Genomic DNA, 113,033 nt, shown 5'->3' on the forward strand with positions numbered 1-113,033 from the left:
TCGGGGTCATGCCGCCTTGTTGGTACATCCACATATCCCAGTGCGAGCCGAGGCCTTCACGTTGGCCGTGGGCACCGATCTGGACGGTGACGCCGAGGTTGTTCAGCTTGGTGGCTTCACGCGCGACGTTGATGTGGTTCAGTTCCTCGACCGGCACCTTGGTCGGGCGGCGGGCAACGGCATCCAGCATCGGACGCGGGACGTACTGGGTCAGGATTGGGTCTTTCCAGACGTCGGTCGTTTCGTACCAGTGCATTTCGCCCCACGCACCGCCAAAGGCCACGACGAGTGTCGGGTTATAGGCGGTCTGGCTCTGCGACCACAGTTGCATGGCGTCATTGTACATGACCGCAACCGGCACCGAGTGTTCGATGGTGGTGTGACCATCAACAATCATCGACATGTTGTGGTGGTACAGGCTGCCGCCTTCCGGCACGACGCTCATGCCCAGTTCGCGGGCGGCCTGAATGATCTGCTGGCGCTGGTCACGGCGAGGCTGGTTATAGCTCTTCACCGAGTTGGCGCCGGAGGCCTGCAGGCGACGCATGTGGCTGCGGGCATCGTCGATATTGTTGACGACGGCCGTGGTCGGCGTGGTGGCCCCGTACAGGATGGTGCCTGTCGAGAACATACGCGGTGCCGTTACCAGACCGGCACGGGCCAGTTCGCTGTGGGCGAAGAAGCTGGTCGTGTCTGCCGACGGGTTGTGCAGGGTGGTGACGCCAAAGGCCAGCGAAGCGTAGTTGATCCAGCTTTGCTGCGGGATGATGTCGCCTGCGCTGACGCCGCCGTGCCAGTGGGTGTCCACCAGACCCGGAATGATCGTCTTGCCCGCCATGTCGTGGGTGGTGGCACCGGCAGGCAGGGTTACGCTGCCGCGTGCGCCGATCTGTTCGATGCGGTTGCCGTTGATGACGATGACGCCATCCTCGATCACCTCGTTACCCTTCATCGTGATGATGCGGGCACCCGTCAGGACGGTATAGCCTTGCGGGGCTTCCTGTTGGGCCTTGAAGCCCAGCTGGATACCGTGTTCCGGCGGCTTGGGCAGCGTAGCCTGTGCGCCCTCGACGAAGCTGAAGCTGTCCGACAGCTTGCGCTGGAACAGTTCGGGGCCGTGCGACCATTGCAGGGCGCTGGAATCCGCCGAGAAGTGCAGCCACTTGCCCGCATCGTGCGTCATGCGGGTTTGCGGCAGCGCCTTGCCGTCAGCCGACAGGGTGATCGGGCGACCCGACGAGGCGAACGGTGCGACATAGGCGTTGAAACGCTCGTTCCATGCCACCCACTGCTCGTTCGGCGAGACGGTGAACTCTGCAGCCCATTCCGAGATCAGGTGATCGCGGCTGTCCGAGCCATCCATATCCATCGAACGCAGGACGCGCTTGCCGTCCGCCGAGGCGGTGACGAACAGGCGGTCATTGCGGGCACCGAACTGGGGCTGGCTGCCGCTGGCGGTGACCAGAACAGCGTCACCACCGCGTGCCGGAACAGCATAAACGCCGGGGTTCATGCTCCACAGCGGCGTGGTCAGATAACCGCCCGTTGCTGCGCGATAAACAACGGTCTGGCCGTCCGGCGAGAAGGTCGGCTCGACATAGTGGCCCGGCTGGCTGGTAATCACGCGGCCTTCGCCACCCGAGGCGGGGGCGATACGCACGGTACCGAGGTTCTGATCGTTCCACGTCGTGAAGACGATGTTGCGACCGTCACGCGACCATTGCGGCTGGCTTTCGAAATTGTCGGTCTGGCGGGTCAGGCGGCGCGGCGTGCCGGCGGTGCCATCGGCGCGCAGGTCACGCACATAAAGGCGGCCCAGAGCTTCAAACACGACCTTGGTGCCATCCGGCGAGGTCTTGGCGAAGCGGACCTGCTTCACGTCGAACTCGTTGGGGGCCACGTCAACCGAGGCGCGGACAGCGTTCTGGATGGTGCGGGTGTCGTTCACATGGAACGGAACCTCGGTGGCTTCGCCGGAGGCGGCATCCACGCGACGGATTTTGCCGCCCGCCCAGATGACGATCGACTTGTTGTCAGGGGTCCACGAATAGGTCGGATAGACGCCGTGGACGGCCCAGGTTTCCTGCATGTCGCGGTCAAGCGCGGCATAAAGCGGCGTCTCGCGGCCCGATTCCAGATCCTTCAGGTACAGAACCGACTGGTAACGGTCACGACGCACGAAGGCGAGGGTCTTGCCATCCGGCGACGGGGTGGGGGCAATCGAGCCGCCCGGACCGGTTACGAACGGCGCAATGCGGCCGGTTTCACGGTCAAGGCGCTGGATGACGTAGATCTGGCTGTTCGGGTCTTTCGAATAATCGAAAACGCCACCCGGTGTCGTATCGTCGCTGTAGTACAGATAGCGGCCATCCGGCGAGAATGCGGGTTCGCCCGTATCCTTTTGCTGGGTGCGGCGTTCGGTCAGTTGCACGCCCGAGCCGCCGCCATTGCGGTGCCACATCCACATTTCGCCCGCGCCCAGCGAGCGCGACGAGGTGAAGTGCTTGCGGCCGACGATGAACTGGCTGTCGGGGGTCCATTCCGGCTGGGTGATCAGGCGGAAGGATTCGTTGGAAATCTGGCGTGCGTCCGAACCGTCGCGGTTCATCACCCAGATATTGTCGCCACCGCCACGGTCGGACGTGAACGCGATATAGCGGCCATCCGGCGAATATTTCGGCTGCATGTCCCATTGGACACCGGATGCGATCGGGCGGGCTTCGCCGCCGCCGATGGGCATCACATAGATGTCGCCCAGCAGGTCAAAGACGATCTCGCGACCGTCAGGGCTGACGTCCAGCGACATCCAGGTCCCCTCGGTGACGTCGATTTTGACATCGCGCGTCGGCCCCGTCAGGGTCTGGACATCCCATTTGGCGGGTGTTTCCGCGGCCTCATAAGCCGTGGCGTGTGTAGCGACGGCCATCATAGCCGCAGTCGCCAGCAAAATACGCTTCATCGAAGCCCCCCTCTAAACCTCGAAAACTATTCGATGGAGCGAAGCTAACGGGACAACGGCGTGTGCGCGAGGGGGATGCGTCGAAATAACTTCCACATTTGCGGCCCTGATGGTGAAGAATCATCGGGTGAAATGCGAAACCAATTCAGCGTGGCCGTAAAATGGAACAGGCCCCTGTGGGTTTCACAGGGGCCTGTATGGTGCCGTCGGGCAGGATTGAACTGCCGACCTCAGCCTTACCAAGGATGCGCTCTACCACTGAGCTACGACGGCGACGGCGGTATGGGGACCATACCTGTTTTAACAACGAGACAACACCATAAATGGACCGGCCCTCTGTCGGTAAACAGAGGGCCGAATGGTGCCGCCGGGCAGGATTGAACTGCCGACCTCAGCCTTACCAAGGATGCGCTCTACCACTGAGCTACGGCGGCGTCTCGCTGAGGAGGCGGCTTTTAGCCAACGACTCTCGGTGGGCGCAAGAGTAAAAATGCAAGCTTGATCAAAATCTTTGCACAATGTCTGGTATCCTGATGGATATGTCAGATCACGATATCAACGGTTCTCCAGCGGTAGATGCAAATGACGAGGCAAAGCAGCTTGCTGCCGAGGCTGCGCCAGAGGCGTCTGATCTCAAGAAGCAGCGGGCTTTGCGGCTGGCTGCGGCGCTGAGAACCAACCTGCATCGTCGCAAGATGCCGGGGGCTGCAAGCCGTCCTGCACCCAAGGATCAAAACTAGCTCTTTCAACCTGCGTCCGGGGCTTGCTAGATACCCAGTCCACCGGACCACAGTGGTACTGGTTCTGAAGGTTCCCATGGACAGTATTGTCATCCACGGCGGCAATCGCCTGAGCGGCTCGATTCCCGTCAGTGGCGCTAAAAATTCCGCCATCAAACTGATGGCCGCATCGATTCTGACGCCGGAGCCGCTGCGCCTTACCAATATGCCGCGTCTGGCAGACACGCGCTTTCTGGGCGCGTTGCTGCGCGAGTTCGGCATTAAGGTCACCGAAGGCGACGGCGCAGACGGACAGGAAACCCTGTTCGATGCCAGCCAACTGACATCGACCTTTGCCCCCTATGATCTGGTTCGCCAGATGCGGGCCTCGTTCAACGTGCTGGGTCCGTTGCTGGCCCGTACCGGCGAGGCCAAGGTGTCGCTGCCCGGTGGTTGCACCATCGGGGCGCGCCCCGTCGATCTGCACTTGATGGCTCTGGAAGCCATGGGCGCACATATCGAGCTGGAAGAGGGCTATGTGACCGCCTCGGCCAAGAACGGTCTGCAAGGCGCGGAAATCGAGTTCCCCTTCGTTTCGGTCGGTGCAACCGAGCATGCGCTTCTGGCGGCTGTGATGGCCAATGGCACCACGGTTCTGAAACGTGCGGCCAAGGAGCCGGAAATCGGGGATCTGGCCCGCTGCCTGATGGCAATGGGTGCCAAGATCGAAGGCTTGGACACGGACCAGCTGGTGATTACCGGCGTGACCTCGCTCAAGGGGACGGACTGGTCGGTGATTCCCGACCGCATCGAAATGGGTTCCTATGCTCTGGCCGCCGCTATGGCCGGCGGCGAGGTGCGCCTGACCAAGGGACGTGCCGACCTGATTACAGCCCTGACCGATCCGATGCGCCGTTCGGGTGTCGAGGTGATCGAGGAAGCCAATGGCGATGTCGTGATCCGTCGCGATCCGACCCAGCGCCTGCAGGCCGTCGATGTCACGACCGAAATCTATCCGGGCTTTGCCACCGATCTACAGGCGCAATTCATGGCCCTGATGACGCTGGCCGATGGCGAGAGCGTGATTCACGAGACGATTTTCGAGAACCGTTTCATGCACGCGCCGGAACTGATGCGCCTCGGGGCCGATATTACCGTATCGGCAGGCGAGGCGCGCGTGCGGGGTGTTAATGCCCTGCATGGCGCACAGGTCATGGCGACGGATTTGCGGGCCTCGATGTCTCTGGTGATTGCAGGCCTTGCTGCCGAGGGTGAAACCACGGTGGGGCGCGTCTATCATCTGGATCGCGGCTTCGAGCGTATGGAAGAAAAGCTGGGGGCCTGCGGTGCAGACGTCCGGCGTATCAAGGGCGAAGGTCCCGAGCACTAATGACTATCGAGATCGACAGCATAGGCGACCAGCACAGCCATGATGGCGTGCAAGGCAAGGCGGAAGCCCTGCCTCTGCGCCTGCTCGCCGCCGATGCTATCGATCTCCAGATCATGTCTGCGGCCTTGCAGGACGCGATTATGCGTCCTGTCGATATCCGTTGGGAGCGCAAGGCACGCCGTCTGACGCTGGTCTTGTCGCGCTTCTGCTGGGAGTGTGGCGAGACGCGCGTGATGTCGGCCATGCAGTTCGGCGATGTCCATTCGGTCAAGAGCCGCCGCCTGCCACGCGCGCCCGAAGGGGCGCTGGAGCTGCTGGCCATGGACTTCATACCCACCGAAGCGCCTTCGGGGCGGGTGATTATGATGTTCGCCGGTGGTGGCGATCTGCGGATTGATGTGGAATGTCTTGATGCTGTGCTGACCGATCTGTCCGATCGTTGGCCGGCAGGGGCGGAACCGGAACATCCGGCTGCCGAAGAAGGGGCTTGAGGGGATGACTGTGGATCTGACCAGAATCGATATCGATAATGGCAGCCTGCCTGCGCCGACCGCAGAGATCGAGCATGAGCGCCGCGTGGCGATCTTTGACCTTGTCGAAGATAATGTGTTCCAGCCGGAAGGCGGGCAGGGCGGCCCATACGAACTGCGGCTCTCTTCGCAGGACAACCGTCTGGTGTTCGAGATTTCCGGTCAAGATTACACGCGCACCCATGCCATGTCTCTCACGCCGCTCAAGACGGTCATTCGTGACTACGGCCTGATCTGCGAAAGCTATTACGAGGCGCTGAAAGGCTCTTCGCCCAGCCAGATCGAGTCGGTGGATATGGGCCGTCGCGGACTGCATAACGAGGGCGCGGAACTGCTGAAAAACCGCCTTGAAGGCAAGGTTGAGCTGGACAAGGAGACGTCCCGACGCCTGTTCACGCTGGTTTGCGCCTTATATCGTCGCGGCTGAACTCGACTAATCACAGTTTTTGGTGCATTAGAGCGCCCTCCTATGAGTGGCTCGCGTCCAGCCCGCGCGAGCTTATTGCTGTTTCAACGGGCGAGAGAGGCCGCATGGCTAAGGAAGAACTACTTGAGTTCCCCGGCGTGGTCAGCGAACTGCTGCCGAACGCGACATTCCGCGTGACGCTGGAAAACGATCACGAGATCATTGCCCATACTGCAGGCAAGATGCGCAAAAACCGCATCCGCGTGCTGGCTGGTGACAAGGTTCTCGTCGAAATGACCCCGTACGACCTGACCAAGGGTCGCATCACCTATCGCTTTAAGTAAGGACGCGGCTTGTCGCGTACTGACGCACCGGCTCGGAGGCTGATTTTGGCCTCCTCGAGCCCGCGCCGGGTGGAACTCCTGGCACAGATCGGGATCACTCCCGATCAGATTGATCCCGCCGATATCGACGAAACACCGCTGGAGGCCGAAATGCCTGCGCGGCTGGCCCAGCGTTTGGCCAGTTCCAAGGCGGCTGTTGTGGCGGAACGGCACCCTGAAGATGTGGTGCTGGCGGCCGATACGGTTGTGGCCGTTGGTCGTCGTCTGTTGGAAAAACCCGCTGACGAAGCCGAAGCCCGCCGCTTCCTCAAGCTTTTGTCGGGACGCAACCACCGTGTCTTCACCGGAATCGCCGTTGTCGCCGAAGGGCGCACCACATGGCGTGTGGTGGATACCCGCGTGACGTTCAAACATCTGTCCGATGCCGAGATTGACGCCTATGTCGCTACGGGCGAATGGCGCGGCAAGGCGGGCGGATACGGAATTCAGGGACGGGCTGCGGCCTTTGTCCAGCGCATTGTCGGCAGCCATCCTGCCGTGATGGGCCTGCCGCTGTTCGAGACCAGCAACCTGCTTTATGGCACGGGCTGGCGTCCGGCGGCGTAATCGCAATGGCGGCGCTGGAATTCTATCTCGACGAGATGCCCGGCGAAACCCGCGCTGTCGTCACGCAAAATGGCGACATCCACTCTCTATATATAGAGCGCGATAGCGACCGCGCCGAAAACCGTCTCGGGACCCAGTTGATTGGCCGTGTGGCCCGGGTCGAGCCGGGCCTTCGGGCTGCCTTCATTGATACAGGGGCGGGCGAGCCGTTTGGCTTTATGTCGCTACCCAAGGCGGTTCACCTCAGTGAAGGCCAGAAGGTTCGCGTTCAGGTCACTGCAGAGATTCGGGAATCAAAAGGTCCGGCCCTCAAATATTTGGGGGAAGGGCAGGGGGATGTCCGAATCATTACAGCGGGACCGGGTGTCGTGGAGATTCTGCGCGGACTGGCCGGAAGCGAAGAGATCATTACGGGGCTAAAGGCTCTGGAAATGTCGCTTCATGCCGAAGAAGAGGCCCGCAACACGACGATTACACGATCCGATGTCGGTCTGGATCTGGCAATCCAGCGCACACGGGCGCTGATTGCCGCCGATATCGACTATGCCCCGCTGCCGGGCAGGGATTCGCGCAAGGGCCGCGAAGCGGTGAATCGCTTTGGTTTGAACGAGGTGGCGCGCCAGTTGCGATTGAAGCACTGGGGCGGAATCATCGCGATTGATCTGGCGGGCGTCGCTTTCCAGAACGACTACATTCTGAATCTGGCCAAGGGCGTGTTTTCAGGATGGGAAGGCGTCGTCGTCGGTCCGCTCAGCCGTTTTGGCCTGCTGCAACTCTCTGTGCCGTGGACATATACGCCGCTGGACGAGCGGTTCGGCCATAAGGATATGGCGATGCTTGATTCCGTCCGCCGCTTGCACCACGCAATGCTAAGCGATCGGGCCACACCCGTTTACGAACTGGTGTGTGGGCCTGAATCAGGAAAAAGGCTCGCGCCACTGGTTGCAGCTCTTGGCCCCAGGGCGCGGCTGTCTGCGGATGGTCCGTCCGGCCAGTTCATTATCAAACAGGGATAGAAATCATGGCGAAATGCCCGATTTGCCGCCGTAACGAGGCCGAGGCCCAGTACAAACCTTTTTGCTCGCGCCGCTGTGCAGATGTTGATCTGCAACGCTGGTTTTCGGGTAGCTATGCTATCCCGGCCGAGGAAGTTGAATATGATGAAAAAGATCGTGGAATTGAGTGAATTAGCCTCTAGACAGGCCGAAACACTGCCCCTATAGACACACACCTCGCCGCGGCGCAGACGCCCGCAGCGAAGAGAAGATGCCCGGATAGCTCAGCTGGTAGAGCAGTGGATTGAAAATCCACGTGTCGGTGGTTCGAACCCGCCTCCGGGCACCATCTTCCTAAAATGTTAAGATAACAACATTACCCCAAGCGGGACGCTTGGGGTTTTTCGTGTTCACGAATGTTTGCCGTGAAATGGACACAATTTAAGCCGGAAATTTGTGCGCGATTTAAGCGCCTAGCTACCGATGATCTTGCGGCGTTATGGCTGTAACGGCAATTTTATTGCGTTGACGCACTTCTGCCCCTCTTCAAACAGGTAAAAGCTATTTTCCGGCCTTGACGCTCCGTGAGCCGTTCGTCAAAGGGTCTTTAACTGCATTCCGGTCTTGCAGGGATAGGGGGGTGAGTTATGGTTCATCCTGCTGTCCCGGTCTTTGGCGCTTAGGCGTAAGTTTGGGGTACGGCGACGACCGGCGGGGGAGAAATCCGGCGGTGGTATAAGATTTCATTTGAGAGGCGTTCGACTGACGCGGGCGTCTCTTGGGTTCCACGAGTCAGACCAAAGCAGGAACTGGCGAAACATGCTCGATAGCAAGAAGACGAATATCCTCCTGGCCATGGCCGGCGCTGCCGTCCTTATGGCTGCTTCGCCGGCTCTGGCGCAGGACGCCGCTCCGGCCGCTCCGGCCGCCGCAGCCGCACCCGCCGCTGATGCAGCTGCCCCGGCTTCGACTGAAGCCCCGGCTGCCGACGCTGCTGCGACCGCCGAAGAACCGGCATCGCTGAACGAATCCGTTGGCGGTGGCCACGGCAAGCTGACCCCGATCGGCATGTTCCTGATCGCTCACCCGGTCGTTAAGGTTGTGATGCTGGGCCTGGTCCTGGCGTCGATCGTGACCTGGACTCTGCTGCTGATCAAACTGGTTGAATTCGGTTCGCTGAAGAAAGCCACCAACAACTTCCTGGACGCCTTCCGCGGCGCCCGTACCATCGCTGACATCCGTCGCGTTGCTACTTCGGAAGAGTTCGACGGTAACCCGCTGGCCGACATGGCTGCTGCAGCTACCGAAGAACTGGAAGTCTCGCGTCAAGCTGGCCTTGACGTAGCAGGTGCTCACCGCGGTTCGACCGTCGGTCGTATCGAAACTGCAGTTGCTGCTGTTCAGTCGACCATCGCTGGTCGTCTGTCGGGTGGCCAACAGTTCCTGGCTTCGGTCGGTTCGTCGGGTCCGTTCATCGGTCTGTTCGGTACCGTTTACGGCATCATGAACTCGTTCATCGGTATCGCCGAATCCAACACGACCAACCTGGCCGTTGTTGCTCCGGGTATCGCTGAAGCTCTGCTGGCTACCGGTATCGGCCTGTTTGCCGCTATCCCGGCCGTTATCTTCTACAACTTCTTCAGCACCAAGATTGCTGCTTACGGCACCCGTGCCGACGGCTTCCAAGCTGAACTGCTGAACACGGTCTCGCGTCAGCTCGACAAGGGAGCATAAGACGGATGGCCGCCAAACTTTCCGGTTCCGGCGGCGGCAAGTACACCGTCCAGGCGAACAGCGAAATTAATATCACGCCATTCGTGGATATTATGCTTGTTCTCCTGATCATCTTCATGGTGGCGGCTCCGCTCGCCACTGTGTCGGTGCCGGTGGAACTTCCTCGTGCCGTCGCACCGCCGGCTCCGAATCCGCCTAAGCCCATCTTCATCTCCATTCAGGACGATGGCGATGTGTATGTCGGTGACTTCAAAACGTCGGTGGCGACCCTGGGTGAAGACCTTAAGGGCCAGATCGGCAACCGTTCGCCTGAAGATGAGCGGATTTTCATCCGTGGTGACCAGCAAACCCGCTATGGCAACTTCATGCAGGTCATGAACGCGCTGCAGGATAATGGTTTCTACAGTGTCGCGCTTGTCGGCAACGAACAGTAAGGGGGCTAGGTTTAACTATGACAGCTGAACCTACTCAGCATAGAAACCCCCTGATTGACGCACCGCGAAAGAAGAAAAAACTTTCGACGGGTGCCGTTGTCGGTATTGCGGCGTCGGTGATCGTTCACGCCCTGGCAGGTCTGTACCTGTACAAGGCGAAGTTCGAGATCCAGCCGTTTGATTACGTCGATGAAGCTGTCGATGTGGAGTTGATCGAGATCGCGGCACCGCCGCCTCCGCCACCTCCGCCTCCGCCGCCGCCGACGGATCAGCCGCCGCCGCCGAAGCTTCAGGTTCGTGAGCCGGTAATTACGGACATGGCTCCGCCTGTGACGATCAACGTCGAGCCGGTGAAGAAAGATGAACGTCGTGAATACGAAGGTCCTCCGGTAATCACCCCATCGCCGCCGCCGCCGCCGGCACCTCCGGCTCCGCCGAAGCAGTCGGTTATCACGAACGTTCAATGGGCACGCATGCCGCGTCCGACCGAGCGTGATTTCCCGCAGCGGGCTTTGGACCGTGGTGTGGGTGGTTCGGCAACGGTTGAATGTACGGTTGGTGCTTCGGGTCGTCCGGAAAACTGCCGTCCGATCGCCGAAGAGCCGTCGGGCATGGGCTTTGGTGCTGCCGCAGTCCGCATCGTACAACGTGGCCAACTTTCGCCGCGTACCATCGATGGTGCTGCACAGAACGCCAAGTTCACTGTGCGGGTTCCGTTCAACCTCGACTAAGTCGAGATCGAACGAGACTGAAAAAGTTAGAGCGCTCCGGGTTCGCCCGGGGCGCTTTTTCTTTTTTGGCGAATGGGGTTCGGGCACCTAGGAGCGATCAGGGCGTTGGAATAACATCCGTCCGAACAGCCTGTGCAGGAGTTACACAGATGACGCATGTTTCGATGCCGACACCGGTACAAAAGCAGCCTGCCCACGGGCGTCGTCGACGGGTGGCCTTGTCGGCTGTGGCGGGGGCAATGGTACTGGCCGGCTGCGCCTATAACGAGACTCTGGGGCGCAACCAGCTTGTGATTATGGATGACAGTGCGCTCATTCAGGCATCGCAAGCGGCATGGAACCAGACGCTGCAAACCCAGAAGGTTTCCAATGATCGCGCCATGAACGACCGTGTGCGCCGTGTCGGCGACCGTTTGGTGCAAGCGGCGGGGCTACAGAATCGCAACTGGACCTATGCGGTGTTCGACGACGCGACGCCAAATGCTTTCGTGCTGCCATCGGGGCATATGGGCGTAACGACCGGCCTGCTGCGTTTGGTGCGTAATGACGACCAACTGGCTACGGTTATCGGGCACGAGATCGCCCATGTGGTCGGTCGCCATGCCGCAGAGCGCAGCAGCACCAGCAGCCTGACGCAACTGGCTCTGGGAGCGCTCCAGAGCGGGGCAGGCGACTATGCGCAGGCCGTGGGTGGGCTTGGTGGCATCGGGGCGCAGTTGGGCATCCTGCTGCCCTTCTCGCGCAAGCACGAGCTGGAAGCGGACCGTCTGGGCGTGGACTACATGGTGCGCGGTGGCTATCGGGCCAGCGAATCTATCGCTCTGTGGCAATTGATGGCTGCGGCACAGAATCGGGCGGGCCGTCCGGAGTTCGCTTCGACCCACCCGTCGGACCAGACCCGTATTGCAGCTTTGCAGGCCTATATTACCGAGCGGGGCTACTGATTTTCAGTGATAACAAAGAAATAGATGCGTTTGATGAAAAGTTCTCTTGAATCAAACGCTGAGGCTCGCTAGAGAAACCGCCTCGCAGCGATGTGCAGCCTTAGCTCAGTTGGTTAGAGCGCCGGTTTGTGGAGCCGGAGGTCCTCAGTTCAAACCTGAGAGGCTGTACCATTCCACCGCTTCAGGGCGGTGACGCGAATCAAGGGACCGGATGCTGGCTTGCCACATCCGGTCCTTTTGCGTTTAGCACCTATTCTTCTACAGCCTGCTGGGGTTTGCGTTGTGGCAACAGGCGCGCCAGTGCCGAGCGGATCGGCGTCGGTGCTGCGAGCCCTGTCGAGACTTCCGCCGGAGGCGTGAAAGGCTTGGGAGCGGGGCGGCGTAGATCGGCCACCGGCATTTCCAGTTTTTCCAGCGCTTCCTCGGCGGCGCGCTGGCCCGCCTGTACCCCCGCCTCGAAGGCTTTCCATTCGCGGATATCGATGCCTTCCGGTCGTGGCATGATCAGGACATCGGTTTCGGCCCGTGCCTCGGCCAGTTCGGCACTGGTGGACAAGGTTGCGGCGCGCATCAGGATGGAAACGATGGGCGGCCCCTGTTTCCATGCGCCGGACATGATCCAGCGCCACCAGGAGGGCGGGTTTTCCAGTTGCTCGGCATTTACGCCGCGTGTTTGCGAAACATCGCTGCCGATCATAGGGCCGCGATTATAACGGCGCATGACATCGCTGGGGAAGTTCCTCAGAACCGCGCCGTCCACCAGCACCTGCCCATTATGTACAAAGGGCGGGATGACCCCCGGAATGGCCACTGTTGCCCTCAGGGCGTGCCTGAGAAGCCCTTCACGGTGCACTTCGACCTGTCCCGTCGTCAGATTGGCCGACACGGCAAAGAAGGGCAGGGCCATGTCCTCGATCATGACGTCGCCAAAGGTCGAGTTCAAAAGCCGCGACAGCTTCCCCGCCCGTGTCAGGGCAATCAGCGGCAGGGCGATGTCGGACAGCGGGTCGCTATGGACAAATACGTCCTTGATCCGTTGTTCCATCTGCGCCTGTGACCAGCCAAGGGCGGGACCGGCACCGATCAATGCGCCCATGGAAGAGCCACCGATGAAATCGACAGGAATCTTGGCCGCTTCGAGGGTTCTGAGCACGCCGATATGGGCATAGGCCCGCGCACCACCCCCCGACAGCACCAGACCGACCGAGGCCCCCGTCAGGATTCGGGCGATACGCTCGGAATCGGCAGGGTGGTTTTCGACACAGTGGAACCAGCGGCCCGGCTTCATCGCTGTCAGCCACGGCTGGCAGGTGGCGCGGCGCGAGAGCGGTTCTTCGGACAGCAGGATCAGGTCGGTCAGTTGGTGGACCAGTTCGCTATCGCCATTGCGGCGTGCGGGATCGGGAGGCGGGCTGTTGTCGGGATCGCCGACAATGAACAGACGATCGACCTGACGTGCACACAGATTGGCCCAAAGAGGATCGCCCGCCTCGGCGATATAGAGGACAAAATCGTGGCTGTCCTCGACGCGGGAAAACCAGTCCACCGCGCGGGTCATGGCATCGCGGTCGATAATCAGGGCGTGATAGCCCTGTGCTTCGACGGCCTTGTGAACAGCCTCGACAAACGAACGGATGGGCTGGTTGCGGGCCGAGACAAAGCCGAAGACCGTAGGAGCGTCATTGGCCCCTTTTTGGCGGGCGCGCCGGATCATAACCCGCGCCACATCGGCCATCAGGTCGGGATATTGGCGGATAATCTCGAAAAAGGCCTCGCGGGGCAGGGCGATGATTTCGCTGTCACGCAGGGCCACCACATTGGCGGTGTGGGTGGTGTCGGCCAACATGGCCATTTCACCGACAGGGGTACCGGGGTGGACGACGCCGATGAATTCGGCGGGCTGACCTTCGCGCGGGGTAAAGACACCCAGACGCCCCGATTGCAGCACATAAAAGGTATCGGCCGGATCGCCTTCGGAAAACAGACGGTCACCCTCGGTCAGGGCAAACCAGCTGGCCCTTGGATCAAGACTGTCGGCCAGAATACGCGCCAGAGTGACGTCCAGCGCATCAGGGGCTGTATCGGCTGTGAAATGCGATCCGTTTGACGTCACAGGCGTAAAAACCTTTCTTACCACGGCGGGTTTTCGGCAACCCGAAGTCAGCCTAGACCTTTTATCTGAAGCTTATCTTGTTGTGGGGAGGATTTATGAAAACCTGTCTCTTGCGAACAATAGCCGTCATGGCCGTGGCCGGTCTGGTATCGGCCTGTGGTCAGGGCGAGGATTCAAGCGCAGCGCAGGCACCGGAACTGGCCCAGAGCCACGGTGCCGATGTGGCCGCGGTTGCGACTTCCGGCCTAAGCCCGTCGGCTCCGGTATCTGCGGCTGAAGAAGCGGCGGCGGGTGGACCGGCGACAGCGGTCTTTCCGGCGGCCTTCCGTGGCAACTGGGATTATAACGAAAACGGTTGCGGTGCGGACGAGAGCGGTACGCGCTTCCGCATTACCGCCAGCGAAGTCAAAGGCTATGAGGATACGTCCAAGCTTCAGGCCATCGAGATCATTGATGATCTGACGGTGCGCGTGGTGATGGAAAACGAGTCTTCGGACGGCAATAAAGTCCTGACCCAGGTGTGGCGACTGTCGCCGGTGGCGGGCATCAACCTGCGTATGGAAACGCATGGTAAAACCATTCGCGCCCTGCGCTGCGATCCTGTCTAATGGGTGCAAATCCAGATTTAACGGACTTGATTCATGTCAGACCCCCACGATCCGTCTAACGAACTGCCCAGCGAAGACGACCTGAACGCCCTCGACATCACCGATGCCGAGGCGGCAGAGATCAATCGTATCGCCCAGCCTCTGGTCGCCGAGGCGGCACCGGATGCCGATACCGATCTGGTGCTGATCGAAAGCCTGCCGTCGGGCGTGGTGTTCATCACCATCAACCGTCCGCAGAAAAAGAACGCCTTTAACGCCGAGGTGATTGCGGGCCTCTATGAAGCCTTCGAGACCCTGCACGGGGCGGACCATGTGCGCGTGGTCTTTATCCGTGGCGCGGGCGGCACCTTCTGTGCGGGTGCCGATCTGGGCTGGATGCGCGATGCGGCTGACTGGTCGGAAAGCGAGAACCGCGAAGACGCCATGGGTCTGGCCAAGATGCTCAAGGCACTGCACGAAGTGCCGGCCCTGACCGTGGCACTGGTCGAAGGTGCAGCCATGGGCGGCGGTGCGGGCCTTGTGGCTGCCTGCGACATGGCCGTGGCCGTGGACGATGCCCGCTTTGCCTTCTCGGAAGTGAAGCTGGGCCTCATTCCGGCAACCATCGCGCCTTATGTCATCGAGGCGATTGGTGCGCGTCGTGCGCGTCAGTTGTTCCTGACGGCCAATATCTTTGATGCCGATTATGCCGCCCATGCCGGTCTGATCGACATGGTGGTGCCGTCCGAGCATATGGACGAGTTCATCTCGATGATGGTCGATAGCCTGAGCGCCAATGCGCCGGGGGCTATGGGCGATGCCAAGCGTCTGGTGAATGACGTTGTGGGTCAGGACATCGACAACCGCCTCATGGAAGACACCGCAAAGCGCATTGCGCGGGCGCGTGTGTCCAAGGAAGGACAGGAGGGCGTGAAGGCCTTCCTCGACAAGCGCACGCCCTATTGGGCCGAATAAGCCTGTCGGTTGCAGATATGGAAAAGGGGGCCGGTTGGCCCCCTTTTTTTATTAGCCGATCCCGAGGATCCAGCCTTCTTCGTTTTCGACCTTGTCGATGGTCTTGGCCGAGGTCTTGGCCGGAGGGGCGAAGGCTTTTTGCAGTTGGCCCTCGTCATCCATGACGGCAAAGGCTTCGGCAGCCGTGCGGACTTCGGACTGGGTCTTGTATTCCTTCACACCGTCGGCGTTTTCCAGACGGGTGGCCTTGAACATGGCGGGCAGGACCTCGACCACGAGGGTCGAGAGCGGTGCGAGATCTTCCTCGCCCAGTTCACGCCAGCCGGTGCCGAATGGCCAGATGGCAGCGGACGTACCCAGTTTGTCCATCAGGCGGCGCAGCATAGGCACACCCACCAGTGTCAGGCCACCAATGGCACCGGCACCGTGCATCTGCCACACGCTCTTGGCGGGCAGTTTCTTTTTGAGGCCCGCTTCTTCGGTCAGGCGGAATTCAGGAATATCGACACCGGCATCTTCGGGCGGCTTGGTCGAGGTCAGCCAGCGCTGGGCCTGAGATGCGGGTGCACCCCAGAACGGCCATGGCTGATCCGTCATCAGGCGGTTCATCTTGGCGGCGACCTGATAGCGGTTATTGGTGTTGTCGGCCTTGTCCACGATATTGGCCGACAGGAACTTGCCCATAGCCTCCCACGGACGGCCTTCTAGCTTGAGCAGGGCCGCGGTGCCAGCCGGGAAGCCGAAATCGAAATCCAGACCCAGCATCACACGGTCACCGCGCTTGCGGTGTTCGGTCAGCAGATGCTCCAGCAGGGCTTCGCCCTCGGCGCGCGTGGCGACATTGTGGGTCTCGGTATAGAGGCGGAAGCGCACATCGCGCTTGGCAACGCCAATCCACAAGGTCTGGTCCCCGAGCTTTTTACCCTCGGCGGCGGTCCATTTTGCGATGATGTAAGAGTCGAACAATCGGGCCACTTTGGGCTCCATTGATAATAGTCGTTGAAATTTTACCGCTATTTCTAGCGGTGCGTGTATGGCGCGTGAAGGGCAGTTATGCCGTGACGGCCGCTTGGATATGGGCCAACCAGCGACGGGCTAAACGTAACCCTTCATTAGCTGACCCTGTCTGGCGTGGGCCAGACACCATCTGCCCCGCGGGGGCGGTATCGGGTAGGGGCGCGGACCAGTTGGCCCGCCAAAGACTGACTTCGAACTCGGGGCAGTGCGTGTCGCGGAACATCAGGCGCAGGATGACGCTTTCGGCATCCTCGACCAGAACCTCCAGATCCTTGCGACCCAGATGACGACGGACACGTCCGACCACATGGCCATCGACGATGACCTCTGCTCCTTCGATCTCTTCGAAGTCGAATACCAGACCGATCGACCCGCGATCCCACAGGACGGCCAGTTGTTTGTTTTCCAGATCAAGCCCGGCAGCCTTGCCTTCGGAAGGGGCGACAGCGTGCATGTCCGACCCTCCCGAAAGGGCAGATTTCATAGCTCTGCGCAGTCGCCGCTCGGATTCCATCCACCACGAAAGGAACAGGAAGGTCGTGGTCGCAAAGGCGGCGATCAGGGCGACCAGTAATATGGCCCTGAACGTCTCCTCCATGGCTTATCCCTCCAGATCAAGGTCCACGACCACAGGAACGTGGTCACTAGGCTTTTCCATATCGCGCGCGTCGCGATGGGTTTCGATGCCGCGGAATCGGTCGGCGGCCTGGGCAGAGAGTAGGGCGTAATCAATGCGGATACCATTGTTCCGCTGCCACGCCCCTGCCTGATAGTCCCAGAAGGTGTAGGTGCCCTTGGGCTCCTTGCCCAGTTCGTGGGCATCGCTGAGGCCCAGCCATTTGAGACCGTTCATGGCCGCGCGGGTCTGGGGCTGGAACAGGGCGTCATTGACCCATTCGTCCGGCTTGGCGGCATCTTCCGGCGTCAGGATGCAGTTATAGTCCCCGCACAGGGCCAGAGGCTCCTCATAGGCCAGAAGCCCCTTGGCGTGGTCGTGCAGGCGCTGGAACCAGTTCAGCTTGTAGGGGAATTTCTCGGTGTCGATCGGGTTGCCGTTCGGCAGATAGATCGAGGCCACGCGCACAGGTTTGGGCGCTTCGATCAGGGCCTCGATATAGCGGGCCTGTTCGTCGCTCTCGTCACCCGGCAGGCCGCGCACGACGTCGGACATCGGGAATTTGGACAGCAGGGCCACGCCGTTATAGCTCTTCTGGCCGTGCGTCTCGACATTGTAGCCAAGGCTTTCAAAGGCTTCGCGAGGGAATTTCTCGTCGACGCATTTGATCTCCTGAAAACAGGCGACATCGGGTTGAGCGGATTCAAGCCACGCCAGCACAGTCGGCAGGCGGGCATTGACCGAGTTCACGTTCCAGGTGGCTATACGCATGGGTTCAAGATTAGGCCGTCAGAGGCCTGTCCGATAGAGGGCAAAAAGAAAACGCCGTCGGGGTGGTCCCCGACGGCGCTTTTGCGTCGTTAAGTGACCTGTGGGGTTATGCGCTCGGAGCCTGCGGTGTCGCTGCGGTCAGCTTGCAGCCGTCGCCGATCTTTTCGGCCTCGGCACAAGGGTAGACTTCCTGGATGGCCTTGGCGGTGTCCATACGGACGATGAAGCCTTCAGCACCGTTACAGGCGGCTTCGTAGAAGGCACCGTTAGGGTTGGAGCCCATGAAGCGGACATTGTTGACGTCGCAAGCGGCCGTTTTGTCGTTGGCGGCAAGCCAGGTTTTTACCGTGGCCAACTGTTCCGGCTTGGTGGTGAAGTTGCAAGTCACATTGGCATTGGCCAATTCGAGGCACGAAGCGACTTCCCAGCCTTCGGCAGCGCGGTTGATGCGGTAACCGTCAGCTCCGGCGCAGCCGATTTCATAAACCGATGTCGAGCCCTTGCGGCCAATAATGGTGCCTTGGTCCACGGTGCAGGCAATGCCGGCCTCGGTAGACATTGCAGCCAAGACCTGGGTGAAGTTCTGGTTGGCGGGCAGATCGCATTTCGGCGGCGGGGCAGCCTCGGCCGAGGCTGCCACGGCGCGATCATAGGTGACCTGCGCTTCGATGCATTCGATGAAGACCGGCTCTACAGCGGCCTTGGCTTGGCCCGCCGCGTCCGTGCTGGCAGCCAGACCGGTCAGCGACAGATAGCCGAAACCGTTGGTGCAGACGACTTCGTACATGCTGCGGGTGTCAGGGGTCTGACCGCGCAGATTGGCTTCGGTCATCTGGCAGGGGACGCTGTTGGCGGCAAACAGTTGCTGGGCCGCAGCGAGGTTTTCCTCGGGTGTGGGGGCGGCTACGGGAGCAGGCTGTGACTGGTTGCGGTTCTGGCGACCCGACACGCGGCCGCGCGGCGCGCGGCCCGACTGGTTTTGGTCGGTGACAACGCGATCTTCAGGGTGAGGCGTCTGTTGACCCGAATAGGCAAAGGCCGATGCCGGCGTGATGGTCATCAGGGCCATAGCGGCGGCGACGCACATGGCGTGCGATTTGGTACGGTGGGTCACTGGGTTGTTCCTCGCCTTTATAAAGTTGCCAGAGCCTTGGCGCTCCGCACTGGTGTGGTCAAGATCAGAAATCGGCCAAGACTGGACCCGAGACGCAAATTCTGACAAGTCCGTTTGAAAGTTTTGATTGGAGACGGACCTTGGCGGACGGCGCACCCCCCTCTTTGGAGCGGACGGAGCGAGGATTGACCTATCCTCAGCCCGCCTTGCCGTTGTCGGACGAAGCGGTGACGGTCGCCGACGGCGTTTTGTGGATGCGTCTGGCCCTGCCGATCGCGCTGGACCACATCAATGTCTATGCCATTGCCGATGGTGACGGCTGGGTGCTTGTGGATACGGGCTTAAGCATTCCGCCCACGCACGCGGCATGGGAAAAGCTGCTGGCGGGGCCGCTGGGCGGCAAGCCGATCCATCGCCTGATTGTCACCCACATGCATCCGGATCATATCGGGGCGGCGGGTTGGCTGTACGAAAAGACGGGCGCTCCGCTGCTTATGTCGCGTCTCGAATATGTCTGTGCGCGGATGTATGTGACCGAGGATGCGGCAGGGCCGACGCCGGAGGCCGAGACCTTCTTCCGCCGTCAAGGCTGGGATGATGATGCCATTGCGCGCTGGAAAGCGAATACAGGGCGTTTCAGCCGCAGTATTTCGCCGATCCCTCCGCAATATACCCGCCTTGAAGAAGGCGAGGTCCTTTCGATTGGCGGGCGTGAATGGACGGTGGTGATTGGCGCAGGCCATAGCCCCGAGCATGTCTGTCTGTGGCGCAAGGACGATGACGTCTTTATCGCCGGTGATCAGATACTGCCCAAGATATCGTCCAATATCGGCGTCTGGGATACCGAACCGCTGGCCGATCCGCTGAAGGACTGGCTGTTATCGCTGGAAGATCTCAAGGCGCGTTTGCCGGAAGGTTTGCTGGTTCTGCCGTCGCATGGCGAGCCGTTCTATGGCGTGACGACGCGGCTGGAGGCCTTGCTGCGCGGCCACGAGGTCGGCTTGAAGCGCCTGATGCGCTCGCTACAACAGAAATCAAGGTCGATTGATGTGTTCGGGGCCCTGTTTGCAAGGCAGATCGGTCCCGAGCTTTTGGGTATGGCGACTTCGGAATCGCTGGCCCATCTGAATTATCTGGAAGGTCAGGGTCGTGCGGTTCGCGAAACCGACGAACATGGCGTTGAATGGTGGTCTGCTGTGGAGGGAAGACAATGACCGAGTTTGTAAAAACCTATGTAGAAGACAGCGTCCTTCACATTGTGATGGACCGCGCGGACAAGAAAAACGCCATCACCCAGGCCATGTATATGGCCATGACCGAGGCACTGGTCGGCGCACGCACGGATGACAGTGTCCGTGTGGTCATGATCGGGGCCAAGGGCGAGAACTTCTCGGCGGGCAACGACATTGCCGACTTTATGCAGATCGGGCAGGGCGAAGGCAGCCTGACCGACAGCGACGTGTTCCGCTTCCTCAAGGCACTGGCCGATCTGGACAAGCCGCTGGTGGCGGCGGTGCGCGGTCGTGCGGTCGGTGTGGGTCTGACCATGCTGCTGCACTGTGATCTGGTTGTGGTGGCCAAGGACGCGCAATTGTCGGCACCGTTCATCAATCTGGCACTGGTGCCGGAAGCAGCTTCGACCCTGTTGTTGCCGCGTGTGCTGGGTCATGCGCGTGCGTTTGAACTGTTTGCTCTGGGTGAGCCGATTGATGGCTCGCAAGCATGCGACTGGGGTCTGGCCAACCGCGCCGTTCATGCCAGTGTGGTGGATACGGTGGCCGTTGAGCTGGCACTGCGTCTGGCCGAGCGTGCGCCCAATGCCATCCGTCAGACCAAGGGTCTGATGCGCGATGCGGGGGCGATGTGGGAGCTGATGCTGCGCGAAGGGGAAATCTTCTCGGCACAGATGCGTAGCCCCGAGGCCGTCGAAGCCTTCTCGGCCTTCATGCAAAAACGCAAGCCGAGCTTCTAAGGCGGGCGATAACCCACAAGATAGCGTGGCGGTTAGCGATTTCGCGCCGCCATGCGATCAATTGCCGATTGATTCGTGTGGCGCTTGGTTCTAGTGCGCCGCACATGACATCAGTGCTCGCGTCCGTACCATCTGCCCAGACCGCCGTTCCGGTGGTGATCCAACGCGAGCAGGCTTCTGACGCGACGGCTGTTGATGCCCTCGTCATGTCCGCCTTTGGTCCGGGGCGATTTGCGAAGACTGCCGAGCGCGTGCGCGAAAAATCGGCCATTCTGGCGGGGTTCACCGTCTATGATGGCACAGAGCTTCTGGGCTCGGTGCGTCTGTGGAGTGTGACTTCGGGCGCGGCGCGCGGGGCCTTTCTTGGTCCGATCGCGGTGCGTAAAACCAAGCGCAGCACCGGCTTGGGCGGCTTGCTGGTGCAGCAATGTATCGAGGAAGCCAAGGCGCTGGGGCTGGACGGGATTCTGCTGATTGGCGATCCGCCCTATTTCGAGCGTTTCGGCTTTCTTGCGGCACCCGATGCCGTGTTCTCGGGACCGGTGAACAAGCAGCGTGTCATGTGGTTGCCGCTGAGCGAAGTTTCGCCGGATGGCGCGGTCAGGCCGGTCGCCTAAATCCAAGCTTCAAATATGGGCCGATGCCGCCCATATTCACAGTATGGACAATTCAACTGCGCATCAGGACAAACCGACACCGTCACTACAATCTGTGATCGAAGCCACAAAACAGGCACCCGGTCGGGGTTTGTCGCCCGTGCATTTGTGGCACCCCGAGCACTGTGGCGATATCGATATCCTGATCTGTGCCGATGGCGTCTGGATGCATGAAGGCACGCCGATTGGCCGGCCTGAACTGGTGCGGTTGTTCTCGACTATTCTGCGTCATGATGCCGACGGCTATCACTTGGTGACGCCGGTCGAGAAGCTGAAGATCAGGGTTGAAGACCTGCCGTTTAGGGCTGTGTCGATGAGGCATGAAAACGGGGCGCTGGTTTTCGTGACCGATCAGGGTGACGAGGCGGTGGCCGGAGCGGATCACGAACTGGTCGTCGAAACCGATCCACAGACGGGCGAGCCGGCGCCACGTATCCATATCCGAGCGGATTTGTGGGCGCGTATTGTGCGGTCTGTCTTTTATGAACTGGTCGAGATGGCGCATGAAGTTGACGGTCGTCTGGCCGTGACGTCGGGCGATAAGAGCTTTGCTCTGGGACCGGAAGGGGCGGGCCTGTGAGTGGCAACCCTGTGAGCGATAATGCGGTGATGCCTGCATCGGTGGTTGCGACCCAGTGCGAGAGCCTGAAACGTCGTCTGAAACAACATCTGATGGCCCCGTCCGAATGGCGGCTGGATCAGGCACCGTTGCATTCCGATTTTGATTTGAATGCACAGATGGAGCGGCCAGATCGACCCTTGCGTCCGGCGGCGGTGTTGATCGCTATTCTGGAACGCGAGGATGGGCCGACCGTGTTGATGACGCGCCGCTCGGATTCGCTGGCCAGCCATACCGGCCAGATTGCCTTTCCGGGCGGGCGGCTGGATGCGGGCGAAACCGCTGTCGAGGCTGCTCTGCGTGAAGCATGGGAAGAGGTGGGGCTGGACCCTGAATTGGTCGAGGTTCTGGGGGTGGGTGATGGTTATGAAACCGGTACCGGCTTTGCGGTAACGCCTGTGGTGGGCTGGCTGAAGGCCGAGCCTGTTTTGAAACCATCCCCTGCCGAGGTGGCAGAGGTGTTCGAGGCTCCGTGGGCGTTTTTGATGGATCCGGTCAACCATCGTCGCGACTATTACGACCGTGATGGCCAGCCCCGCCGCTGGTTTTGGGCCATGCCCTATCGCGAGCATTATATCTGGGGCGTGACGGCGGGCATTTTGCGCCGTCTGTGTGCGCGCCTGTATGAGGACAAGGTGGCGTGAGCGCGCCCAGCCTGAAAGGCCAGTCGTGGCTGGAGGCCGATGCCTCCAAGGCGGTGATGGCGGCGCTGGAAGCAGCGGGTGGGCCGGACTGCGCGCGCTATGTCGGCGGTTGTGTGCGTAATGCCCTGCTGGATGTGCCGGTCGATGATGTGGACATTGCCACGCAGTTGGAGCCGCAACAGGTTCTGGCGGCGCTAAAGGCGGCTAAAATCCGCGCTGTGCCGACAGGGATCGAGCATGGCACCATTACCGCCGTCGTAAACAGCCAGCCGTTCGAGATCACCAGCCTGCGCCGTGATGTCGAGACTGACGGGCGTCGCGCCGTAGTGGCCTTTACCCGCGACTGGGCCGAGGACGCTGCACGGCGCGATTTTCGCCTGAACGCGCTCTATTCCAATGCCCGTGGCGAGCTATTTGACCCTACCGGCAGTGGTCTTTCGGATGCCGAGCAGCGCCGCATCGTGTTTGTGGGCGAGCCGGAACAGCGCATCCGCGAGGACTATCTGCGTATCCTGCGGTTCTATCGCTTTTGGGCGTGGTACGGGCGCGGGGCGGTGGATGCCGAGGGGCATGCGGCGTGTCGCAAACTGGCCGAAGGCGTGGCGACGCTGTCGGCGGAGCGGGTGTCCAAAGAACTGCTGAAACTGCTGGCTGCGCCTGATCCGGTAGCGGCGGTCAACGCTATGGACGAGGCGGGGGTTTTAAGTGTGATCCTGCCGCGTCTGGATCGCACGTCTTTTGCAGCCATGGTGGCGATTACGCTGGATCCGGTGCTGCGCCTTGTGGCCCTGTTGCCGTTGTCAGCAGAGGGCTTGGCCGAGGATGCCAGACGTTTGCGCCTGTCCAATGCCCAGCAGGAGCGGATGGTGGCGTCTGCGGTGTTGCTGGATGCGGATATGAGCGAGCAACAGGCCCGCGCCATGGTTTGGCGCGATGGTTTGACGGCCTTTGTGGATCGCACCTATCGGGCCGAGGCGGCAGGGATCGCGCCGCAAAACATGCAGGCCTTGCGACAGATGGCGCAGGGTTGGCGCATCCCGTCCATGCCGGTGGGCGGGCGTGATCTGGCGCAAGCAGGGTTCAAGCCGGGGCCGATGACGGGCAAGATTTTAAAGGCCTTCGAGCAGTCGTGGATTGCGGACGATTTTCCCGCTGATGGCCATGCGGCCCGCTTACAGGCGGCTATTGATCAGGTGCAGGCGCACGAAAACGGGTAATCACCGGACGGTGGTCCGAGCCGTTTTCTAGTCCTAGACGACGATCCACCAGCGCCAGTTCGGGGCTGTACCAGACCTGATCGATGGTGATGCCGAGGAAGGCCGGAATCTTTGCGGGCCATGTACCGGCATAGGCGGGCGCGGGGGCAGGGATCAGGCCCATACTGTCCTTGACCTGACGGCCAATGCGACCGGACGAGACGGCGTTGAAATCACCGGCAATGATGGCGGCGTCGCCCAGTCGGCGGCGCTCTACGGCCATGTCGGTGGTCTGGTTGATCTGCGCCCATTGATATTGATAGGGCCACGGGCGGGTCAGGTGCGCGGACATGACGCCGATTTCGCCCAGCGGTGTTTCCACGCGGGCGGCGGCCGAGAATAGCTGGTCGTGGACGTTTTCCTTGAGCGATTTTAGCGGCCAGCGACTGGCGACCAAGGCGCGGGCCGGTGCCACGGTGCGGTTGCCGACAATCGATACCACCCGATACGGGTGGTCCGGCAGCAGGCTATCCAGCTCGGCGGCGGGGGCATCGCCAACCTCGACCAGCAGAATGATGTCGGCCTTAGCCTCGGCTATCGAGCGGGCCATGGCCTCAACATCGGTGTTTCGCGCCCAGACATTGGCCGAATAGACGGTGATGGTTTCCGATACCGGATCGGACGTAATGCGCGGCGGGAACCACTGGGGCCAGACGGCCAGGAACAGTAGGCCAGTGGTCAGCGCAGCCATGAGGGCGGCGGGGCGCAGGCGCAGCACCAGCAGGAACAGCAACCACGCGATGCTGGCCAAGAAAGCAGGCGCAACGAACTGGTTGGCAAGGTCCGGCCAGCGGTGATCGGACTGGATCAATGACGCCACGGCCAGCCCCAGCGGAGCCAGCGTCACCGCCATGGCCAGAAGGTTCAGAGCGATGCGGATCAGGGAGCTTTGGCGCGGCATTCGACAGCGATATCGGAAAGCGGCGGGTGCGCCAAGTGTGCCGGTTGAACGGGGCAAGGTATCCTAACCGGACAAGGCAATGCCTTTAAAAATAAGGGATTGGGTGCCTTTCGCGCCAGACTGCAAGCCCTAGCGGCGGTTTGGCCAAGACTGGTCTTCGATAATAGTTCGGAGATCGTGATGAGCGATGATAGTGCGCGGTTGGGCCTGCCCTATGTGGTGTCTGGTCAGCTGCAAAAACATGTGACGGTGAACGAGGCCTTCACCCGTCTGGATGCCCTAGTGCAGACGGCGGTGGTCAGCCGCAAGCTGTCGGTACCGCCAACAGAACCGCCAACGGGTGCGCTTTATCTGGTCGGGCCGGCACCGTCCGGCGGCTGGGCCGGATTGGCCGAGGGCGATCTGGTACGGGCCGATGTGGGCGGCTGGGTGCCGGTGGTGCCGACACAGGGCATGGGTCTGGTGGTGCTGGACGAAGGCGTGTCGCTGGTCCGCATGGGCGGGGCGTGGACCTCGCTGGCGCAGACGCTCGGCGGCACGCTGACGCTGGAGCGCGTGGGCGTGGGCGCGACACCGGATGCCGGTAATCCCTTTAGTGCCCGCATCAACAAGGCCCTGTGGGCGGCGCGTCCCGATGATGATGGCGGTGACGGCGATCTGCGCTTTGTCTTCAATAAACAGGACGCCAGCCATACGGCCTCTATGCTGTTCCAGAGCGGCTGGCAGGGATGTGCCGAGATCGGCCTGATGGGCGATGACGACCTGCGCTTTAAGGTCAGTCCCGACGGCAGCAACTGGCACGATGCCCTGCGAGTGGACCGATCGACAGGCCGGATATGGTTTCCGGCGGGGGCGGTGCGGCGTGAAACTACCATCCTGACGGCGTCGGACAGCATTGCTGTGCCGCTATGGGCGCGCTGGGTGGAAGCGGTCTGTGTCGGTGGTGGCGGTGCGGGCGCTGCGGGGCAGGGCGGTAATGCAGGGACTGCCCGCCACGGCGGCGGTGGTGGCGGCGCGGGCGGCATCAGCCACGCGGCGTGGCCCGCTGAACATCTGGGACAGTTGGACGTGGTGGTGGGCGGCGGCGGTCGTGCCTCGGGCAGTCATGGCGCGGCCTCATCGGTGGTGACCTACGGCCATGTGATCGCTCTGGCCGAAGGTGGGCGCGGCGGGGCTCTGAACGCGGGTGGTGCCGGTGGGCAGGGGCTGGATGGGCCTGCCAGCGGTGGAAAACCGGGCGGGGTTTCTGCGCCTCATAGTGCGGGCGGTGGTGGCGCGGGCGGTGGCTTGAGTGCAGCCAATGCGGCGACCTTTGGTGGTGATGGCGGCATGGGCCATCCGTGCGGGGTGCAGGCCGTGGCCGGTGTCGGTTCTCAATATGGCGGCTGGAACGGGCAGTCACCGTCACTGGTCAATCTCGGCTGGCTGGGCGGCGGCGGTGGTGGTGGTGGTGCCAATGCCGGAGGTGTCGGCCATGCGGGCGGTGCGGCAGGTCTTTATGGCGCGGGCGGCGGTGGCGGCGGTGCCGGAACCGGCACTGGCACTGGCACTGGCGGTGCGGGCGGCGCAGGGGCGGCGGGCCTCGTGCGTCTGACGTTCACGGGGTGAGCCATGCAGCCTGATTATGGACTGGATACGGCCTGGGACGACCTGTTGCCGGATGCTGAAATCTGGACCTCGCCCGAGCGTTTGAGCGCCGACGAATGCCTTGATGAAATCGGCGTGGACTGGCGCAGCACGACCGGAGGATTTTCTGAAGAAGGGGATGAAATATGATGAAAGAACAAATGCCTAAACCCGCTGATCTGGCCGAGGGTCGCTGGTTCTGGCACCGGATGTATGTCTATCTGGCCACCTTGCTGCTTTGGGGTTTGCTGCGCGAGGTGGTGCAACGCGCACCACCCGAACAGTTGCGCTATCTGGCGGACGGTTTGATGGGATTGGTGGCTCTGTTGGGGCTGCTTTATCTGGTGGCACCGTCGGCGCAGCAGGTGGTCAATCTGGCGCGTGGACGTGCGCGGGGCGAGGCATGAGCTTTCGTCTGTCGGCGCGTTCGCGCACACGGATGGCGGGGCTGCATCCCGATCTGGTGCGGGTGATCGAAGGGGCGATTGCGATCACCCCCGTCGATTTCACCATCTCCGAAGGCCTGCGGAAACCGGCGCGTCAGGCCGAACTGGTCAAGGCGGGGGCCAGTCGCACCCTGAACAGTCGCCACCTGACAGGCCATGCCGTGGACGTGGCGGCATGGATTGGCGGGACATTGCGCTGGGACTGGCCACTTTATCCGCGCATTGCGGGGGCGTTCAAACAGGCGGCTATTGATCTGGATGTGCCGCTGGTGTGGGGCGGTGACTGGCCGCGCCTGCGCGACGGGCCGCATTTCGAACTGTGCCGGAAGACATACCCATGACGGTGCTTCCAACGGCGGGGTGGCGTCTGCTGACGCCCGTGGTGTGGGGCGCGGTGGTTGTGGCGATTGCGATGGTTTTGGCCCTGTTCGCGGACCCGTTTGGCTGGCGGGCGAGACGTCTGGACAGGGCGGAACAGGCGGCGTCTGTCGGACAGGCCGAGGCCCGGATGCGCCGCGTGGAACACACCGCACAGGAGGCCATCGTGCAGGGCCAGCGCGACCTTCAGGAACAGCAACTGGCCGTGACGGCGATCACCGAAAAATTTGTCGAGCAAGCAAGGGCGCAGAGCGATGCCAAAACATCTTTGGGCGATGATCGCCATCAGCGTCTGCGCGAGCATGACAGGCGCTTGTGCGAACAGGCCCCTTCCTTACGCGGTTGCGCCGCCTTTGCTGGCGCTGCCTCCTGAGGTGGATCGGGACTGCGCCTTGGCCATGGTCGAGGACAGCGGTGATCTGGCGGCGCTGGAGGCGGCCTATATGCGGCGCGGGCAGCAGATACTGGCCTGTGACGCCGCCCGCGCTCTCGCGGTCGAGACTTTGAAACGCGAGAGGGGACTACGGGAAAATACGAGGCGGTAAGTCTTGCCGGGCAGGTTTTGCCCTTAAGTGGCCGGGGGCAATTCTGGCCAATGTGATTTTATATTTATGATATAAAAATCAGCATATTAAGCCGATAAGATAACGCTGTTAACTGGCTCGTTGATTGCTGCAAGGCTGGCTGAGTAGAAGACTCCCGGCGCCAAAATGGCGCTGGCCATCACAAAGTGAGCAAGGACAGCCAAAATGGCCAACTCGATCAACACCAACCGTGGCGCTCTGATTGCGCTGCAAAACCTCAACGCGACCAACCGTCATCTGGAAACCACGCAAAACCGCGTGAATACCGGCTTGAAGGTATCCAATGCGAAGGACAACGGGGCTATTTTCGCCATCGCGACTTCTCAGCGCGCCGAGATGGGTGCTCAAGATGCGGTTCGTCAGTCGATCCAGCGCGGCCAGTCGATTCTGGACGTTGCCATGTCGGCGGGTGAAACCGTGATCGAGGCCCTGACCGAGCTGAAGAGTCTTGCTGTGGCGATTCAGGATGCCCCGAAAGAGTACGACGCAGGTGGTGCTGTGACCGGTATGGGCGAGAGCGGCAAGAAGCTCGTGGCTGACTTCGAGGCGATCGTGAAGGAAATTCACACGTCTCTGGCTGGCGCGACCTTTGATGGCGCAAACGTCTTTAAACTGGGTCAAACGGGCGGTCTGGCTGTCACCGTGAACACCGGAAGCGCGAACAACACGTTCGAACTGAAGGCAGATGGTGTAGCGGCTGCGGCGGATGATCTGGCCTTCGGCAGCGCCGCAGGTGCTGGTGCCGGTCAGTTCGATGCGGCAACCGGTGCGTGGAATGCCAAGGCTGGCAATACTGCGGGCGCTACGCCTTCGGCACTGACCGACTATTCGGTGGCAAACGTTGAGGCGGCGATCGATTCGTTCACCACGACCATGGCGGACATCGGCACCAAGTCGAAGTCGCTGGGTCGTCAGGCGACCTTTATCGACAAGCTCCAGGACTCTCTGGAAACCGGTATCGGTAATCTGGTGGACGCAGACCTCGCCAAAGAAAGCGCAAAGCTGACGGCGCTGCAAACCAAGCAACAGCTGGGTGTGCAGGCTCTGGGCATTGCGAACCAGTCGAGCTCCATCCTGCTCAGCCTCTTCCGCGGTTAATCGCGGCAGAGGCCCACAGAAGGCACGGATGGCGTTAGGCCAAAGGGGGCGGTTCGCCGCCCCCTCTTTCTATTCAGATGGGCAATAAGTGCCGCACTCGGCAAAATATGCCTAGGTAGGGTGGGTAATTTCTACCCACCTCCGTATTCCAACATCTTGAAATACTGTTGTTTTGATCGTGCAGATTGCCTCTGGCTTTATGGCGCGACTCTTGCTTCGATGCGTGATGAGCAAAATGCTCTCGTTGCCAAAATGGCGACGGCCTTCACGAAGTGAAAACAACAGGACGCCAGAATGGCTAATTCGGTTAACACCAATCGTGGTGCGCTTATCGCGCTCCAGAACCTCAACGCGACCAACCGTGCGCTTGAGACGACCCAGAACCGTGTCAATACAGGCCTGAAGGTATCCTCGGCCAAGGACAACGGTGCAATCTTCGCCATTGCTACCTCGCAGCGCGCCGAAATGGGTGCGCAAGACGCCGTGAAGCAGTCGCTTCAACGCGGCCAGTCGATTGTCGATGTGGCTCTGGCAGCGGGCGAGACTGTCGTCGAAGCCCTGACCGAGCTGAAAAGCCTGGCTGTGGCCATTCAGGACGCAGCCGTAGGTTCGGAAACCGCAAACAAGCTGAACGCCGACTTCTCGGCCATGGTTTCGGAAATCCGTTCGTCGCTGGGCGGCGCTGTCTTTGATGGCGTGAACCTGTTCACGGCCAATGCCGATGCCATCGAGGTGTCCACCAACACTTCGGGCGGCAAGTTCGAGCTGAAGGCTGCGGCGGGCACGGCTGCGGGCGCGATCGCCGCTGACGGTTCGATCGACCCGACACAAACCGCCGATGGTGCCGGTTTCAACTTTGACGATGTTGCCGAACGTACCGCGGCAAACGTGGATACCGCCATCAGCAACTTTACCACGGTTCTGGCTGACCTCGGCACCAAGTCGAAGTCGCTGGACCGCCAGCTGACCTTTGTCAGCAAGCTTCAGGACTCGCTGGAAACCGGCATTGGCAACCTTGTGGATGCCGATCTGGCCAAGGAAAGCGCCCGTCTGACGGCGCTGCAAACCAAGCAGCAACTGGGCGTTCAGGCTTTATCGATCGCCAACCAGTCCAGCTCCATCGTTCTGAGCCTGTTCCGTTAATCTGCGGGTAGGGGTGTTTGTTCAGACCGAATAAGCACCCTTCGGGCAGCATGGCTCATCCGGTTTAGTATCAGTATCGCGTTTTACATGAGCAAAATGCTCAGGCTGCCAAAATGGCAGTTCTCACACACAATGTGGATGTAGGAGGCCAGAATGGCCAATTCGATCAATACCAACCGCGGTGCACTTGTTGCCCTGCAAACCCTGAACGCGACCAATAAGGCGCTGGAAACCACGCAGAACCGCGTGAATACCGGCCTGAAAGTGTCGTCGGCCAAGGACAACGGTGCCATCTTCGCCATTGCGACCTCGCAACGTGCGGAAATGGGCGCTCAGGACGCTGTCAAACAGTCGCTGCAACGCGGTCAGTCGATCGTCGATGTGGCTCTGGCTGCCGGCGAAACTGTCGTTGACGGTCTGACCGAACTGAAAAGTCTGGCTGTGGCCATTCAGGACTCGGTGGCCGGTTCTGACACCGAAACCAAGCTGATGGCGGACTTTGATGCTATCGCCAAGGAAGTGCACTCGGCTCTGGCCGGTGCGACCTTTGACGGTGTGAACCTGTTCAAAACCGGCACCCTGATTGAAGTTTCCACCAATACTTCGGGTGGCAAATTCACTCTGAAAGCCGCGGCCGATCCAGCAGCCGCGACGGGTCTGGCCTTTGGCGGTACGGCAACGCCGGCAACCGGCGTGTGGGCACCCGCAGGCACAGTTGCTGCCAAGCGCACGGCCTATACGGCGGCCAGTGTTGATACAGCTCTGAATGGCTTCACCACGGTTCTGGCCGATTTCGGTACCAAGTCGAAGTCGCTGGACCGCCAGGCCACCTTCGTCGGCAAACTTCAGGACTCGCTGGAAACCGGTATCGGCAACCTTGTCGATGCCGATCTGGCCAAGGAAAGCGCCCGTCTGACGGCTCTGCAAACCAAGCAACAGCTGGGTGTGCAGGCTCTGTCGATCGCAAACTCGTCCAGCAGCATCCTGCTGGGCCTGTTCCGCTAACACGTAGGTGAGGGAGGGGCGCGATGGCGGCTCTCCCGACCCTGATCACCTCATTGGGCTACCCCGGAGCAAAATGCTCCAGCTGCCAAAAAGGCAGTGAATATATGTAGATAAGGAGGCCAGAATGGCCAACTCGATCAACACCAACCGCGGTGCACTCGTTGCTCTGCAAACCCTGAACAGCACCAACAAGGCGCTGGAAACCACGCAGAACCGTGTGAATACGGGCCTGAAGGTTTCCTCGGCCAAGGACAACGGTGCCATCTTCGCCATTGCGACCTCGCAACGTGCGGAAATGGGCGCTCAGGATGCCGTCAAACAGTCGCTGCAACGCGGTCAGTCGATCGTCGATGTGGCTCTGGCTGCCGGTGAAACCGTCGTTGACGCCCTGACCGAACTGAAGAGCCTTGCTGTGGCCATTCAGGACGCACCGGCGACCGGCGACACCCAAACCAAGCTGCATGCAGACTTCACCGCGATCACCAACGAAATCACTGCTGCCCTCGGTGGTGCTACGTTTGACGGTGTGAACCTGTTCAAGGCTAACGCAGCGGCTGTTGAAGTGACTACGAACACTGGCGCGACCGGTAACAAGTTCAGCCTGAAAGCTATCGCAGCGGCGGATACCAATCCGCTGGCCGGTGGTTCGGGTGCGGGCGCCTATGATCTGGCCACGGCCGATAAAGCCAACCGTACGGCTGCCAATGTGGACTCGGCGATCAATGCTTTCACCACGATCCTGGCTGATTTCGGTACCAAGTCGAAGTCGCTGGATCGTCAGCTGACCTTCGTCGGCAAGATGCAGGACTCGCTGGAAACCGGCGTCGGCAACCTCGTGGATGCCGATCTGGCCAAGGAAAGCGCGCGTCTGACCGCTCTGCAAACCAAGCAACAGCTGGGTGTGCAGGCTCTGTCGATCGCCAACTCGTCCAGCTCGATGCTGCTGGGTCTGTTCCGCTAAAATTCGGGGAAGGGTGCTGAGGTTTAAACCTTGGCACCCTCCTTTGATTACCTCGACTAACTGTACCTCGAACAAAATGTTCGCGTCGCCAGAAGGCGATGATTTGTAAAACCAAAGGAGGCCAGAATGGCCAACTCGATCAACACCAACCGCGGTGCACTCGTTGCCCTGCAAACCCTGAACAACACCAACAAAGCGCTGGAAACCACGCAGAACCGTGTGAATACGGGCCTGAAGGTTTCTTCGGCCAAGGACAACGGTGCCATCTTCGCCATTGCGACCTCGCAACGTGCGGAAATGGGCGCTCAGGACGCCGTCAAACAGTCGCTGCAACGCGGTCAGTCGATCGTCGATGTGGCTCTGGCTGCTGGTGAAACCGTCGTTGACGCCCTGACCGAAATGAAGAGCCTTGCTGTGGCTATTCAGGACGCGACGGCTGACTCCGACACCGAAACCAAGCTGATGGCCGACTTTGACGCCATCGCCAAGGAAGTTCACTCGGCTCTGGCCGGTGCGACTTTCGATGGTGTGAACCTGTTCAAGGCGACCGCTGCCGGTGCGCCGATCGAAGTCAGCACCAACACCTCGGGTGGCAAGTTCAGCCTGAAGGCCGCTGGTGGTGCAGCTTCTGCTACTGCGCTGGCTTTCGGTGGTACTGCGGACGCTGATGCGGGCACCTGGACGGCGGCGGCTGCAGCTGCCGACAAGCGCACGGCCTATACGGCTGCCAATGTCGAAACCGCGCTGAATGCCTTCACGACGACGCTGGCCGATTTCGGTACCAAGTCGAAGTCGCTGGATCGCCAACTGACCTTCGTCGGCAAGATGCAGGACTCGCTGGAAACCGGCGTGGGCAACCTTGTCGATGCCGATCTGGCCAAGGAAAGCGCTCGTCTGACGGCACTGCAAACCAAGCAACAGCTGGGTGTGCAGGCTCTGTCGATCGCAAACTCGTCCAGCTCGATGCTGCTGGGCCTGTTCCGCTAACACGTAGGTGAGGGCGGGGTGCGATGGCACACCTCCCGATCCTGACCACCTCATTGGGCTACCCCGGAGCAAAATGCTCCAGCTGCCAAAAAGGCAGTGAATATATGTAGATAAGGAGGCCAGAATGGCCAACTCGATCAACACCAACCGCGGTGCACTCGTTGCCCTGCAAACCCTGAACAACACCAACAAGGCGCTGGAAACCACGCAGAACCGTGTGAATACGGGCCTGAAGGTTTCCTCGGCCAAGGACAACGGTGCCATCTTCGCCATTGCGACCTCGCAACGTGCGGAAATGGGCGCTCAAGACGCCGTCAAACAGTCGCTGCAACGCGGTCAGTCGATCGTCGATGTGGCTCTGGCTGCTGGCGAAACCGTCGTTGACGCCCTGACCGAACTGAAGAGCCTTGCTGTGGCCATTCAGGACGCTGATCCGACCGGTGAAACCGCGACCAAGCTGAATGCCGACTTCACTGCGATTGTGAACGAAATCACCAGCGCAATTGACGGTGCGACCTTTGATGGCGTGAACCTGTTCACGGCAACGACGGCGACCGAAGTTTCCACCAACACCTCGGGCGGCAAGTTCGAGCTGGGTGATGGTACGGTTGTGAACCCGGTCACGGGCGGCGGTGCCGACCTTGCAGCGACGGCCAACCGCACGGCAGCAAATGTTGATGATGCCATCAGCGCCTTCACCACGGTACTGGCCGATTTCGGTACCAAGTCGAAGTCGCTGGATCGTCAGCTGACCTTCGTCGGCAAGATGCAGGACGCTCTGGAAACCGGCGTCGGCAACCTCGTGGATGCTGACCTCGCCAAGGAAAGCGCCCGACTGACGGCTCTGCAAACCAAGCAACAACTGGGTGTGCAGGCTCTGTCGATTGCCAACTCGTCCAGCAGCATGCTGCTGGGTCTGTTCCGCTAAACGGGAAACGGAGCAGGTCTCAGGCCTGCTCCGTACACCTAAACGCAGGAGGGTGCGCCAGAAGGGCGCTCGAATAGAATGACCGAACCGATTTCTTCTGTTTCAGCAGTGACGGCCATCAATCCGGACGCTGCAAGTGTCGAGGTACCGCCCGCAAAGGCACCATCGGCATTGGAAGGCAATGACAATGCCAGCCAGAGGCTCGTGATCGAGGCTGTGGGACAAAACCGCTTTGTATACAAGGTCATGGACCGTGTTACGGGCGAGGTCATCCGCCAGCTTCCGCGCGAGGAAGTTGAAAAGCTGATCACAGATCCGGCCTATCGTCAGGGCGGCGTCGTCAGCACGTCTGTCTGACCTAAATATCTGACGTTGCGGGATTAAATCTCGATACGTCTTCAATCTGATCGCCAGATATTTATAACGCCCCCGGAAATGCACCGGGCGGCGGTTTTATGGTTTTTTATACGTTAACCATACGATCACGACTCATGGTTAATAGTGCACCGGTACAGAAAGTCCGGGGGCGAAAAAGCCATGACCACCAGCGTTCACACCAACAGCTCTGCACTCATTGCGCTGCAGAACCTGAACAAGACCAATTCCAAGCTTGCGACCACGCAGAGCCGTATCAATACGGGCCTGAAGGTGCAGGGTGCCAAGGACAACGCTGCGACGTGGGCCATCGCCCAGAACCAGCGTGCGGATATGTCTTCGCTGGATTCTGTCAAGTCCAGCCTGAACCGTGCGACCTCGATCGCCGATGTTTCTCTGGCGGCCGGTGCCGAGATTTCCGACATCATTGTCGAACTGCGCCAGAAGGCAACGTCCGCGGCGGACCCGTCGGCTTCGGCGGCGACCAAAAAAGCCTATAATGACGAGTTCCAGGCGCTGTTGCTGTCGCTGGACTCGTTTGCCAAGAACGCCACCTTCGATGGCAAGAATATTCTGGACGCCAGCGAAGCGAATCCGCTGGACTTCCTCGCCAGCGCTGACGGGCAGGAAACCGTAGCCCTGAACCCGCAAGACCTGACCCTGACGGGCCTGACGCTGGACGGTCTGGATCTGGAAGCTGATCCGGCTGCGGCACTGACCGCTGTCGAGGCGGCTCTGGCGACGTCCAACGAACGTCTGGCCGAGCTGGGCGCACAGGCCAAGCAGATCGAAAAGCACAACGTGTTCGTCGGCAAGCTGATGGACTCGCTGGAAGTGGGCGTCGGCAATATGGTGGACGCCGATCTGGCCAAGGAAAGCGCCCGACTGCAAGCCTTGCAGGTTCAGCAACAACTGGGCGCACAGGCTCTGTCGATTGCCAACCAGTCGCCGCAGATCATCCTGTCGCTGTTCCAGTAAGCCAGGCACTTCCAGTAAAACAGGCACTTTCTGCAATCTATTCAAAGCGCCGATCTGTTCACGCAGGTCGGCGTTTTTATATTTCAGCGCAGATGTTAACGACTTGCAGAGCCTGTTGCGGTATAGCTTCGGGTGAAATGGAGCGTGCCGCATGAAGATCAACAACAGTTATCTGTTGGGACTTTACGGGGGTGATGCCAACAGCATCTACTCGGGCGGCACCGGTGCGTCTGGTGGTGGCGTAAAATCACAACCGACCGCGCCGTGGAGCAGCTCTGTCGCGGACAAGCAGCCGACCCAGTCGGAGCTGTTGCGCAAAGCCTTGTCGAGCAACAAATTTATCGACGAACGCGCCAATAAACTCGATCTCAAGACTAAAAATTCTTACGAATACAAGACCCTGTTTTCGCTACATACCGGCCTGCAATTGCTGGAATCTCTGGCCCTGAGAGGCATGGAGAAGGGCGTTACCAAGGCCGAGTCCGCGCAGTTGCAAAAACACTTCGAAGCGGGGCTGAAAGAGGTTTCCCAATATCTGGCCACGGCTGGCGCGGATGTGGACACGATCAATCTCATCAACGGTGTTTCCTCGACCCGCAGTCAGGGCACGACGGTCGTCCCGCGTGATAACCATGCCTATCAGACAGGGCCTTTGCACAAGGGCAGCCTGTCCGAACCTGTCGAAGCGTTTCAGGGCGAGGTGCAGTTCAACATCACCATTCGTACCAGCAGCGGCACACAGTCCATTGCTATCGATCTGAACGAAATGGGGTCCACCCCGCGCACGATGGATGCGGTGATCGACCACATTAACGGCACGCTGAAAACGGCGGGCGTCGAAACCCGTTTCAGCCGTCAGGACATTCCGGGCGAGCCGCGCAAGATGACTGTGGGCGACCGCACCATTACCCTGCCGGCTTCGGGTAATAGCTGGGGACTGCGCGTTGCGGGCAATTCCAGTGAAACGGTCGGTTTCCAGGCGGTGTCCTCGGGCACTGCGGTGCATGTGATTCAGGGCAGTGGTCCGGGTGGCAAAAATCAGGCTCTGAAGTTTGATCCCTCGGGCGTTGGCGGCTCCGGCATCGGTGAAACCAACTGGGTTGATGGGCGTACCAACCAGTCGAATCTACCGGACGGCATCAGCACGGTCAGAGCATCGGCTGCCACGGCCGATGGCGGTATGTGGATCGTCGCCGACATGACGGCAGATGCGGGCGGCCACACGGTGCGCGGCCAGTCGGACGTTGTGCTGATGAAGCTGGACTCCGCAGGGCAGGTGGTTGTCAGCCGCGGGCTGGGGGCAGCGTCCAATGCGGCGGGCTATGCCATTTCGGTGTCCGATGATGGTCGTGTTGCGGTTGCCGGATCGGTCACAGGTGGCCTGATCCCGGGCCAGAACCCGACCAATGCCGGTCTGTCCGACAGCTTTGTCTCGGTCTTCGATGCCAATGGCGTCGAGCAATGGACCCATTCACGCGGTGCCAAGGCCGCTGACGAAGCCACGGCGGTATCGTTCGGGGCTGACGGCAAGGTCTATGTGTCGGGACGTGCCCAGTCGGCCATGCCGGGCACCACGGCGACCGGCGGCTGGGACAGCTATGTGCAGGTCTTTGGCGAAACCCAAAGCCACTCTGCGGCCCCGATCAAGGGAACGTCTCTAGGCACCACCCAGTTCGGAACGGTGGGCGACGATTCCGTTCAGGCCATGACGGTGGACGGCGATAATCTTTATACGGCCGGTATCGAGAACGGCAGCTTTGTCGTGCGCCAATTCAAGATCGGTCAGGACGGCGCGCCCGAGCTTCTGTCCACGCGAAATCTGGGTGCCGCCCATAATGGCGAGATCGCAGGGATTGCGGTGTCGGACGGGAAGCTGGTCGTATCGGGGGCCACCCGTAATTCGGGGCTGAATATCGGCACCGTGACGCGCGCCCATGCGGGCGGATCGGATGCGTTTGTGGCCAGTCTGTCGACCGACCTTCAGGCCTCGGGCGATGATCGCCTGACCTATTACGGCACCGCAGGCGATGACACGGCGGCAGACGTCAAGATCGTGGATGGCGAGGTCTGGCTGACCGGTACATGGGATCGTGCCCGCACCGCCAAGGATACAGACCCGTCCATTGCCTATCTGGCGCGTATCGACCCAACGACAGGGGCCGTGGACTGGAACCGGACATGGACCGGTGACAAGCAACAGGCCATGCCGATGGCGCTGGCCGTGACCAGCAATGGCTCCAGCGTGCTGGACAAGTTGGGCCTGCCCAGCGGCGAACTGGTGCAGGACGTGTCGCAAAAACTGGTTGATGCCACGGGGCTTAGGGCCGGTGATCGTTTCTATGTCACCAACCCCAACACCAACCGCAAAACCGCCGTGACGATCGACGCCCGCGATACCCTGCAAACTCTGGCGACCAAGATCGAAACGGCATCGGGCCGCAACCTGAAGGTCACTGTCTCGACCAATCGCGGGGAGGGTCCGGCCAGCGAAGGCGACAGCCGTGTCCTGCAAGGGGGCGGCCAGTACCTGACCCTGACCAATGCCGATGGCCGCAAGGGCGCGCTGATTTCCTCGGGCGAGACGGGGCGTGATGCGCTGGCTGGGCTTGGCCTGACGGCGGGCTATGTCGGCAAGGGCGATGACAAGCGCAAGACGATCGGTCTTGAGCTGCCGTCCAGCCTGAACCTGCTGAATGCTGATTCCATCATTCAGGCGCGTGACTTCGTGCAATCGGCCTTGCGCAGTGTGCGCGAGGGCTATCGCGCCATGAGCCCGACCATGCTGAACGCCAACAAAGGTCCGGTCGGGGCACCTTCGCCCTATATGCAAAGCCAGATTGCCAATTATCAGGCGGCTTTGGCCCGTCTGGGCGGCTGAGTTCTGCACAGGCGCAGTTGACGCGGGCTGCAAGGACAGGGCTATTGAAGCCATTGATGGCGTAGAGACCCGTATGGCTTTTCCAAAAGATACTCGCACAATGGTTGTTGTGGGCGCAGGTGTGGCCGTTGTGGCCGCGGTGGCGGCTGCAATGTTCTTCGGTGCGGGCAATCCCAATGATCCCGACAATGTGCCACCAGCCGCCGAGGGCGGTCTGAAGATCGATCTGGCCGAGGCTCCGGTACTGGAGCCAACGCGTGAACTGCGCTGCTATGTCGGTGGCCAGTTTGTCGGCATGGCAACGCTGGCCAGCTGCGCCCAGCGCAATGGCGTGGCGACCGGAACTCTGGACGTTGGTCTGGATGCGACAGGTGCATTGGCCGCTGCGTCCTTCACGCCGCCACCGCAAATTCCGGTTGAGGAGCCGAAGGTGGTTGTCGCCAATCCGGCAGCCCCCGCACAACAAGCCCAACAGGCTGCGGCTCCGGCCGATGGCCAGTGCATGCGCCATGTCGGTTCCGAATGGCGTCTGGTTGGTTCGGGCATGGGTCAGGCCGAATGCGTCAAGGCGCTGTATGCCGGCACCTGTATCCGCACGCCGGGCGAAGCCCAGTACGGCCGCTGGAACGATTTGACGTTACGTCTGGTCCCGCGTCGGGTTGAAGTTTCGTCGGATAATGCCACCTTCCGCACCTATGCGGATCAAAACCGCCAATGCCAGTTCCCGAGGCTCTGATGCGTGCAGTGTTCAAAACCGCTTTGATGGTGGGTGCGTTGGGGGCTGCGGGCCTTGGCCTGTCGGCTTGTTCGTCCACCGAGGTCGAGGCTCCGATGGACGAGGGCGTCTGCTACCACGTTGGCAATGACGACACCCAGAAGGGTGGACTGCGCTTTAATGTGGTGGCCCGCGACCAGCCGCAGATCGAGTTTTGTGCGGCGCGTCTGGAAGAGTTGCGCATCAAGTTTCTGCGTATGGGTGGCTCCAATAACGATCTGGTGGGATCGTATCAGGGGCGCTTTATCTTCATCGACCGTCAGGGCGTGAAGATGAGTACCTCGCTGACCGGACCACGATTTTTCGCTCTGACGCGCACGGGGGATGGCCGACTCGCTATACCGGGTGCCATTCAGCGCGAGATCGACGGGCGTCCCATCGCAATCGCCCCTTAAGAGTGATTTTTCCGGTTGTGAAATCGGAACATAAATGGAACATACCCGTCGCTGCTGGGCAGACCGGCGGGCAATAATAAAAGGACATCGGTCATGGCGGGCAGCGTCAACAAGGTTATTCTGGTCGGCAATCTGGGCCGCGATCCGGAAATCCGCACCCTGAACTCGGGCGACCGCGTCGCCAACCTTCGTATCGCCACCTCGGAAACCTGGCGCGACAAGGCCTCGGGCGAGCGCAAGGAAAAGACCGAGTGGCACTCGGTGGTCATCTTCAACGAGAACATCGTCAAGGTGGCCGAGCAGTATCTGAAAAAGGGCTCGACCGTTTATATCGAAGGCTCGCTGCAAACCCGCAAATACACGGACGCGCAAGGCGTCGAGAAATACTCGACCGAAATCGTCCTGCAACGCTTCAACGGCACCCTGACCATGCTGGGCGGTCGTTCGGATGGCGGCTCGGGCGGTGGTTATGGCGGTGGTCAAGGTGGCGGTCGCAATGATGACGACTATTCGTCGGGCTTCTCGACAGGCGGTGCCAATCGCCCGTCCGGTCCGAAGGAAAGCTACGACCTGAACGACGATATTCCCTTCTAAAAAGTTTGGCCGTTCTAAGTCACGAAAAAAATGAGGCAGGGAGCCTATAGCTATCGCCATGATCCCGCCGTTCCGTCCTTTAAGGATGACCGGCCTGTGGTTCTGTTTGATGGCGATTGTGCTCTCTGCACGCATTCGGCGCGGACCCTGCTCAAGCACGGTCCGCGTTTTCGTTTGTTGCCGATGCAAAGCGATCTGGGGCGGGCCTTGCTGGTCCATTACGGTCTAAGTCCCGATGATCCGGCAAGCATGCTGGTGATCGAGGACGGGCAGGCGATGGGTATGTCGGACGCGGTGCTGCATCTGGCGCGGCATCTGCCGTTTCCGTATCGGTTGGGGGTGGTTGGCCATGTGGTGCCACGCCCGATCAGGGATGCGGCCTATCGCTTTGTGGCGCGTAACCGGCGCAGGCTTAAGGGCAAGACATGGTGTGCCATGGCGCCCGAAGGCGTCGATATGAAGGACCGGATTCTGGGGTAGGAACCGGCGGGGGTGACTATGGGTGGATGTGTACTGGTCCTCGGGGCCAATGGTTTTATCGGTTCGCGTGTGGCGGCGGCCTTGTCCGCTGCGGGGTATCAGGTGCGGGCAGGGGCGCGTGATACGCTCACGGCCTCGCGTCGGGCCCCGCATTTTGAATGGGTAAAGGCGGATTTCTTCAACCTGACCCATGCCGATGACTGGCAGGGCTTACTGGCCGGTGTCGATGCGGTGGTGAACTGCGTTGGTGTGCTTCAGGACGGCGGCAAGGACAGCAACCGCATCGCCCATGTCGACGGCCCGCGTGCGCTGATTGCCGCGTGCGAGGTTGGGGGCATATCTCGATTGATCCATGTTTCAGCGGTCGGGGCCGATGAAGGCGCGGGTACCCTCTATGCATCCTCCAAGGCCGAAACCGAGGCCATGGTCATGGCTTCAAAACTGGACTGGGTGATCCTGCGACCATCATTGGTGGTGGATCGCGCAGCCTTTGGCGGCACCGGCTTTATCCGTGCCCTGTCTGCCATGCCGGTGGTGATGCCGGTTGTCGGCGGCGAGCAGGTGTTCAAGCCTGTGGCGCTGGCCGATCTGGCGCAGGCGGTGGTGAAGCTGGTTTCGGATCGCAGCATCAGCCGCGAAACACTGGACATTACCGGCCCCGAAACCGTGACAATGGTGGAAACCCTGTCGCTTTATCGCGGCTGGCTGGGGTTTGACGCCGCTCCGGTTGTGCGGGTGCCACGCTGGATGGCGGCCCCTGCGATTGTGGTGGGGGATGTGCTGGGAAGGCTGGGCTGGCCGTCGCCTTTACGCAGCACGGCGATGAAGCAACTGGATTATGGCGCGGCGGGTGCGGACAGTGACTGGGCCAGTCGTCTGGGCGTGGATGCCCGCAGCTTCCGCCGCTTCTTGTCGGAAAATCCGGCCTCGGTTCAGGATGTCTGGCATGCCCGCCTGTGGGGCGTGCGGCCCATTGCCATTGTGGTGCTGGGCCTGTTCTGGTTCCTGACCGGCGTGGTCAGCTATACCGTCGGCTGGGAGCAGTCTCTGGCCATTATCCGTGAAACGGCTGCGGCCCGCTTTGCATGGCCGATTGTATGGTTCGGCGCGCTTTTGGACGTTGTGCTGGGGCTGATGTTGTTTGTGCGGCCATGGACGTCGCGGGTGGCGGTCTTCATGTTTCTCGCCACCATCGGATACCTGATCGCCGCGACGATCCTGTTGCCGCAATACTGGCTCAGCCCGCTGGGGCCGTGGCTCAAGGTTCTGCCGATGATGGCGCTGTGCCTGTTTGTGGCCGGAACGGAGGCGAGACGGTAATGTATGAGTGGCTGAAGATCATTCACATCCTGTCGGGTGCCGTTCTGTTCGGCACGGGCGCAGGGATCGCCTTCTTCATGTTGCGCGCCCACATGACCCGCAATGTCGTCACGATGGCGGCCGTCGGGTCGATCGTGGTGCTGGCGGACTTTGTGTTCACGGCTACCGCCGTGGTGGTGCAGCCGATCAGCGGGCTGGGCCTGATCCACCTACAGGGCTACAGCCTGACCGAGCCGTGGCTGATGGCGGCCTATGGGCTTTATGTGCTGATCGGCATTTGCTGGCTGCCGGTGGTGTGGATCCAGATGGAACTGGCGAAAATGGCCAAGCGGGCACAGGTCGAGGGGGAGGCCTTGCCGCCCCGCTATTTCAGCCTGTTCCGCATCTGGTTCATCCTTGGCTGGCCCGCCTTTGCCGGTGTGATCGGCATCTATTGGCTGATGGTGGCTAAGCCAGTCTTTTAACGGGTGAAGCGGCCCTTGGTGGCGGCTTCGCTCAGGGCTTCGCGCACAGCCGCTGTCAGCTCTTCCATGGTCTGGACCTGACGCACGCCATAGGCTTGGGCGGTGATGTCCACATTGCCCTTGCGCCAGAAACCGTCGGGGGCCAGCACGATCAGCTTTCCGGTGCGGGCATGCAGGCCCATTTCCAGCAGGCTGATGGGGCTTTGGGTGCCCGGCGCGAAATACATGACGATGACGTCGCTGGCTTCGAGGGCCGCCAGTTCCCATTCCACCTGACGGCGGAATTCCGGCTCGTCGGCTTCTGGACGCCATGCAGGGTTCCAGTCGGGACGGCGCGGGTTCAGGATCACCACATCCATATCCGACAGGGCGTGTGTCATGGCGGCCTGCCAGTCGGGTGCGCCGCCCATGTCGATGCTGCCGCCCATAAAGACGCGCGGCATGTGGTTATCCAGCGGCAGAGGCGTAGGCGAGGTCACCAGAAGAGGCTCGGCATGGGCCGCGCTCGCCATCGTGCCGATACAGGCTGCCACACCAAGTGCAGCAAAAATACGGGACATAGGGAGGCGGGCAGTGGCCATGGGGGAACTCTCGTATGGATATTTAGCGCCCCCCATACATGGAACTGGCCAAGGATTACACCTTTGAGGCGCGAGGCTTTGGTCGGTCGAAACACGACGACAAGCTTCGTGAGAAGCCAAACGCATTTACCTATGGCATGGCCAGATCACTATGTTGGATCAAAAGCTCACACCGCTGGAAATCGGGGCCATTGTAGCCATCGTCATCATTTGGGGCGTCAATAATGCTGCCGCCAAACTGGCGACGGAATACATGCCGCCCATGATGGTCGCCGCGCTGCGGTTCGGTTTGGCTGCCTTGTGTCTGGCACCGTTTGTGCGCCCGCCGTTTCCGAACTGGAAGGCCATGCTTTTGATCGCGGTGCTGGGCGGGCCGGTTCACTATGGTCTGATCTATTACGCGTTCTCTCTGGCGCATGATGTCAGTCCGGTATCGGTCGCAACCCAGATGTGGATTCCCTTCACGACACTGTTTGCCTTCCTTCTGCTGGGCGAGCGGGTGAAGTGGCCGGGGATTGTGGGTCTGCTGATCGCCTTTGTCGGTGTGGCGTGGATGACGGCGGACCCCCATGCCCTTCGGGACTGGGAAGCGATTGTATTTGGTACGCTGGGGGCGGCTGTCTGGGCCTTGGTGACGGTGATTGCCCGCCGCACGGCTGCGGTGCCGCCTTTGAAGATGCAGGGCATTCTGGCCCTGACCGCATTTCCGACGATGGCCTTTGGCTCGTTCATGTTCGAGAAAGGCCAGTTAGAGGGAGCCATGGCGGCACCTCCGCTGGTCTGGGCGTCGGTTGTCTGGGCGGGCCTGCTGTCTTCGGTTCTGGCCACCAGCATGCTGTTCTGGCTGGTCCAGCGGCGCGAGGCAGGGCGGGTGACGCCGTATCTTCTCGGCTCGACCGTGGTGTCGGTGCTGATGGGCTGGCTGTTTATGAATGACATGCTGACCCCGCAAATCATCACGGGGGCGGTGCTGACCTTGACCGGCGTGGTGGTGGTGTCTCTGGCCGAGCGCGGACTGAGATACGGCGCAGCGCGTTAAAGGTCCGCACAGGGCATAAAAAGGGGCGCAGTGGCTATGGCCGCTGCGCCCCTTTTTTCGTCTGTTATGTCCTAGTGCAGCAGTTGGATCGCGCCACAGGCGACGCGTGCACCGGCACCGCCGATGGGCTGGCTGGAATGATCATCGGCACTGGCGTGGATGATGATGGCCGAGCCGTCATTGTCCAGCAGGTCCTGTGCCTGACCATCACCCGAAAGACGGGCGCGGGTGGTGAAAATCTCGGCCTTGGCCGTACCGTCAGCATGGGCAAAAATATTGGGCAGGTCGCCGTCATCGGGACCGTCGGCATTCATCAGACCGTGCGGAACCTTGGCTTCGGGGTGATTGATATGGGCCCCTGCCGAGGTGAAGGCCGCTTCGCACTGGCCGGTTTCATGCAGGTGGATACCGTGCCAGCCCGGCGTCAGGCCGGTGGCCTCGACGATCATCAGCAGACCGTTCGGGCCTTGCTTCAGGGTGACGGTACCGGCGGCGGCACCCTCGTTGTTGAATAGGTGGACATTATAGCCCGATGCGGCGGGCGCAGGCGCGGTTGCGGACGGGCTTTGTTGGGCCGCGTGCGAAGCCTGATCGGCGGCGACAGCGGTACAGCCAACGGCCAGAGCCGCTGCGCTACCGGCCAGAAGGGCTGTGGTTGTTTTACGCATGGCATTGCCTCCAGAAAGTACAGGTTTGGCGCGGCTTGTTGTTTTGCCACGACGTCCCCCGAGTGCTAGAACCGACCTTAGCGGATCACGTTCCGATTCCGGCCATTTAAAGCCTGATTTCCTTGACCGACGATAGTTACCAAAACGCCGCCCCTTCGACGTCCGGCGATATTGCAACGATCACCATCGAAAACGAGCTGAAACGCTCGTACCTTGACTACGCCATGAGCGTGATCGTCAGCCGCGCTCTGCCTGATGCGCGCGATGGTCTGAAGCCTGTTCACCGCCGCATCCTGTATTCGATGCATGACCTGAACATGACACCCGAGCGTTCGTACTCCAAGTGCGCGCGTGTCGTGGGTGACGTGCTGGGTCGCTTCCACCCGCACGGTGACAGCTCGGTTTACATGGCGCTGGTCCGTATGGCCCAGGACTTCTCCATGGGTCTGACGCTGGTAGACGGTCAGGGCAATTTCGGTTCGGTCGATGGCGATATGCCGGCATCGATGCGTTATACCGAAGCCAAGATGACGCATGCCGCCGTGGCGATGCTGGCCGATATCGACAAGGACACTGTCGATTTTCAGCCGAACTACGACGAAAAAGAACTTGAGCCGGTCGTTCTGCCGAGCCGGATTCCGAACCTGTTGGTCAATGGTGCCGGTGGTATCGCCGTGGGTATGGCGACCAATATTCCGCCGCACAACCTTGGCGAAGTCATTGATGCCGCCGTTGTCCTGCTGGACGAACCCGACGTTTCGGACGAGGCGCTGCTGGATATTGTTCCGGGCCCCGACTTCCCGACCGGCGGCGAGATCATGGGCCGCACCGCGCCGCGCAATGCCCTGCGCGACGGTCGTGGCTCGGTTATCGTGCGCGGCAAGGCGTCGATCGAGGAAATCCGCAAGGACCGCGATGCCATCGTCATCACCGAGCTGCCTTATCAGGTCAACAAACAGACCCTGATCGAGCGCATTGCCGAGATGGTGCGCGAAAAGCGCCTCGAAGGTATTTCTGACGTTCGCGATGAATCTGATCGTCTGGGTATGCGGATTGTTATCGAACTGAAGCGCGACGCTTCGGGCGATGTGATCCTGAACCAGCTTTACCGCTATACGGCGCTGCAATCGTCGTTCGGCGTCAATATGCTGGCGCTGAACCATGGCCGTCCTGAACAGATGGGCCTGCGCAAGCTGCTGGAACTGTTCCTCGAATTCCGCGAAGAAGTGATCGTCCGCCGCGTGAAGTTCGAGCTGAACAAGGCGCGTGACCGTGGTCACGTCTTGGTCGGTCTGGCGGTTGCGGTCGCCAATATCGACGAGGTGATCCACATCATCCGTTCGTCGGCCGATCCGTCCGAAGCCCGCGAGCGCTTGCAGTCCAAGGCTTGGCCGGTTGGCGACATGATGGCTCTGGTCGAGCTGATTGCCGACCCGCGCACGGTTCTGGTTGACGGTGGTCTGATCCGCCTGACCGACGAACAGGCCAAGGCCATTCTGGCGCTGACCCTGTCGCGTCTGACGGGTCTGGGCCGTGACGACATCTTTGGTGAGGCCAATACGCTGGCCGGTACGATTTCGGGCCACCTCGAAATCCTGTCGGACCGCAAGAATGTTCTGGCCATCATCCGCGAAGACCTGCTGACCGTTAAGGAGCAGTTTGCTGTGCCGCGCCGCACCCTTATCGGTGAGGGCGATCACGAGATGGAAGACGAAGACCTGATCCCGCGTGAGGACATGGTCGTAACCGTCACCCATACCGGTTACGTCAAGCGCGTGGCTCTGAACGCCTATCGCACCCAGCATCGCGGCGGTAAGGGCCGTTCGGCCATGTCCATGAAGGACGAAGATGCCATCACCGGCGTCTTCTCGGCCTCGACCCACACGCCGGTTCTGTTCTTTGCCACCAACGGCAAGGCCTATAAGCTCAAGACGTGGCGCTTGCCGCTGGGCACGCCGCAGTCCAAGGGCAAGGCCTTTGTGAACCTGCTGCCGATCGAGCCGGGCGACAGCATCATGAACGTGCTGCCGCTGCCGGAAGACGAGGCAACCTGGGGCGATTACGACATCATGTTCGCCACCAAGTCGGGCGATGTGCGCCGTAACAAGCTCAGCGATTTCGCCACGGTGAACCGCGCGGGCAAGATCGCCATGAAGCTGGAAGACGGTGACCACATGGTCGGCGTCGCCATCTGTAATGCCGAAGACGACATTCTGCTGACCACGGCACTGGGCCGCGCTATCCGCTTCAAGGCGGACGATGTGCGCGTGTTCAAGGGCCGTGACTCGACCGGTGTTCGCGGTATCCGTCTGCAAGACGGCGACGAAGTGATCTCCATGGCCGTACTGGGCCGTGTGGATGCGACGCCGGAAGAACGCGCCGCCTATGTCAAACACGCCAATGCGGCCCGCCGCGCGGCGGCTGGCGAAGGCGACGAAGAGGTTGTTGCGACCGAGGCCGAGGATGAAGGCGGCGATGATGCTGTCCTGACGCCGGAGCGTATCGAGCAACTGGCCGCTGCCGAGCAGTTCATCCTGACCGTCTCTGAAAACGGTCTGGGCAAGCGCTCCAGCGCCTACGAATACCGTCGCACCGGTCGCGGTGGTCAGGGTCTGACCGCACACGGCCTTGGCGGTCGTGCGGGCAAGCGTCTGGCCGCAGCCTTCCCGGTTCTGGACAGCGATGACCTGTTGCTGGTCACCGATGCGGGCCAGATGATCCGCACCCCTGTCGATCAGGTCCGTATTGTGGGCCGTTCGTCGCAGGGCGTGATGATCTTCCGCACCAGCAAGGACGAGACCGTGGTTTCGGTCGAGCGCCTGCCGGGTTCGGACGAGGACGATACCGAGGTTGAAGGCGAGGGCGTGATCGAAGGTGAAGCCACCGAGATCGCCGAAGCCCCGACCGCCTCGGAAGACTAAGACACAGATGGCCGTCGAACCGCAGTTGTGGATCGACGGCCATGCTGCATCTGCGGCGGATCTACGCCGTATGGCCATGATCAACTATGGTGCCCTGACCTCGTTTTCCTATCAGGCGGGCGGGGTGCGCGGACTGGATCTGCATCTGGAGCGCTTGATCGCATCGGGGCAGGAATTGTTTGGCCAACAACTCGATAAATCAAACATTCTGAAGGCCTTGCGCGCTGCTCTTGCGGCAGTGGACGAGGCGTGGGTGCGTGTCACCCTGACGGCACCGGACCTGTCGATCCGCACGCCTGAACAGGCTGGCGATGTGGTGATCGGTGTGTGGGTATCGGCTCCGGCACAGGCTCTGGCCGATGGTCAACGCCTCAGCGCCATCCCGCACCAGCGCGAACTGGCGCACCTCAAACATCTGGGCACGACCGGTATCATCCATGCCCGTCGCAGAGCCCGCATGGACGGGTTTGACGATGCCCTGCTGGTTTCAGCCACTGGCCAGATACTGGAAGGCACAGTCTGGAATATAGGCCTGATTTGCGATGACACCGTGGTCTGGCCCAAGGGCGACATTCTGGATGGGGTAACGCGCCGTCTGATTGAAAACGGCCTGTCGGAAATGGGTATCTCCCAAGCCTATGAAACGGAGTCCTTGCGCGATATCAGCCGCTTCGAGGCGGCGTTTTTGTGCAATGCGGCAACACCTGCGGCCTGTATTTCAGCCATCGACGGCTATGGCTTTGATGCCGAGCATCCGATGCTGGCGATCATCCGCGACGCATGGACGCGACAGGCTTTGCAACCGCTCTAGCGCGGTAGGGGATGTCATTTTCGGCTGCGGAATGAAGGCATTTGCGCTGTTCGCCTCTTTTTGCACCTGCTAAGCAGTACGAACTTAGAGTTGGGGAGGCTTGAGGCAGCCTATGCGTATCGGACTTTATCCAGGTACTTTCGATCCGGTCACGAATGGCCACCTCGACATCATCGGACGTGCGGTCAAACTGGTCGATAAGCTGGTGATTGGCGTGGCCCAGAACGATGCCAAGGGTCCGTTGTTCACGACGGCCGAGCGCGTCGAGATGCTGCGCTACGAGGTCGCCCGATTCGGTGATGCCATCGAGGTACGCCCGTTCTCTAGCCTGCTGATGCACTTTGCCGAAGAGGTCGAGGCGACCTGTATCGTGCGCGGTCTGCGGGCTGTGGCCGACTTTGAATACGAGTTCCAGATGACGGCGATGAACCAGCGCCTGAACAGCGAAATCGAAACGGTCTTCCTGATGGCCGATCCGCGCCATCAGGCCATTGCCTCGCGTCTGGTCAAGGAAATCGCCAAGCTGGGCGGTAACATCGAAAGCTTTGTCAGTCCGTCGATTGCCGCTGCGGTACTCGACAAGGTCGCCAAGCGCTGAAACATTGAGTCTATGAAAAACCTGCTGATTTGCATGAGCGCAGCCACCGTCCTTCTGGCCGGTGCTGCACAGGCCCAATCCACATCGTCGGCGGATTGGCGCACGGTGGCCCCCGAGAATCTGTGGGTGATTGATACGTCCAAGGGGCGGGTTCTGGTCGAGCTGGAACCGCGCGTTGCGCCGAACCATATCGAGCGTATCCGTACCCTGACGAACCAGAACTTCTATGACGGGCTGAAATTCCACCGCGTCATTCCCGATTTCATGGCGCAAACGGGTGATCCCAAGGGGACGGGCGAGGGGGGCAGTGAGCTGCCCGATATCGCCGCCGAGTTCAGCTTCCGCCGTGGCCGCGATGCGGGCTATGTGCCGGTTGCCAATGGTGGCCCCGGCTACATCGGCACTGTGGGCTCGGTCGTGGTTGCGACCCAGCCCGACGCCCAGATGATGATCAATGCCGATATGAAGGTGTCGGCCACGCCGCTGTTCTGCGCGGGCACGGCCGGTATGGCGCGTGCAGGCCAACCTGACAGCGCCAACAGCCAGTTCTATCTGACGACGGGCCATGCCGACACGCTGAACGGCAACTATACGGTGTTTGGTCGCGTACTGTCGGGTCTGGACGTTGTGAAGTCGCTGAAAGCCGGCTCTGAAGCGGCGGACGGTGCCGTGGGCGAGGGGGCCGATGTGATGACGCGCGTGCGTCTGGCCTCGCAACTGCCGCCAGCGGAACGCCCGCAGGTGCGCGTGGCTGTGGCCGGTGGTGCGCCGTTCAATGCGGCAGTCGAGACGGCGCGTACGGCCAAGGGCAACGGCTTTACAGCATGCGATATCCAGATACCGGTTCAGATCGATAACGGCTGAATACGTCGGTACTGAAAACAATAACAAAGGCGGGATGATGAAACCGGTAAACCTTGTAGCCGCAGCCCTTGTGGCCAGTTTCGGTTTCTCTCCCGCCCTTGCGGACCCTGTGGGCCCCGATAGCGATTACGAGGCCATCGCCCCCGAGAACCTGCTGGTTATCGACACGACCAAAGGGCGTATCTGGGTCGAGATGACGCCCGATATTGCCCCCTTGCATGTCGAGCGTATCCGCTTGCTGGCGGGTGAGGGCTTTTATGACAACGTTAAATGGCACCGCGTCATTGACGGCTTTATGGCCCAGACAGGTGACCCGACGGGCACCGGCGAGGGTGGCAGCACCCATGGCACTGTAAAGGCCGAGCTGACCTTCCGTCGCGGGCCGGAAACGCCGTTCGAGCCTGTGGCCCATCCTGCGGGCTATCCCGAGGGTTTTCACCACAGTGTACCCGTCTATAGCCAGCCAGACCGTTTCTATGGCCGGTTCGAGGATGGCAAGGTGACGGCATGGGGCATGTACTGCCCCGGTGTTGCGGGCATGGCCCGCGATACGGATGAAAACAGCGCCGACAGCCAGTTCTTCTTTATGCGCGACGTCTATCCGTCGCTGGATCGCCGCTACAGCATCTGGGGCCGCGTTGTGGCCGGTCAGGATGTCGTCAATGCGTTGAAGGCGGGCGATCTGCCCAGCGGTATGGTGACCGACCCCGATATCATGACCAAGGTGCAGGTGGCCTCGGCCATCCCGGAAGGCGAGCGCCCTAGCGTCTATCGTCTGCGTCCAGATAGCCGCACCTTCAGGGGCATGGTGGCGACTGTACGTCAGGCGCGAGGTGCAGATTTCTCGCCGTGCGACATCCAGATTCCGGTGCGGATCGAACCTTAAGCCCTAGGTTGCCGAAGCGGGTGCGGCATTGGTTGCACCCCGCGAACGTCTGCGACGACGACGGCGCTTGCGCGTTGCACGGTTCGGCTCGCTCATCATGGTCAGCAGCAAGCCTTCGCGCAGGCCACGGTCGGCCACGCGCACGCGCTCGCACGGCCATGCCCGCTGCACGGCCTCCAGTATTGCAGCACCTGCCAGAACCAGATCGGCCCGATCCGGCCCGATGCAGTTTTCTGCGGCACGTCCATCGGGACCGAGGCTGATGAGGCGGTTGGCGGCGGCTTCGCAATCGCTCCGCGTCATCCATAGGCCGTCAACCAGATCGCGTTGATAGCGACGCAGACCCAGATGTATGCCGGCCAGACTGGTGATTGCACCCGATGTGCCGACCATGTGGGCGCGGCCCTGTTTATACAGGCTGTGATAGGCGGGGTCGTCGGGGGCGCCCTTTGCGATGGCCTCTCCAACATCGGCGACCATGGCTTCGTACCAGTTTCGCGGCGATCCTTGCGGTTCGGGATGGCGCTCGGCCAGTGTCACAACACCCAGAGGCACAGACATCCATGCCAGTGTGTCGTGGCCCTGTTCGGTGCGGCGCATCCACGACAGTTCGGTCGATCCACCGCCCACATCGATAACCAGAACGGCCTCGGACGCCGGATCGATCAGGTTAAGGCAACCGGCGACCGAAAGGCGCGCTTCCTCGATCGGGTCGATAATCCGCAGGTTCAGGCCCGTGCCCTTGCGGACGCGCTCGATGAACGCGACACCATTGGATGCCCCGCGACAGGCCTGGGTGGCGACAGCAGACAGGTTTTCAGCTTTCAGGCCACGTCTGGCTATGCGTTCCGCGCACAGGCTGAGGGCCTCATAGGCCCGCTCCATGGCGTTATCATCCAGAAGGCCTGTGCGCGAAAGGCCTTCGCCAAGGCGCACAATCCGGCTGAAGGAATCAACCACACGGAAGCCCTCACGCGTCGGACGCGCGATCAGCAGGCGGCAATTATTGGTCCCTAAATCGAGGGCACCATACAGAGGCGCTTCCCGATTTGAATCGCCAGACCGACGTGATCTGGCGGGCTGGGACCGTGAGTCGCGCTTCGATGGCGCGCCTTTGGTCTCCGGCATGGGCCGACAAGGGTATGTGGGCGGTCCAAAGCGGCGCCCGTCACACTTAACCTAGCCCGCATCCTGTCATCAGGCCAAGCCCTTAAGCTGTGGAATCGTGATTACTGGATCGGAGGTTACAAATGGTCACAGTGAATGACTATTTTTAAAGCAACCTTCATGTGCGCCAAACGTATCAGGCTTATGACCCAAGCTCGCACAGCACGTTTTGGACTAGGTCAGAAGGTCCGCCATATTCACCACGTCTTCTATGGCTTGGTGCTGGATGTGGACGCTCGCTATCAGGGACCAATCGAGGATATTGGCTCCATCAATCCCGAACAGCCTTTTTACTCGGTCATGGTTGAAACCGATGACGGCGTGGCGATTGCCTATGCTGCCGAAGAGGCCTTGGCGGTGACAGAGGGCGTGGAGCCGATTTCCGAACAGGAACAATGCCGGCTGTTCACCGTCGGCAGTAATGGCCGCCACGCCCCCAGAGTTCACGCCCTGCAATAGGGATCAGGCGCGGAACATCTCCCACGGGCCGGTGATGGCCAGTGTCACACCCGGCGAATAGATGTTCACAAACAGTGTCTTGCCGTCAGGTGCGAAACAGACACCGGCCAGTTCGCTATTGGTTTCGTCGGCATCATGGGACTCGGCATTACGGGCAATCGTATAGATACGGCCATCGGGCGTGACGCCCTTGATGTGGTTGGTGCCGATCTTGCGGTCCTCGCAGCCGATGACGTGGCCGTTCGGGGCGATGGTGATGTTGTCGACATAGTCCAGCACTGCACGGTCGCTGGCTTCAACAAACAGTTCCAACTGGCCCGGTTGCAGGGCTTCGTCATGGGCACCTTCGCGGGGCGAGGGGACATAGCGCATGATCTGGCCATGACGGCCCACACCGCCAGAGGTGCAGGTGAAATACAGGTGGTCCTCGGCCCAGTGGATGCCTTCGCCGCGCGCGAACAGGGCGGCACCCGAGGCGTGGCCGCGCAGGTTCAGATCGCCTTCGGGGCTTTCGACATCCGACAGGTCGATCCAGCGCGTGGCCAGTTTATGGCCTTGTGACCACAGCACGCCGTTCCAGTTGCGGGTATCGGCCGACGGTTGATCGATAATGGCGAGGGCTTGCAGCTTGCCGCCCCTGTCCAGATGACGCGGATCGACCGGCAGATAGCGATAGAAGAGCGAGTTCTCGACGTCTTCGGTCAGATAGACCACGCCGGTACGCGGATCGATACAGGCGGCTTCGTGCTTGAAGCGGCCCATGGCCTTGATCGGCTTGGGCTCGACCAGACCGGTGGCATTGGCGGGAACCTCGAACACCCAGCCATGGTCTTGGGGCAGGCCGTCTTTGATGCCTGCGAGGCTTTCCTCGCACGACAGCCACGACCCCCAAGGCGTCTTGCCGCCTGCACAATTGGTAGCGGTGCCCGCCAGTGACAGGTGGCTGCGTTCCAGCTTGCCGGACTTGAGGTTGTAAACCAGCGTGGTCGTGCCACCACCCAGCGGATAGATGCCGCCATCGGGGTCGGGATAGACGCCGTAAACCTTGCTGCGGTCGATATCGTCGGCCAGACGGTGCGCCGTCCCCCACGCACTGAGGTTGAACTCGTCGGCATCGACCTCGTGGTTACGTACCAGAATGACGCGGTCATCATCCAGCGGGAAACAGCCCATGCCGTCGAACTTGTCCGGCGTCATCAGGCCGTCATTCATGGTCTCGCCAGCCTGCGATACCACGCGGTACGAAAACCCTTCCGGCAGGTCCAGAACGCCATAGGGATCTTTGACCATCGGGCCATAGCCGAACACTTCGTTGCGGGCTGGGCCGTCAATGAAACCATTGGTGGCGGCCTGTGCGCGAAGAGCATAGCCGGACAGGGCAAGGGCGGTGGCGGAGGCCATAAAGGCGCGACGTGAAGGGTTCATAGGGCGCTCCGTAGGCTGATTGGATAACGTGTGAATGACGCGAGTTTAACGGCCGTGTGACAGGTCATCATGCCGCAGTTTTCTTAGCGACAGCGACGCCCATCAGTATGCCAAGCACACCGGCCCGTCTGGCGATTTCATAGGCCACAGCACAGCCGGTCAGGGTGAGTGACAGCACCAGACCCATTTCGACAAACAGCGGCAGGTTCAGTTTTTCGAGATGGAAGGCCAGCACTACAATCAGGGTCTGGTGGACGATATAAAAGGTAAAGACACCGCCACCGAGCCAGCGCATCAGCGGCGAGGTCTGGCGGATATGCTGCGCGCCATAACCTAAAATAGCGCAGATAAAGGCCCACTGGTCGATGGCATAAACCACGCGCATGGCCTGTTTCAGAGCCTCTGGTGGCGCGGTGTCTTTGAAGCCGGTCATATAGCCGACCCAGACCCCGTACGAGACCAGTGCCAGCGCCAGAAACACATGGCGATAGCGCTTCAACGCCTGGGTTACACGCGGCGCATCGGCCATCAGGAAACCGAACCCGAAGGCGGCAAGACTGAGGGCATGGTTATACAGATCGCCGAACAGATCGTGCGTGATCGGGAACTGGGGAAACAGCCACAAACGGATCAAAGCCAGATAGGCCATCGGCCAGATAAACAGGCCGATACCGCTGAACAGACGTTCGAAAACCTGTGTGGCCCTGGCAAGACGCGGGCCTGCCCAACCGGCCACCAGCGCAGCGATCAGGCTGTAGATCATGGCATAGGCGACGAACCACAGGTGGTTCCATGTCGGGGTGATGATACAGCCGTCGGCATCACACCAATTCCCCTTGGATGAGACATAGCGCACCCAGAAATCGGCGGTCATGGCGTTGTGATAGATATCGGTCGCAAGGCCGTTATCACGCACATGCTGGACCACCTGATAATAGGTCTGCGGCGGCACGATCACCAACATGCCGAACAGCAGGGGTAAAAACAGTCGCAACAGACGCGACCCGCCCAGCCGTTCGGCGGCCCCCGGTCCTTCGGCGCGGTACTTCTCAAGCAATAGCCGTGTAGCCGCGCCCGAAACGAGGAATAGCAAGGTCAGCCTCCACGGATTGGTGAACCACATGACGGGTTGCAGCCATTCCTGCGGGCGGGCGCTGTTCACATGAAAGTCCCACGGCACATAGAACATGCCGATGTGGTAGAGGATCAGCAGCATGAAGGCCCCTATGCGGATGGCATCCAGATCATGTCTGCGCGAAAAGCGGTGTGTAGTGGTTTGGGTCATGCCCTCTAGACAGCGGCTGGCGGCACGGCGCTCAATGTGCGCGGGCGAATAGGCCCGATAAAGGGGCCAGACGGGGAGCGGCTGTGACGAGTGGCGTGAACAGTGTGACGAGCGGTGCGGACAGGTCGGATCTGTTTCGCGGGGGGCTTTTGTTGCTGGCCTGTGCCAGTGTGGTCACCACCATCAATATCGTGACCACATGGGTGGATACGGCGGACGCCCATCGCTGGGAGCCGGTGGTGTGGGAGCTTAGCAGCCTGATCGGGCTTGTCTGTGCGATCTGGATTCCATGGCTGGCTGCCGCGCGTGCGCCTGCGGACCAGTTATTGTCGGCCGGATGGAAAACGCGCCTGCATTTTGTGGCCGTGCATGGTGCCGCGGTGGTGGCCTATTCGGTGCTGCATGTGGCGGTGTTTATTGTGCTGCGAAAACTGGCCTATGTCGTGATGGAGCATGGCCCGTACACGTTCGGCGACCATTTCCTGTACGAGTTCCGCAAGGACATTCTGGTCTATCTACTGTTCATCACCGTGTTCTGGGGCGTGGCCGAGGTGCGCCGCAACCGCAAGGACGAGGTGCGCCCTGTCAGTTTCGATATCCGCGACGGGGCACGGATTATACGGGTGCCGCTGAACGATATTCTGGCCGTGGCCTCGGCAGGAAACTATGTCGAGTTCCATCTGGCCGACGGACGAAAACCTCTGATGCGAGCGACGCTGGCGGCAGTCGAGGCGCGTCTGGAACCAGTCGGGTTTGTGCGTAGCCACCGGTCATGGCTGGTCAATCCGACGCGAATGACAGGGCTGGTGCCGGTCGGTTCCGGTGACTGGACGGTCGGTCTAGGGCCGCTGGAAGCGCCGCTGTCACGGCGCTATCCGCATGCACTGGAGCGGCTCAAGGCTTAGAGCCGCTGGAACGGATAGAAGTCGCGGCCCAGGTTTAGGATGGCGCTGAGTTCATCCAGAGCGCCACGGCTTTCGATCAGCAATGCCGGATCGGCAAGATCGGCAGGACGTAGCTCGTCACGATACCAGCGCAGGGCCCAGACGGTCAGACGGGCATAAAGCTCGTCGGTCATGCGCATGGCGGGGTTGGTGGCGGCCAGTTCTTCGTCGGTCAGCACGACCCGCAGGCGCAGACAGGCAGGGCCACCGCCATTGGCCATGGACTGGCGCACATCGACATATTCCACACGGCCAATGGGGCCGTTAGAGGCGGCGATCTGTTCGGCAACGGCGTGGCTGCGCGGGTTATCGCGGGTTTCGGTGGGACAGATCAGGGTCAGCCGGTCATCGCCGGGCAGTCGCACCAACATGGAGTTGAACAGATAGGAACTGATGGCATCGCCCAGCGGCAGGTCGGCGGCGGACACCTCGACGAATTTCGGCTCGAAACCCTTGGCGGCGGCGCGTATGGCGGCCTTGGTGGCGTTGGTGTCTTCAAACGCCAGTTCGTGGAAGAACAGCGTGTCCAGCGCGCCCACACAGACCACATCATTGTGGAATGTACCGCCCGCAATGGCGGCGCGGGATTGCTGGGCCAGCACCGCGCCCGATGCACCGTGACGGCGCATGATGGCCTCGCATGCCTCATAGGTTTGGCGGGCAGGGTAGGGACCGTCCCAGTTCTCGAACGCATTGCGGCCCCAGACCATCAGATTGACACCTGTCTCGCCGTGATCGGCACACAGGCGCACATGGTTGGCCGCGCCTTCGTCGGCCAGATGGGCGACGGGCGACAGGGCGTCGTGAACGGCGAACTTGCGGCTGTCGGGGAACAGGACGTTCAGCGCCCGCTGGGTCTGCTGATGCTCCAGTGAGCGGTGCAGATTGGTGACGAGGTTTGCGGGGGTGAAATGCACACGCCCGTCTGCGCTGTCGGCGCTGGGGGTGACGGTGGCCGCATTGGCCGCCCACATGGGGGATGCCGAACAGGCGGCAGCGGCAAAGGAAGGTGCCTCTTTCCATGCGCGTTCCAGCACCTGTGCGTCGGTGCCGTTAAATCCCAGCGAGCGCAGGAAGGGAATGTTCGGGCGCTCGTGCGGGGGCAGGACGAATTGCGGAAGGCCCAGGTCGGCCAGACGCTTCATTTTCTCCAGCCCCTGCAACACAGCCGCGCGCGGATTGGACGCCACGCCCTTGTTCAGGCTGGACGCCAGATTGCCCGGCGACAGCCCTGCATAGGAGTGGGTTGGCCCGATCAGGCCATCGGCATTGGTTTCGATGGCCTGTGCAGACATTATTTCAGGCCTTTGATTTCGTTCGTGATGTTAGCCACGCTTTGGGCCTCGAAACTGGCGACCGGATAGGCGCAGTAGTCGGCGGCGTAATAGGCGCTGGGGCGGTGGTTACCGCTGGCACCAAGGCCACCAAATGGCATGTCACCCGCCGCGCCGGTGGTCGGGCGGTTAAAGTTCACAACACCCGCACGGATGGTGGTGATGAAGCGATCCCATAGCGAGACGTCGTCGCTGATCAGGCCCGCCGACAGGCCGTAACGGGTGTCGTTGGCAGCTTTCAGCGCGTCTTCAAAGCTGTCCACGCGGATCACGGACAGGAAGGGCGCAAAGATTTCCTCGTCCGGAACGTCCACGCCGGTCACGTCGATGATGGCCGGTTTGACGAAGGCGTCGGACAGGCCGTCGATATTGCCCGAGGCGCGGATGACCTTGGCACCCATGTCGATGCGGGCTTGCAGATCGGACAGAGCCTTTTGGGCGGCGCGGGCCGAAATCAGCGGGCCGCCATAGACCTCGGCATTGCCGTTCCACGGACCAAAGCTCAGACGGTCGGACAGTTTGGCGACGGCCTCGACCACGGCATCGCCTTGCGGACCGTTCGGCACGATCAGACGACGTGCGCAGGAACAACGCTGGCCCGAGGTGATGAAGGCCGATTGCACCACATGGGTAGCCGCAGCCTCGGCATCGGCCACATCCCACACCACCAGCGGGTTATTGCCACCCAGTTCCAGCGCGAGGATCACATGGGGATCATCGGCAAACTTCTTGCGGAAATGGGCACCGGCGGCACCCGATCCGGTGAACATCAGGGCGTCGATCTTCTGGTCCAGCAGAGCCGCGCCGACATCCTTGCCGCCTTGCACCAGATTGATCACGCCATCCGGTACGCCCGCTTCCAGCAGGCATTCGACCATGATCTGGCCGGTCAGCGGCGCTTCTTCGGAAGGTTTGAACACGACCGTATCGCCCGCCAACAGGGCCGGAACGATGTGGCCATTGGGCAGGTGGCCGGGGAAGTTGAACGGGCCAAGCACAGCTGCCACACCGTGCGGACGGTGGCGCAGCACAGCGCGGCCAAAGGCCATGTCATTGCTGCGCTCGCCGGTACGCTCGTTATAGGCACGTATCGAGATATCCACCTTGCCCTGCATAATGGTGGCTTCGGCCTGTGTTTCCCACATGGCCTTGCCGGTTTCGCGGCTGATGGCCTCGGCGATCTCGGGGCTACGCTCCTTCAGGCGGCCCTGATAGGCCTTCATGACGGCAATGCGTTCTTCGCGCGGGCGCAGCGCCCAGTCGGACAGGGCGGTGCGGGCCTTGGTGACAGCATCGGTGACCTGTGCGGTGGTGGCTTCTGGGCCTTCCCAGACGACTTCGCCGGTGGTGGGATCGATGGACTGGAACTGGGTCATGGAACGGCTCGGTTGGGGGTCAGACTTTGACGCGGACGATATCGCCCGCCTTGACGCGCAGGGCGTTGGCAGCCTCGGAGGGGATGGTGACACTATCACCGTGGATATCCACCTTGGCGCGTACAGCACGGAAATTGGCGATGCTATCGGTTGAAACCAGTGCCGGAAGCTCGGCCTGAATATCCTCGCCCAGTTCGACCTTCAGGGCGCGGGCATCACGCACGGTACGGATATTGTCGCGGCCACACGAAACCGTGGGACCGGCATCGAAAATATCGACCAGACCATTGATGCGGAAGCCCTCGGATTCCAGTAGCGCCATAGCCGGAATGCCCTGCGGGTGGACCTTGCCGATCACGGCGCGGGCCGGTTCGGGCAGAAGCTCGACATAGATGGGGTGACGCGGGGCCAGATCGAGGATGAACTGTTTGTCGGTCGATCCGGTCATGCGGTCGGCGTCGTCAAAGTCCATCGGGAAGAATTTGTGCGCCACATGATCCCAGAACGGACAGGCACCATCCGGCGTGAACACACCGCGCAATTCGGCCAGAACATTGTCGGCGAACATTTCCGGCTGCGCACCGATCAGCATATAGCGCGACTGGGCCAACAGGCGACCTGCGCCACCGCGACGACGATCGGCCTTGAGGAACAGCGAGCCGACTTCGGACCAGCCCGCGCATTCATTCACCAGCACCAGTGTCTGGTGGTTCAGCTTTACGCCCAGAGACGGTGACTGGACGATGTTGTTGACCAGACGGAACGAGAAGAAGGGGCGTTTCAGACCCACGGTCGCCTTGACCGAACCGATACCGTCAATGTCGCCGGTATCGCTGTCTTCCAGCATCAGGGTGTACCATGCTTCTTCCCACGGGACTTGGCCGAGGAAGCTTTTCTGGCTCAGTTCCAGACGCTCGGTCAGGACATCGGCATCTTCGGGCAGGCTGGTAAAACCGGGACCGGACAGGATGGCCAGTTCCAGCAAATGAGCCAGATCGGCAGGGCCGGCAGGACGTACAATAAGCATGGACTACAGGGTCTCCAGTCGGAGCTGTTTCAGCTTGTGGGCGTCAATCTCGCCCGAAGCGATCTTGCACAAAATAAGGGCCGACAGGCGGGCGCGGTCACCGAAACTGTCGGGCCACGCATATTCCTGATCGGAATGGATATCGCCGCCAATGACGCCCAGCGTATCGACATTGGGCAGACCGGCGGCATGAAGATTATTGCCCTCGCAGACACCGCCCGAAGACTGCCAGCGGATAGCTTGCCCCAACAGGTCGCCGACGTTTTTCACCGCGCCGAACAGGGCGGTCTGGCTGGCATCCATAGGCTTGGGCGCACGCGTCATGCCGCCATGAAGATGCAGGTGCAGGCCATCAAGTGGCGGCGACTTGCAGATGTCGTCGATAGCATCCACCACCCATGAAGCGCTTTGGGCATCGGGTACGCGTACATTGAAGCGCACCACGGCATTATCGGCGACGACGTTCAGCGGGCCACCACCGTCGATCTTGGCGACATTGACCGTCACACCCGCGCGCTGGCCATTCAGGCCGTGCAGCTTGGCGGCGATCATGGCGGCCCCTGCAATGGCATTGGCACCTTCGTGGAAGGCACGGCCCGCATGGGCGGCCTTGCCATGGACGATCAGGTGGTAGTTGCCGCTGCCTTTTCGCTCGCCCGCCAGAGTGCCGTCGGCCATGGCCGGTTCATAGGTCAGGCCGATATGGCCACGGGCACCCAGTTCGGCCAGTAGGGGCGCAGAGCCCGGTGAGCCGATTTCCTCGTCGGGGCTGAGGAGCGCCGTCCAGCCGACGCGATCTTTGAGCGGATGTGCCTCGAAGGCTTCGAGGGCCCCCAGCATGACGCTGATCCCGCCCTTCATATCGGCAATGCCGGGGCCGTTCAGCGCACCGTCGTCGCGCGTGACGACACGCTGGAACGGGCTGTTCTCGGCAAAGACGGTATCATAGTGGCCGGTCAGAACGACTTGAAGCACTGCGTCGGGGCGACAGGTGATTTTGAGAGCAGGGGCATAGGTGTCAACGCTGACCGAACCATCTGCGGCGACACTAGTGGAAGTACCGGTCTGCACGCGTTCTATTGTGGCGGGCAGTACGGAGAAGGCGTTTTCGAGTGCCGCAAGCACAGCCAGAAGGCCCGCCGTATTGCGGCTGCCCGAGTTGATATTGGCCCAGTCAACGGCTCGCCCGATAAGGACGTCGCCGTGCAAGGCCGGACTGCCGAGGACGGTGTGATCGTGCGGGTCCAGTTTCATCTTCACACCCTAATCCGGCAAAGAACAAAGGTGAAGGAGCGGTGTTTTCTATCGGCGCTTATGGGAATCGCGGGCGCTAGCCGGTAGGATTTTACCCTTCAGGGCCGGAGTTACGCATGAACCGTCGATTTTCTTCACCGTTTGCCAATATCGAATCGCGTGAACAGGCCATGTCGATGGCGCGCTACAGCGTCGCGGGATTCGGTCTGTGGGTTCTGGTGGTTCTGGTGCAGGCGGGACTGGTCTGGTGGACGCCGGATCGGGCGGACAGTGCGGGCTCGACCCTGGGCTTTCTGGTGTTCCAGGCCATCATTGCGGGCATGGCGGCCCTGTTCCAATGGCGCAAACCTAACCGCATCCTTCCGGTCTTTGGCGTGGCGTGGAACCTGTTCGAGGTGTCATCTCTGATGGTGGGTTTGATGGTTGGCATGCCGATGGCGGTCAGCGGGCTTCCGGCATGGGCGGCGGCCCTGACGACAGGTGTGATGATGGTGTGCGTGATTTTGCACATAGGCGGACTGCGCGGGACAGTGGCCCTGTCGCGATTTTCCTGAGCGAACCTGCGAATTATAAGGTCCATATAAGATTTCGTGCGCCAGATGGGATGCGTGCGATGGTATGGGCATAGAGGCGGGGCTTTGGAGCGGGGGCTTTGAAAATAATGACCGGTTTCGGGTCTATCAAAAGCATTTGGCGAGCGCCGGAAACCCCCGAGCAGGCCAGGTTGCATGCGCGTTTGGCGTCGGGCGTACTGGCTGTTTCGGCAATGGCCAGTGCCATCCGTTACTTGCTGACCATTCCGACCAAAACAGAGATGATGGAGCGCATGCGCGATGTGCGCGGGCCGGTAACTCTCGAAGAGGCCGGTGTCGATCTGGTGCTGTTCGAGAAACTGGCCGAACTGATGCGCTGGGTCGGGGCCGGTATCACAGGCTTTACGGTGGTGGTTATGATCGGCCTTGCCGTGTGGCAGTGGAGACGGCCCGGCTGGATTGTTCCGATGATTTTTCTGGTGCTGACACTGGCGGGTATTGCGCTGGTGCTGTCCGCAATAATGCAGCCCTCCTATCGATCGGCCTTGCTGGATCCGGTTAATCTCTTCAGCTGGGGGCTGAACCTGATACTTGCTCTTGTCATGATCGCCGCCTATCGCGGGGGTCGGATCTATCACAAGCTCAGGGACGTATAGCCGTGACCGTGACCCTCTATCACAATCCCAAATGCTCGACCTCGCGCAAGGCGCTGGAGCTGTTGCAGGAAAAAGGCATTCAGACCAACGTGGTCGAGTACCTGAAAACCGGATGGACCACAGACGTGCTGGACCGTCTGGCCCAATCGACAGGTAAGGGCCTTGGCGGCCTTTTGCGGATGCGTGAGGACGAGGCCAAGGCTCTGGTGGCCGATGGTGCGTCCGACGATGCCATCCGTGCGGCCATGATTGCCAATCCGGTTCTGGTGCAGCGCCCCATTATCGAAACCCCCAAGGGCGCGCGTGTCGGCCGTCCCCTGGAAGACATTCTGGACGTTCTCTGAAGAACGGACCGATATCCAAATGAAAAGGCCGGACGCGATGTCCGGCCTTTTTGTTTGCGCCCTAGTTGCTGGGCTTGCGCCATCTGACCGAGATGATGGCATTGCCATCCCCCGCCATGGTCGATGTCACGGCGACATTGTTGCGGACCTGCCATTCCACATTGATGGCCGGACCATCGCGGCCACCGCTCTGGACTTCGAGGAACAGGTTTTTGCCGATCCGGCGACCGCCCGAGATCATCAGGTCGGTGCCGTCACCGCTGAAGGACAGGCTGTCCAGTTGTGCCAGTTGGCGCAAGCCCCCCAGCACATCCAGACCGCCACCACCCGCCAGCGACGCGACGCTGGATGCCAGTTGCGCGGCCTCGATGGCCGACAACTGTGTGACCGAACGGCCGAACAGCACGCGGGCGAGGATTTCGTCCTGCGGCAGTTCCGGCTCGGACGTCAGCTCGATACGCGGCAGGGCGGCAGTGCCCGTCACATTGATAACGGCGGTGATGTCGGCATCCTCGCGGCGGGCCGACAGGTTCAGGCGGATGCGCTCGGGCGAGGTATCCAGTGTGGCATAGCCTGACGGGTCAAAGCTGAAACGCTTGCCGCCAAACTCGTAGGTACCACGCACCACCTCGGCACGACCGTTCAGGCGCGGCGAAGTCAGCGAGCCTTGAATGGTGGCGTTGGAGCTGAGCATCAGGTCCAGCCCGCGACCGCGCACCATGATGCTGTCGGCATTCAGGGTCACGTTCACACGCACAGGTGTGCGTCCCAGTTGCGAGAAGGTCGAACCGGGGGCAGGGGCCGCCGTCGTATTGGTGGCCGGTCGTGCCGCCGCCTGATGGCGTGGGCCAAGATGGGCCGGACGATTATACTCGATCACGTCCATCCGCGTGATGCCTGTGCTGGGCGGGAAGGTCGGGCTGATCTCGGCGCTGTTCACGTCCAGACGGCCGGTCAGGTTGATGACCGAGCCATTATGCAGGGCATTGATCTTGCCCGATGCGACAATGGTTGCGGTTTCCGAACGGACGATACGGAAATTGTTCAGGTCCAGCGTCAGGCCGCCGCTGCTGATGCGGGCATCACGGGCATTGGGGGCCTGCCAGCCTTCGCAGGGCGGCAGTTCGGATTCGACGCGGGTCTGGCGGTATCCGGTACGCAGGGCGACATAGCCGTATCCGCACAGTGTGCCGTCGTTGAAGTCGTTGCCGCTCAGATGCTGGACTGTGATGCCGTTATTGGAGGCATGGGCATCCAGATTAAGCTTACGGATCAGGGCACCGGTGGCCACATCCTCGAATGTGCCGTCACGCAGATGGATGGCACCGTCAATGGACGGGGTCTGGGGCGTGCCGCCGATGGTCAGGGCGGTGGTAAGGCGTCCCGACATCTTGCGGTCCAGACCGTCAAACAGGTTCCACAGCGGGCCGATCTGTCCATTGGTCTGGACGGTGCCGGACAGCGGGCCGGCCATATTGACGCCCAGACCGAACAGCGAACCCGTATTGGTGACGGGCACATTCACATCGACATTGCTGGCATTCGGGGTCGAACTCGCATTGTTCAGCAGCGGGCTGTTGACCTGAAGCTTCAGCGTGTTGGCATCCAGCGTGGCCTGTACATTCAGGTCAACACTGGGGGCATTGCTGCCTTCGGCGTCACTGGTCGCAAGGTTGTCGAGTTTCAGGTTGCGCGTCGTGCCGCTCAGATATTGACCGGCATCGCCAACCAGCACCTCGCCACTGATATTGCCGCGCATATCCGGCACCAGCAGCGATATCGGCAAGCCGTCCAGATCGGCATGCAGGTGCCAGCTATGGTTGTCATGACCGAGGCCCGAACGCGCGCCATCCTTGGCCGTCACATGCACGACACGCGCACCCGCCGCATTGGTCAGCGGCAGGTCGGCATAGACACGGTCCTTGTTGATACGGACATAGGCCGGGGTGGCGGCGCGCAGGGTCTGGCCGCGCAGGGTCACGGCACCGACAGGATAGAAGCTGTGCTGCTCGCCCGCATTTTCGTAGATCAGGCTGCCATTATATTGCACCGGCAAGGCACCGCCGATGGCGATATTGAGGGTCGTCAACTCAAGGCGTTCCAGCGAGCCGGTACCCGCCACATCCACAGTATTGATCGGGATGTTGACGCCCGCGATACGCAGGTTGCGTCCACGGATATTGATGGCGCTAGGCTCGTTTTCGACCATTTTAACGGTGCCATCCAGCCAGCCGGACTGAACCAGTGCCCCCGGACGGGCCGAGACACGCAGATCGGCTCTGGACGGGGTGGAACCTGTCAGGGTGACGGAACCGGCGGCACGGACACCGCCCGCATTCACGTTCAGATCACTGAGGCGGATACCGTCGGGAATGAAGCTGTAGAAGCTGCGGGCATAGGCGGCATGGCCACCCATGGTGCCGCGCAGATCGACAAAGCCGTTGGTGTTGTTGGGGTGGGGGCGCTTGCTGTAATTGACCGCCAGCATGGCGTTATCCAGCGACACATTGTCGGCCAGACGGATCTGCTGGAAGTCCGAGCGCAGGTTGACGACCGGATAGTTCAAGCTGCCGGTCAGGGCCCCAGAACCACGGATGGCTTCAGGAATGGAGATCGGGCCGATCAGGAACTCGCCCGCTGCATTCCAGTTGAGTTTCAGCGCCAGATTGCCGTTGTTGAACTGGCCCATAGCGTTGACGAAGGTGTTCTTGTCGCCATCCAGACGGCCCTGCGTCACGGACACGACGCCTTGATTCAGGCTACCCGCCAGTTTGAGTTTGGGACGTTCACCCAGCAGGCGGTCCGCCTCGGCAAAGCCGGTTTTGACGCGGTTGCCGGTACCGTCCAGTGACAGGCTCCAAGGCGCACGGGCGCGCGGGGAATTGGCCGAGATACGGGCATTAAACGCGCCCTTGGCCTCGGGCGACAGGCGCGACAGGTCTTTGAGGACAATATCGCCGTCGAACTTCAGGCCACCGGCCAGATTGCGTCCGCCCGATCCGGTCAGGCTGGCGGCCTGACCTTGCAGGTCGACCTTACGCAGCAGGATCGCGCCATCTTTGAGCATGGAGACAGACAGGTCGAGCGCCGGAGCCGATCCCATCAGGCCACCGATCATGCCGTCAGTCGAAGCGCCCGCCGCACGAAGCTGGCCTTGCAGGTTGTACTCGCCGCGCGCCGCGGACAGCTCCACCGGACCCGACAGTCGGGCCATGCGGTATTCGGCGGCTTCGGCATTCTCTGCGGCCAGATTGCCCTTTAGGGTGAAGTCCTTGGCGTCGCCACTGAAAACACCCTCGAAACGGGTTGCATCAGCCAGCTTGATGCCCGCCAGGCGCGACAATGAAGGCGTCTCGACTTTCAGGGCGATATTCTCGGCCTTCATCCCGCCCTTGGTCAGGATCGTACCCGAGGCCGAAGAGTTGATATTGTCGGCAATCAGTTGCCAGCCAATATTTTGCGCGCCTTCGCGATTTTTCACGGGGAAGGCAGCAAAGCCGATACGCGCCGTGCGCCCGATGCGGTCGATGAACGGAGCCAGCAGGTCCGAACCCGAGAAATCCATATAGCCGGACAGGCGCGAGCCTTCCTCGGCAAAGCGTCCCTTGACGCTGAGCGGGGTAAAGGCACCGGTCTTCATGACGATATCGGCGCGGTTGCCATCCACCACGGCGACCGCCGAGAAGGGCACATCCGGCGAATAGCCCATTGCACCGGCCAGAGGACCGCCCATGGCTTCCTGTGCCTGAAGGTTCAGGCGCAGTTCTTCGGGCTTGTCGCTAAAGGTTGCGGCCAGTTTCAGGAAATCGCCCGGACGGCTGAGGCTCAGCGCATCGACATTGGCCGTCTTGGCCCCGTTGCGCGGAATATTGGCATCACCCGCAAGACGCCAGTGACCATATTCCTTGGAGAAGTCCTCCATCAGGTGAATGTCGGTGGCGAACTTGTCGATATCCACGCTGATAGGCATGGGGCCGCCGGGCTCGGTCGGCGGCTCCAGCACAGGACGGCGCAGCACATTGATGCTCTTGGCGGTGATTTCGTCGGCGTGGAAACGGCGCATGACCAGTGGCCAGAACGACCAGTCCACGCGCACGTCTTCGGCGGTCAGCCACGCCCCGTTGATGTCGGTGACGGTGATCTTGGCGATGGTGAAATCGTCAAACAGGTCGCCTTTGACGCCCTCGACATTGATGGCCCCGTAACGACCGATCTTTTTGCCTGCAATAAAGCTGGTGACCAGTTCGCGACCGGCATCGGACAACAGGTAATAGCGCCCGCCAATGAGGGCGACCACGCCCACACCCACCAGCGCCCCGATACCGATCCCCGAAAAGACGGCGACAGTACGCAAAAGCGAGCGTTTGCGGCGACGCTTTTTCGCGCGCTCGGCAGGAGCCTGTTCTTCGGAAGTCGCGGCTTCGTGTTCAGGTAGGTTTTCAGGTTCGGGCGAAGAGGGCGTTTCGGTCAAAACGACTGGCCGATGCTGATATAGAGTTGGAAGTCGGAGTCACCTTCACGCTTGTTCAGCGGGAAGGCAACATCGGCGCGGATCGGGCCGAACGGCAATTTATAACGAACACCCACACCGGCACCGTATCGCATATTGCTCAGGTTGGGGGTGGCCTCGAAGCCGACAGCACCGGCATCGATAAAGGCCACGGCCTGCCAGTTGTCACGGACGTCGCGGCGCACCTCGAACGAGGCTTCAAACAGGCCAAGGCCACCGCGCGGTGTATTGTCGGGCAGGCGCGGGTTGATGCTCTGATAGGAGTAACCGCGCACCGATCCGCCGCCACCGGAATACATCAGGCGGGACGACGGGATAATCAGTTCGTCGCCCCCGACGATAGAGCCGACTTTGACGCGACCGGCCAGAACCGTGGCATCATTCTCGCCCAGTCCGTAATAGGCACTGGCATCGCCCACAGTCCGCAGGAAGAAGACGGTGTCTTCACCCGTCACGGCGGTAGGTTGCACCGACAGGCTGGCTTTCCAGCCCTGGGTCGGGTCCAGCGGATCATTGGACTGGTCGGTACGCATGGCGCCGCGCAGGGTCACAATGGCCAGATCGCGATCCAGATTGAGCGCCTGCTGGGTGATCGGATCATAGCGCACCTCGGCATAGCGGCCGGTATCCAGACCCAGCCCGACCGAGGCCCACCATTTTTCACCACGACGTTCGGAAACATCGGCGTCGAATGTCAGGGCCTGACGTTCATAGGCATCGGTGATTTCGTTGACGACAAAGGCGCTGGCCGAAATCGTGCGTCCGCGCTTGCGGAAGTGGGGGCGCGTCCAGTCCAGACCGATCCGGCTGTCGATATCGGCCACACGCAGGATATAGCGCAGGGTATCGGCGCGTCCGAAGCGGTTGAACTGGCTCTGCATCAGATCAATACCGACGCCGTCCAGCGTGGCATAGGAAAGACCCGCTTCAAGCAGCTTCTTGTCACGATCGACAAGCTGGACCTGAACCTCGCGCAGTGCGCCCTCATCGGGGGTGTTGTTGCGGACCGGACCGGCGACGCCGTTCTCGATGGTCTGGATACGCATGGGCTGGCGTTCCAGATTGACCGAAACAGAGTTGTAGACACCCGTATCCGACAGGTCTTTTTCCAGACGGTTCAGCAGCTCTGGCGAATAGATGTCACCCTCTTTCCACGTCACCAGCGACTGCACGAACTGCGGACGTGTGCGTGTCTTGGGTGGTTCGTCGGCATCGGGAGCGGTACGAGCCGTGGACTGGTCCTCTTGTGTCTCGCCGGTGGATTCTTCGCGCGGCGCAGAGGCATTTCGTGCGGAAGGGGTGCTTTCCGTACCCAGCAGCAAAACGTCTTCTTTCAGGCGAACCAGTTGGCCCGCCTGAATGACAAAGTGAGGAATGGCGACATTGCCCGCATGGCCGGCATAGCGCTGACTTTCCGGCACCAGAATGGGGGTCAGGGGCACAGTGGCCTCAGGATCAGTACCGGTTGGCTGTTCGCCGTTCGAAGCTTCAGAGCCGTCGCTGGCGGACTGCGGGGGCGGTGTGGAACCGATCAGTTCCTCGTGCAGGCGGTCAGCCAGAGTGGCGATGGTTTCATTGCCGGGTGTGGTGGCCTCGGCATCTGCTGACGGGACGTCCAGAACCTCGCCGGTTTCGGGGTCGATCCGCGAAGCTGGCGAATCCGGGCGAAGATCGGGGTGGATGACATGGACTTGGCGAGGGTGGGCGCGGGCATCGGCAAAGCCGTCTTCGCGCAGGGCACGCAGGATACGGGATTCTGCGCTGATAATGTCCTCGGCACGGGCCGGTTTGCCTTCCAGCTGGATGGCCTTACGGGCATCTGCCACCACATCGCGGGCCTCGTTGCGGCCTTCAGCCAGCCGCACGGGCGGCGCGGCATCGAAGACGCGCGTGTCATAGGTCACGGTGCGGTTGCTGTCGGGATCGTTTGGCGGCGCGATATCGCTGGCCGTTGACGGCGGGGCGTTGGCTTCGTCAGCGAGACTGGCAGGACGGTTGGTGATGTTCACCAGCAAGAGGCTGTCCGACCATTCGATCGTCGGATCAGACACCGTAAAGCGCGTACCGGGATTGATGCAGAGCCGAGGCGGCGCATTGGTATTGCTGGCATCGTTCAGGCTGACATAGCCGCCATAATAGCCTTCCGAGCGCAGAAGCTCGGTGGCCAGTTCGATGGCGCGTTCGGCAGAGGCACGTCTGCGCGATGCCGTTGCCAGTTCGTTGCCGCCGGCTTCGCCAATGGCTTGACGCAGGCGGTCGTCCAGATCGCCATAATTGGTTTTGTCCGGCGTACAGAATTCGAAAGTGGCCCGCGCCTGTTCGGCAAACGACGGCGTTGCGGATGCGATCAGGGCGCAGGCTGCGACGCTGGAAAATAGAAAGCCGTGGCGAGCGGTCAAAATAAGTCCTTCCCAAGGGGAGCCCGATGAGAAGTGACGTCGGTGACTTTCTCGGGCAGCGGGAACAAGTGCAGGCGAAGGAGGCTAGCTTGAAAAGCAGCCTCCGGTCCCGAGATTAATAGAAGAGGGTTTCGCTTTCAGGCTGCACCGACTCTTCGGAGCTTTGAACCGCTGGCGGCAGGGTTTCGGTCGGTGCCGTATCCGCTGTCTCGGCAGGGGCTTCGGCAACAACCGGTGCTGCTTCTTCCTCGGCGGCGGGCGCGGCGTCTTCGACCTGTTCGACTTCCATGACGGCCGAGTCAGACGAGTCATAGGAGTTGTCGCAACCTGAAAGGATCAGGCCGCCAGCGAGGGCCAGGGCGATGGAGGCGGTGGTGTAGGACTTGCGAATGGTCATGGTGTTCTCGAAGATTTCCAGCGCCGGTGAAGTCAGGGCTCCCAGCATATTGATACGCTACATAAACCGTTGCCGATGAACCGCCTGTGAATCACAGACTTGCTAGCGCAATGCGAGATGCATGGGGCATGGTTTCTCGTAACCTTTTGTATCGTTGAAACCCCGAAGGGAATCTTAAGTCGGGTTGAAACACGAATCGATCCGTAGAGATTTCAACGTCTTATGAAAGGCAAAAAGGGCGTTCTGGTTCCATTGGCGGTGTTTCAAATGGCAAAAACAGACGGAATTCATGTCTGAAGTCGACAAAATACGATTTATTTCATGAAAACAGCACTTCCGCACAAACTGGCCCTTGACCTTCGGGGCGGAATACAACAAAAACCGCCCTCACACGGAGCGGTCGCCCACGGGGCTTCCCCAAGCGGCAGCTAAGTGTTTGATTTCGCAGTGTGCGCCCCTAGCTCAGTTGGTTAGAGCATCTGACTTTTAATCAGAGGGTCCCCGGTTCGAGCCCGGGGGGGCGTACCACTGCGAAAATCACTTTCCCCGACATTTGAATAAGCTATGCCTCACATTGTTGCGTGCGCGACGGTGTGATTGTTTGCGTCTACAAAGATGGAACATCCTTCGCGGGGAGCGGTTAGCTTGACTATGAAAACAACATCCATCGCCACACTGGCTCTGGCGGGTATTGCGCTTGCGGGCTGCAGCACCCTGTCAGAGACGTCTTCGTCTGCGACCTCGTCGGCCTCCAGAGGGGTCGAACAGGTCAATTCGGGCCTCGGCAGTGCCTTGCAGGCCCCGCTGGAAGACCTGAACCTCGTGCGTCAGGAAATACCGGCTGTTCTGAACGAGGCTGCGACTTCGCCCTACAGCGTTCAGGGCATGGGGACTTGTTCTGCCATTGCCACCGAGATCGGGCGTCTGGACGAGGCTTTGGGCCCTGATCTGGATGCCCCTGCCACGACCGAAGAAACAGACGTCGGTGACAAGGCCGCCGATGCCGCAGCCGATGCGACACTGGATGCGGTTCGTAGCACCGTGACGGACTTTATTCCGGCCCGCTCGTGGGTGCGCCGCCTGACGGGTGCGCATCGCCATAGTCAGGAAGTTCAGGCCGCTGTTCGCGCGGGCTTGCAACGCCGCGCGTTCCTGAAGGGGGTGGGGCAGCAAAAGAACTGCGCCCCGCCAGCGGCCCCTACGGGCTATCGGAAGCACTAATGCAAAACGGGGAGCCGATGGCTCCCCGTTTTTTATTCAGGTCTTGATGTGGCGGGCGCGGAAGTCCTTGCGGAACTGCTCGAACTCGCCCTTTTCAATCGCATCGCGCATGGCGGCGGTCAGGGCCTGGAAGAAGGCGATGTTGTGCCAGCTCAACAGGATCTTGCCGAGGATTTCGTCGGCACGGATCAGGTGGTGCAGATAGGCACGGCTATAGTCCTGTGACGCAGGGCAGGGGACCATCGGGTCCAGTGCGCTCTCGTCTTCGGCAAAGCGGGCATTCTTGATGTTGACGGGACCATCCCATGTCCATGCCTGACCATGACGACCGGCGCGGGTCGGAAGCACGCAGTCGAACATATCGACGCCGCGATAGACGGCCTCGACCAGATCAATCGGCTTGCCGACGCCCATCAGATAGCGCGGGCGATCCTTGGGCAGGAACTCCGGTGCGAAGTCTAGAACCTCGCACATGGCCTCGTGGCCTTCGCCGACGGCCAGACCGCCAAGCGCATAGCCGTCAAAGCCGATTTCCTGCAGGCGCTCGGAGCTTTCCTTGCGCAGGTTCTCATAGGTCGAACCCTGCTGGATGCCGAACAGGGCCTGCGTGTCGCGGGTGCCAAAGGCGTTCTTGGAGCGCACTGCCCAGCGGGCTGACAGCTCCATACCCTGACGGGCGCGCTTTTCCTCGGCAGGCCATGCGACGCATTCATCCAACTGCATGACGATGTCCGAACCCAGACGGTCGGCCTGAATCTGGATCGAGCGTTCCGGTGTCAGAACATGCTTGGAGCCGTCGATGTGGCTGGAGAAGGTCACAGCCTCTTCGGTCAGCTTGGAGATGCCCGACAGGGACATGACTTGGAAGCCGCCACTGTCCGTCAGGATCGGCTTATCCCAGTGCATGAACTTATGCAGACCACCCAGACGCTCCATGCGTTCCGGTCCCGGACGCAGCATCAGGTGGTAGGTATTGCCCAGAAGGATGTCGGCACCGGTCTGTTTGACCTGATCGACCGTCATGGCCTTGACCGTGGCAGCGGTGCCAACCGGCATGAAGGCAGGCGTGCGGATATCGCCGCGTGCGGTTTTCAGGACGCCGGTACGGGCGCGGCCATCGGTGGCCTTGATATCAAACGGAAAAGGCAAAGTGTTCTTACGCGGTTAGAGCAGGCGCTGAAGTTGTTCGGCGCGTTGCAGGTCCTTGGGGCGGCCAAACAGTTTGCAGGTCTCAATCTGCTCGGCGACGGAGGGGATATAGAGGCGTCCGCCGTCAACCGCCACAGGGATACGGCTTTCAAAGGTCACCAATTGCCAGTCACCGCCGTTTCGCACTTCCATTTCGGCCATGACCTCGACCGGAACGGGGGTGGTCAGGATCTGGCCATAGACACGCGAGCGGAACAGGCCTTCGCCGGGGTCGGGGGTCACTTCGCCGTATAGGGCGTCGATCAGGGCCTTGGCGTCACGGGGGCTGCACAGGACATCCACATCCGGCACCCGCCAGTCGGTCAGGCCTGCTAGCACCATGGCCGCCCCGCCAAACACCCACCACGGGTCCTGCATGACACCGGACGCCGAGGCGAGGATGTCGAGGGCGGCGGAAAGGTCTTCGGGCAGATCATCGTAGTACGTAACCATGACCGTTCTATAGTCCGGTATGACGCAGGAATAAAACGCTGTGATGATTTAATCTTGGCAATGCAGAACCGGCAGCGAAGGTGCGCGTTGCAAATTCAAGGACGACATCTGCGTCCAGACCCTGTTCGCCGCGTCTTTTGGAAAGACCACACATCATGGTTGCCCACACCCGCCCGATGTCACCCATGGCCCGCTATCGCCGCCCGCTCATGTGGGGCGCGATTGCCGTCATTCTGGCCATTCCGGCCATCGCCATGCAGTTCACCCGCGAAGTCGCATGGGGGGCGGAGGACTTTGCCTTTGCGGCCCTGCTGTTGGTTGCAGCGGGACTTTTGTACGAGTTGGCGGCGTGGAAACTGCTGACCGCCCGCGCTCGATGGATTGCGGGGGCGGTCATTGTGCTGGCGGTTCTGGTGATCTGGGCCGACGCGGCGGTCGGCCTGTTCTAGGCTCTAGGCCTTGCGGAACAACAGGCTGCCGTCACCATAGGAATAGAAGCGGTATTTGTTATCGACCGCGTGCTTATAGGCCGCCTGCATGGTGTCATAGCCGGCAAAGGCGCTGACCAGCATGAACAGGGTCGATTTGGGCAGGTGGAAGTTCGTCATCAGAATGTCCACGGCCTTGAAGCGATAGCCGGGGGTGATGAAGATGGCTGTGTCGTCGTGGAACGGACGGATGACGCCATCCTCGCCGGTCGCACTTTCCAGCAGACGCAAGGACGTGGTGCCAACGCAGACAATGCGTCCGCCCTTGGCGTGCACGGCGTTCAGGGCGTCGGCAGTTTCCTGCGAAACCGTGCCCCATTCGGAATGCATCTTGTGGTCTTTGGTGTCGTCGGCCTTGACCGGCAGGAAGGTCCCGGCGCCCACATGCAGGGTTACGGCATGGGTCGAGACGCCGCGCGCCTTCAGGGCTTCCAGCAGTTCCGGCGTGAAATGCAGGCCCGCCGTCGGAGCCGCGACCGAGCCGTCATGTTCGGCAAAGACGGTCTGGTAGTCTTTCTGGTCCTGATCGTCTTCGGGGCGCTTGGCCGCGATATAGGGCGGCAGGGGCATGACGCCGACATTACGGATGGCATCATCCAGCACCGGACCGGCCAGATCGAATTTCAGCGTGACCAAACCGTCATCGCCCTTGGCCTCGATCACGGCATCAAGCGCACCCATTTCACAGGCACGGTCGGTATCGGTGCCAAAACGTACGCGGTCGCCGACCTTAAGCCGCTTGCCCGGCTTCATAAAAGCCGACCAGACATCGGGGGCGTCGCGGTGGTGAAGCGTCGCCTCGACCTCGACGGTCAGGGTTTCGCCCTCTGGCCCGATACGCTCGCGAATGCCGCTCATGCGGGCAGGGATGACGCGGGTGTCGTTGAACACCAGCGCATCGCCCGCCTGCAGAAAGTCGGGCAGTTCATGCACGATCCGGTCTTGCAGCGTCCCGTCCTTGACGATCAGGAAACGGGCGCTGTCACGCGGAGATACAGGCCGCAGGGCTATGCGGTCTTCGGGCAGGTCGAAATCGAAGTCTGAAGTTTTCACAGGCGGGGTGAACACCTGACCGCGCGGGCGGTCAAGTGCTGCGTTTAGCCGTTATAGCGCGAAAGGTTCAGATCGTCGGTCTTGATGGCGGGTGCCTTGCCGGAAATCATGTCCGAAATCACCGCCGCAGAACCGCACGACATGGTCCAGCCCAGCGTGCCATGGCCGGTATTCAGCCACAGGTTCGTATACTTGCTGGCCCCGACAATCGGGGTGCCATCGGGCGTGTTCGGGCGCAGGCCGCACCAGAATTCGGCATCCTTCAGATTGCCTGCACCGGGGAACAGGCTGTCCACCGAATAGTTCAGCGTGTCGCGGCGACGGGCGACCAGATCACGGTTGAAGCCGTTCAGCTCGGCCATGCCACCAGCGCGGATGCGGGTGCCCAGACGGGTAATGGCGATCTTGTAGCTCTCGTCCATCACGGTCGAGACGGGGGCCTTGGCATCGTCGAGGATGTCGGCGGTGATGGAATAGCCCTTCACCGGATAGATCGGCAGCTTCAGATCAAGGTTGCGGATCATTTGCGGCGACCATGAACCCAGCGCCATGACATAGGCATCTGCCGTCAGGGTGTCCTTGTCGGTCAGCACGCCGTCGATCTTGTCGCCATCGCGCGAAATGGCCGAGATGGTTTCGTTCCAGCGGAATTTGACACCGGCAGCCTCGGCCATCTGGGCAAGGGTTTCGGTGAAGATGCGGCAGTCGCCGGTTTCGTCACCCGGCAGACGCAGGGCACCGACATACGGAACCTCCGAATGGGCCAGACCCGGTTCGGCACGACGGCAACCGTCGGCATCCAGCAGTTCGTAGGCCACGCCTTCGGATTGCAGGACCGCCACATCCTTGTGGGCGTCCTTCAGTTGTTTCTCGGTGCGGAACAGTTGCAGCGTGCCTTGCTGGCGGCCGTCATACTGGATGCCGGTTTTCTGGCGCAGGAGGTCCAGTTCGTCGCGGGCATATTCGGCCAGACGCACCATGCGACCCTTGTTCACCGCATAACGGGCAGGGGTGCAGTTACGCAGCATCTGCAAGGTCCAGCGGATCATCGCCATGTCGGCGCGGGTGTGCAGGATCAGCGGCGCGTGGCGCATCATCAGCCACTTGATCGCCTTGGCCGGAACGCTGGGCGCGGCCCACGGTGCGGAATAGCCGGGCGAGACCTGACCGGCATTGGCATAGCTGGTTTCAAGGCCGGGACCGGACAGGCGGTCGACCACAGTCACGTCGTGACCGGCTTGATTGAGATACCAGGCTGTGGTGACGCCGATCACGCCTGCGCCAAGAACCAGTACACGCATTTTATACGCTCGCGTTTATAGTGGCCCGACGCGGGCCTCCCGTTGGCGGGAAGCTACGCGCAACAATCAGAGTTTTCCTGTCTTATTGCGACGATATGTGCGGCGGTGGTATTGCTGCTGCAATATTATACGAGTCAAACCGCAGAAAGTTGCAATGTTACTGGATGAAGTCGATCGCAAGATCGTCCAAAAGTTGCGGGCCGATGGCCGTATCAGCAATGCCGATCTGGCCGATCAGGTCGGGCTGTCTGCCTCGGCCTGCCTGCGACGTGTGCGCCAGTTGGAAACGCGCGGTGTCATTCGCGGCTATACGGCCATTCTGGGTGTCGAGGAGGAAGAGGGCATTGTTGCCTTCGTCCAGATCACGCTTGAAAAACAAACAGATGAGCAGATGCGCCGGTTCGAGGACGCCGTGCGCCACTATCCCGAAATCCGCGACTGTTATCTGATGGCGGGCATGGCCGATTATGTGGTCCGCGCGGTGGCACCGACCATGGCGGCCTATGAGGTGCTGCATAAGGATGTGCTGTCGCGACTGCCCGGTGTGTCGCGTATCCAGTCCAGTCTGGCGATCCGTAATGTGCTGAAAGCGCGATAGATCGGGGAAATCTGTCGCTTCATCCTCAAGTCGCCGTTGACCCCGCGCGCCTGAGGCGGCAAACCCCGCCTATGCTACAGAACCTTGAAACCCTGTCCCGTGAGGCCCGTTCGTGGCCGTTTGAGCAAGCCCGTAATCTGTTGGCGCATGTGCTCAAAAAACGGTTGTCGGACGCCGACCGCGCTGTGGCGCAGTCCCTGATCGATGCTGGCAAGGCGGACGAGGCTCTCAAACAGTTCGAAGGCCTTGGCCGTCCGGTCATTCTGGAAACCGGTTACGGCCCGTCTGGCCTGCCGCACATGGGCACGTTTGGCGAAGTGGCCCGCACCACCATGGTCCGCAATGCGTTCCGTGCGCTGACGGGCGACCACTGGGAAACCAAGCTGATCGCCTTCTCGGACGATATGGACGGTTTCCGCAAGGTGCCGGAAGGCATCCCGAACCCCGAGATGCTGCGCGAAGACCTGCATCTGCCGCTGACCAAGGTGCGCGATCCGTTTGGCACGCATGAAAGCTTTGGTGCCCACAACAACGCCCGCCTGCGCGCCTTCCTCGACAGCTTCGGCTTCGACTATGAATTCATGTCTTCGACCGAGACCTATAAGTCCGGCCGTTTTGACGAGACGCTGCTGCTGATGCTGGCGCGTTATGACAGCATCATGGGCATCATGCTGCCGACGCTGGGTGAAGAACGCCGCGCGACCTATTCGCCGTTCCTGCCGGTCAGCCCCTTTACCGGCCATGTGCTGCAAGTCCCGACCCTCGAGCGCAATCTCGAAAAGGGCACCATCGTATTTGACGATCCGGTTGGTGGCCGCACCGAGGTTCCGGTGACGGGTGGTCACGTCAAGCTGCAATGGAAGCCGGACTGGGCCATGCGCTGGACCGCGCTGGACGTCGATTACGAAATGTCGGGCAAGGACCTGATCGAGTCGGTGCGCGAAAGCGGCAAGATTTGTCGTGCGCTGGATGGCGCGCCGCCGGTCGGCTTCAACTACGAACTGTTCCTCGACATCGAGGGCAAGAAGATTTCCAAGTCGAAGGGCAATGGCCTGACGATGGAAGAATGGCTGCGTTACGGCCCGCCGGAATCGCTGAGCTGGTACATGTTCCAGTCGCCCAAGTCGGCCAAGAGCCTGCACTTCGGCGTCATTCCGCGCGCGACCGACGACTGGATGTCGTTTGTGGAGCAGTACAAGACCCAAGAGCCGAACAAGCAGATCGATAATGCGGTCTGGTCGATCCACGGCGGTAACCCGCCCGAAACGACCTCGCCGGTCAGCTTCTCGTTGATGATGAATCTGGTGGGCGTGGCCAATGCTTCGAGCAAGGAACAGCTCTGGGCCTATTTCGCCAAGTATCTGCCGGATGCAACGCCGGAAAACGAGCCGCTGCTGGATCGTTTGATGGACTATGCGCTGAACTATTACGAGGACTTCGTGAAGCCCACGAAGGTGTATCGCGCACCGACCGAAATGGAAAAGGCGGCTCTGCTGGACCTCGCCGGTCGTCTGAAGGCACTGCCGCAGGACACTACGGATGGCGAGATCATCCAGAATGAAGTCTATGCCGTAGGCAAGGAACACGGCTTTGAGCCGCTGCGGGCATGGTTCGGAGCGCTTTACGAAGTGCTGCTGGGCGCATCGCAAGGCCCGCGCTTTGGCTCGTTCGCAGCCATCTATGGCTTGCCGCAATCGATCGAACTGATCGAAAAAGGTGCCAATGGCGAACTGGTCGGCTGATCAGCTAGCGCTTTGAAGATTAAAGGGCCGTCTCGATGAGGCGGCCCTTTTTTGTAGGTATTTTGCGGGATGAACGAAACCTGACAGTCATTGTCGGGGAGCCTTCAGGCAGTGGGGCGCATTGTTCTTGTCACGACCAACTCGATGACAGGAGAGAGCCATGTCGAAGATGTTCAAGGCCGGTTTGGCCACCGTTTCGATGATTGCTGCCATGGGAGCCGCTATGGTTCCAATGACGGCCAATGCCCAGGCCAATGGCATCACCAACTGTGACGCGCCCGGTGGTCGCCAGCAGGCCGGTGCTGCGATCGGTGCGCTGATCGGCGGTCTGGCGGGTAGTCAGGTTTCACGCAACGAGCGCGCCCTTGGTGCCGTCGTCGGTGCCGGTGCCGGTGCTGCGGCGGGTTCCTATATCGGCTGTAACCAGCAACGTGCCCGCGCCAATCAGCAGGGCAGCGAGAACATGTATCGCGCAACCTCGAACCTGCGTATCCGCTCGGGTCCGGGCACCAACTATGGCGTTAGCGGTAACCTTTCGGCAGGACAGCCCTTTACGGCTATCGGTTCGCAAGGCGAGTGGGTTCAGATCGCCGGTGGTGGCTGGGTGAATGCCCGCTATGTCGGAAACTACTGATTGCGACTGACCAGTATTTCAAAAAGGCCGTCTGCGGTGCAGGCGGCCTTTTCTATTGGCTGACCCAGACGATGCGCGCCATCCACTGGATGTCCTTGCGATCCAGTGTACGGGGTGGATAGTCGGGATTGACCGACAGCAGTTCGATCTGGCTGTGGGACACGAACCCCAGTTCCTTGGCCAGTGTCTCGCCCGCCAATGTCCGCAAGGCGACACGGTCCCCCTTGCGGATGCGGGTGTCTTCCAGATCGACAATCACCTTGTCGCCGGGGCGATACAGCGGAAGCATGGAATCGCCATCAATCTCCAGACTGATCAGTCCTTCGCGCAGGGCGGGCAGGGGGGTACGGTCCCAGCCTTCGGCCAGCGGCAAGCCTTCATCGGAGAAGAAGCCGTCCTCGCCCGCCTTGGCCAGGCCCAGCACCGGCAATGTCTGAGGCGCGGTGTCGTTGGCCAGAGACGCAAACTCGCCAAGTGATAATTGCGAGGTTTCCAGTACCCGCATCAGGCTCTCGGTCGAGGGCCAGCGCGGGCGGGGCGGGTCACCGGCCCCAAAGCGTTTGGATGGATTGAAGCTGGTCGGATCCAGCCCTGCACGCCGCGCCAACCCTGATGGGGACGTGCCTGCCCGCTTGGCGAGTGTGTCCAAGCTTTTCCAGATACCGGCGTGCGTAAGTGTCATGGGGTCGTCCTAGGGGACACCCAAAATAGGCCAATGGTTTAGGAATATCTACCTATATCATCACGACTGGAACCAATCACGGCACGTTCTTGCCACGCGATGAAGGTTCCGACGATCAAGGAGATGATGATGCCTACGGATGCAACGTTCAAAACGGTGAAGTAAGCTGAAATCGTTGGCTTGAAGTCTATTGTGTATAAAAATTGAAGTGTAGCGACTAGTAATTGAAGTGCTGTTGCCCAAACAGGCCAGTTTGATGATGATTTCCAAACTAATGAAGCAAATATAATTAGTAGTGTAATATCAAGCAACATGACGGCAATACCTGAGTATTGCTTTTCTAATATGCCTGCGCGAGCTAGGGTGCTGAATAGCCAGCACAATAGATAGGCTGTGGCCCCTATTCTTTCGTTTTTCCCGCCAAGTGTCAGGGCAAAAGTGCATCCTGCCAGCATAAGGAATGCGCCAGACCAACCGATAATGGTTGTAAACAAAATAACCCCCATCGAGATAGTCGATGGGGGTTATTTGTGAGGGTAATCCCTAACAAATCGTGCGTTACAAATTTGTTAGACGGCGCGAAGGTGAGCCGACTTTTTCGGGCTCATCGGCGTGTCATCCCACTCCAGCGGCTTGTCAGCCGGACCGGCGGCATAGACGCCCCAGCCCATACGGCGGTGGTCTTTTTGCATTTCGGCGTGGCACTCGACGATGGCTTCGCGAGCGGTCGAGAGGGCAGCCAGCGTGGCCAGTGCCTTGGTTTGCGAAGCCGAGGCCGCAACCGGGGAAACCGACAGGGCGGCGCGACCCGAGATCATGGCCTGAACCATGGCTGCGGCGTGGGCGATAGCGGCATCAACCGACTGTTCCGTAGCATACAGTTCAGTCGAGATGCTGGTGACGACTTGGGTGCGGTCCATGTGTGTTCCCCATAAAACGCCGATATGGCGCGTTATGTTTAACAGCGGTTAAGGTTATTCGTAAAGAGTTTGTTAACCTAAAATTTACTTATTTTTTACGCTTTTCTAATCTCCGGTAGTATCGTCTAGCTGGAAATGTGCAGTCAGGGTTGCAATCGGCTTGTCCTGACTTTCCTGCCATGCCGATGCGGTCACATAGGCCACCTTTTTACCGGCCTTGCTGATGTGTGCGCGGGCAAAGACATCGCTGGCCTTGCCGACTCGCAGATAGGCAATCGACACATTGATCGGGCGAGGAAGGCGCAGGCGCGGATAGTCATGCGAAACCTTGGCCATGGCGGCCAGTTCCAGCAGCGCGGCAGTCGATCCGCCATGCAGGGCCGGAATCATCGGATTGCCGATCAGGTGTTCCGAAAACGGCATGACGACAGTGACCTCGTCACCATAGACGTCGGTTTTGAGCTTCAGGAAACGGGCATAGGGCAGGTGGTCCAGCAGGGGCTTGGTCATTATGCGTTTGCCTGATTCTGGATCTGGGCCTGATCGCTTCCGCCATCACGCAGCGCCGGTTTGTGGATGATATAGGCGGCCTGCGAGGCGGCGACCGGATTGTCGGGACTGTCCTCGAACGCCCATGCGCGCACAAAGGCCATGGTTCGGTTCAACTGATAGCATTCGGCCTCGGCCAGCAGGTCACGCCCCGGTGAAGCAGCCCGCATATAGTCCACGCGCATATCCAGCGTCGCAATAGACTGGAACTGGTCCATAGCCAGCCACACCGACATGCCACCGACATGGTCCAGAAGCGTGCTGACCAATCCGCCGGACAGAACGCCCGAGGCCGGATCGCCGACCAGTTCGGGCCGATAGGGCACGCGCATACGCACGCGCTGGCCCTCGATACTTTCTAGACGAAAACCCAGAGCATGGGTGTGGGCCGAGCCGGAGGCCAGTTGGGGCAGAATGGCTAATAATTCGGGGTTTGGCATCTGGTCTCCTTGGAAGACCGAAACACTGGCCCTGCCTGCAAGGACTGTCCAGCACGCCCGTCAGTTTTGGGCGCTCAACCGTGCGGTTGTGTCGGGGGAAGGCAGGGTCTGGCGTTCTTCGAGCGCGCGGATCATCGCCATGCGCAAGCGTTCCGGCTTGATCGGTTTTTCGACCACGCAGACCATACCGGCAGCGATATAGCCGACGACATCATCGGGGTCGGCATTGGCCGTCAGGGCGATGATCGGCGTATGGGCACGATCATCGGCAAAGCCGCGAATGGCGTGTGTCGCCTGAATACCGTCCATGCGCGGCATTTTGATATCCATGAGGATCAGATCGAAATGACCCGTTCGTGCGGCCTCTACGGCTTCGTATCCGTCTTCTGCGGCTTCGGAGGTGCAGCCGAACATTTCGCACAGGGCGCGGGCCACGACGCGGTTGGTGGCATTGTCGTCGGCGATCAGCACATGCGGCCGTGATGACAGTTCCAGACTTTCGATCTGGGTGACATTGGCCTCTTCGATAGTGTCGGCACGGGCGCGCTGGACTGTCACGTCCAAGCCGTAAGTCGTGCCGCGCCCCTGATTGTTACGGGCGAATAAATCCCCGTTCATGTATTTGAGCAGGTACCATGCCATGGCGCAGGAGAGGTCGCCCGTGGTGGCCAGATCGCCAAAGCAACTCGCCAGCTGATCCGGCTCCAGACCGGGGCCGTCATCACGAACGCGGGCTTGCAGATCAACGAGGTCATCGCGGACCACAGCCTTAAGCCCGACCTCGACCATGCCGTTACGCGCCCATTTCAAGGCGCATTGGATCAGGGTGTCATAGGTCGCGCGAAAACGGGTTTCATCGACCATCAGGCTGAGGTCCGGATCGCCTTCGTAACTGACGATCAGGGTCACACCGGCTTCGTTGGCGCGCTGGGTCCAGTCAGCGTTTATCTGGTCCATGACAAGGCGCGGGCTTGTCGGAGACAAATCCAGATGAAAATTGCCCGCCTCGGCGCGTGCCAGATCACGGGCCTTTTGCAGCATGTCCAGACTTTCGGTCGAGGCTTGCAAAATGGCGTCCAGATGGTCTCTGGTTTCTACGGGCAGGGGCTGACGGCTGACGATTTTGGAAAAGGCATCGACCGTGGAAAGCGGTGCCGACAGGGCCTGGGTCAGGGTGTCTACAAAGCGGCTGTTCGCACTGGAAACGGCAGTCTGGTCGATCTGCTGCGCCTGTAGGGCGGCAATATGGTTTTCCTGTTCCTTGAGACGGGCAGCCTGGATCAGATTGACGTGGTGGAACAGTTTGATGGCCGTGCCGGTGCCAAGATACTGGCCGTCACGGGTCACAATGAAACCGCGCATCAGCGTCGAGGCACTGGATTTCAGGATGATTTCGGAAAAGGCGGAAATGCGGGTGTCCGCCTCGATGACCGACGGATCGGAATCCATAATCCACGAAACGGGACGCGAGGCATAACGGCTGCGACCCAGGGGCGAGGCCAGTTTGAGCAGGAATTCCTGACGGTCGATCAAGCCCACAGGACGCCCGTTTTCAACCACGGGCAGGGCCATGGCATCGGGGTGTAACCGGAACCAATCCAACACCTCGGGGACAGATGCCTCGGGGCTTATTGGCGGCACACATTCTGTGAGCAACTCAACCGTCGGCATTGCCGCACTCCACTAATGGGAATGTAACATCGCTCGGAAACCTTTTCCGAACGGTTAAGCCGCTGGCAAGGTGGTGTTTCACGAAGTGACCGACCATGAAAATGCTGCTTTTTTGCAGCAGTGACGGTTCGTCGCTATAAGCAGCGACAACTCTACCTTTTATCAGTTTTGTCCGGATGCGCGCGGCTGTTGGCCGACCGCAGGTTTGCTATGAACGCTTTCACGCCCACATCGTCCCATTCTGCGCTCGTTTTGTTTTCCGGCGGGCAGGACAGCGCCACCTGTCTGGCGTGGGCGTTGCAAAAGTTCGAGCGTGTCGAAACCATCGGCTTTGATTATGGCCAGCGCCATGTTGTCGAGATGCAGGCCCGTCTGTCGGTGCGTGAAGAGACAAAACGTGTCCTGCCGCAATATGCCGAACGTCTGGGACCGGATCACGTTGTGGACCTGACCGGCTATGGCAAAATTGCCGAAAGTACCCTGACCAGCGAAGTCGCCATTGAAATGGATGAACGCGGTCTGCCGCCGACATTCGTTCCGGGGCGCAACCTGATCTTCCTGACGGCGGCCGCTGCTCTGTCGGATCGTCGCGGTCTGAAGGTATTGGTGACGGGTGTGTGCGAGACCGACTATTCGGGCTATCCCGATTGTCGCCAGAACACGATTGATGCCATGTCGCAGGCTCTGTCGCTGGGGCTGGATCGCCCGGTGCCGATTGAAACGCCGCTGATGCATCTGACCAAGGCCGAGACGTGGGAACTGGCGCTTGAAATCGGTGGCCAGCCTTTGGTCGATGCCATTATTGAAACCTCGCACACCTGCTATGAAGGCGACCGCCAGCATCGCCATGCGTGGGGCTATGGCTGTGGCACCTGTGCGGCGTGCGAACTGCGTGAAGCCGGTTACAAGAAGTGGATCGAGGGCTGATGACCTATTCCGTCAAAGAGGCCTTCCTCACCATTCAGGGCGAGGCAGGGCAGGCAGGACGTCCGGCTGTCTTTCTGCGTTTTGCAGGCTGCAACCTGTGGAGCGGTCTGGAGCGTGACCGCGCCACGGCAGTCTGCACCTTCTGCGATACCGATTTTGTCGGTGTAAACGGCGATGGTGGCGGCAAGTTCAAAACGCCTGACCTGATGGCCGACCACGTCAACAGTTTCTGGATCGGCCGTGAAGGCGATCCGAAACTTGTGGTCTGCACGGGTGGTGAACCTCTGATGCAACTGGATGGGCCACTTATCGACGCCCTGCATGCACGCGGTTTCGAGATCGCCATCGAGAGCAATGGCACGATCAAGGCCCCCGAAGGTATCGACTGGATCTGCATCAGCCCCAAGGCCGACGCAGAGGTTGTGCAGACCTCGGGGCAGGAACTGAAACTGGTCTATCCGCAAGAAAAAGCCATGCCCGAGCGATTCGAGCACATGGATTTCGAGCGTTTTTGGCTGCAACCCATGGACGGCCCCGACGCAGTCGAAAATACCGCTGCAGCCATGGATTACTGCCTGAAACACCCCAAATGGCGGCTCAGCATCCAGACCCACAAATATATCGGGGTCCGCTAACGGGCCTTATTGAGCCTTGCGAATGATCAAGCCGATGGATGTGCATTTGTAACCCAGTATCGCCGAGCTCAGATGAGGTTCGCTGCGATAGGGGGGCAGATCGACATATTGATCCAGGGATCCGGTTCCCTCGGTCCAGTCAATTTTTGTGACCTCGTGACCGCGTTCTTGCAGACGGACGACCAAGTCTTCGATATCGCGACGCCGGAATAAGACGGTCATTTCGTTATCGATTGTGTCGCTGTTCGAGGAAATATTGTATTCGGTCGTGTGGATGGCATAGCCACCTGGGGCCAGACATTCCAAAGAGCGCTCGATAAAGGCCAGCCCCTTTTCGATAGAGCCAAGGTGTTCAAGAGCGCACGCCGACCAGCATAGATTATAGCCGGTCAAGTCATCCGGCACATTGTTCATGTCGCAGGTACGGAACTCTACGTTTTGTTCGAAGATGTCTTCGGAGCAGATGCCACGACGTCTTAGAGCGGCTTTTCCCGAAGCGTGCTGGTCGGTGGATTGCCAACCTGCGGCTTCAATATCGCTGGAAGCCATATCGGTTGCTGTGACCGTCATGCCGTGGGCGGCGAAAACAGCACTTAGCGGTTCGGTGCCGACACCAAATCCAAGAGCGCGATGGCCGGATTCCAGCAAGCCGCGTTCCCATGCCGCTTGGAGAATAAATACGAATTCCCATTGCTTGCGGTGGTAACGCACGGGCTCGCGGATACGGCTGCACCAATAATGGAAATAGGGTTGCTGGAACATATCCTCACGGCACAGTGCGCCGCCGGGGAAGATGTTGTGGCCGGGCGCTCCGGCGATAGGCGCAGGATTACGCCAGAGTGATGCGTCCGGTAAGGTGAGATAGCTCAGAATCAGTTGGGTTTCGCGCTGATGCGTTTGAACCAGCTCGCGGGTTCTAATGATTTCTCGTTCTATGTTTTTAAGACGTCGGGGCGCCGAGCGTAAATTTTTCCAAATTTGTTTAATCGACAAAACTGTGACCCCAAAATTCTCATTGAAAATGAAAAATTGCAGAAAGATGGCATATGGTGGCCAGCCTAGAGAGAGCCACGACCGAATCTACGCTTCGAATATTTAAGAAGTCCCGGATAACATCAAGGGGCTTGAAAGACGCAATGGCGCATGTGTGCCTGATTATCTAGGCGGAAATTTAAGCGCCGACCCTGCATCCAAATATCCTTGCAGCGACGACTAACTGACGAAACAAGGTTTTCGACGGTTTGGAAAGGGTACGGCTATGGGTATGATTTTCTGGATTCTGGTGTTTTCGGTGCCACTGTTCGGCATTGTCTATGCGGGGTTCACCTCGTTCCTGAAGTATCGTCAGCACCGCGCCATGCTGGATGTGCTCAAGGTCTATGCCGAGCGGGGCGAGGCTCCGCCGCAAGACGTCCTGACGGCATTGACCAACGGGTTTTCGCTGGCCGAAGAGGGCGTGAATGCGCCGAACCGTATGCCGACGGGTTCGTATAAAGCACAGGGACCGATGCATTACTGGTCGCTGGTCGGGCTGTTTTCAGTGTTTACGGCGGGGTTTGCCTATGCCTCGTGGAGCAGTGGCCCGGCAGGTTATCCCTTTACCATTGTGGCCTTCACCATGGGGGCGGTCGCCGTCTGGGCTATGGTCATGGCCATCGGGTTGAGCGTGAGGAAGAAATAGACGGTGTGCTGACGGAGCGCTGAACCAATGACACCGCAGGAAATCCGCTGGCTGGCCGAGGCACAGGCCGGATCGGACATGGCCTATGGGCGGCTTGTGGCGGCGCATCAGTCTGTGGTGCGCGGCTTCCTGCGCCGGATACTGGGCAACGGCTGGGCCGATGCCGACGATGTTGCTCAGGATGTGTTCGTCCATGCGTGGCAGGGGCTGCATACGGTGCGCCAGCCCGAACGGTTTCGTTCATGGCTGATCGGCATCGCGTGGCGCAGGGCGCAAGATTATATCCGTAGTAACCAGCGCCGCGCCCGCCGCGATCAGGACTGGTTGCAATCCTTGTCCACGCCCGAAGGTGTCAGTGCCGAGGAACGGTTATCGATGGAAAAGGCGATGGCCGATTTGCCCGCAGATGTACGGGCCTGTTTGACGCTGTCCTTGTCCGAAGGCTGGAGCCATGCCGAGATTTGCGCCTCTTTGGGTATTCCGCTGGGGACGGTAAAATCCCATCTATCCAGAGGACGCGAGCGTTTGTTGAAGGCGTTGGGAGAACCATCATGACCCCCGAGCAAAAGCTGCAAGCCCTGTTTGCGGCATCTAAACCGCCCGCGCAGGATTACGGGTTCGAGATCGCGGTTCTGGAACGCATCGCCAAACACCGTGCGATTGACCGCTTTACCTATCTGGCCATGTGGGTTGTGGTTATGGGCGGCGTGATGGCAGCGGTGTTCTGGGCGATCGAGGCCGGGCGTATGGCGTCGCTGGTACCAATCATGTCCGCCATTGCTGCGTGTGGCGTGTCTGCACTGGTGGTGTGGACGATGGGGCGGGCGAGGGCGCTCTAAAGCCCTAGCAGGCCTTGCCCTGTTGCTGACGACGTTCACAGCGGCGGGCTTCGCGTTCGGCCTCGCGCTGCTCGCGTTCACGTTTCTCGCGTAGCTCTTCGTCAGAGGTATGCGCCGCATCAATGCCTGCGCCGACTACCGCGCCGGTTACTTTTGCGGCTCCACCTACAACTGCAGCACCTGCGCCGACAACAGCACCGGCGACGCATCCTTGTAGGAACAGGGCGGCCATGATGACGCACGAACAGCGTATGATTGCGGTTGTCATGGAGTAGGCCTTTAAAGTTACAGGTCTGGAAGGTCAGTTGACTGAATAGAGGTAGCGGGAATGAGTTGGGCTGCAAACCTCGGCCTTGAAGTGCCGATCATTCAGGCCCCGATGGCGGGTGTATCAACGCCTGGTATGGCGGCTGCGGTCTGCGAGGCGGGTGGTCTGGGTTCGCTGGGGCTGGGTGCGGCGGATACTGCAAGTGCAGCCTCTATGATGCAAGCGGTGCGGGATCGGACGGCGCGCCCCTATCACGTCAACCTGTTCGTGCATGCCCAGCCTAAGCTGCAACCGCATATCGAGGCGGCTTGGGTGGATTATCTGGCCCCGTATTTTCAGCGCTTTGGTGCAGAGCCACTACAGACGCTACAAACCATCTATGACAGTTTTCTTGGTAACGGGGCGATGCTGGAGGTTGTTCTGGAGGCGGCCCCTGCGGTGGTTAGTTTTCATTTTGGCTTGCCCGATGCCGCGCAGGTTGCGGCCCTCAAGGCCAAGGGGTGCCTGTTGATGGCCAGCGCCACCTGTCTGGACGAGGCCATGGCTGCAAGGAATGCGGGAATGGATGCCGTTGTGGCCCAAGGCTATGAAGCGGGCGGGCACCGTGGAATGTTCGATCCCGATATGCCCGACAGTCGTCTGTCCATGGCGGATCTTACGCGATTGCTGGTGAAAGAAGCCGGTCTGCCGGTCATAGCCGCAGGCGGTATTATGGATGGCCGTGATGTACAGGCCGCGCTGGATATGGGGGCGGTGGCGGCCCAGATGGGTACGGCCTTTGTCGGCTGTGTTGAGAGTGCCGCTGATGATGCCTATCGCGCGGCTCTGTTCAGTGATGCGGCCCGCCATACCGTGATGACGCGGGTGATTTCGGGGCGTCCGGCGCGTTGTCTGTCCAATGGATTTACAGCTCTGGATCAGGGGCAAGATGCCTTGGTGCCAGACTATCCACGTGCCTATGATGCGGGCAAGGCGCTCAATCAGGCGGCGAAATCGGCGGGCGACGGCAGGTTTGGCGCGCAATGGGCGGGGCAGGGCGCACCAAGGGTGCGGGCTATGTCCGCAGCGCAGTTGATGGCGCAACTTAAAACCGAATTGACCTTATGAAGTTGGTGCCGCTAGTTTGGCGCAAACTAAGACGGAGATTTATGCGCAGAGAAATAATTTGAGCCACCCGAAAGGGTTTGCCAGCGCTCCGCATGGAGGCGCTGATTTTCTGCGTTTAATTTTTGGAATTTCTCATGATCGAGAACTTGTCGATCCGCCCGTTCGTCGCGGGTACGGATACATCACACCTGTCTGACATCTGGTTCAGGGCATCAATGATCGCCCACGACTTTATCGGCGAACATACCCTGCGCGAGCAGAAGTCGCTGATGAAGGCGGTCTATCTGCCTATGGCCAACACCACGGTGGCCTGTCTGGACGACCGGCCTGTCGGTTTTGCCAGTTTGATGGACGATCACATCGCGGCCCTGTTTGTTGACCCTGACTGTCAGGGGCAGGGCATAGGCAAGGCCTTGCTGCGCCATGTCGAAAACGGCCGAAATAAGCTGTCGCTAGAGGTTTATACCGACAATGACAGCGCGGTCGGCTTTTATCGGGCCATGGGTTTTGCGGTGGTCAGCACCCGTGAAACCGATGATCAGGGTCTGCCGCACCCGAATGCGAAAATGCTCTGGAACAGAGCCTAAACAGAAAGGGGGACACCGATGGTGTCCCCCTGACTTTTGCTGTTTGTACGCCGGTTACAGGCTGTCGACCATGACCAGTTCGGCGTCTTCGCTGGCCGTGATGGTGATGGTGGCTTCATCGACGATGCCTGCGCCATCACGAGCGTTCAGCGTGGTGCCGTTCACATCCACCTTGCCGACTGCCGGAACCAGATAGGCGCGGCGACCGGCGGCCAGATCATAGGACAGGCTTTCACCGGCTTTGAGGGTCGCAGCCAGAACGCGGGCGTCGGCATTGATCATCAGGGCTTCGTCGGCAGAGTTGCCCGAGGCGACGATGGTGAACTGGCCAGAGCGGTCGGCCTTTGGAAACTCGCGCTGACCCCATGAAGGCTGTGCACCCGGACGGTCCGTCTCGATCCAGATCTGGAACAGGGTCGTGAGCTCGTTCTCCATATTGTACTCGGCATGGCGCACACCGGTACCGGCGCTCATGACCTGAACATCGCCAGCGCCCGTACGGCCCGTATTGCCCATGGAGTCCTGGTGGGTGATGGCCCCCGTGCGGACATAGGTGATGATTTCCATGTCGGCGTGCGGGTGGGGCGGGAAGCCCGACTTCGGACCGATCTCGTCATCATTCCAGACGCGCAGACGGCCCCAGCCCATACGATTGGGATCGTAATAGTTGGCGAACGAGAAGTGGTGCTTGGCATCCAACCAGCCGTGGTTGGCACCACCGAGGGTATTGAAAGGACGGACATCGATCATGGTGATCTCCCTAACGCTTAGAGTGTGCAGCGCGTTGCTGCTTCGTTGAGAGCTATATACGCAACTGCTACTGTTACGAATAGGGGTGTGATGATCACGGATTGTTACACGTAACTCCTCCCTTGCGTAGCGGGGGAGGTGGCGCGGCGCACGCGCTGTGACGGAGGGGGCGTAGTTGCTTTGCGGCTCTAATCCCCACCACATGCTGCGCATGGTCCCCCTCCCCCGCGAGCAGGGGAGGATGTTAATTATGGGCCGGTGTTATGTGAGGTCTAACTTATGGTGTAACTTGGCTGGATGATTTTCGGTCTGAGCCCCGCGCGGCTATATCATCGGTGCGGCCAAGCCTGACGCGGCCTTGTGGCGATCACATCCAGATGTCGTTTCTGTAGGCGTCGGCGCTGGAGACTGGATGGAACTCTCGGTTCGGCGTTTACCCTTGCTGACGCGGAAAAAATGTAATGCTGAGAGGGAGCTCTATTGAAGACGTGAGAGCCAAGTCCGAACACGTGTTCTGGGCGAGGGGAAGTGCCCACTTTATTTGTTTGAACGTTTGCCTTCGGCAGTTCGTGTCAGGGTGTGAAGGTAAAGAAGTGTCTTCGATGAGACAATCTATGGAGCGTTACCAAAGAATATTTTTGAAAGTTTGGGCCACTTTATGGGTTGGATGTTGGTTGCTAGCCTTTTTAGTCTTTCTTGCTCAAAAGCAATACTGGCATGCTATCATACCTGTTTTGGCTATTTTGCCAGTTGTATTGGTAATTTGGCTCTTCCGATTTATTAGCAAAGTTTGATCGGCACTTAGTGGAATACCGTGGTGCAGACACACTTCGTTTGACCGCAGGTGGTGTTACCCCACCTGCGCTCTATGCCTTAGCTTCGCATCCGCCATCACAATCGCCGCTATCGCTTCCACGATCGGAACGCCGCGCAGGGCGACGCAGTGGTCGTGGCGGCTTTTGGTGCGCAGGCTCTTATTCGCTGTCGTGATTGCGTGGACGTTTCGAGACGCAAACGGCTTCTAGCGGTCAGAACCTTGTCTTGCAGTGGGGGCAGGTGTCCTTCGCGATTTCAGGTTTTTTGAAGAAATCGGTTTGGGTCGGATTGATGCGCTCACCGCATGATTTGCAATCCGCGAACATGATGTAGAGCACAGCAATGGAGAAAGGGATGGGGAGCAGAAAAACCCAAAAAACATCCAAGTTTCTGTTGAATATGAAGAAACCGATGATGAGGAATGGCGCTATAATCGAAAATCGGTAAGCCAGTTTGTAGAGCATGCGCACCTCGAAATTTGGTATCTTTTAGGGCTTAACCCAACTGCGCCCGATGCCTTAGCTTCGCATCTGCCAGCACAATGGCTGCCATCGCTTCCACGACCGGAACGCCACGTAGCGCCACGCAAGGGTCGTGGCGGCCCTTGGTGCGTAGGTCTACTTCGGCACCGTCGCGGTTGATGGTCTGGCGGTGGGTAAGGATGGAGGAGGTGGGCTTGAAGGCCACGCGGGCGGTGACGGGCTGGCCCGTCGAGATGCCGCCGAGGATGCCGCCTGCCTTGTTCGACAGGAAGACCGGCTCGCCATCGGGGCCAATGCGCATTTCGTCGGCGTTTTCCTCGCCTGACAGCATGGCGGCCTCGAAGCCTGCTCCGATTTCCACGCCTTTGACGGCGTTGATGGTCATCAGGCCCGCGGCCAGTTCGCTATCCAGTTTGGCATAGAGCGGTGCGCCCCATCCGGCAGGCACTCCGATGACTTCCAGAGCCACAATCGCGCCGATGCTGGAACCGGCTTTACGAACGGTATCCAGATAGGCTTCCCATTGCGGCACCACTTCGTTGGAAGCGGCGAACAGGGCGTTGTCATAGACGGCGCTGAAGTCGATCTGGTCGTCAGGTATGCGGTGCGGGCCAAGCTGAACCACGCCAGCGCGGATCTGGATGCTGTCGCCCAGAACCTTGCGGGCCACGGCACCGGCCGCCACGCGGCTGGCCGTTTCGCGGGCGGATGAGCGTCCGCCGCCGCGATAGTCGCGCACGCCGTATTTGGCCTGATAGGTGAAGTCGGCATGACCGGGGCGGAAGGCATGGGCGATCTCGCCATAGTCCTTGGAGCGCTGGTCGGTGTTCTCGATCATCAGGCTGATCGGTGTGCCGGTGGTGACCGGGCCATTACCGTCGTCGAACACGCCGGACAGGATTTTCACCGCGTCGGCCTCTTGGCGCTGGGTGACAAAGCGGCTGCCGCCCGGTTTACGCTGGTCGAGGAAGGGCTGGATGTCCGCTTCGGTCAGCGGGATCAGGGGAGGGCAGCCGTCAACGACGACGCCAATGGCCGGCCCGTGGCTTTCGCCCCAGGTGGTGATGCGGAACAGGTGACCGAAGCTGTTATGTGACATGAGGCTAGGGCTTAAGCCGCTGCGGCCTGTGTCGTCCAGAGCTGAGTGAAGCGATGGTGACGATCTTGTGTCTCTGTGAGGCTTTCAGGCTTGGCTTCCAGCGAGACAAACAGGTCACCGACAGGGCGCGAACCGCGTGCAGGAAGGCCCAAACCTTCGAAGCGCAACCTGACCGGCGAGGTCATATCGGGCACCAGCCATGCGGATTGTGGCCCGACGGGGGTGTCAAACTCGACCCGACCGCCATCGCGCACCAGATGGGCCTCGATGCGGGTCTGGAAGAACAGGTCCGAGCCGAAAACCGACAGCCCATCGCGGGGTCTGATCTTTACCGGCACAGTCATCAGGTCTTTGAGGCGCAGTTGGTCGCCATGACGCAGACCCGGTGCAAGGCGCACACGGTACAGGCGGTCATCGACATAAAGGCTGGTAATGCCGCCCTTTAGAGCCTGCATCGGCGATATGACGATCTCGGGATCAGGGCGAACAACCCGCAGGCCGGTTGTCTGCGGCCCCTCCAGCAGCAGGCGCTGGCCGGACTGGTTTTGCAGCAGGTGGTAGGCATCAACCACATAGCGGAACAGCACCACATCGCCGTTTGGCTGGTCGGGGTGGACCGCCTTGGCGACGCGGCGGAACGCAGCCGACAGCTCGGCCGGACTGACCGGACCTGTCAGGTCCAGTATCCGGTAGGCGTCCAGAACTGTGAGTGGCCTTGCGCTCATGGGCCCTACACTGACCCCATATAGTCAAGAGGGTGTTAACCGTAATCGCCTTCCGTCATGCGAATGAACGGTGTTCAATATTTGGGCAAATCACGTCGGGCGGGCTATAAGCAGAGCTATGAGTCATTTCGCCATCCCGCCCAGCCCTTCGCGCGACGAGTATGAGAACCAGCTGGTTCGCAATTCGGACGACAGCATCTTTGAAGGTGCCGATCCGTTTGCCATTTTTGCTGACTGGCTGAAGGAGGCGGGCGCGACCGAGCCGAACGATCCCAATGCCATGACGCTGGCCACGGTGGACGCCCAAGGTGTGCCGGATGCGCGGATCGTGCTGTTGAAAGACATGGACGCTCGCGGCTTTACGTTCTTCTCCAACCTTGAAAGCGCCAAGGGTCAGGAACTGGCGGCCAATCCGGTGGCCGCGCTGGTGTTCCACTGGAAGTCACTGCGACGTCAGGTGCGGGTGCGCGGTGTGATCGAGCCTGTGACAGCCGCCGAAGCCGATAACTATTTTGCCAGTCGCGCGCGCGAAAGCCGTATCGGCGCATGGGCATCATCCCAGTCGCACTTGCTTGAAAGCCGCGAGGCGCTGGAGCAGCGAGTGGTCGAAGAAACGGAACGCTTTGAAGGCAAAGACGTATCGCGTCCACCGCATTGGGCGGGATGGCGTCTGGTTCCAGTCTCGATCGAGTTCTGGCGCGACCGCAAATTCCGTCTGCACGACCGTATGCGGTTTGTGAAACAGGGTGACGGCTGGAGTATCGAGCGCCTGTATCCGTAAGGCTTAAGCGCCGTAGCGGGCCCAGAAGGTCTCTACGGCGTCCTCGGCAATGGCTCTGGCACTGCGGGCCTGTATCGGGTCCTTGCCCGAGGCCAGCGGAAGCAGAAGCACCGGATGCTCGATCATGCCCAGTAGCTGGCTCACGGCCCAACTGGGTTTTTCGGTTTTGATGAGGCCATTGGCGCTCATGGTTTCGAACATGGCGATCAGGGTGTGGGCGATATCGCCGCGCCCCCTGTCGAAAAAGTCTACGGCCTGAGTATTGAAACGCGGGCGTTCGGCCACAATCAGGCGAAACATTTTGCGCACAAAGCTATCGGAGAGGAACTCTGTATAGCGGATCAGATAATCCGTGAGGATACTTCTGTCTGGCGCTTCTGTGTTGAGTAGCGGGCCAACGCGGTCGTAAAAATCCTTAGCAGCCGTCTCTATGACCGCCTCGAACAGTGCTACCTTGCTTGGGAAGAAGGTATAGAGCGTCGCCGTGGACACACCGGCAGAGCGGGCAATCGGTTCTATACGTGCAGCAGCATATCCGTCCGACACGAAGCGCAATCTGGCTTCGTGGATAATCGTATGAACACGGGGATCCTGTGGGACAGGCATTTGCGGTTCGCCGGATTGTTGCTCTTGCGTAACAGTGATCCAGCTTTACCGTAAGCGCAAGTGTACCGGTGTTATTTAATCAAGTGCAATAATATAACAAAACCGCATTCAGGAAATCCTTTGCGGAATGCAACTATTGGTCACGTGACTATTTGAACTCTGCAAGCAAGGGGTGTGCGAGTACGGGGGCAACCAGTCGCATAACCGCATTGTGGTCGACCAGACGGACGGCAGCGGTCGTATCGGCGACGATAAAGTCGGCATGAATACGCGAGGGCTGGGTAAAGGCCTCATGGCCCGGACGAACGGTCAGCAGGTATTGGTTGACCACAGAATCCGCTGTGCGGCCGCGCTCGATCTGGTCACGCAGCAGGCGGCGGATAAAGCGGATATCGGCAGGCGTATCGACAAACACCTTGATGTCGAACAGGGCCGTCAGTTCAGGGTTGCACAACAGGTGCGTGCCTTCGATCACCACCACATCTGCAGACTTGACCGGCTCGCCGCCTTCTTCACGACCATGCGTAATGAAGGAATAGAGCGGGGCGACAATGTCCTGCCCAGCCTTCAGCGCCTTCAGATCATGGATCAGCAGTTCGTGATCGCGGGAATCCACATGGTCGAAATCATGCGTTGCCGGATCAAAGCCCGCCACCGAGGCCGCATCCCGATAATAGGAATCTTCGCGCAGCAAGGTGGCCGTGCCTTCGGGAAGGCAGGAAATCAGGGCTTCGGCGAGGGTGGACTTGCCCGAACCCGAGCCGCCGGTGATGGCAATCAGAATGGTCATGGCGACCTCATCCACTGTCGCAAGGCAGGGCGCAAGACAGCCAAAAGACGAAAAATACATTTTGTCGCGGCAAACCTGACCTAAGGTCACGTTGCCAGCCCCGCCCTTAATGGCTTAGCGTCCGGTAAAGCGCGGGTCTGTGAACCAAAACAAGCGCAAACGGGACTTTGATTTATAGAGGGACGCCAATGCTCGGACTGATGCAGGACTGGCCGCTGACGGTTGATCGTATTCTGGACCATGCCAAGGCATGGCATCCGAACCGCGAAGTGGTGACGCGCTCTGTCGAAGGGCCGATTGTGCGGGTGACCTATGCCGAACTGCACGAGCGTGCACGCAAGGTTTCCAACGTCCTTCAGGCATGGGGCATCCAGCAGGGCGACCGTGTCGCGACTTTGGCATGGAACACCGGCAACCATATGGAAGCCTGGTACGGCATTATGGGTATAGGTGCGGTGTGCCACACGCTGAACCCGCGTCTGTTCCCCGAGCAACTAGTCTATATTATCAACCACGCCGAAGATCGCGTGATCTTCACGGACCTGACCTTTGTGCCGCTGCTGGAAGCGATCCTGCCGCATATTCCCAAGGTCGAGCGCTTCGTTATCATGACCGATGCGGCCCATATGCCGCAGACCAAGCTGCCCAATGCCGAGGCCTATGAAAGCCTGATCGACCAAGCGTCTGCGGATGTGAAATGGGGCGACTTTGACGAGCAAACGGCCTGCGGTCTTTGCTACACGTCCGGTACGACGGGCAACCCGAAGGGGGTACTGTATTCGCACCGTTCCAACTTCCTGCACACCCTGATGGGCCTACAGGCGACCGTGCTGGGTGCGACACCGGGAGATGTGATCCTGCCGGTGGTGCCGATGTTCCATGCCAATGCGTGGGGGATTGCCTTTGCCGGTCCTGCGGCGGGCACCAAGCTGGTCATGCCGGGGGCCAAGATGGACGGGGCGTCCATCTATGAGTTGCTGGAAACCGAAGGCGTGACCTTCTCGGCGGCGGTGCCGACCGTCTGGCAGGGACTGTTGCAGCATATGCGCGAGAACAATCTGAAGCTCTCGACGGTGAAACGCGTCATGATCGGCGGGGCGGCGACGCCCGAAAGCCTGATCCGCATCTTTAATGACGAGTTCAATGTCGAGGTCGTGCAGGGCTGGGGCATGACCGAAACCTCGCCCATCGGCACGGTTTCCAACATCCTGCCTGAAATGAAGAGCTGGTCCTTCGATGATCAGGTCAAACAGCGGATCAAACAGGGCATGCCGCCGCTGGGGGTCGAGCTGAAACTTGTCGATGAAGCGGGGGCCGATCTTCCGCATGACGGGGCCACCTTTGGCCGTCTGATGATCAAAGGACCAACCATCTCGCGTGCCTATTTCAAGGGCGATGGCTCGGTGCTGGACGAAGACGGTTATTTCGATACGGGCGATGTGGCCACCATTGATGACTATGGCTTTATGCACATCACCGACCGTGCCAAGGACGTCATCAAATCGGGCGGCGAGTGGATCAGCTCGATCGAGATCGAGAATATTGCCGTGGGTCACGACAAGGTCGAACTGGCCGCTGTGATCGGTGCCGCGCACCCGAAATGGGACGAGCGCCCGTTGTTGATCGTCAAGCTCAAGGAAGGCGAAGTCCTCGACAAGCAGGAGCATCTGGACTTCCTCGTTGGCAAGATCGCCAAGTGGTGGATGCCCGATGATGTTGTTGCGGTTGATGAAATTCCGCTTGGCGCCACAGGCAAGATAGACAAGAAGCTACTTCGTGAACGGATGAAGGACTATCGTTTGCCTTCAGCCGGCTAGGCATCTCGGGAAGGTGACAAAATGCAACCGGACAAGAAGCTGACGGGTTGGGCGCGATTGGCAGTGCTGATCGCCTGTATCACGCCGGTCATGGTGCTGGTGGCGGTTTTGGCGACCCGTCTGGGATGGATCAGTCTGGAAACCGGTCTGGGCGTAATGGCCCTTAAACTGGGTTCGATATTGGCATGGGCGGGGCTGGCTGCGGCCCTGCTCTCGGTGCTGCTGATGCTGAAGGACCGTGGCCTGTGGCTCTATGCACTGACGGCTATGCTGGTCGCGGGCGGTACGTTCGGGGTTTATAAGTATCAATTGTCGCGCATCGGGCCTGATCCGCGCGATGTCACGACCAATGCCGATGATGCTCCGGGTTTTGGCCGCACCATGCTGTCGGATCGTCGTGCTGCGCGTGTTCTGCCGAGCAGCGCTGTGGCTTGCGAAGGCTTGCAAGCTATCGACAGCCAGCTTTCACCCGATGTGGCCGCGTGGGCACTGAAACAGTCGGGTGTGACGGTGATGGGCTCTTCGCCCTTCCGCGTCGATGGCTGGCAGCAGGGGATGTGGTTCGGCATCCAGCATGACGTGACGGTGCGTATCCGTCCGGGGCGTACGGATGTGCGCGTGGCGGCGCGTGACAATATGCCGATCGGGCCACGCGCCTGTGATCTGGCCAAGCGCGTCGTCGCCGAGATGAACGCGCTACGCTAGACGGCTAGGAAATGTGATCGACCAGATGCCAATGGCCTTGCAGGCTGTTGGCATCATTCGTTTCTACACGCCCGTCACGCACCAGTTTTTGCAGATGCGACAGTACCGACAGGCTGGCGGCGGGCCACAGGCTCTGGCTGACGGCGGCATAAAGAACCGGCACCATCTGGGCCACGGTGGTGTCACCTGCGGCCAGACGTTCCAGAACCTGCGCCTCGCGCTGCATCCGGTGGGCATGATAGCCCTTCAGGAAAGGTTCGACATCGACAATGGGCGCACCGTGGGTGGGCCATATCGTGTCGAACCCACGGACCATGATGGCCTCGAGACTGGCCATATAGTCGCTCATATCGCCATCGGGCGGTGCCACAATGGTGGTGGACCAGCCCATGATGTGATCGCCGCTGAACAGGCCGTTTTCTTCACGCAGGGCAAAGCAGATATGGTTCGACGCATGGCCAGGGGTGGCCATGACATCGACCGTCCAGCCATCACCCTCGATGACTTCTCCGCCATTCAGGATGATATCCGGCGCAAAGCCTTCGTCATGGCCCTCGTCCAGACGAAGGCCGTGATTATCCCCGTGTGGCGGCCGTGCGGCATAGATAGGCGCGCTGCCAACGGCCTTGGCGAGGTCGTGCGAAAGAGGCGAGTGGTCCGCATGGGTATGCGTCACCAGAATGTGGCTGACTGTGCGTGGCCCAATGGCGCGGAGCAGGGCGGCCAGATGATCCTGATCCGGCGGACCGGGGTCGATCACGGCGACCTGCGACCCCGCATCGGCCCTGCCCACAATATAAGTACCCGTGCCCGTAAACGTGAACGGGCCCGGATTATTGGCAATCACCCGCTCAACCCGCTCCGACAAACGGTCGCAACGCCCATAGGCAAAATCAAACTCTCTGGTGAACTGCATAAGGCACTCCCGACGCAAGGATCAGCGACGTCTGGATACCCTGATAGCAGAGGTGCGTACTGATGTTGGCCTAATACCGATCCGGAGCAGAATTCAGACCAGAGTTCGCTGCCTGGGTTATGGAGAGATTTCGAGGGATATTAATCTCCAGGTTGTGACTAGGTTGGCGGAATTAATAACCAAATTATGGAATGAGATTCAAATTTGGACACAAAATGTGTCGTTAATTTCGGTGATATATTAATTGTAATTGGCGATATGGTGCCGCGATTTGCTGATAGAATTAGGCAAGTGAACTAAAGTTAATCTTGGATAATTATTGCTATCCGGTGATCGCTCAGAGCGAGAAAAATAGTCGATTCATGTGGCTGGGTGATTCTAGAACGTGCTTAAAAGCTGCCATTTTGTGGGATTTATCTAGAATCTTGACTAACCATCTTGCAGCGTAGGTGTAGCTTATGGCTAGGTGTTGCTTAAATGCTGATTTTGATAACTTTTCTCCCATAATGATATTTTTGTAATTATTTTTGCTTTTTTGGCTTCATTACGGAAAATGTCATTTTAGAAATTTGAAGTTTTTTGAATTTCAAACCTTTGCTATTTGTAGGGTTGTGATTGTGCCATCGTTGCCAAATTACGACATTATTCGGTCGTTTTTATCGCAAGCGCTAATTGTCGTGTCTCCAGCGATAATCTGGGCCTAGTGAGAGAGGTCGGTCATCAAGCACTGGTTGCATGATGACGGGGAACATAGAAGGCGCGTGCCTAGAGGGGAAACTCGGGCGGCCCTTCGCTTTGGAGGTAGAACAGAATGAAATCGCTGTCGAAACGCGAGCAACTGCTTGCAACCTCGATGATCGCGGGCTTCACCATGCTGACCAGCGCGGGCATTGCCCAAGCTCAGGAGCAGACGGAAGAAACCACAGAAGTTTCGCAGATCGTCGTGACTGGCTCGCGTATCGCGCGTCAGGACTACAAGTCGTCGAGCCCGATTGTTACGGTCGATGCACAGGACATTCAGGCCACCGGTTCGGTTACGATCGACAGCCTGATGAACGACCTGCCGCAGTTCACGCCGTCGATCTCCTCGACCTCGAACAACCCGTCGAACGGCGGTCAGGCCAACCTTGACCTACGCAGCCTGACGCCAAAGCGTACGCTGGTGCTGGTAAACGGTCGCCGTCTCGTTCCGTCGAACAGCGATGGTTCTGCTGACGTCAACCTGATCCCTGCAGCCTTGATCCGCAACGTTGAAACTATTTCGGGCGGTGCTTCGGCGGCCTATGGTTCGGACGCTATTGCTGGTGTGGCCAACTTCATCCTGAACGATCAGTTCGAAGGTGCCCAGATCGATGCCCAGTACGGTGTAACTGACCGCAGCGACGGCACGACCCAGAGCTATACCATGACTGTTGGCGGTAACTTCGCTGACGATCGCGGTAATGCTGTGATCTCGATCAACCGTTCGACCCGTGACCTGATCTTTAACTCGGCACGTGAATTCTCGGCTATCTCGGGTGCATCGGGCACGACCCCGATGGGCTCGGTTGTCTTTGACAGCACCAACCTGCCGGATGCCGATGTTGTCCGTGGTTATTTCGGTGATAGCGACCTGTCTCTGACTGGTGCATTTGGCTTCAATAACGACGGCTCGATTTTCAGCCACGCCAAGGCACTGAATTTTAAACCTTCGGATGGCATCCAGTACACCGGTTTCTACACACCGGGTTCGACCTATGCCTTCAACACCGGGGCGCTGAACTATCTGTCGCTGCCGATGGAGCGCTGGAACGTTTATTCGAGCGCTAAATATACCCTGAATGAGAACGTCGAATTCTATGGCGATGCCCTGTTCAACCAGTACACTGCATCGCAAGAACTGGCCGCTACTCCGGCAGCCTCGACGACCGGTTTCCGCGCTCCGTCTACAAACCCGTTCATTCCGGCCGATCTGAAGGCCTTCCTAGATAGCCGCGCAAACCCGAACTCTTCGTTCCAACTCAACAAGCGTTTTACCGACCTCGGTGGACGTCATGCTGAATATGATTACAGCGTTTACCAACTGACCGGCGGTGTTCGTGGTCAGGTTCCGCACAGCTCGTGGACCTATGACCTGTATGCCCAGTATGGCCGCGTCAGCAACATTGAGACCCAAACCGGTAACGTATCGCGTTCGGCTGTTCAGACGCTGCTGGACGCTGCTGACGGTGGCGCGAGCATCTGTGAAGGTGGTTTCAACCCGTTTGGTGAGAATGCTGTTTCTGCTGAATGCTTGAACTACATCGGCCGCACCTCGCGTACGGTAACCACCGTCGAGCAAAGCGTCATTGAAGGTACCCTGCAAGGTAAGGCCTTCGACCTGCCGGCAGGTGAAGTTCTGGTTGCTATTGGTGCCCAGTACCGTGAAAATGGCTATGAATATGCTTCGGACCCGTCGCTGGCCCGTATCAATCCTAAAACGCCGCACCTTGGTGCAGATGGCCTGCCGGATGGCGGTACCATCGGTGGCGTAGAAATTGCTGGCTTTAACGCCGCAGATTCGGTCAACGGTAGCGTCAACAGCATTGACCTGTTCGGTGAAGCTCTGATTCCGGTCCTTGCAAACCTGCCATTTATTCAATCGCTGGATCTGACCCTGGGCTATCGCTACTCCGATTATAGCTCGATTGGTGGCACCCAAGCTTATCGCGCCGATATCGATTGGGAAATCGTCAACGGCGTACGTGTTCGCGGTGGTTTCAACCGCGCTGTGCGTGCACCTTCGATCGGTGAACTGTACTCGCCTGCAGGTGTGAACTTCCCGGCTATCGGTAATGCCAGCCTGACCTCGGGCGGTGGTGATCCGTGCGACGTAACGGGCATGTACCGTAACGGTGCGGACAAGGACAAAGTCCGTTCGCTCTGCTTGGCACAAGGCATTTCGAGCGCAGTTATTGACACCTACACCTTCGAGAATGATCAAACCAACGGCTGGTCCGGCGGTAACATCGATCTGGAAGAAGAAACCGCAGACACCTGGTCGCTGGGTCTGGTTTACCAGTCGCAGTTCCAGTCGCCCTGGTTCTCACGTCTGTCGGCTTCGCTGGATTATTACAGCATTGAGATCGAAAACGTGATTTCCAGCATCTCGATCTCGGATGCTCTGAGCGGCTGCTTCAACGGTACGGGTGAGAACCCGAACTATGATGCCAGCAACTCGTATTGCCAGCAGTTCAGCCGTGACCCGAACAACGGCAACATCATCGATGCGATCGAAAACCTGGACAACCTGGGTGTTCTGAAAACCTCGGGTGTTGACCTGCAAGTCGACTGGGGCATTGACCTGATCGACGTCGGTGGTCCGGATTGGGGCACCATTGGTGTTAATGCTGTGGTTGGCTGGCTTGGTTCGCGCGAAGACAGCGTCGTGGCCGGTGGTGCTATGATCGACCGTATGGGTACGATCGCGGACGACTTCGGCAACACCTTCCCTGAGTGGAAGTCGCTGGTTTCGGTCAGCTGGGCTCATGGTCCGTTCACGGCAACGACCCGCTGGCGTCGTGTGGGTGAAATGACCATCTACGGTTCGGAAGACACCTTGGATGCAACCAACTACTTCGATCTGAGCGGTAGCTGGAACATCAACGACGTCGTCTCGGTTCGTGGTGGTGTGAACAACCTCCTGGATCAAGAGCCGCGCACCTGGAACCCGGGTGTTCAGGCCAACACGGATCCGTCGACCTATGACATCTTGGGGCGTCGTTACTTCGTGGGTCTGACCGCTAAGTTCTAAAAGCGATTAAGCTTAGGCAGAGAGGCGGTGGAGGAAACCACCGCCTCTTTTGTTTCCAGAACTGAGTTAGGCAAGTCTCAAGAAAAACCCCGATGGCTATATAAGCCATCGGGGTTTTCTTTGAGGGAAGATGAGGCCCCTTACGCGGCCTGTTCCTTGGCGATCTTGCTCGGATCGTAGTTGAGGATGGGGGATAGCCAGCGCTCGGCCGTGGCGATGTCCCAGCCTTTACGTTTGGCATAGCTCTTGATCTGGTCGCGGTCGATCTTGCCGACGCCGAAATAGTGGCTTTCGACGTGGCCGAAATAGAGGCCGCTGACCGAGGCGGGTGGGTTCATCGCAAAGCTTTCGGTCAGTTCCATGCCCGCTTGCGCTTCGGCATCCAACAGGCGGAAAAGCGTAGCCTTTTCCGTGTGGTCCGGTTGCGCCGGATAGCCGGGGGCGGGGCGGATACCGAGGTATTTTTCCTCGATTAGGTCCTGAACCGTGGTCTGTTCGTCCGGCACATAGCCCCACAGGGTGGTGCGGACTTCCTTGTGCAGGCGCTCGGCAAAGGCTTCGGCCAGACGGTCGGCAAGGGCCGTCGCCATGATCGACGAATAGTCGTCGCCTGCATCTTTGAACTCTTTGGCCTTGGCCAGTTCGCCGTGACCGGCGGTGACGGCAAAGGCACCGATATAGTCGTCGCCATCCTCGGCCACGAAGTCCGAGATGCACAGGTTCGGCTTGCCGTTGCTCTTGGCGATCTGCTGGCGCAGGCCGTGGAAACGGGCGGCCTCGGTTGTTCGGCTCTCGTCGGTCCAGACGACGATATCGTCACCACGCGCATTGGCAGGCCAGAAACCGGCGACGCCCTTGGCGGTGTACCATTTCTCGACAACGATCTTTTCGAGCATTGCACGGGCATCGCGATAGAGGTCTTGGGCGGCGGTGCCGACGATCTCGTCTTCCAAGATTTGCGGGAAGCGCCCGATCAGTTCCCAACTGGCAAAGAAGGGCGTCCAGTCGATGTGGTCGGCCAGATCCTGCAAATCCCATTCAAAGGCGCGGGTGCCGATAAAGGTGGGTTTGGGCGCCGGTGTCGGGTTTTCGGCCTTGAAGCGGTTGGCGCGGGCATCGGGAAGGGCCGCGCGGGCCTTGACCACCTGACCACGGGCATATTGCTCGCGAATACGGACATATTCCTCGCGGGTGGCCGCCTCGTTCTTGGCCTTGTCGGTGGGGGACAACAGGCCCGCCACCACGCCCACGGCGCGCGAGGCATCGATGACATAGGTGGTCGAGCCGCGATCATAGGTGGGTTCGATCTTTACGGCCGTATGGGTGCGGCTGGTGGTGGCCCCGCCGATCAACAGCGGCAGGTTCATGCCGCGACGCTCCATCTCGGCCGCCACAAACACCATTTCATCCAGCGAAGGCGTAATCAAACCGGACAGGCCGACAATGTCGCAATTGTGGGCGATGGCTTCGTCAAGAATACGGTCGGCGGGTACCATGACGCCAAGGTCCACGACCTCGTAATTATTGCATTGAAGCACAACGCCGACGATGTTCTTGCCGATGTCGTGCACGTCGCCCTTGACGGTCGCCATCAGGATGCGACCGGCGGATGAGCGTTCCTGACCGGCCTTTTCGGCTTCCATATAGGGTTCCAGATAGGCGACGGCCTGTTTCATCACGCGGGCGGATTTCACCACCTGCGGCAGGAACATCTTGCCCGCTCCGAACAGGTCACCGACCACGTTCATCCCGTCCATCAGCGGACCTTCGATGACGTGCAGCGGGCGATCGACGTTTGCGCGGGCTTCTTCGGTGTCCTCGACGATGAACTCGGTAATGCCGTGCACCAGAGCATGGGCGATACGGCCTGCAACCGGCTGTTCACGCCATTTCAGGTCCACCACCTTGGCGGCACCCTTTTCGCCCTTATAGCGCGGGGCCATGTCCACCAGTCGCTCGGTATTGGACACATTGGTGCGCTGGCGGCGGTTTAGGATGACATCTTCAACCGCTTCGCGCAGTTCGGCGTCGATATCGTCATAGACGGGCAGGTCGCCCGCATTGACGATGCCCATATCCATGCCCGCATTGATGGCGTGATACAGGAAGACCGAGTGGATGGCGCGGCGCACCGGCTCGTTGCCACGGAACGAGAACGATACGTTCGACACGCCGCCCGAGACACGTGCATAGGGCAGGGTGGCCTTGATGACCTTGACCGCTTCGATGAAGTCCACGGCATAGTTGTCGTGTTCCTCGATCCCTGTCGCCACAGCGAAGATATTGGGGTCGAAGATGATGTCTTCGGGCGGGAAGCCGACTTCGTTGACGAGGATATTATAGGCGCGGGTGCAGATCTCGATCTTGCGCGCGGCGGTGTCGGCCTGACCCTGCTCGTCAAAGGCCATGACAACGACGGCGGCACCGTAACGCAGGCACTGCACGGCGTGATGGCGGAAGGCTTCCTCGCCTTCCTTCATCGAGATGGAGTTGACGATCGGTTTGCCCTGAACGCACTTCAGGCCCGCCTCGATCACCTCCCATTTGGAACTGTCGATCATCAGCGGCACGCGCGCGATATCGGGTTCGGCCGCGATCAGGTTCAGGAAGGTCCGCATGGCCTTGGGGCCATCCAGAAGGCCTTCGTCCATGTTAACGTCGATGACCTGGGCACCGGCCTCGACCTGCTGGCGGGCAACATCAAGGGCCGCCGTATAGTCGCCTTCCACCACCAGCTTACGGAACTTGGCCGAGCCGGTGACATTGGTCCGCTCGCCGACATTGATAAATACAGGGCGCATCAGGCGTTATCCAGTTGTGCGAGGCGGCGGACGATAGCGGCGAGGTAGCCCTTGCGGTGGCATGAGGCGATGTGGCCTTCGCTGAAGCGTTCCGATCTCACAATATAGGTGGCGTAGCCGAGCAGGGTGGCCTGATCGGCGGTAGCGATGGTTTCAAGCGAAGGGTTCGGCACAGGTTCGCCCTTCAGCATCCGGTCATAAACATCCGACGGCCCGCCAAGGCCGATGGCCCCCAGCGCTCGCTCCCACGCATGGAAGACGGGCGCGTATTTGGCGTATGTGAAGCCGGTGCCGGTCTTGTCCCAAACCACAAACTGGTCGTCAGGAATGACATCCAGCTCGTTGGCCAGTTGTTCGAGGTCGGCAGACATCATGCGACCAGTTCGAACGGTTCCAGACCCGACAGACGCAAGGCCTTGGGGCGTTCGGGGATGGCGCGCGGTGTAACGCCTGCGACTTCATCGGCGATGTGCTTGATGTGGTCCGGTGTGGTGCCACAGCAGCCGCCGACGATGTTAACGAGGCCCGACTTGGCCCATTCTTCGATGAAGTGGCCCGTTTCGTGGGGCTGTTCGTCGTACTGGCCCATGGCATTGGGCAGGCCGGCATTGGGATAGGCCGAAACGAGTGTGTCGGCCACGCGGCTAAGCTCGGCAATGTGCGGACGCATCAGCTCTGCACCCAAGGCACAGTTGAAACCGACAGCGAACGGCTTGGCGTGACGGATAGAATTCCAGAACGCCTCGGCCGTTTGGCCGCTGAGGGTGCGGCCCGAACGGTCGGTAATGGTGCCGGAAATCCAGATGGGCAGGGGCTCGTAGCCCTCGTCCTCGAGGTCTTTTACAGCCTTGATGGCCGCCTTGCAGTTCAGGGTGTCGAAGACGGTTTCGATCAGGAACAGGTCCACGCCGCCATCATGCAGGGCCTTGGCTTGCTGCTTATAGGCTTCGTAAACCTCGTCGTATGAAACGGCGCGGAAACCGGGGTCGTTGACGTCGGGGCTGAGCGACAAGGTGCGGTTGGTCGGGCCGATGGCACCGGCGACAAAGCGCGGCTTGTGCGGTTCTTTTTCGGTCCAACGGTCGGCAACCTCGCGACCGATGCGGGCACCCTCAAAGTTGAGGTCATAGACCGCATCTTCCAGACCGTAATCGCCCTGGGCGATGGTGGTGGCCGAGAAGGTGTTGGTTTCCGAGATGTCCGCGCCGACCGAATAATAGGCATCGTGCAGACTAGCCACGATGTCGGGGCGGGTCAGGATCAGAAGGTCGTTATTACCCTTTTGCGGGTGGTTGTGATTGGCAAAGCGTTCACCACGGAAGTCCTCTTCCGTCAGGTTCTCGCGCTGGATCATCACGCCCCAGCTACCATCCAGAACCAGAATGCGTTCCTTGGCGGCCTTGTGCAGGGCCGCGATACGCTCCGAGCGGGTGAGGGCCATATTACGCTACCTTATGTTCGCGAACGCCCAGAACGCGGCAGATGGCATAGACCAGATCGGCGCGGTTCAGGGTGTAGAAGTGGAAGTCTTCAAAGCCTTCTTCCTGAAGGCGGGCGCAGGTTTCCGCTGCCACCGAGGCGGCCAGAAGCTTGCGCGTTTCGTGGTCATCATCCAGCCCGTCGAAATGCGCGGCGAGCCAGTCGGGCAGGGCTGTGCCACAAGCCGAGGTCATGCGTTGCAGACCGGCAAAGTTCGACACGGGCATGATGCCGGGGATCAATTTCAGGGTGATGCTAGCGGCGCGAACCTGATCGCGGAACCGCAGGAAGGCATCCATATCGAAGAAGAACTGGGTCACGGCGCGGGTGGCACCGGCATCCTGCTTGGCCTTTAGAACATCCAGATCGTGCTGGATGGACGGGCTTTCGGGGTGTTTTTCAGGATAGGCACCGACCGTGATGTCAAACCCACCGGCGCTCTGGATGGCGCGGGCCAGTTCCGTGGCATTGGCATAGCCATCGGTACGGGGCGTGTAGGCACCGCCGATGCCCGAGGTGCCTGGCGGATCACCGCGCAGGGCGACGATGTGATCAACGCCGATGGACTTATAGCCCTCGATCACCTCGTCCACTTCGGCGCGGCTGGCCTCGACACAGGTCAGGTGGGCGGCGGGACGAAGCGAGGTTTCGGTGATGATACGGTGAACCGTGCGGTGCGTACGTTCGCGCGTCGAGCCACCGGCACCATAGGTCACGGAAACAAAAGCCGGATTTAGTGGCTCAAGGCGACGGATGGCCTTCCAAAGATTGGCTTCGGCCTCGTCGGTCTTGGGCGGGAAGAACTCGAACGAGACATTGACCGGTTTTTTACTGTTACCGGCGCGGGCAACGGGGCCCAGAGGCGACAGCAAAAGGGCGCGAGCTTCGGCGAGAGAAGAGGGAGCCATCAGGCAATCTTTCGGACGTGTTCAGCCGCACGGATGCCCGTCCAGATATGGACAGTCAGGCCTTCGCGGTCAGGAGGAAGGATGATGGGGTCTGCGGCTTGCAGGCCGCTTTGTTCAAGCCAGTCAGCGATTTCCTCATCGGCAAATCCCAGACGGCGGTGTTGGTGTTCTTCGCGCAGTTGTTCGAAATTATGCGGCGCAAAATCAACGATCAGCAGACGACCGCCGGGGGCCACCAGACGGGCGGCCTCGGATACGGCGGCCACCGGATCGTTCAGATAGTGCAGAACCTGATGCACGATCACCAGATCGGCGCTTTCGGCAGGCAGGCGCGTGGAAAAAATGTCGCCGTGACGCAGTTCGACCTTGTCCAGACCCGCCTTGGTGACATTGGCGCGGGCGATGTTCAGCATGTTCTGGCTGAGGTCCAGACCGACCGACATCTTGGCCTTTTTGCCCAGCAGGGTCAGCATCCGGCCCGAGCCGGTGCCAAGGTCTACAACGCGGTCAAACGGGCCCGGGCCAGCGGCCTGTTCGACGGCTTTTTCGACGTCGGTTTCGCAGACATAGAGCGATCGCATCTGGTCCCACTGGGGCGCGACCTGCTCGAAATAGCGGGCGGCATCGGCGGCACGCTCGCTGCGGACTTCTTCGAGGCGGCGATGGTCGGCCTCGCCTTCGTCGTCGGCCAGAATATCCAGAACCGTATCGGTCAGGCGGCGGGCCTGTGCATCGTGCGACAGGCGGTAATAGACCCGCGCCCCGTCCGGAAAACGCTCGATCAGACCGGCATCGGCCATCAGCTTCAGATGGCGCGAGACACGCGGCTGGCTCTGGTCCAATACGCGCGACAACTCCATGACCGACAGCTCTTCGGCGGCCAGCAGGGAAAGGATGCGCAAGCGCGTGGGTTCACCCGTGGCACGGAGAATCTCTACAGTCTGGTCAGCACTAAGGTTCATGCCTCATATAAAGATATCTTTATATGATTATGCAAGCCAAAAGGTGCTGCTTGGCGCGTGTTTAACCGCAATCACAGCCAAAATGGCGCAATCTTTGTTCCGACCTACAAAGGCTTAGAGGGCTGAAAGGGCATATTCCGCCTAAACGGGCGTAATCAGGGCCTCGCCCGCAAAGTGCGCCGACAGATTTTGTAGCAACAGCATCAGCATGCCCTGCACGGCCTCGCTGGTCGCGCCGCCTGTATGCGGGGTGATGACCAGATTCGGTACGCCCGCCCATTGCTCGGCGGGAGTGGGTTCCACCTCGAACACGTCCAGAGCGGCGGCCCCCAGTTGCCCGCTTTTCAGGGCTTCGATCAGGGCGGATTCATCAACCAGTTGACCGCGCGAGACATTGACCAGCAGGCCATGCGGGCCCAGCGCCTTGATGACATCAGCACCTACCAGATGCCGGTTGCTGTCATCGGCGCGACAGGCCACCACAAGGATGTCGCAGGTCGAGGCCAATTCCATCAGGCTTTCGGTACGCGGCCATTTCACGTCCTTGGAACGCGGCCCCCACCACGACACCTCCATACCAAAGGCTTCGGCACGGCGGGCCACGGCCTGACCAATCGCACCCAATCCGACAATGCCCAGTTTCTGATGGCGCAAGGACGGTGTCAGCAGTCGCAGTTCCGGCGTCCATTCGCCTTTACGCATCAACCGGTCACCACTGACGATATTGCGCCGAGAGCCGATAATCAGGCCCATGGCGTGATCGGCCACATCCTCGTGGTTCACATTGGGGGCATGGGTGACAGGGATGTTGTTGGCGCGGCACCAGTCCAGATCAATGCCTTCAAACCCCGCCGTAAAACACGCGACCAGTGACAGGTTCGGCAGTTTTTCCAGCAGTTCATGACCCAGTGGGTATTCACCGGCTGTAATGACAACGCGGATATCGGGGGCAGCCTCGGTCGGTGGACCTTCCCACAGCCGATAGACGTCATAGCTGCTTTCAAGGAAAGCGCTGAGCGGACCAAGGTGCCGCGGGGTGATGAGCAGGGCAGGTCTCTGGGTCATAAGTCCAGATTACCCCTGTTATGCCAAATGACCAGTCGCCGTTTCCGGCAAAGAAAAACGGCCCCGCCATGAAAGACGGGGCCGCTGATCTTTGGCATCAAAGCCGGTCTTAGCGACCGAACTTCTGGTGCTGGATACGCTTCGGAATGATGCTGTCGGCACCGAGGCGACGCATCTTGTCCTGTTCGTAGGCTTCGAAGTTACCTTCGAACCATTCCACATGGCCGTCACCTTCGAAGGCGAGGATGTGGGTGGCCAGACGGTCAAGGAACCAGCGGTCGTGGGAGATGACGACGGCGCAGCCGGCGAACTCTTCCAGAGCCTCTTCGAGGTTCTGCAAGGTTTCGATATCCAGATCGTTGGTCGGTTCGTCGAGCAGGATCAGGTTGCCGCCGGTGGCCAGTGTCTTGGCAAGGTGGACGCGGTTGCGCTCACCGCCGGACAGTTGGCCGACCTTCTTCTGTTGGTCGCCGCCCTTGAAGTTGAACGAACCAACATAGGCACGGGTGTTAATCTCGCGTTTGCCGACCATCATGATGTCGGTGCCGCCCGAGATCGCCTGCCAGATGGTGTCATCCGGCTTCAGATCGTCACGCGACTGGTCGACATAGGCCAGCTTGACGGTTTCGCCGACACGGATCGTGCCGCCATCCGGCGTTTCCTGACCGGTGATCAGCTTGAACATGGTCGATTTACCGGCACCGTTCGGGCCGATAACGCCGACAATGCCGTTCGGCGGCAGTTTGAAGGTCAGGTTGTCGAACAGGACCTTGTCGCCATAGGACTTCTTGAGGCCTTCGACTTCCAGAACGACGTTGCCGAGACGCGGGCCGGGCGGGATCTGGATGTGGGCGTGCGTTTGCGCGCCGCGCATCGATTCCTGTTCCTCGACCATGCGCTCATAGGCGGCCAGACGGGCTTTGGACTTGGCCTGACGGGCCTTGGCACCCGAGCGTACCCATTCCAGTTCGCGGGTAAGGGCGCGCTGGCGAGCTTCGGATTCCGATTGCTCCTGCACGACGCGCTTGGTCTTGGCTTCCAGCCACGAGGAGTAGTTCCCCTCGTGCGGGTGGCCCTTTCCGCGGTCCAGTTCCAGCGTCCACTTGGTCACCAGATCCAGGAAGTAACGGTCGTGGGTCACGAGGATGACGCAGCCCGGGAAGTTTTCCAGGTGGTGCTGCAGCCAAGCGACGGACTCGGCGTCAAGGTGGTTGGTCGGTTCGTCGAGCAGCAGCATGTCGGGCTTGGACAGCAGCAGGCGGGCCAGAGCCACGCGGCGCTTTTCACCACCCGACAGGTTGGTCACAGCCCAGTCGTCCGGCGGGCAGCGCAGAGCGCCCATGGCCATTTCGATACGGCTGTCGATGTCCCAGACGTCACCGGCGTCGATCTTCTCCTGGAGAGCGGTCATCTCTTCCATGAGTTCGTCGGTGTAGTTTTCGCCCAGTTCGTTGGCGACTTCGTTGAAGCGGTTGACCCACTGCTTCTCTTCGCACCACGCTTCGACGTTCTGGCGAACGTTCAGGCTGTCGTCCAGTTTCGGCTCTTGTTCCAGATAGCCACGCTTGATGCCGTCGGCAGCGCGGGCTTCGCCCTGAAACTCGTTGTCCAGACCGGCCATGATCTTCAGCAGGGTGGATTTACCCGAGCCGTTGACGCCAACCACGCCGATCTTGGCGTCGTTGTAGAAACTCAGCCAGATGTTTTCGAAGATCTTTTTGCCGCCAGGGAAGGTCTTGGTCAGGCCTTGCATCTGGAAAATATATTGTTGCGCCATACTGGTGCGTCGCGCCCTTGATTCAGAAGAAGTGGGAGTGTTGGCAGGGGATGTAGCGATTGGGAGGCCAAAGGGCAAATCACAGTGGCCCGATACGGCGATATATCCCCCATAGGTCGTAGGGTTTCGGGCTTAACGGGCCGATCCGGCGGGAAGGATAGCCATGAGGGCGCGGGTAAAGCCGACAGGGGCTACTGTCAGGTGATCCTCGTTGTCGAGAACGGTCGATTGCACCTTTAGACTGTCGTAGTTCCGTGAGCGCAGGACCTGTTCCATGGCGTGCATGTCGCGCACCATGTCACCATCCGTCATGTGGCGGGGCGTTGGGCCGCGTGTTTCAAAGCCGCCCATATACATGAACACATTGGCTGGCAGGTCGGTATGGGTGCGGGCATAGTCCGCCTCCATCGTCATGATATGGCGCTTGTCGTACCAGAAGGACGGACTGCCCAGCACATAGCCGCTGAACATGGCCGGATCGGTAAACATGATCTGTGCGCCCAGCAGCGCGCCATAGGAGTGGCCCAGCATGATCCGCTGTGACGGATCGGTGCGGAACTTGGCGTCCACATAGGGCAGGGCCTGTTCCTTCAGATAGCTCTGATAGGCTGCGCCGCCTCCATGCACGTCATTGCTCGAATTGCGTGGACCGTTGGGCGTGGGGGTATAGTCGCGTCGACGGCTGGCGGCACCCTTGTCATCCTTGCCATAGGACAGGCCGATCAGGATGAACTCCTCGATGACCGGACCGTCCAGATTTACGCGCCGCGCAATCTGGCGAATGATGGGGAAGGCATAGTCCGCATCGGTGACATACAGCACCGGATAGCGGCGGTTCGGCTGGCTGTCATAGCTGGCGGGCAGGCTGACAAAGATGTCGTATTCGCGGTTTGAAACCGGATCGGGTACAGACCAGACCTGCGTTCCTGCCAGCACATAGGGCGCGCCGTCAGTTGTACTGCTGCTGGGGGTTTGGGCATCGGCGGCCCGATTGCAACCGGCGGCCGATATCGCAAGCGCCATCAGCGCTATGACCTGAAATTTCATGAACTCCCCCGTTCAACCGTTTCCCGTAATGCAGGTTTGCGGAGGAATGGGGCGCACGAATGGCGAAGCTGTATTTAGCTGTAGTTGAAGCTGATCGAGATGCGCTGCTCGGTGGCGCGGTTGGCGGGCACTTCGTGGCGCAGCCAGCTTTCCCACATCAGGATCGTTCCGGCCTGTGGTTTCAGATAGACGAACGGGCGCTCGGCCTCGGTGGCATTATCGGTCACGCCGGGGCGGTTCATCATCATCACCAGACGCGGGTCTTCCATCTTGAGCGATGAAGCGCCGTCGGGGATGTGGATGTAGATGGTGCCTGAAATGATCGAATGCGGGTGGATATGGCCTGTGTGACCACCGCCGGGCATCAGGATATTGACCCACAGATTGTCCAGCTTGGGTTTGCGGGCCAGATCGAAGTTCAGCGCCTTGGCATAGATATTCGCGTGCTTGTCGAGGATACGCTTCAGCTCGGAAAACTCTGGGAAGCGGACAGGCAGATCATTGATCGAGCCATACGATGTATAGCCCGGATAATGGTTGTCCGCGCACCACTTGATACCCGCCTCGTCTTCCTCGCCCATGACCAGACACAGATCCAAAATCTCCTCGTGAAGCTCGGCCCAGCCTTTGTCGGCGGCCACGGAGGTTTCGTAGATCTGGGTCGGGAAGAGGGTGCGTAGAGACATGGGCGTTTCCATACGCTTGAGGATCAGTGCGGGCTAGGGGCCGTTTTAAAGGTCCTGCGCTTTCATAGCTTCGCGAAGACTCTCGCGTTCTTCAGGCGGGCGTTCGGTTTTCAAGATGGCGTTCCAGCCTTCCATATAG

117 protein-coding genes and 5 tRNA genes (2 of these 122 cut by a window edge) are annotated in these 113,033 nt (G+C 60.2%); 71 read left to right on the forward strand and 51 right to left on the reverse strand.

What is annotated here, in order from left to right:
* The 3 genes from FHS64_RS06500 to FHS64_RS06510 form a co-directional block, all read right to left on the reverse strand.
* A protein-coding gene (locus FHS64_RS06500) for an amidohydrolase family protein (RefSeq protein ID WP_167176989.1) crosses the window boundary here: on the reverse strand, positions 1-2,959 show its 5' portion. The gene continues 323 nt to the left of window position 1, outside the view; 2,959 of the gene's 3,282 nt are visible here — the first part of the coding sequence; the start codon lies at positions 2,957-2,959; the stop codon falls past the left edge of the window.
* A gap of 198 nt (positions 2,960-3,157) precedes the next feature.
* Positions 3,158-3,232 (reverse strand) — tRNA-Thr (locus tag FHS64_RS06505).
* Positions 3,233-3,318: 86 nt separating this feature from the next.
* Positions 3,319-3,393, reverse strand: a tRNA-Thr gene (locus FHS64_RS06510).
* 84 nt (positions 3,394-3,477) lie between these two features.
* Here FHS64_RS06510 and FHS64_RS06515 point away from each other — a divergent pair.
* The 14 genes from FHS64_RS06515 to FHS64_RS06580 all read left to right on the forward strand — a co-directional run bounded on the left by FHS64_RS06515 (position 3,478) and on the right by FHS64_RS06580 (position 11,963).
* Positions 3,478-3,699, forward strand: a complete 222-nt coding sequence (locus FHS64_RS06515; protein ID WP_243862836.1) for a hypothetical protein — start codon at positions 3,478-3,480, stop codon at positions 3,697-3,699.
* A gap of 76 nt (positions 3,700-3,775) precedes the next feature.
* Complete coding sequence (gene murA, locus FHS64_RS06520) at positions 3,776-5,068, forward strand: UDP-N-acetylglucosamine 1-carboxyvinyltransferase (RefSeq protein WP_167176991.1); 1,293 nt, start codon at positions 3,776-3,778, stop codon at positions 5,066-5,068.
* The gene (locus FHS64_RS06525; RefSeq protein WP_167176993.1) at positions 5,068-5,559 is read left to right on the forward strand and encodes a DUF2948 family protein; all 492 of its coding nucleotides are present in this window, start codon (positions 5,068-5,070) and stop codon (positions 5,557-5,559) included. Before murA ends, FHS64_RS06525 begins: the two co-directional genes overlap by 1 nt.
* Positions 5,560-5,563: 4 nt before the next feature.
* On the forward strand, positions 5,564-6,025 hold the full coding sequence (locus FHS64_RS06530) for a UPF0262 family protein (RefSeq protein WP_167176995.1): 462 nt from the start codon (positions 5,564-5,566) through the stop codon (positions 6,023-6,025).
* A gap of 104 nt (positions 6,026-6,129) precedes the next feature.
* Complete coding sequence (gene infA, locus FHS64_RS06535; protein WP_003164348.1) at positions 6,130-6,348, forward strand: translation initiation factor IF-1; 219 nt, start codon at positions 6,130-6,132, stop codon at positions 6,346-6,348.
* Between the two features lie 9 nt (positions 6,349-6,357).
* Positions 6,358-6,954, forward strand: a complete 597-nt coding sequence (locus FHS64_RS06540; RefSeq protein WP_167176997.1) for a Maf family protein — start codon at positions 6,358-6,360, stop codon at positions 6,952-6,954.
* A 5-nt stretch (positions 6,955-6,959) separates the two neighbouring features.
* On the forward strand, positions 6,960-7,970 hold the full coding sequence (locus FHS64_RS06545; RefSeq protein ID WP_167176999.1) for a ribonuclease E/G: 1,011 nt from the start codon (positions 6,960-6,962) through the stop codon (positions 7,968-7,970).
* Between the two features lie 2 nt (positions 7,971-7,972).
* Positions 7,973-8,140 carry a DNA gyrase inhibitor YacG gene (locus FHS64_RS06550; RefSeq protein WP_341771122.1) on the forward strand — a complete coding sequence of 56 codons (168 nt, stop codon included), beginning with the start codon at positions 7,973-7,975 and terminating at the stop codon, positions 8,138-8,140.
* A gap of 82 nt (positions 8,141-8,222) precedes the next feature.
* Positions 8,223-8,298: transfer RNA gene (locus tag FHS64_RS06555), tRNA-Phe, on the forward strand.
* Between the two features lie 470 nt (positions 8,299-8,768).
* On the forward strand, positions 8,769-9,683 hold the full coding sequence (locus tag FHS64_RS06560) for a MotA/TolQ/ExbB proton channel family protein (protein ID WP_167177003.1): 915 nt from the start codon (positions 8,769-8,771) through the stop codon (positions 9,681-9,683).
* Positions 9,684-9,688: 5 nt separating this feature from the next.
* Positions 9,689-10,117, forward strand: a complete 429-nt coding sequence (locus tag FHS64_RS06565; RefSeq protein ID WP_167177005.1) for an ExbD/TolR family protein — start codon at positions 9,689-9,691, stop codon at positions 10,115-10,117.
* Positions 10,118-10,134: 17 nt separating this feature from the next.
* The gene (locus FHS64_RS06570; protein WP_167177007.1) at positions 10,135-10,848 is read left to right on the forward strand and encodes an energy transducer TonB; all 714 of its coding nucleotides are present in this window, start codon (positions 10,135-10,137) and stop codon (positions 10,846-10,848) included.
* 239 nt (positions 10,849-11,087) lie between these two features.
* Positions 11,088-11,792, forward strand: coding sequence for a M48 family metallopeptidase (locus FHS64_RS06575; RefSeq protein WP_424945238.1), 705 nt, complete (start codon positions 11,088-11,090; stop codon positions 11,790-11,792).
* A 94-nt stretch (positions 11,793-11,886) separates the two neighbouring features.
* A tRNA-His gene (locus FHS64_RS06580) sits at positions 11,887-11,963 on the forward strand.
* Positions 11,964-12,042: 79 nt separating this feature from the next.
* Here the strand turns inward: FHS64_RS06580 and FHS64_RS06585 are convergent.
* Positions 12,043-13,905, reverse strand: a complete 1,863-nt coding sequence (locus tag FHS64_RS06585; RefSeq protein WP_167177009.1) for a patatin-like phospholipase family protein — start codon at positions 13,903-13,905, stop codon at positions 12,043-12,045.
* A gap of 95 nt (positions 13,906-14,000) precedes the next feature.
* On the opposite strand from FHS64_RS06585, the gene FHS64_RS06590 reads away from it, so the two are divergent.
* Together FHS64_RS06590 and FHS64_RS06595 are read left to right on the forward strand one after the other, a co-directional pair.
* The gene (locus FHS64_RS06590; RefSeq protein WP_167177011.1) at positions 14,001-14,513 is read left to right on the forward strand and encodes a hypothetical protein; all 513 of its coding nucleotides are present in this window, start codon (positions 14,001-14,003) and stop codon (positions 14,511-14,513) included.
* Between the two features lie 33 nt (positions 14,514-14,546).
* On the forward strand, positions 14,547-15,467 hold the full coding sequence (locus FHS64_RS06595; protein WP_167177013.1) for an enoyl-CoA hydratase-related protein: 921 nt from the start codon (positions 14,547-14,549) through the stop codon (positions 15,465-15,467).
* A gap of 51 nt (positions 15,468-15,518) precedes the next feature.
* Here the strand turns inward: FHS64_RS06595 and FHS64_RS06600 are convergent, their stop codons facing one another.
* The 4 genes from FHS64_RS06600 to FHS64_RS06615 form a co-directional block, all read right to left on the reverse strand.
* Positions 15,519-16,442: a cobalamin biosynthesis protein CbiG gene (locus FHS64_RS06600; RefSeq protein ID WP_167177015.1), complete on the reverse strand. Its 924-nt coding sequence runs from the start codon at positions 16,440-16,442 to the stop codon at positions 15,519-15,521.
* A gap of 76 nt (positions 16,443-16,518) precedes the next feature.
* Positions 16,519-17,082, reverse strand: coding sequence for a hypothetical protein (locus tag FHS64_RS06605; RefSeq protein ID WP_167177017.1), 564 nt, complete (start codon positions 17,080-17,082; stop codon positions 16,519-16,521).
* Between the two features lie 3 nt (positions 17,083-17,085).
* A complete protein-coding gene (gene xth / locus FHS64_RS06610) occupies positions 17,086-17,871 on the reverse strand; it encodes an exodeoxyribonuclease III (RefSeq protein WP_167177019.1) in 786 nt (261 codons plus the stop codon).
* A gap of 106 nt (positions 17,872-17,977) precedes the next feature.
* Complete coding sequence (locus tag FHS64_RS06615; protein WP_167177021.1) at positions 17,978-18,985, reverse strand: hypothetical protein; 1,008 nt, start codon at positions 18,983-18,985, stop codon at positions 17,978-17,980.
* 185 nt (positions 18,986-19,170) lie between these two features.
* Between FHS64_RS06615 and FHS64_RS06620 the strand changes: the two genes are divergently transcribed.
* From FHS64_RS06620 to FHS64_RS06645, 6 genes are all read left to right on the forward strand, one after another.
* Positions 19,171-20,199 carry an MBL fold metallo-hydrolase gene (locus tag FHS64_RS06620; protein ID WP_243862839.1) on the forward strand — a complete coding sequence of 343 codons (1,029 nt, stop codon included), beginning with the start codon at positions 19,171-19,173 and terminating at the stop codon, positions 20,197-20,199.
* Positions 20,196-20,957, forward strand: a complete 762-nt coding sequence (locus FHS64_RS06625) for an enoyl-CoA hydratase (RefSeq protein WP_167177023.1) — start codon at positions 20,196-20,198, stop codon at positions 20,955-20,957. The genes FHS64_RS06620 and FHS64_RS06625 overlap by 4 nt, the downstream gene beginning before the upstream one ends.
* A 104-nt stretch (positions 20,958-21,061) precedes the next feature.
* Positions 21,062-21,574 (forward strand): GNAT family N-acetyltransferase, encoded by a 513-nt coding sequence (locus tag FHS64_RS06630; RefSeq protein WP_167177025.1) that lies wholly within the window; start codon positions 21,062-21,064, stop codon positions 21,572-21,574.
* A 43-nt stretch (positions 21,575-21,617) separates the two neighbouring features.
* A complete protein-coding gene (locus FHS64_RS06635) occupies positions 21,618-22,193 on the forward strand; it encodes a DUF1285 domain-containing protein (protein ID WP_208380667.1) in 576 nt (191 codons plus the stop codon).
* Positions 22,190-22,876 (forward strand): CoA pyrophosphatase, encoded by a 687-nt coding sequence (locus tag FHS64_RS06640; RefSeq protein ID WP_312136648.1) that lies wholly within the window; start codon positions 22,190-22,192, stop codon positions 22,874-22,876. The genes FHS64_RS06635 and FHS64_RS06640 overlap by 4 nt, the downstream gene beginning before the upstream one ends.
* Positions 22,873-24,093: a CCA tRNA nucleotidyltransferase gene (locus FHS64_RS06645; RefSeq protein ID WP_341771102.1), complete on the forward strand. Its 1,221-nt coding sequence runs from the start codon at positions 22,873-22,875 to the stop codon at positions 24,091-24,093. Before FHS64_RS06640 ends, FHS64_RS06645 begins: the two co-directional genes overlap by 4 nt.
* Here FHS64_RS06645 and FHS64_RS06650 read toward each other — a convergent pair.
* Positions 24,059-25,033, reverse strand: coding sequence for an endonuclease/exonuclease/phosphatase family protein (locus FHS64_RS06650; protein WP_167177027.1), 975 nt, complete (start codon positions 25,031-25,033; stop codon positions 24,059-24,061). The genes FHS64_RS06645 and FHS64_RS06650 overlap by 35 nt on opposite strands.
* A gap of 180 nt (positions 25,034-25,213) precedes the next feature.
* Here FHS64_RS06650 and FHS64_RS14325 point away from each other — a divergent pair, with 180 nt between their 5' ends.
* The 21 genes from FHS64_RS14325 (at position 25,214) to FHS64_RS06755 (ending at position 42,448) form a co-directional block, all read left to right on the forward strand.
* The gene (locus tag FHS64_RS14325) at positions 25,214-26,641 is read left to right on the forward strand and encodes a DUF2793 domain-containing protein (protein WP_167177029.1); all 1,428 of its coding nucleotides are present in this window, start codon (positions 25,214-25,216) and stop codon (positions 26,639-26,641) included.
* A 3-nt stretch (positions 26,642-26,644) separates the two neighbouring features.
* The gene (locus tag FHS64_RS06660) at positions 26,645-26,809 is read left to right on the forward strand and encodes a hypothetical protein (RefSeq protein WP_167177032.1); all 165 of its coding nucleotides are present in this window, start codon (positions 26,645-26,647) and stop codon (positions 26,807-26,809) included.
* Positions 26,806-27,066: a hypothetical protein gene (locus tag FHS64_RS06665; protein ID WP_243862840.1), complete on the forward strand. Its 261-nt coding sequence runs from the start codon at positions 26,806-26,808 to the stop codon at positions 27,064-27,066. Before FHS64_RS06660 ends, FHS64_RS06665 begins: the two co-directional genes overlap by 4 nt.
* A complete protein-coding gene (locus FHS64_RS06670) occupies positions 27,063-27,446 on the forward strand; it encodes a M15 family metallopeptidase (protein WP_167177034.1) in 384 nt (127 codons plus the stop codon). The genes FHS64_RS06665 and FHS64_RS06670 overlap by 4 nt, the downstream gene beginning before the upstream one ends.
* The gene (locus FHS64_RS06675) at positions 27,443-27,856 is read left to right on the forward strand and encodes a hypothetical protein (protein WP_167177036.1); all 414 of its coding nucleotides are present in this window, start codon (positions 27,443-27,445) and stop codon (positions 27,854-27,856) included. Before FHS64_RS06670 ends, FHS64_RS06675 begins: the two co-directional genes overlap by 4 nt.
* Position 27,857: 1 nt before the next feature.
* Positions 27,858-28,028, forward strand: a complete 171-nt coding sequence (locus tag FHS64_RS06680) for a hypothetical protein (protein WP_167176305.1) — start codon at positions 27,858-27,860, stop codon at positions 28,026-28,028.
* Positions 28,029-28,232: 204 nt separating this feature from the next.
* The gene (locus FHS64_RS06685) at positions 28,233-29,165 is read left to right on the forward strand and encodes a flagellin N-terminal helical domain-containing protein (protein WP_167177038.1); all 933 of its coding nucleotides are present in this window, start codon (positions 28,233-28,235) and stop codon (positions 29,163-29,165) included.
* A 294-nt stretch (positions 29,166-29,459) separates the two neighbouring features.
* Entirely contained in the window at positions 29,460-30,308 is an 849-nt protein-coding gene (locus tag FHS64_RS06690) for a flagellin (RefSeq protein ID WP_167177039.1), read from the forward strand.
* Between the two features lie 153 nt (positions 30,309-30,461).
* Positions 30,462-31,313: a flagellin N-terminal helical domain-containing protein gene (locus FHS64_RS06695; RefSeq protein ID WP_167177041.1), complete on the forward strand. Its 852-nt coding sequence runs from the start codon at positions 30,462-30,464 to the stop codon at positions 31,311-31,313.
* A 124-nt stretch (positions 31,314-31,437) separates the two neighbouring features.
* Positions 31,438-32,274: a flagellin N-terminal helical domain-containing protein gene (locus FHS64_RS06700; RefSeq protein WP_167177043.1), complete on the forward strand. Its 837-nt coding sequence runs from the start codon at positions 31,438-31,440 to the stop codon at positions 32,272-32,274.
* A 126-nt stretch (positions 32,275-32,400) separates the two neighbouring features.
* A complete protein-coding gene (locus tag FHS64_RS06705; RefSeq protein WP_167177045.1) occupies positions 32,401-33,261 on the forward strand; it encodes a flagellin in 861 nt (286 codons plus the stop codon).
* Between the two features lie 124 nt (positions 33,262-33,385).
* On the forward strand, positions 33,386-34,189 hold the full coding sequence (locus FHS64_RS06710) for a flagellin (protein WP_167177047.1): 804 nt from the start codon (positions 33,386-33,388) through the stop codon (positions 34,187-34,189).
* Positions 34,190-34,267: 78 nt separating this feature from the next.
* The gene (locus FHS64_RS06715; RefSeq protein WP_167177049.1) at positions 34,268-34,546 is read left to right on the forward strand and encodes a flagellar protein FlaG; all 279 of its coding nucleotides are present in this window, start codon (positions 34,268-34,270) and stop codon (positions 34,544-34,546) included.
* Between the two features lie 180 nt (positions 34,547-34,726).
* A complete protein-coding gene (locus FHS64_RS06720; protein WP_167177051.1) occupies positions 34,727-35,542 on the forward strand; it encodes a flagellin in 816 nt (271 codons plus the stop codon).
* Between the two features lie 151 nt (positions 35,543-35,693).
* Positions 35,694-38,420, forward strand: a complete 2,727-nt coding sequence (locus FHS64_RS06725; protein WP_167177053.1) for an NHL repeat-containing protein — start codon at positions 35,694-35,696, stop codon at positions 38,418-38,420.
* Positions 38,421-38,493: 73 nt separating this feature from the next.
* Positions 38,494-39,156, forward strand: a complete 663-nt coding sequence (locus FHS64_RS06730) for a hypothetical protein (RefSeq protein ID WP_167177055.1) — start codon at positions 38,494-38,496, stop codon at positions 39,154-39,156.
* Positions 39,156-39,590: a hypothetical protein gene (locus FHS64_RS06735; protein WP_167177057.1), complete on the forward strand. Its 435-nt coding sequence runs from the start codon at positions 39,156-39,158 to the stop codon at positions 39,588-39,590. Before FHS64_RS06730 ends, FHS64_RS06735 begins: the two co-directional genes overlap by 1 nt.
* Positions 39,591-39,683: 93 nt before the next feature.
* Positions 39,684-40,184 (forward strand): single-stranded DNA-binding protein, encoded by a 501-nt coding sequence (gene ssb, locus FHS64_RS06740; protein ID WP_167177059.1) that lies wholly within the window; start codon positions 39,684-39,686, stop codon positions 40,182-40,184.
* A gap of 30 nt (positions 40,185-40,214) precedes the next feature.
* Entirely contained in the window at positions 40,215-40,664 is a 450-nt protein-coding gene (locus tag FHS64_RS06745; RefSeq protein WP_167177061.1) for a thiol-disulfide oxidoreductase DCC family protein, read from the forward strand.
* 18 nt (positions 40,665-40,682) lie between these two features.
* On the forward strand, positions 40,683-41,984 hold the full coding sequence (locus FHS64_RS06750; protein WP_167177063.1) for an NAD(P)H-binding protein: 1,302 nt from the start codon (positions 40,683-40,685) through the stop codon (positions 41,982-41,984).
* A complete protein-coding gene (locus FHS64_RS06755) occupies positions 41,984-42,448 on the forward strand; it encodes a DUF2269 family protein (RefSeq protein WP_167177065.1) in 465 nt (154 codons plus the stop codon). Before FHS64_RS06750 ends, FHS64_RS06755 begins: the two co-directional genes overlap by 1 nt.
* Here FHS64_RS06755 and FHS64_RS06760 read toward each other — a convergent pair.
* Positions 42,445-43,029, reverse strand: a complete 585-nt coding sequence (locus FHS64_RS06760; RefSeq protein ID WP_208380669.1) for a nucleoside 2-deoxyribosyltransferase domain-containing protein — start codon at positions 43,027-43,029, stop codon at positions 42,445-42,447. The two genes, FHS64_RS06755 and FHS64_RS06760, sit on opposite strands and share 4 nt — an antisense overlap.
* Positions 43,030-43,180: 151 nt before the next feature.
* Between FHS64_RS06760 and FHS64_RS06765 the strand changes: the two genes are divergently transcribed.
* Entirely contained in the window at positions 43,181-44,068 is an 888-nt protein-coding gene (locus tag FHS64_RS06765; protein ID WP_167177067.1) for a DMT family transporter, read from the forward strand.
* A gap of 71 nt (positions 44,069-44,139) precedes the next feature.
* Here FHS64_RS06765 and FHS64_RS06770 read toward each other — a convergent pair whose 3' ends face one another.
* Entirely contained in the window at positions 44,140-44,736 is a 597-nt protein-coding gene (locus tag FHS64_RS06770) for a superoxide dismutase family protein (protein WP_208380671.1), read from the reverse strand.
* A gap of 122 nt (positions 44,737-44,858) precedes the next feature.
* On the opposite strand from FHS64_RS06770, the gene gyrA reads away from it, so the two are divergent.
* The 5 genes from gyrA (at position 44,859) to FHS64_RS06795 (ending at position 50,816) form a co-directional block, all read left to right on the forward strand.
* On the forward strand, positions 44,859-47,657 hold the full coding sequence (gene gyrA / locus FHS64_RS06775; RefSeq protein WP_167177069.1) for a DNA gyrase subunit A: 2,799 nt from the start codon (positions 44,859-44,861) through the stop codon (positions 47,655-47,657).
* Between the two features lie 7 nt (positions 47,658-47,664).
* A complete protein-coding gene (locus tag FHS64_RS06780) occupies positions 47,665-48,468 on the forward strand; it encodes an aminotransferase class IV (RefSeq protein ID WP_167177070.1) in 804 nt (267 codons plus the stop codon).
* Between the two features lie 112 nt (positions 48,469-48,580).
* Positions 48,581-49,066, forward strand: coding sequence for a pantetheine-phosphate adenylyltransferase (gene coaD / locus FHS64_RS06785; protein WP_167177072.1), 486 nt, complete (start codon positions 48,581-48,583; stop codon positions 49,064-49,066).
* Positions 49,067-49,099: 33 nt separating this feature from the next.
* Positions 49,100-49,930, forward strand: a complete 831-nt coding sequence (locus FHS64_RS06790; protein WP_243862841.1) for a peptidylprolyl isomerase — start codon at positions 49,100-49,102, stop codon at positions 49,928-49,930.
* Between the two features lie 34 nt (positions 49,931-49,964).
* Positions 49,965-50,816 (forward strand): peptidylprolyl isomerase, encoded by an 852-nt coding sequence (locus FHS64_RS06795; RefSeq protein WP_279588492.1) that lies wholly within the window; start codon positions 49,965-49,967, stop codon positions 50,814-50,816.
* A gap of 3 nt (positions 50,817-50,819) precedes the next feature.
* Here FHS64_RS06795 and FHS64_RS06800 read toward each other — a convergent pair whose 3' ends face one another.
* Positions 50,820-51,944 carry a Ppx/GppA phosphatase family protein gene (locus FHS64_RS06800; protein WP_167177076.1) on the reverse strand — a complete coding sequence of 375 codons (1,125 nt, stop codon included), beginning with the start codon at positions 51,942-51,944 and terminating at the stop codon, positions 50,820-50,822.
* A 183-nt stretch (positions 51,945-52,127) separates the two neighbouring features.
* Here FHS64_RS06800 and hspQ point away from each other — a divergent pair, with 183 nt between their 5' ends.
* Positions 52,128-52,442, forward strand: coding sequence for a heat shock protein HspQ (gene hspQ / locus FHS64_RS06805; protein WP_167177078.1), 315 nt, complete (start codon positions 52,128-52,130; stop codon positions 52,440-52,442).
* Positions 52,443-52,445: 3 nt separating this feature from the next.
* Here the strand turns inward: hspQ and FHS64_RS06810 are convergent, their stop codons facing one another.
* Positions 52,446-53,867: an alkaline phosphatase PhoX gene (locus tag FHS64_RS06810; RefSeq protein WP_167177080.1), complete on the reverse strand. Its 1,422-nt coding sequence runs from the start codon at positions 53,865-53,867 to the stop codon at positions 52,446-52,448.
* A 67-nt stretch (positions 53,868-53,934) separates the two neighbouring features.
* On the reverse strand, positions 53,935-55,152 hold the full coding sequence (locus FHS64_RS06815; RefSeq protein ID WP_167177082.1) for an acyltransferase family protein: 1,218 nt from the start codon (positions 55,150-55,152) through the stop codon (positions 53,935-53,937).
* A 95-nt stretch (positions 55,153-55,247) separates the two neighbouring features.
* On the opposite strand from FHS64_RS06815, the gene FHS64_RS14370 reads away from it, so the two are divergent.
* Positions 55,248-56,057, forward strand: a complete 810-nt coding sequence (locus tag FHS64_RS14370) for a LytTR family transcriptional regulator DNA-binding domain-containing protein (RefSeq protein WP_167177084.1) — start codon at positions 55,248-55,250, stop codon at positions 56,055-56,057.
* On the opposite strand, the gene astB is transcribed toward FHS64_RS14370, so the two are convergent.
* From astB to FHS64_RS06840, 4 genes are read right to left on the reverse strand one after another with little or no spacing between them, the layout of a single operon-like run.
* Positions 56,054-57,391, reverse strand: coding sequence for an N-succinylarginine dihydrolase (gene astB / locus FHS64_RS06825; protein ID WP_167177086.1), 1,338 nt, complete (start codon positions 57,389-57,391; stop codon positions 56,054-56,056). The two genes, FHS64_RS14370 and astB, sit on opposite strands and share 4 nt — an antisense overlap.
* The gene (gene astD / locus FHS64_RS06830) at positions 57,391-58,806 is read right to left on the reverse strand and encodes a succinylglutamate-semialdehyde dehydrogenase (protein WP_167177088.1); all 1,416 of its coding nucleotides are present in this window, start codon (positions 58,804-58,806) and stop codon (positions 57,391-57,393) included. Before astD ends, astB begins: the two co-directional genes overlap by 1 nt.
* 19 nt (positions 58,807-58,825) lie before the next feature.
* A complete protein-coding gene (locus tag FHS64_RS06835) occupies positions 58,826-59,833 on the reverse strand; it encodes an arginine N-succinyltransferase (protein WP_167177090.1) in 1,008 nt (335 codons plus the stop codon).
* 3 nt (positions 59,834-59,836) lie between these two features.
* On the reverse strand, positions 59,837-61,087 hold the full coding sequence (locus tag FHS64_RS06840; RefSeq protein ID WP_167177092.1) for a hydrolase: 1,251 nt from the start codon (positions 61,085-61,087) through the stop codon (positions 59,837-59,839).
* 116 nt (positions 61,088-61,203) lie between these two features.
* Between FHS64_RS06840 and FHS64_RS06845 the strand changes: the two genes are divergently transcribed.
* From FHS64_RS06845 to FHS64_RS06855, 3 genes are all read left to right on the forward strand, one after another.
* Positions 61,204-61,641, forward strand: a complete 438-nt coding sequence (locus FHS64_RS06845) for a hypothetical protein (RefSeq protein WP_167177094.1) — start codon at positions 61,204-61,206, stop codon at positions 61,639-61,641.
* A gap of 170 nt (positions 61,642-61,811) precedes the next feature.
* Entirely contained in the window at positions 61,812-62,276 is a 465-nt protein-coding gene (locus FHS64_RS06850) for a hypothetical protein (RefSeq protein WP_167177096.1), read from the forward strand.
* A 2-nt stretch (positions 62,277-62,278) separates the two neighbouring features.
* Positions 62,279-62,620, forward strand: coding sequence for an ArsC/Spx/MgsR family protein (locus tag FHS64_RS06855; protein ID WP_167177098.1), 342 nt, complete (start codon positions 62,279-62,281; stop codon positions 62,618-62,620).
* 61 nt (positions 62,621-62,681) lie between these two features.
* On the opposite strand, the gene FHS64_RS06860 is transcribed toward FHS64_RS06855, so the two are convergent.
* The 3 genes from FHS64_RS06860 to FHS64_RS06870 all read right to left on the reverse strand — a co-directional run bounded on the left by FHS64_RS06860 (position 62,682) and on the right by FHS64_RS06870 (position 69,974).
* Positions 62,682-67,091, reverse strand: a complete 4,410-nt coding sequence (locus FHS64_RS06860; RefSeq protein ID WP_167177100.1) for a translocation/assembly module TamB domain-containing protein — start codon at positions 67,089-67,091, stop codon at positions 62,682-62,684.
* Positions 67,088-69,529, reverse strand: a complete 2,442-nt coding sequence (locus tag FHS64_RS06865) for an autotransporter assembly complex protein TamA (protein ID WP_243862842.1) — start codon at positions 69,527-69,529, stop codon at positions 67,088-67,090. The genes FHS64_RS06860 and FHS64_RS06865 overlap by 4 nt, the downstream gene beginning before the upstream one ends.
* A 115-nt stretch (positions 69,530-69,644) precedes the next feature.
* Positions 69,645-69,974, reverse strand: a complete 330-nt coding sequence (locus FHS64_RS06870) for a hypothetical protein (protein ID WP_167176307.1) — start codon at positions 69,972-69,974, stop codon at positions 69,645-69,647.
* A 403-nt stretch (positions 69,975-70,377) separates the two neighbouring features.
* On the opposite strand from FHS64_RS06870, the gene FHS64_RS06875 reads away from it, so the two are divergent.
* Positions 70,378-70,454, forward strand: a tRNA-Lys gene (locus FHS64_RS06875).
* A 123-nt stretch (positions 70,455-70,577) separates the two neighbouring features.
* On the forward strand, positions 70,578-71,147 hold the full coding sequence (locus FHS64_RS06880; protein ID WP_167177102.1) for a hypothetical protein: 570 nt from the start codon (positions 70,578-70,580) through the stop codon (positions 71,145-71,147).
* Between the two features lie 36 nt (positions 71,148-71,183).
* Here FHS64_RS06880 and tgt read toward each other — a convergent pair whose 3' ends face one another.
* Positions 71,184-72,296, reverse strand: coding sequence for a tRNA guanosine(34) transglycosylase Tgt (gene tgt / locus FHS64_RS06885; protein WP_167177104.1), 1,113 nt, complete (start codon positions 72,294-72,296; stop codon positions 71,184-71,186).
* Positions 72,297-72,311: 15 nt separating this feature from the next.
* A complete protein-coding gene (locus tag FHS64_RS06890; RefSeq protein ID WP_167177106.1) occupies positions 72,312-72,788 on the reverse strand; it encodes a hypothetical protein in 477 nt (158 codons plus the stop codon).
* Positions 72,789-72,943: 155 nt separating this feature from the next.
* Between FHS64_RS06890 and FHS64_RS06895 the strand changes: the two genes are divergently transcribed.
* Positions 72,944-73,237, forward strand: a complete 294-nt coding sequence (locus tag FHS64_RS06895; protein WP_167177108.1) for a hypothetical protein — start codon at positions 72,944-72,946, stop codon at positions 73,235-73,237.
* Positions 73,238-73,240: 3 nt separating this feature from the next.
* Here the strand turns inward: FHS64_RS06895 and queA are convergent, their stop codons facing one another.
* The gene (gene queA / locus FHS64_RS06900) at positions 73,241-74,329 is read right to left on the reverse strand and encodes a tRNA preQ1(34) S-adenosylmethionine ribosyltransferase-isomerase QueA (protein WP_167177110.1); all 1,089 of its coding nucleotides are present in this window, start codon (positions 74,327-74,329) and stop codon (positions 73,241-73,243) included.
* A gap of 44 nt (positions 74,330-74,373) precedes the next feature.
* A complete protein-coding gene (locus FHS64_RS06905) occupies positions 74,374-75,630 on the reverse strand; it encodes a D-amino acid dehydrogenase (protein WP_167177112.1) in 1,257 nt (418 codons plus the stop codon).
* A 154-nt stretch (positions 75,631-75,784) separates the two neighbouring features.
* Between FHS64_RS06905 and FHS64_RS06910 the strand changes: the two genes are divergently transcribed.
* The 3 genes from FHS64_RS06910 (at position 75,785) to FHS64_RS06920 (ending at position 78,604) form a co-directional block, all read left to right on the forward strand.
* Complete coding sequence (locus FHS64_RS06910) at positions 75,785-76,228, forward strand: Lrp/AsnC family transcriptional regulator (protein ID WP_167177114.1); 444 nt, start codon at positions 75,785-75,787, stop codon at positions 76,226-76,228.
* A 71-nt stretch (positions 76,229-76,299) separates the two neighbouring features.
* Positions 76,300-77,970, forward strand: a complete 1,671-nt coding sequence (locus FHS64_RS06915; protein ID WP_167177116.1) for a lysine--tRNA ligase — start codon at positions 76,300-76,302, stop codon at positions 77,968-77,970.
* Between the two features lie 160 nt (positions 77,971-78,130).
* Positions 78,131-78,604 carry an SH3 domain-containing protein gene (locus tag FHS64_RS06920; RefSeq protein ID WP_167177118.1) on the forward strand — a complete coding sequence of 158 codons (474 nt, stop codon included), beginning with the start codon at positions 78,131-78,133 and terminating at the stop codon, positions 78,602-78,604.
* A 52-nt stretch (positions 78,605-78,656) separates the two neighbouring features.
* On the opposite strand, the gene FHS64_RS06925 is transcribed toward FHS64_RS06920, so the two are convergent.
* The 6 genes from FHS64_RS06925 to FHS64_RS06950 all read right to left on the reverse strand — a co-directional run bounded on the left by FHS64_RS06925 (position 78,657) and on the right by FHS64_RS06950 (position 82,866).
* The gene (locus tag FHS64_RS06925) at positions 78,657-79,286 is read right to left on the reverse strand and encodes a S24 family peptidase (RefSeq protein WP_167177120.1); all 630 of its coding nucleotides are present in this window, start codon (positions 79,284-79,286) and stop codon (positions 78,657-78,659) included.
* Between the two features lie 38 nt (positions 79,287-79,324).
* Entirely contained in the window at positions 79,325-79,780 is a 456-nt protein-coding gene (locus FHS64_RS06930) for a hypothetical protein (RefSeq protein WP_167177122.1), read from the reverse strand.
* Positions 79,781-79,855: 75 nt separating this feature from the next.
* Positions 79,856-80,206 carry a hypothetical protein gene (locus tag FHS64_RS06935; RefSeq protein ID WP_167177124.1) on the reverse strand — a complete coding sequence of 117 codons (351 nt, stop codon included), beginning with the start codon at positions 80,204-80,206 and terminating at the stop codon, positions 79,856-79,858.
* 105 nt (positions 80,207-80,311) lie between these two features.
* On the reverse strand, positions 80,312-80,716 hold the full coding sequence (locus FHS64_RS06940) for a PaaI family thioesterase (protein ID WP_167177126.1): 405 nt from the start codon (positions 80,714-80,716) through the stop codon (positions 80,312-80,314).
* Positions 80,716-81,195, reverse strand: a complete 480-nt coding sequence (locus FHS64_RS06945; RefSeq protein ID WP_167177128.1) for a PaaI family thioesterase — start codon at positions 81,193-81,195, stop codon at positions 80,716-80,718. Before FHS64_RS06945 ends, FHS64_RS06940 begins: the two co-directional genes overlap by 1 nt.
* Before the next feature lie 60 nt (positions 81,196-81,255).
* The gene (locus FHS64_RS06950) at positions 81,256-82,866 is read right to left on the reverse strand and encodes a response regulator (protein WP_167177130.1); all 1,611 of its coding nucleotides are present in this window, start codon (positions 82,864-82,866) and stop codon (positions 81,256-81,258) included.
* Between the two features lie 210 nt (positions 82,867-83,076).
* Between FHS64_RS06950 and queC the strand changes: the two genes are divergently transcribed.
* The gene (gene queC / locus FHS64_RS06955) at positions 83,077-83,793 is read left to right on the forward strand and encodes a 7-cyano-7-deazaguanine synthase QueC (protein WP_167177132.1); all 717 of its coding nucleotides are present in this window, start codon (positions 83,077-83,079) and stop codon (positions 83,791-83,793) included.
* On the forward strand, positions 83,793-84,428 hold the full coding sequence (gene queE, locus FHS64_RS06960) for a 7-carboxy-7-deazaguanine synthase (RefSeq protein ID WP_167177134.1): 636 nt from the start codon (positions 83,793-83,795) through the stop codon (positions 84,426-84,428). The genes queC and queE overlap by 1 nt, the downstream gene beginning before the upstream one ends.
* Before the next feature lie 6 nt (positions 84,429-84,434).
* Here queE and FHS64_RS06965 read toward each other — a convergent pair whose 3' ends face one another.
* On the reverse strand, positions 84,435-85,421 hold the full coding sequence (locus FHS64_RS06965; RefSeq protein ID WP_167177136.1) for a class I SAM-dependent methyltransferase: 987 nt from the start codon (positions 85,419-85,421) through the stop codon (positions 84,435-84,437).
* 265 nt (positions 85,422-85,686) lie between these two features.
* On the opposite strand from FHS64_RS06965, the gene FHS64_RS06970 reads away from it, so the two are divergent.
* Genes FHS64_RS06970 through FHS64_RS06980 form a run of 3 tightly spaced genes read left to right on the forward strand, consistent with a single transcriptional unit; the run spans position 85,687 to position 86,948 of the window.
* A complete protein-coding gene (locus tag FHS64_RS06970) occupies positions 85,687-86,109 on the forward strand; it encodes a hypothetical protein (protein WP_167177138.1) in 423 nt (140 codons plus the stop codon).
* Between the two features lie 27 nt (positions 86,110-86,136).
* Positions 86,137-86,664 (forward strand): RNA polymerase sigma factor, encoded by a 528-nt coding sequence (locus FHS64_RS06975; RefSeq protein ID WP_167177140.1) that lies wholly within the window; start codon positions 86,137-86,139, stop codon positions 86,662-86,664.
* Positions 86,661-86,948, forward strand: coding sequence for a hypothetical protein (locus tag FHS64_RS06980; RefSeq protein WP_167177142.1), 288 nt, complete (start codon positions 86,661-86,663; stop codon positions 86,946-86,948). Before FHS64_RS06975 ends, FHS64_RS06980 begins: the two co-directional genes overlap by 4 nt.
* A 4-nt stretch (positions 86,949-86,952) precedes the next feature.
* Here the strand turns inward: FHS64_RS06980 and FHS64_RS06985 are convergent, their stop codons facing one another.
* Positions 86,953-87,216 (reverse strand): hypothetical protein, encoded by a 264-nt coding sequence (locus FHS64_RS06985; protein ID WP_167177143.1) that lies wholly within the window; start codon positions 87,214-87,216, stop codon positions 86,953-86,955.
* Positions 87,217-87,276: 60 nt separating this feature from the next.
* On the opposite strand from FHS64_RS06985, the gene FHS64_RS06990 reads away from it, so the two are divergent.
* Both FHS64_RS06990 and FHS64_RS06995 read left to right on the forward strand, forming a co-directional pair.
* Entirely contained in the window at positions 87,277-88,323 is a 1,047-nt protein-coding gene (locus FHS64_RS06990) for an NAD(P)H-dependent flavin oxidoreductase (RefSeq protein ID WP_167177145.1), read from the forward strand.
* Between the two features lie 134 nt (positions 88,324-88,457).
* Positions 88,458-88,910, forward strand: coding sequence for a GNAT family N-acetyltransferase (locus FHS64_RS06995; RefSeq protein ID WP_167177147.1), 453 nt, complete (start codon positions 88,458-88,460; stop codon positions 88,908-88,910).
* Between the two features lie 54 nt (positions 88,911-88,964).
* Here the strand turns inward: FHS64_RS06995 and FHS64_RS07000 are convergent, their stop codons facing one another.
* The 5 genes from FHS64_RS07000 to FHS64_RS07020 form a co-directional block, all read right to left on the reverse strand.
* On the reverse strand, positions 88,965-89,660 hold the full coding sequence (locus FHS64_RS07000; RefSeq protein WP_167177149.1) for a pirin family protein: 696 nt from the start codon (positions 89,658-89,660) through the stop codon (positions 88,965-88,967).
* A gap of 850 nt (positions 89,661-90,510) precedes the next feature.
* The gene (locus tag FHS64_RS07005) at positions 90,511-90,651 is read right to left on the reverse strand and encodes a chorismate synthase (RefSeq protein WP_341771123.1); all 141 of its coding nucleotides are present in this window, start codon (positions 90,649-90,651) and stop codon (positions 90,511-90,513) included.
* A gap of 37 nt (positions 90,652-90,688) precedes the next feature.
* Positions 90,689-90,940 (reverse strand): ABC transporter ATP-binding protein, encoded by a 252-nt coding sequence (locus FHS64_RS07010; protein ID WP_167177151.1) that lies wholly within the window; start codon positions 90,938-90,940, stop codon positions 90,689-90,691.
* Positions 90,941-90,971: 31 nt separating this feature from the next.
* Entirely contained in the window at positions 90,972-92,057 is a 1,086-nt protein-coding gene (aroC, locus tag FHS64_RS07015; RefSeq protein WP_167177153.1) for a chorismate synthase, read from the reverse strand.
* Positions 92,058-92,068: 11 nt separating this feature from the next.
* Entirely contained in the window at positions 92,069-92,782 is a 714-nt protein-coding gene (locus tag FHS64_RS07020; RefSeq protein WP_167177155.1) for a J domain-containing protein, read from the reverse strand.
* Positions 92,783-92,900: 118 nt separating this feature from the next.
* On the opposite strand from FHS64_RS07020, the gene pdxH reads away from it, so the two are divergent.
* Positions 92,901-93,563, forward strand: a complete 663-nt coding sequence (gene pdxH / locus FHS64_RS07025; protein WP_167177157.1) for a pyridoxamine 5'-phosphate oxidase — start codon at positions 92,901-92,903, stop codon at positions 93,561-93,563.
* A gap of 3 nt (positions 93,564-93,566) precedes the next feature.
* On the opposite strand, the gene FHS64_RS07030 is transcribed toward pdxH, so the two are convergent.
* Positions 93,567-94,169 carry a TetR/AcrR family transcriptional regulator gene (locus tag FHS64_RS07030; RefSeq protein WP_167177159.1) on the reverse strand — a complete coding sequence of 201 codons (603 nt, stop codon included), beginning with the start codon at positions 94,167-94,169 and terminating at the stop codon, positions 93,567-93,569.
* A 148-nt stretch (positions 94,170-94,317) separates the two neighbouring features.
* Complete coding sequence (udk, locus tag FHS64_RS07035) at positions 94,318-94,959, reverse strand: uridine kinase (protein ID WP_167177161.1); 642 nt, start codon at positions 94,957-94,959, stop codon at positions 94,318-94,320.
* A 188-nt stretch (positions 94,960-95,147) separates the two neighbouring features.
* Between udk and FHS64_RS07040 the strand changes: the two genes are divergently transcribed.
* Positions 95,148-96,776, forward strand: a complete 1,629-nt coding sequence (locus FHS64_RS07040) for a long-chain-fatty-acid--CoA ligase (protein WP_167177163.1) — start codon at positions 95,148-95,150, stop codon at positions 96,774-96,776.
* 21 nt (positions 96,777-96,797) lie between these two features.
* Positions 96,798-97,481 (forward strand): DUF1499 domain-containing protein, encoded by a 684-nt coding sequence (locus tag FHS64_RS07045; protein ID WP_167177165.1) that lies wholly within the window; start codon positions 96,798-96,800, stop codon positions 97,479-97,481.
* Positions 97,482-97,485: 4 nt separating this feature from the next.
* Here the strand turns inward: FHS64_RS07045 and FHS64_RS07050 are convergent, their stop codons facing one another.
* The gene (locus FHS64_RS07050) at positions 97,486-98,397 is read right to left on the reverse strand and encodes an MBL fold metallo-hydrolase (protein ID WP_167177167.1); all 912 of its coding nucleotides are present in this window, start codon (positions 98,395-98,397) and stop codon (positions 97,486-97,488) included.
* Positions 98,398-99,208: 811 nt separating this feature from the next.
* Here FHS64_RS07050 and FHS64_RS07055 point away from each other — a divergent pair.
* Positions 99,209-102,169, forward strand: coding sequence for a TonB-dependent receptor domain-containing protein (locus FHS64_RS07055; protein ID WP_167177169.1), 2,961 nt, complete (start codon positions 99,209-99,211; stop codon positions 102,167-102,169).
* Positions 102,170-102,309: 140 nt separating this feature from the next.
* On the opposite strand, the gene metH is transcribed toward FHS64_RS07055, so the two are convergent.
* The 10 genes from metH to FHS64_RS07105 form a co-directional block, all read right to left on the reverse strand.
* On the reverse strand, positions 102,310-104,970 hold the full coding sequence (gene metH / locus FHS64_RS07060; RefSeq protein ID WP_167177171.1) for a methionine synthase: 2,661 nt from the start codon (positions 104,968-104,970) through the stop codon (positions 102,310-102,312).
* Entirely contained in the window at positions 104,970-105,344 is a 375-nt protein-coding gene (locus FHS64_RS07065; RefSeq protein WP_167177173.1) for a DUF6508 domain-containing protein, read from the reverse strand. Before FHS64_RS07065 ends, metH begins: the two co-directional genes overlap by 1 nt.
* Positions 105,341-106,411: a homocysteine S-methyltransferase family protein gene (locus tag FHS64_RS07070; protein ID WP_167177175.1), complete on the reverse strand. Its 1,071-nt coding sequence runs from the start codon at positions 106,409-106,411 to the stop codon at positions 105,341-105,343. Before FHS64_RS07070 ends, FHS64_RS07065 begins: the two co-directional genes overlap by 4 nt.
* A 1-nt stretch (position 106,412) precedes the next feature.
* Positions 106,413-107,357: a methylenetetrahydrofolate reductase [NAD(P)H] gene (gene metF / locus FHS64_RS07075; protein WP_167177177.1), complete on the reverse strand. Its 945-nt coding sequence runs from the start codon at positions 107,355-107,357 to the stop codon at positions 106,413-106,415.
* Positions 107,357-108,319, reverse strand: coding sequence for an ArsR/SmtB family transcription factor (locus tag FHS64_RS07080; protein ID WP_167177179.1), 963 nt, complete (start codon positions 108,317-108,319; stop codon positions 107,357-107,359). Before FHS64_RS07080 ends, metF begins: the two co-directional genes overlap by 1 nt.
* Positions 108,320-108,460: 141 nt before the next feature.
* Positions 108,461-109,384, reverse strand: coding sequence for a 2-hydroxyacid dehydrogenase (locus FHS64_RS07085; protein WP_167177181.1), 924 nt, complete (start codon positions 109,382-109,384; stop codon positions 108,461-108,463).
* Between the two features lie 109 nt (positions 109,385-109,493).
* The gene (gene ettA / locus FHS64_RS07090) at positions 109,494-111,161 is read right to left on the reverse strand and encodes an energy-dependent translational throttle protein EttA (RefSeq protein WP_167177183.1); all 1,668 of its coding nucleotides are present in this window, start codon (positions 111,159-111,161) and stop codon (positions 109,494-109,496) included.
* A 132-nt stretch (positions 111,162-111,293) separates the two neighbouring features.
* Entirely contained in the window at positions 111,294-112,208 is a 915-nt protein-coding gene (locus tag FHS64_RS07095) for an alpha/beta hydrolase (protein ID WP_167177185.1), read from the reverse strand.
* Positions 112,209-112,282: 74 nt separating this feature from the next.
* Positions 112,283-112,894, reverse strand: a complete 612-nt coding sequence (locus tag FHS64_RS07100; protein ID WP_167177187.1) for a TIGR02466 family protein — start codon at positions 112,892-112,894, stop codon at positions 112,283-112,285.
* Positions 112,895-112,939: 45 nt separating this feature from the next.
* Positions 112,940-113,033: the end of an alpha/beta hydrolase gene (locus tag FHS64_RS07105; RefSeq protein ID WP_167177189.1), read on the reverse strand. The gene runs 1,550 nt beyond the window's last position; only the last 94 of its 1,644 coding nucleotides appear in the window; its start codon lies beyond the right edge, outside the window; its stop codon occupies positions 112,940-112,942.

Source organism: Brevundimonas terrae (assembly GCF_011761985.1).
GTDB classification, from domain to species: Bacteria; Pseudomonadota; Alphaproteobacteria; order Caulobacterales; family Caulobacteraceae; genus Brevundimonas; species Brevundimonas terrae.

Bases quoted from the DNA above. Each gene is read 5' to 3' on its own strand.
- FHS64_RS06975 (WP_167177140.1), top strand. From the start codon at position 86,137: ATGACACCGCAGGAAATCCGCTGGCTGGCCGAGGCACAGGCCGGATCG.
- murA (WP_167176991.1), top strand. From the start codon at position 3,776: ATGGACAGTATTGTCATCCACGGCGGCAATCGCCTGAGCGGCTCGATT.
- udk (WP_167177161.1), bottom strand. From the start codon at position 94,959: ATGACCATTCTGATTGCCATCACCGGCGGCTCGGGTTCGGGCAAGTCC.
- FHS64_RS07050 (WP_167177167.1), bottom strand. From the start codon at position 98,397: ATGCAGTTCACCAGAGAGTTTGATTTTGCCTATGGGCGTTGCGACCGT.
- FHS64_RS06570 (WP_167177007.1), top strand. From the start codon at position 10,135: ATGACAGCTGAACCTACTCAGCATAGAAACCCCCTGATTGACGCACCG.
- coaD (WP_167177072.1), top strand. From the start codon at position 48,581: ATGCGTATCGGACTTTATCCAGGTACTTTCGATCCGGTCACGAATGGC.
- FHS64_RS06935 (WP_167177124.1), bottom strand. From the start codon at position 80,206: ATGGACCGCACCCAAGTCGTCACCAGCATCTCGACTGAACTGTATGCT.
- FHS64_RS06810 (WP_167177080.1), bottom strand. From the start codon at position 53,867: ATGAACCCTTCACGTCGCGCCTTTATGGCCTCCGCCACCGCCCTTGCC.
- FHS64_RS06770 (WP_208380671.1), bottom strand. From the start codon at position 44,736: ATGCGTAAAACAACCACAGCCCTTCTGGCCGGTAGCGCAGCGGCTCTG.
- FHS64_RS06790 (WP_243862841.1), top strand. From the start codon at position 49,100: ATGAGCGCAGCCACCGTCCTTCTGGCCGGTGCTGCACAGGCCCAATCC.
- FHS64_RS06880 (WP_167177102.1), top strand. From the start codon at position 70,578: ATGAAAACAACATCCATCGCCACACTGGCTCTGGCGGGTATTGCGCTT.
- FHS64_RS06625 (WP_167177023.1), top strand. From the start codon at position 20,196: ATGACCGAGTTTGTAAAAACCTATGTAGAAGACAGCGTCCTTCACATT.
- FHS64_RS07045 (WP_167177165.1), top strand. From the start codon at position 96,798: ATGCAACCGGACAAGAAGCTGACGGGTTGGGCGCGATTGGCAGTGCTG.
- FHS64_RS06915 (WP_167177116.1), top strand. From the start codon at position 76,300: ATGCTACAGAACCTTGAAACCCTGTCCCGTGAGGCCCGTTCGTGGCCG.
- ssb (WP_167177059.1), top strand. From the start codon at position 39,684: ATGGCGGGCAGCGTCAACAAGGTTATTCTGGTCGGCAATCTGGGCCGC.
- FHS64_RS06560 (WP_167177003.1), top strand. From the start codon at position 8,769: ATGCTCGATAGCAAGAAGACGAATATCCTCCTGGCCATGGCCGGCGCT.
- FHS64_RS06995 (WP_167177147.1), top strand. From the start codon at position 88,458: ATGATCGAGAACTTGTCGATCCGCCCGTTCGTCGCGGGTACGGATACA.
- FHS64_RS06765 (WP_167177067.1), top strand. From the start codon at position 43,181: ATGTTGGATCAAAAGCTCACACCGCTGGAAATCGGGGCCATTGTAGCC.
- FHS64_RS06735 (WP_167177057.1), top strand. From the start codon at position 39,156: ATGCGTGCAGTGTTCAAAACCGCTTTGATGGTGGGTGCGTTGGGGGCT.
- FHS64_RS07065 (WP_167177173.1), bottom strand. From the start codon at position 105,344: ATGATGTCTGCCGACCTCGAACAACTGGCCAACGAGCTGGATGTCATT.
- FHS64_RS06650 (WP_167177027.1), bottom strand. From the start codon at position 25,033: ATGCCGCGCCAAAGCTCCCTGATCCGCATCGCTCTGAACCTTCTGGCC.
- FHS64_RS06795 (WP_279588492.1), top strand. From the start codon at position 49,965: ATGATGAAACCGGTAAACCTTGTAGCCGCAGCCCTTGTGGCCAGTTTC.
- FHS64_RS06700 (WP_167177043.1), top strand. From the start codon at position 31,438: ATGGCCAACTCGATCAACACCAACCGCGGTGCACTCGTTGCTCTGCAA.
- FHS64_RS06755 (WP_167177065.1), top strand. From the start codon at position 41,984: ATGTATGAGTGGCTGAAGATCATTCACATCCTGTCGGGTGCCGTTCTG.
- infA (WP_003164348.1), top strand. From the start codon at position 6,130: ATGGCTAAGGAAGAACTACTTGAGTTCCCCGGCGTGGTCAGCGAACTG.
- FHS64_RS06920 (WP_167177118.1), top strand. From the start codon at position 78,131: ATGTCGAAGATGTTCAAGGCCGGTTTGGCCACCGTTTCGATGATTGCT.
- FHS64_RS06780 (WP_167177070.1), top strand. From the start codon at position 47,665: ATGGCCGTCGAACCGCAGTTGTGGATCGACGGCCATGCTGCATCTGCG.
- FHS64_RS14325 (WP_167177029.1), top strand. From the start codon at position 25,214: ATGAGCGATGATAGTGCGCGGTTGGGCCTGCCCTATGTGGTGTCTGGT.
- queC (WP_167177132.1), top strand. From the start codon at position 83,077: ATGAACGCTTTCACGCCCACATCGTCCCATTCTGCGCTCGTTTTGTTT.
- FHS64_RS06905 (WP_167177112.1), bottom strand. From the start codon at position 75,630: ATGCGTGTACTGGTTCTTGGCGCAGGCGTGATCGGCGTCACCACAGCC.
- FHS64_RS06980 (WP_167177142.1), top strand. From the start codon at position 86,661: ATGACCCCCGAGCAAAAGCTGCAAGCCCTGTTTGCGGCATCTAAACCG.
- FHS64_RS07080 (WP_167177179.1), bottom strand. From the start codon at position 108,319: ATGAACCTTAGTGCTGACCAGACTGTAGAGATTCTCCGTGCCACGGGT.
- FHS64_RS06525 (WP_167176993.1), top strand. From the start codon at position 5,068: ATGACTATCGAGATCGACAGCATAGGCGACCAGCACAGCCATGATGGC.
- aroC (WP_167177153.1), bottom strand. From the start codon at position 92,057: ATGTCACATAACAGCTTCGGTCACCTGTTCCGCATCACCACCTGGGGC.
- FHS64_RS06800 (WP_167177076.1), bottom strand. From the start codon at position 51,944: ATGCCGGAGACCAAAGGCGCGCCATCGAAGCGCGACTCACGGTCCCAG.
- FHS64_RS06660 (WP_167177032.1), top strand. From the start codon at position 26,645: ATGCAGCCTGATTATGGACTGGATACGGCCTGGGACGACCTGTTGCCG.
- xth (WP_167177019.1), bottom strand. From the start codon at position 17,871: ATGCGTATAGCCACCTGGAACGTGAACTCGGTCAATGCCCGCCTGCCG.
- FHS64_RS06945 (WP_167177128.1), bottom strand. From the start codon at position 81,195: ATGCCAAACCCCGAATTATTAGCCATTCTGCCCCAACTGGCCTCCGGC.
- FHS64_RS06950 (WP_167177130.1), bottom strand. From the start codon at position 82,866: ATGCCGACGGTTGAGTTGCTCACAGAATGTGTGCCGCCAATAAGCCCC.
- ettA (WP_167177183.1), bottom strand. From the start codon at position 111,161: ATGGCGCAACAATATATTTTCCAGATGCAAGGCCTGACCAAGACCTTC.
- FHS64_RS07085 (WP_167177181.1), bottom strand. From the start codon at position 109,384: ATGACCCAGAGACCTGCCCTGCTCATCACCCCGCGGCACCTTGGTCCG.
- FHS64_RS07095 (WP_167177185.1), bottom strand. From the start codon at position 112,208: ATGAAATTTCAGGTCATAGCGCTGATGGCGCTTGCGATATCGGCCGCC.
- FHS64_RS07040 (WP_167177163.1), top strand. From the start codon at position 95,148: ATGCTCGGACTGATGCAGGACTGGCCGCTGACGGTTGATCGTATTCTG.
- FHS64_RS06840 (WP_167177092.1), bottom strand. From the start codon at position 61,087: ATGAAACTGGACCCGCACGATCACACCGTCCTCGGCAGTCCGGCCTTG.
- FHS64_RS06715 (WP_167177049.1), top strand. From the start codon at position 34,268: ATGACCGAACCGATTTCTTCTGTTTCAGCAGTGACGGCCATCAATCCG.
- FHS64_RS06730 (WP_167177055.1), top strand. From the start codon at position 38,494: ATGGCTTTTCCAAAAGATACTCGCACAATGGTTGTTGTGGGCGCAGGT.
- astD (WP_167177088.1), bottom strand. From the start codon at position 58,806: ATGACCCAGTTCCAGTCCATCGATCCCACCACCGGCGAAGTCGTCTGG.
- FHS64_RS06890 (WP_167177106.1), bottom strand. From the start codon at position 72,788: ATGGTTACGTACTACGATGATCTGCCCGAAGACCTTTCCGCCGCCCTC.
- FHS64_RS06695 (WP_167177041.1), top strand. From the start codon at position 30,462: ATGGCCAATTCGATCAATACCAACCGCGGTGCACTTGTTGCCCTGCAA.
- queE (WP_167177134.1), top strand. From the start codon at position 83,793: ATGACCTATTCCGTCAAAGAGGCCTTCCTCACCATTCAGGGCGAGGCA.
- FHS64_RS06665 (WP_243862840.1), top strand. From the start codon at position 26,806: ATGATGAAAGAACAAATGCCTAAACCCGCTGATCTGGCCGAGGGTCGC.
- FHS64_RS06845 (WP_167177094.1), top strand. From the start codon at position 61,204: ATGAACCGTCGATTTTCTTCACCGTTTGCCAATATCGAATCGCGTGAA.
- FHS64_RS07030 (WP_167177159.1), bottom strand. From the start codon at position 94,169: ATGCCTGTCCCACAGGATCCCCGTGTTCATACGATTATCCACGAAGCC.
- pdxH (WP_167177157.1), top strand. From the start codon at position 92,901: ATGAGTCATTTCGCCATCCCGCCCAGCCCTTCGCGCGACGAGTATGAG.
- FHS64_RS06895 (WP_167177108.1), top strand. From the start codon at position 72,944: ATGGTTGCCCACACCCGCCCGATGTCACCCATGGCCCGCTATCGCCGC.
- FHS64_RS06750 (WP_167177063.1), top strand. From the start codon at position 40,683: ATGGGTGGATGTGTACTGGTCCTCGGGGCCAATGGTTTTATCGGTTCG.
- FHS64_RS06990 (WP_167177145.1), top strand. From the start codon at position 87,277: ATGAGTTGGGCTGCAAACCTCGGCCTTGAAGTGCCGATCATTCAGGCC.
- FHS64_RS06705 (WP_167177045.1), top strand. From the start codon at position 32,401: ATGGCCAACTCGATCAACACCAACCGCGGTGCACTCGTTGCCCTGCAA.
- FHS64_RS06670 (WP_167177034.1), top strand. From the start codon at position 27,063: ATGAGCTTTCGTCTGTCGGCGCGTTCGCGCACACGGATGGCGGGGCTG.
- FHS64_RS06815 (WP_167177082.1), bottom strand. From the start codon at position 55,152: ATGACCCAAACCACTACACACCGCTTTTCGCGCAGACATGATCTGGAT.
- FHS64_RS06710 (WP_167177047.1), top strand. From the start codon at position 33,386: ATGGCCAACTCGATCAACACCAACCGCGGTGCACTCGTTGCCCTGCAA.
- FHS64_RS06605 (WP_167177017.1), bottom strand. From the start codon at position 17,082: ATGGAGGAGACGTTCAGGGCCATATTACTGGTCGCCCTGATCGCCGCC.
- FHS64_RS07020 (WP_167177155.1), bottom strand. From the start codon at position 92,782: ATGAGCGCAAGGCCACTCACAGTTCTGGACGCCTACCGGATACTGGAC.
- FHS64_RS06835 (WP_167177090.1), bottom strand. From the start codon at position 59,833: ATGCTTATTGTACGTCCTGCCGGCCCTGCCGATCTGGCTCATTTGCTG.
- FHS64_RS06575 (WP_424945238.1), top strand. From the start codon at position 11,088: ATGGTACTGGCCGGCTGCGCCTATAACGAGACTCTGGGGCGCAACCAG.
- FHS64_RS06745 (WP_167177061.1), top strand. From the start codon at position 40,215: ATGAGGCAGGGAGCCTATAGCTATCGCCATGATCCCGCCGTTCCGTCC.
- metH (WP_167177171.1), bottom strand. From the start codon at position 104,970: ATGCGCCCTGTATTTATCAATGTCGGCGAGCGGACCAATGTCACCGGC.
- astB (WP_167177086.1), bottom strand. From the start codon at position 57,391: ATGTCTGCACAGGCCATCGAAACCAATGCCGATGGCCTGATCGGGCCA.
- FHS64_RS06925 (WP_167177120.1), bottom strand. From the start codon at position 79,286: ATGACACTTACGCACGCCGGTATCTGGAAAAGCTTGGACACACTCGCC.
- FHS64_RS06725 (WP_167177053.1), top strand. From the start codon at position 35,694: ATGAAGATCAACAACAGTTATCTGTTGGGACTTTACGGGGGTGATGCC.
- FHS64_RS06970 (WP_167177138.1), top strand. From the start codon at position 85,687: ATGGGTATGATTTTCTGGATTCTGGTGTTTTCGGTGCCACTGTTCGGC.
- hspQ (WP_167177078.1), top strand. From the start codon at position 52,128: ATGACCCAAGCTCGCACAGCACGTTTTGGACTAGGTCAGAAGGTCCGC.
- FHS64_RS06985 (WP_167177143.1), bottom strand. From the start codon at position 87,216: ATGACAACCGCAATCATACGCTGTTCGTGCGTCATCATGGCCGCCCTG.
- FHS64_RS06760 (WP_208380669.1), bottom strand. From the start codon at position 43,029: ATGGCCACTGCCCGCCTCCCTATGTCCCGTATTTTTGCTGCACTTGGT.
- FHS64_RS06595 (WP_167177013.1), top strand. From the start codon at position 14,547: ATGTCAGACCCCCACGATCCGTCTAACGAACTGCCCAGCGAAGACGAC.
- FHS64_RS06910 (WP_167177114.1), top strand. From the start codon at position 75,785: ATGTTACTGGATGAAGTCGATCGCAAGATCGTCCAAAAGTTGCGGGCC.
- FHS64_RS07055 (WP_167177169.1), top strand. From the start codon at position 99,209: ATGAAATCGCTGTCGAAACGCGAGCAACTGCTTGCAACCTCGATGATC.
- FHS64_RS06690 (WP_167177039.1), top strand. From the start codon at position 29,460: ATGGCTAATTCGGTTAACACCAATCGTGGTGCGCTTATCGCGCTCCAG.
- FHS64_RS07010 (WP_167177151.1), bottom strand. From the start codon at position 90,940: ATGCTCTACAAACTGGCTTACCGATTTTCGATTATAGCGCCATTCCTC.
- FHS64_RS06565 (WP_167177005.1), top strand. From the start codon at position 9,689: ATGGCCGCCAAACTTTCCGGTTCCGGCGGCGGCAAGTACACCGTCCAG.
- FHS64_RS06590 (WP_167177011.1), top strand. From the start codon at position 14,001: ATGAAAACCTGTCTCTTGCGAACAATAGCCGTCATGGCCGTGGCCGGT.
- FHS64_RS06720 (WP_167177051.1), top strand. From the start codon at position 34,727: ATGACCACCAGCGTTCACACCAACAGCTCTGCACTCATTGCGCTGCAG.
- FHS64_RS06675 (WP_167177036.1), top strand. From the start codon at position 27,443: ATGACGGTGCTTCCAACGGCGGGGTGGCGTCTGCTGACGCCCGTGGTG.
- FHS64_RS06685 (WP_167177038.1), top strand. From the start codon at position 28,233: ATGGCCAACTCGATCAACACCAACCGTGGCGCTCTGATTGCGCTGCAA.
- FHS64_RS06530 (WP_167176995.1), top strand. From the start codon at position 5,564: ATGACTGTGGATCTGACCAGAATCGATATCGATAATGGCAGCCTGCCT.
- FHS64_RS06545 (WP_167176999.1), top strand. From the start codon at position 6,960: ATGGCGGCGCTGGAATTCTATCTCGACGAGATGCCCGGCGAAACCCGC.
- metF (WP_167177177.1), bottom strand. From the start codon at position 107,357: ATGGCTCCCTCTTCTCTCGCCGAAGCTCGCGCCCTTTTGCTGTCGCCT.
- FHS64_RS07000 (WP_167177149.1), bottom strand. From the start codon at position 89,660: ATGATCGATGTCCGTCCTTTCAATACCCTCGGTGGTGCCAACCACGGC.
- FHS64_RS07070 (WP_167177175.1), bottom strand. From the start codon at position 106,411: ATGGCCCTCACCCGCTCGGAGCGTATCGCGGCCCTGCACAAGGCCGCC.
- FHS64_RS06630 (WP_167177025.1), top strand. From the start codon at position 21,062: ATGACATCAGTGCTCGCGTCCGTACCATCTGCCCAGACCGCCGTTCCG.
- FHS64_RS06940 (WP_167177126.1), bottom strand. From the start codon at position 80,716: ATGACCAAGCCCCTGCTGGACCACCTGCCCTATGCCCGTTTCCTGAAG.
- FHS64_RS06870 (WP_167176307.1), bottom strand. From the start codon at position 69,974: ATGCTGGGAGCCCTGACTTCACCGGCGCTGGAAATCTTCGAGAACACC.
- FHS64_RS07100 (WP_167177187.1), bottom strand. From the start codon at position 112,894: ATGTCTCTACGCACCCTCTTCCCGACCCAGATCTACGAAACCTCCGTG.
- FHS64_RS06635 (WP_208380667.1), top strand. From the start codon at position 21,618: ATGGACAATTCAACTGCGCATCAGGACAAACCGACACCGTCACTACAA.
- FHS64_RS06515 (WP_243862836.1), top strand. From the start codon at position 3,478: ATGTCTGGTATCCTGATGGATATGTCAGATCACGATATCAACGGTTCT.